This is a genomic window from Pseudomonas sp. CNPSo 3701 (genome assembly GCF_028674975.1).
Lineage (GTDB): Bacteria > Pseudomonadota > Gammaproteobacteria > Pseudomonadales > Pseudomonadaceae > Aquipseudomonas > Aquipseudomonas straminea.
Genome location: NZ_JAQZSI010000001.1, coordinates 1078894 through 1193671, shown reverse-complemented (window position 1 = coordinate 1193671; position 114778 = coordinate 1078894). Strand labels below are relative to the sequence as shown.

Sequence of the window (114778 nt, the reverse complement as noted above, 5' to 3'; positions counted from 1 at the left end):
CCACCATGTTTTTCTGCAGCGCGCTTGGCCAGGTCCGGCAGCAGCCGCGCCCCCAGGTACGGCACGAACATCACCGCGGCCACCCAGGACATCAGCAGCGCGATGGTCACTACCTGGAAAATCGAGCGGGTGTATTCGCCGGTGCCCGACTGCGCGGTGGCGATGGGCAGAAAGCCCGCCGCAGTGATCAGCGTGCCAGTGAGCATCGGGAAGGCCGTGCTAGTCCAGGCGAAGCTGGCCGCCTTGAGGCGGTCGTAGCCCTGTTCCATCTTGATCGCCATGATCTCCACGGCAATGATCGCGTCGTCCACCAGTAGGCCCAACGCCAGCACCAGAGCGCCGAGGGAAATCTTGTGCAGGCCGATGTTCAGGTAGTACATGGCGGCGAAGGTCATCGCCAGCACCAGAGGAATCGACAGCGCCACCACCAGCCCGGTGCGTAGCCCGAGGGAGAAGAAGCTGACCAGCAGGACGATGATCAGCGCCTCGGCGAGCACCTTCACGAACTCGCCGACACCGGTCTTCACCGCCGCCGGCTGATCCGACACCTTGCGCAGTTGCATGCCCGCGGGCAAGTTGTTCTGCAGGCGGGTAAATTCGCCCTCCAGCGCTTTGCCGAGCACCAGAATGTCGCCGCCCGGCTTCATGGAAACCGCCAGGCCGATGGCATCCTCGCCCATGAAACGCATACGCGGCGCCGGCGGATCGTTGAAACCACGGCTGACATCGGCCACATCGCCGATGCGGAAAGTGCGGTCGGCGACGCGGATGGGGAAGTCGCGAATTTGCTCGACCGTCTCGAAGTTACCGCTGACGCGCAGCTGCACCCGATCGGTATCGGTCTCGAAGAAGCCGGCCACCGGCATGGCATTCTGCTGCTCGAGGGCCTGCTGCACGGCAGCGAGCGGCAGCCCGAGATTGGCCATCTTGGTGTTCGATAACTCGATCCAGATCTTCTCGTCCTGCAGGCCGACCAGCTCGACCTTGCCGACATCCTTAACGCGCTGCAGCTGCAGCTGCACGCGGTCGGCATAATCCTTGAGCACCGCGTAGTCGAAGCCGTTGCCGGTCAGCGCGTAGATATTGCCGAAGGTAGTACCGAACTCGTCGTTGAAGAACGGCCCCTGGATTCCGGCGGGCAGCGTATGGCGAATGTCGCCGATCTTCTTGCGCAACTGGTACCAGAGTTCGGGAATCTCGTTGGAGTGCATCGAGTCGCGGGCCATGAAGGTGACCTGGGACTCGCCGGGCCGCGAGAACGAAACGATGCGCTCGTACTCGCCGGTTTCCATCAGCTTCTTCTCGATGCGCTCGGTCACTTGCCGCGACACCTGCTCGGCGGTGGCGCCAGGCCAGTTGGTCTTCACCACCATGGCCTTGAAGGTGAACGGCGGGTCCTCGCTCTGCCCCAGCTTGGTGTAGGACAGCGCGCCAACGACACCGAGCAGCAGCATGAGGTAGAGCACGATCTGGCGATGCCGCAGCGCCCAGGCAGACAGGTTGAACGACATCGGCGCTTACTCCTTGGCAGCCAGGTCGACGGCGCGGTTCTGCCGGTCCACCGGGCGCACCTGCTGCCCGTCCAGCAGCACCTGCACACCGGCTACCACCACCCAGTCGCTGGCCTTGAGGCCCTCAAGCACCGGCACGTTTTTCTCGCCAAAGGCGCCGACCCGCACTTGGGCGCGCTTGAGCGTGGAGGTTTGCGGATCGACCACCCAGACATACGGCTGATCCTTTTCCGCGCTCAGCGCCGACAGCGGCACAGCCAGCGGCACGTCGCCATTGCGGGCAATGAATACCCGCGCGCTCTGGCCGATCTCGACCTGTTTATCCGCGGCCTGCAGCGTCACCCGCGCGGCATAGGTTCGCGAACGCGGATCAGCCGCTGGCGACAGCTCACGCACGCGACCGACCAGCCGCTCGCCAGGCTGCGACCACAGTTCCACGGCCACTTCCTGGCCGATGGCGAGATTTCTGATTGTCTGCTCGGGAAGGTCGATCGCCACCTCGCGCTCGCCATCGGCGGCCAGCACGAACACGCTCTGTCCGGCCGCCACCACTTGCCCGACCTCGGCGCGGCGCTGCACGATCACCCCGCTTTGCGGCGCTTTCAGCACGGCGTACCCGGCCTGGTTGTCGGCAACGTTGAGTTCGGCGCGCACCTGGCGCAGACGCGCCTCGGCAGCGCGGTAGGTGTTCTCAGCGTTGTCCGCCTGGGATTTGCTGATCATCCCGCGCTGCTGCAGGGTGCGATAACGGTCGCGCTCGGCGCGCGCCAATTGCAGGTTGGATTCGGCCGCTTGCAGTTGAGCGCGACTGGCGTCGAGCTGCAGGCGCACGTCCTGCGGATCCAACTCGGCCAGTGGCTCATCCTTGCCGACCCGCTGGCCGACTTCGACCAGCCGCCGGGTGATCTTGCCGCTGATGCGAAACGCCAGCTCTGGCTCCAGCCGCGCTCTTATCTCACCCGGGTAACTGTCCACCTGCTCCGCTGCCAGCTGCGGCTGCGCCACCATCGCCGGCCGAATGCCCGGCTGCGGCGCCTGTGTATCGCTGCAGGCGGCAAGGAACAAGGCCAGGCACATGGGCGCGAGGCGATACAGAGCATGGCGAAACATGATGAGCGTCCTTGTTGGGGAACTTTTTCTAATATTTGTACTGCCGAGTATATTAAAAATAGCGTACTCGGCAGTCCAGTATTAAAATCGCCCGATGTCAGACACTTCATTACAGTCCAGCGGCCCCGGCCGACCCAAGGATCCCGCCAAGCGCGAAGCCATTCTCGAGGCAGCCAAGTGCCTGTTTCTGCGCCACGGTTACGCTGGCAGCAGCATGGATGCCATCGCCGCCCACGCCGGGGTTTCCAAGCTCACGGTGTACAGCCACTTCAACGACAAGGAGACGCTGTTCTGCGCGGCGGTGAAGGCCCGGTGCGAGGAGCAATTACCCGAGCTGTTCTTCGAATTTCCCGCTGGAGCGACCGCCCACAACGTGCTGCTGAATATTGCCCGTGGCTTCGTCCAACTACTCAACAGCAGCGAGTCCGTCGACTTGCATCGCCTGATGACCAGCCTGGGCGCCCAGGACCCGCAACTGGCGAAAATCTTCTACGAGGCCGGGCCGCAGCGCTTGCTCGCCGAGATGGAGCGCCTGCTGGGCAAGATGGACCAGAGCGGCCAGTTGCGTATCGAATCGCCGAAGCTCGCCGCCGATCAGTTCTTCTCCCTGCTCAAGGGCTGCGCCAACTTTCGCCTGCTGATTGGCTGCGGCGAGCCGGAAACCGAGGCACAGCAGGAGCAACATGCTCGTGCTACCGTCGAGCTCTTCCTGCGCGCCTATCGTCCCTGAGCCGTCAAGCGTTCGCCTACTGCTAGGGTTTCTGCCATGACTCAACAGGAGGTGTGGCATGGAACGATTCAGCGGCGGCTGCCTGTGCGGCGAGGTACGTTTCGAGGCCAGAGGCCAGCCTGACCGAGTCGGTATTTGCCATTGTCTCGACTGCCGTAAGCACCACGGCGCGCTGTTCTACGCCGCCGCGATCTTTGCCCTGCGCGCCGTGACGATCAGTGGCGAAACCCATAGCTACGCCGGGCGTCACTTTTGCCCACGTTGCGGCTCATCGGTATTCGCCCGCAGCGGCGATGAATCGAGATCCACTTGGGCGCCCTCGACGCGCCTGATCAGCTGCAGCCCACCTACGAATGCTGGACGAGCCGGCGCGAAACCTGGCTGCCGGTCTTTTCCGTCAGCAAGCGCTATCCCAAGGATCGCACCTGATTCTTTAAGCCAGCCGCTGATCGCATTACCGCGCTTGTGCAGTCATGCCCAACCAATATGTATACACATAGCCATCTCATAGCACCTCATCGACAGCGCAATTGATCGCCTGGCTCTTGACCAGACCGTACCTTTCGCTTAATTGTATATACATTACAAGAAAGGACGATCTACATGGTTTCTTCTCAGTCCACCCGCCTGCTCTGGCGCAACGTCACGCTGTTCGACGGCCTCGAACAGCTCCCCGAGCCGATGGCCGTTCTGATCGAGAACGATCGTGTGGCGGGCCTGTGGTCGGAAAGCGAGTTCGATATGCGTCTGGCTGGCGACGCCGAGCAAGCAGCAAGCGGCGGCGTGATGACTCCGGGACTGGTCGATTGCCACACCCATCTGGTGTACGCCGGTGACCGCGCGGGTGAATTCGAGCAGCGCCTGGAAGGCGTCAGCTACGAAACCATCGCCCGCAACGGCGGCGGCATCCTCAGCAGCGTGCGCGCTACCCGTGCCGCCAGCGAAGACGAGCTGATCGCCGCCAGCCTGCCGCGTCTCGATGCGCTGCTGGCCGATGGCGTGACCACGCTGGAGATCAAGTCCGGCTACGGCCTGACCGTTGCCGACGAGCTGAAGATGCTGCGTGTGGCCCGTCGCCTCGGTGAGCTACGCCCGGTGCGGGTGCTCACCACGCTGCTCGGCGCCCATGCCCTGCCGCCGGAATATGCCGGGCGCGCCGACGACTATGTGAGCCTGGTCTGCGACGAGATGATTCCGGCCGCTGCCCGTGAAGGGCTGGCCGATGCAGTGGATGTGTTCTGCGAGGGCATCGGCTTTTCCCCGGCGCAGTGCGAACGCATCTATCAGGCAGCCCAGGCCCACGGCCTGGCGATCAAGGCCCATGCCGAGCAACTGTCCAACTTGGGCGGCAGTGCCCTGGCCGCACGCTACGGCGCGCTGTCCGCCGACCATATCGAATACCTGGATGAGCCCGGTGTGCGCGCCATGGCCGAGGCCGGCACCGTCGCCGTGTTGCTGCCCGGCGCCTTCCATGTGCTGCGCGAAACCCAGTTGCCGCCCATCGACCTGCTGCGCCAGTACGGCGTGCCGATGGCGGTGGCCAGCGATGCCAACCCCGGCACCTCGCCGATCTGCATGCCAACGCTGATGGCCAACCTGGCCTGCACCCTGTTTCGCCTCACCCCGCGCGAAGCCCTGGCCGGCATGACCGCCCACGGCGCCCGCGCCCTCGGTCTGCCAGATCTCGGCCGCATCGCCGTCGGCGCACCCGCGGATCTGTGCCTGTGGGATATCCAGCAACCGGCCGAACTGGCCTACGCGGTTCAGGCCGGGCGTCTGCGCCAGCGCGTGTTCAATGGAGTCGTGACCTATGCTCGCTGATCGTCACTCGATGCCCGCCTGGAGCGGCCGTACCGATCCGGAAACCGACAGCGCGCGCTGGCACCAGCGCATCCAGGCGCTGGCAGAAAACAGCCAGCCTGGCCTGGCCCTGCTCGGCTTCGCCTGCGACGAAGGTGTGCGCCGCAACCATGGCCGTGCCGGCGCCGCCGCTGCGCCGCAAAGCGTGCGCAAGGCCCTGGCCAACCTGGCCTGGCACCGCCAGGCGCCTGCCTATGACGCCGGTGACGTGACCTGCGAGGACAGCGACCTGGAAGCTGCCCAGGCGCGCCTTGGCCAAAACGTCTGCGCACTGCTGGACGCCGGCCATCTGCCGCTGGTGATCGGCGGCGGTCACGAAGTGGCGTTCGGTAGCTGGTCGGGTCTGGCCGAGCACCTGTCTGGCAACCCAGCCCCAAAAATCGGCATCGTCAATTTCGACGCCCATTTCGACCTGCGCGACCCGGCCCATGTGCATTCCTCCGGCACGCCCTTCGCGCAGATCGCCGAGCAGTGCGCCGCGCGTGGCTGGCCGTTCCGCTATGCCTGCCTGGGCGTCAGCCGTGCCAGCAACACCCGCGCGCTGTTTGCCCGTGCCGCCGAGCTGAACGTGCTAGTGCGCGAGGATCATGAGATTCGCGAGTCGACCCTCGATGCCATCGGCGCCGAGCTGGACGCCTTCGCAGCCGAGTGCGATGCGCTCTACCTGACCATCGATATCGACGTGCTGCCGGCCTGCGAAGCGCCGGGCGTCAGCGCGCCAGCCGCCCGTGGCGTGCGCCTTGAACTGCTGGAGCCGCTGCTCGAACGGCTCAAGGCCAGCGGCAAGCTGCGCCTGGCCGACCTGGCTGAGATCAACCCGGAATACGACATCGACAACCGTACCGCCAAGGTAGCGGCGCACCTGATTCATCTGCTCAGCCTCTGAGCCCGACGCTTTCCCGCACAACAACAATTACGAGGAAACCCCGATGTTCATCACCGCCCGCCGCGGCCAGGAGCCGCGTCATGTCTGAGTCCCTGTCCTTCAGCGGCGGCGTATCGCGCCCACGCGCCCAGGCGCGCCTGCTGGGTTACAGCCTGATCGGCCTGCTGCTGTTCTTCGTGCCGTTCGAGATCGCCGGGCGTTCGACCATCCTCCTCGACCACGCGGCCAGCACTCTGCAATTGCATGCGCGGCCACTGGTGATCAGCGTGGCGCTGCTGTTCATGCTCTACGGCGCCCTGGCGCCCTGGCTCGACGGCAGTTGGCGGCGCAGCCTGACCCACAGCGTCTTCAGTGTGCTCAAGGTGTTCGGGCTGCTGATCGGCGCCGCCTACCTGTTGCAGCTCGGCCCGCAGGCTTTGTACCAGCCGGACATGCTGCCATTCCTGTTCGAGAAGCTGGTGCTTAGCCTGGCGCTGATCGTGCCGCTGGGTTCGCTGGCCCTGGTATTTCTGATCGGCTTCGGCCTGCTGGAGCTGATCGGCGTGCTGATGCAGCCAGTGATGCGGCCGATCTGGCGCACGCCGGGCAAGTCGGCCATCGACGCCGTGGCATCCTTCGTCGGCAGCTACTCGGTGGGCCTGTTGATCACCGACCGCATGTACCAGCAGGGCCATTACAGCGTGCGCGAGGCGGCGATCATCGCCACCGGCTTCTCCACCGTGTCGGCACCGTTCATGGTGATCATCGCCAAGACCCTGGGCCTGATGGGCCAGTGGAACCTGTATTTCTGGGGCGCCATGGCGGTGACCTTCGCCGTCACTGCGATCAGCGCACGCATCTACCCGCTGTCGCGCCTGCCGTCCGAGTCCACGCCTGAGGCGCAGCTGCAACCCGGTGAGAGCCGCCTGCGCAGCGCCTGGCTCGCCGGTATGCAGCAGGCCAGCGTGGCGCCGTCGCTGGGCTCGGCGCTGCGTGAAACCTTCGTCGATGGCCTGCGCATGACCGCCGCCATCCTGCCGAGCATTCTCGCCGTCGGCCTGCTCGGGCTGCTGGCTGCCAAGTACACGCCCTTGTTCGACGCCCTCGGCGTGCTGCTTTACCCACTGACCTGGCTGTTCGGCCTGGACGAACCCATGCAGGTCGCCCGCGCCCTGTCCGCCGGCCTGGCCGAGATGTTCCTGCCGGCGATGCTGCTCAAGGACGCCGACATGCTGGTGAAGTTCGTCACCGCCATCGTTTCGGTCAGCAGCGTGCTGTTTCTCTCCGCCTCGATTCCCTGCGTGCTGGCCACGCGGATTCCGCTGAGCCTGGGCCACCTGCTGCTGATCTGGCTGCAGCGCACCCTGCTCAGTCTGCTGCTGGCCATTCCGCTGGCTTACCTCGCGCAATTTCTGGGTTGGCTCTGACCGCCCATCACTGACCCGTTCCCACAGGAGCACGCAACATGACCAAGTTCCGCGATACCGAAATCCGCGCCCCGCGTGGCACCACGCTGACCGCCAAGAGCTGGCTGACCGAAGCGCCGCTGCGCATGCTGATGAACAACCTCGACCCAGACGTGGCCGAGAACCCTAAGGAGCTGGTGGTCTATGGCGGCATCGGCCGCGCCGCGCGCAACTGGGAGTGCTACGACAAGATCGTCGAGAGCCTGACCAATCTAGATGACGACGAGACCCTGCTGGTGCAATCCGGCAAGCCGGTCGGCGTGTTCAAGACCCACGCGGGCGCCCCGCGCGTGCTGATCGCCAACTCCAATCTGGTGCCGCACTGGGCGAGCTGGGAGCATTTCAACGAGCTGGATGCCAAGGGCCTGGCCATGTACGGCCAGATGACCGCTGGCAGCTGGATCTACATCGGCAGCCAGGGCATCGTTCAGGGCACCTACGAGACCTTCGTCGAAGCCGGTCGCCAGCATTACGGCGGTGACCTCAAGGGCCGCTGGGTGCTGACCGCGGGCCTGGGCGGCATGGGCGGCGCCCAGCCGCTGGCCGCCACCCTGGCCGGCGCCTGCTCGCTGAACATCGAATGCCAGCAGACCAGCATCGATTTCCGCCTGCGCAGCCGTTACGTCGACGAGCAGGCCACCGATCTGGACGACGCCCTGGCGCGTATCGCCAAATACACCGCTGAAGGCAAGTCCATCTCCATCGCGCTGTTGGGCAACGCCGCCGAGATCCTGCCGGAACTGGTCAAGCGTGGCGTACGCCCGGACATGGTCACCGACCAGACCAGCGCTCACGATCCGCTCAACGGCTACCTGCCGATCGGCTGGAGCTGGGCCGAATACAAGGATCGCGCAGCCACTGACCCGGCTGGCGTGGTCAAGGCCGCCAAGCAATCCATGGCGGTGCATGTCCAGGCCATGCTCGACTTCCAGAAGATGGGCGTGCCGACCTTCGACTACGGCAACAACATCCGCCAGATGGCCAAGGAAGAGGGCGTCAGCAACGCCTTCGATTTCCCCGGCTTCGTCCCGGCCTACATCCGCCCGCTGTTCTGCCGCGGTATCGGCCCGTTCCGTTGGGCGGCGCTGTCCGGCAACCCCGAGGACATCTACAAGACCGACGCCAAGGTCAAGGAACTGATCCCCGACGATGCTCACCTGCACCGTTGGCTGGACATGGCCCGCGAGCGCATCGCCTTCCAGGGCCTGCCGGCGCGTATCTGCTGGGTCGGCCTGGGTCTGCGTGCCAAGCTCGGCCTGGCCTTCAACGAAATGGTGCGATCCGGTGAGCTGAGCGCGCCGGTGGTGATCGGACGCGACCACCTGGACAGCGGCTCGGTGTCCAGCCCCAACCGCGAGACCGAAGCGATGCAGGATGGCTCCGATGCCGTGTCCGACTGGCCGCTGCTCAACGCCCTGCTCAACACCGCCAGCGGCGCCACCTGGGTGTCGCTGCACCACGGCGGCGGCGTGGGCATGGGTTTCTCCCAGCATTCGGGTATGGTCATCGTCTGTGATGGCACCGATGAAGCCGCCGCGCGCATTGCCCGCGTACTGACCAACGACCCGGGTACCGGCGTGATGCGTCATGCCGATGCCGGTTACCAGATCGCCATCGATTGCGCCAAGGAGCAGGGCCTGAATCTGCCGATGATCGGTTAAGACAAGTTCGACGCCGGCCCGTTGGGCCGGCGCATCAATCACTGCACGTATCGCGACTTCAGCCGTTATTCGGCTCTGATTCGCCAGACGCGAACTCAACCGTGGAAGAACAGAACATGACCACCCTGAACCTGAAACCTGGCCAACTGACCCTGGCCGATCTACGCGCTGCCTACCAGGCCCCCGTGCACCTGACCCTGGACGCCAGCGCCCACCAGGCCATCGAAGCCAGCGTCGCCTGCGTCAACCAGATCATCGCCGAGGGCCGCACCGCCTACGGCATCAACACCGGCTTCGGCCTGTTGGCCTCGACCCGCATCGCCAACGACGATCTGGAAAAGCTGCAGCGTTCTCTGGTGCTGTCCCATGCCGCCGGCATCGGCGAGCCGCTGAGCGATGCCATGGTGCGGCTGATCATGCTGCTGAAGATCAACAGCCTGGCGCGCGGCTTTTCCGGCATTCGCCGCCAGGTGATCGAGGCGCTGATCGCCCTGGTCAACGCCGAGGTTTATCCGCATATCCCGCTGAAAGGCTCGGTCGGTGCCTCCGGTGACCTGGCGCCGCTGGCGCATATGTCATTGGTGCTGCTCGGCGAAAGCCAGGCGCGGCACCAGGGCCAGTGGTTGCCGGCCAGCGAGGCGCTGGCCATCGCCGGCCTGGAGCCGATGACCCTGGCCGCCAAGGAGGGCCTGGCCCTGCTCAACGGCACCCAGGTGTCCACTGCCTACGCCCTGCGCGGCCTGTTCGAGGGTGAAGACCTGTACGCCGCCGCCAGCGTCTGCGGCGCGCTGAGCGTCGAGGCGCTGCTCGGTTCGCGCTCGCCTTTCGATGCGCGCATCCATGCCGCCCGCGGCCAGCGCGGGCAGATCGACGCGGCGGCGGCCTTCCGTCACCTGCTGGGTGACAGCAGCGAGATCGGCCGCTCCCACGCCGCCTGCGACAAGGTGCAGGACCCCTACTCGTTGCGCTGCCAGCCCCAGGTCATGGGCGCCTGCCTGACCCAGTTGCGCCAGGCCGCCGAGGTACTGGCAGTGGAAGCCAACGCGGTATCCGACAACCCGCTGGTATTCGCCGCCGAAGGCGAGGTGATTTCCGGTGGCAACTTCCACGCCGAGCCGGTGGCCATGGCTGCCGACAACCTCGCCCTGGCCATCGCCGAAATCGGCGCGCTGTCCGAGCGGCGCATCTCGCTGATGATGGACAAGCATATGTCGCAGTTGCCGCCGTTCCTGGTGGCCAATGGCGGGGTGAACTCCGGCTTTATGATCGCCCAGGTGACGGCGGCAGCGCTGGCCAGCGAGAACAAGGCCCTGGCCCACCCGCACAGTGTCGACAGCCTGCCCACCTCGGCCAACCAGGAGGACCACGTATCCATGGCCCCGGCTGCCGGCAAGCGCCTCTGGGACATGGCCGCCAACACCCGTGGCATCCTCGCCGTGGAATGGCTGGGCGCCTGCCAGGGCCTGGACTTCCGTGAGGGGCTGAAAAGTACCCCGGTGCTGGAGCAGGCGCGCCAGACCCTGCGTGCCCAGGTGCCGTACTACGTCGAGGACCGCTTCTTTGCCCCGGACATCGCCGCCGCTGACGAGCTGCTGGCCGAACGGGTGCTGACGCCGTTGCTGCCGGCCGGCATGTTGCCGTCGATAGACTGAGCCGCGCTACGTTTTGTAGGAGCCACGCTTCGCGGCGAATGGTAGTTATGCCGCAGGTCTTGCTGAGTGGCTACGACCGCTTTCGCCCCGAGGCGGGGCTCCTACGAGATCAGTTGTATGGCTGATGTATCATCCGCGCACCGGGCATTACCAAGGAGTTGCCGTGACCAGTTCCACCCCGCGCTACAAGGCCATCGAGGATTTTCTGCTCGAGCGCATCGGCAACGGTGACTACCCGTTACATCACCAGATTCCACCCGAAGAGCAGCTGGCCAGGGATTTCTCGGTCAGCCGGATGACCGCCAACAAGGCCATCAACAACCTGGTGCAACAGGGTTACCTGATTCGCCAGGCGGGCCTGGGCACCTTCGTCACCGACCGCAAATCCGAGTCTTCACTGCACGAGGTGATGAACATCGCCGCCGAAGTGCGTGCCCGCGGCCATACCTATTCCAACCGCATCCTGCGCAGCGAAGCGCTGGCCGCCGATGACGAGGTGGCGTTGCGCCTGGGCCTGCGCATCGGCGCCGAGGTATTTCACAGCATCCTCGTGCACCTGGAAGACGGCGTGCCGATCCAGCTCGAGGATCGCTTCGTCAATCCGCGCTGGGTGCCCCATTACCTGAGCAGCGACTTCTCCAGGCACACCCCCAATGAAGTGCTGGTCGCCAGTTGCCCGATCAGCGACGTGGAGCATGTGGTCGAGGCCGTGCACGCCGACGCCCGTACTGCCGAATGGCTGGACATCGCACCGGGCGCCGCCTGTCTGTCGATGATCCGCCGCACCTGGTCGAACGAGCACCTGATCAGCTATGTACGCCTGCTTCACCCGGGCGAACGCTACAAGCTGCGCTCGAGCACCAAGCACCGCTGATCAAAGGCGAAAGTGCTGATGAATGGCCTGGGCCAATAGCTCCAGGGCCTCGTCGTGCTGTGCCTGGGCCGAGCGCAGGAACATCACCTCGTGCTCGGCGGCCTGGGGCAGCTCCTCGACGATGCGCATGAGACTGCTCATCTTTGCGCGATCCATCAGGGTGATCGCCAGCCCCGACTCGACGCAGGCCCTGATGGCCTGGCTGGACGGGCTGTCGAGCACTACCCGCCAGCTATAGCCGGCCGCTTTAAGCGACTCCAGCATCAGGCTGCGGTACGGGCAGTCAGCCGCATGAATGGCCAGCGGGATGATGCCCTTTGCCGGCTGCGGACGGGACGCCGCGGCGACCCACACCGGCGTGGTGGCGACCAGCACCTGGGCGCAGTGCTCACGCTGCCCCAGCGGCAGGGTGAGCACTGCGCCGTGCAGCTTGCCGGCCTGCACCTGCTCACGCAGCGTATAACTGGGCGCGGTCTTCACCTCCAATACCACGTTGGGCCAGGCCGCAGCGAAGATCGGCAGGATGTCGCGGATCACATGGGCGGCGTATTCGTCGGGTATCCCCAGACGGATGCGCCCGACCAGTCGCGGGCCGTGCAACTCGGCGAGTACCCGATCATGGGTGCTGAGCAATTCGCTGGTCGAGCGCAGCAGCCGCTTGCCCAACACCGTCAGCGCCACCGACTGATTGTCGCGGTCGAACAGCCGGCCACCGGCGACCGTCTCCAAGCGCTGGATATGCACGCTGATCGCCGCAGGGCTCTTGTGCAGCTGTTCGGCAGCAGCCTTGAAGCGCCCGCTGCGCGCCACGGCGTGAAAGGTGCGGATCAGTTCGATGTCGAGCACGGCGCTCATGATTCATAAACTCCGAACTACTGATTCAATACATTTTGATTTATTAGATTACCTCGCTTTCGTAGCCTGCACCTACATCCTCTATCCGGTCATCCCTCATGTCCGTTACCCATACCGCTCGCCTCTGGCCCATCGCCATTCCGCTGCTGGTGCTCGAAGCGACGCTGGTGGTGATCTGGAGTTCGGGCTTTATCGGCGCGCGCTTCTCCATCGACCATGCACCAGCCATGCTGGTGGTGTTCTGGCGCAGCCTGCTGTTCGTGTTGCTGCTGGCGCCCTGGGCATTGCCGCGCCTGCGGCATGCGTCGCCTGCCACGCTGCTGCGCCATGCCGGTATCGGTCTGCTGGCGATGGGCGGTTACCTCGCTGGCGTGGTTCAGGGCATCGCCCTGGGCGTGCCGGCCGGGCTCGCCGCCCTGCTGGCCGACCTGCTGCCTATCGGTGTTGCTCTGCTCAGCGTGCTGGTGCTGCGCCAGCCCCTAGGCTGGCAAACCTGGCTGGGTCTGCTCATCGGCTTGACGGGCGTGGTGCTGGTCACCTCGGATGCGCTGGCCTGGGGCGATGCCCCGTTGTGGGTCTATGGCTTGCCACTGCTGGGCATGCTGTCGCTGGCGATTGCCACCTTGTGGCAGAAACGCACCAAGGCCGCGGCGTCCCTCGACCTGCTCGGCAACCTGTGGTTGCAATGCTGCATCTGCTGCGTGCCGTTCGCACTGCTGGCCGTCATGGACGGCAGCCTGATGCCGGTGCCCTCAGGCGGCTTCGCCCTGAGCGTGCTGTGGACGAGTGCTTCCACCATAGGCGGCTACAGCTTGTACTGGCTGTGCCTGAAGCGCTCGTCACCCACACGGGTGGCCAGCGTGTTGTACCTGAGCCCGGCGCTGACCCTGGTGTGGGCCTGGGCGATGTTCGGCGAGCCGCTATCCTGGCTGATGGGCCTGGGTACGGCTATTTCGGGGTTGGGGATCTGGTTGGTGATACGCAACGAACCGAGACAGAGCGATGACGGGCTCGCATCGGCGAACCCGTCATCGGCAACCGTCAAAGCAGCTTGTCGAGGGTGATGGGCAACTGGCGGATGCGCTTGCCGGTAGCGTGATAGATCGCGTTGGCAACCGCCGCAGCAACCCCGACGATACCGATCTCACCTACGCCCTTGGAGCCCAGCGGGTTGATGATACTGTCGTTCTCCTCGACGAAGATCACCTCGATATCACCGATATCGGCGTGCACCGGCACATGGTAGTCGGCGAGGTTGTGGTTCATGCAGCGCCCAAGGTCATGGTCGATCATCGCCTCCTCGTGCAAGGCCATGCCGATGCCCCACACCACGCCACCGAGAATCTGGCTGCGCGCGGTTTTCGGGTTGATCACCCGGCCGGCAGCGATGGCGCTGACCACCCGGGTGACACGCACCGTACCCAGCGCTTCGTCCACCTGCACCTCGACGAACACCGCCGAGTGGCTGGCACTGGCGTAGCGCTCGCGCTGCTTGCCGGGCTGCGCCTGCACCTCGGCCTCCAAGCTGCCGTGGCGAGCGAGCAGCGCACTCAGCTCGACCGTACGGCTGGCATCCTCGCCCTGCTGCACGCGGCCTGCGCTGAAACGCAGCGCCGCCCCATCATTGAACGGCGCTTCGGGCCACTGTCGCGCCGCCTCGCAGAGTTTGTCGGCCAGGGCCAGGCAGGCCTCGCGCACCGCACTGCCCACTGACGACACGGTGAACGAGCCGCCCTGCAGCGGCGCCTTGGGCAGGCTGGAATCGCCGAGGCGAAACTCCACCTGGGAGGGATCCATGCCCAATACGTAGGCGGCGATCTGGGTCATCACCGTGGCGGTGCCCGGGCCGATGTCGCAGGTGGCACTGGCAACTATCAGGCGACCGTCCGCCGTGAAGCTGGCGCGGGCGCTGGCCGGCATCTGCATGGCTTCCCATACGCCGCTGGCCATGCCGTAACCGATCAGTTGATTACCCTCGCGCATGCCCCGCGGTTGCGGGCTGCGCTTGCTCCAGCCAAAAGCCTCGGCGCCCTGCTGGTAGCAGGCGCGCAGCTCCTTGCTGGAATAGGGTTTGCCCTCGTTCTGGTTGGTTTCGGCGTAGTTGGTCAGGCGCAGCTGCACTGGGTCGACACCCGCTGCCCAGGCCAGCTCGTCCATCGCCGACTCCAAGGCGTACAGCCCGGTCGCAGCGCCCGGCGCACGCATGTCCAGCGGCGTGTAGACATCCAGCGGCGCCAGCCGATAAGCCAGGCGCACGTGATCGCAGTGGTAGAGCATCCCCGACCATTCGGCGACGTGCTCGGTGAAGTCTTCGAAGCGTGAGGTCTGGGCGATCACCTCGTGCACCAGACCCTGCAGCTTGCCACTTGCGTCGGCGCCGAGCTGCAGGTGCTGCACCGCCCGCGGGCGATAGCCGAAGGTGAACATCTGCTGGCGGGTCAGGGTCACGCGCACCGATTGCTTGAGCTTCAATGCCGCCATGGCGGCCAGCGGCAACTGGTACTGCGGGCGCAGGCCGGAACCGAAGGCGCCACCTACGAAGGAAGATTTGATGCGCACGCGGCTAGGGTCGAGCTTGAGCACATCGGCCAGATACCGCTGGCTGTTCTGCGGCCCCTGGGTCTTGTCGTGCACCAGCAGGCTGCCATTGGCCTGGTAGACTACCGTCGATGCATGGGGCTCCATCGGGTGGTGATACTCGCACGGCAGTTCGTATTCCAGCTCCAGGCGCAGCGGCGCGCCAGCGATCACCCCATCGGCGTCGCCACGGGGCTTGGGCAGTTCGGCCGGCGCGGCGTGAGCCTCGCTGAGGGCTTCGCGCAGGTCGGTGGCATGGGGCTGCTGTTCGTAGCTGATGCGCACCAGGGAGCCGGCATGGCGGGCCAGCTCCAGGGTATCGGCGACCACCAGCGCCACCGGCTGGCCGCTGTAGCGGATACGCGCGTTGAACAGCGGGCGAAAGGGCGAGCCGTCGGCGGCGTCGTCATCCTCGTAACTCTCGTCGTCCTGGGCCATGGGCGGACGATTAAGGTGGCTGAGCACCAGCTTGACGCCAGGCAGAGCCAGGGCCTCCGAGTCGTCGATGGCGGTGATGCGGCCGCGGGCGATCACACTGCAGATCACGCTGCCATGCAGCAGGCCATCGGCCGGATGCTCGGCGGCATAACGTGCCTGGCCGCTGACTTTCAGCGGGCCGTCGACACGATCCAGGGGTTGGCCGAGGGTTCGCGCGTTCATGGGCGGGCTCCTTCTGCGGCGGTAGACAGGGCGCGAACCACGGCGCGCCGCGCCAGTTCGACCTTGAAAGCGTTGTGGGCCAGCGGCTGGGCATCCTTGAGCAGCAGCTCGGCGGCAGCCTCGAAATGCTCCGGCGTGGCGACTTGGCCAACCAGGCTGGCCTCCACGTCCGCTCGCCGCCACGGTTTGTGGGCGACACCACCCAAGGCGATGCGGGCCTGGCGGATCTGGCCGTTTTCATCCAGTTGCAGCGCTGCGGCCACCGACACCAGGGCGAACGCGAACGAAGCACGGTCACGCAACTTGAGGTAGGCGTGATGGCTGGCGAAATCCTCGGCCGGCAGCTCGATGGCAAGGATCAGTTCGCCCGGCTCCAGCACCGTGTCGCGCTGCGGGGTATCGCCCGGCAAGCGGTGAAAGTCGCTCATGGCTACGCGGCGCTCGCCTTGCGGGCCGGTGATGATCACCTCGGCATCCAGGGCGGCCAGGGCCACGCAGAAGTCCGACGGGTGCACCGCTACGCAATGCTCGCTGGCGCCGAACAGCGCATGGTTGCGGTTCAGCCCTTCACGAGCCGGGCAGCCGCTCCCCGGCTCACGCTTGTTGCACGGCACCTGGGCATCGTAGAAGTAATGGCAGCGGGTACGTTGCAGCAGGTTGCCACCGGCGCTGGCCATGTTGCGCACCTGGGGCGACGCACCGGAGAGCAGCGCCTGGGCGAGCAGCGGATAACGCCGCTCGACTTCCGGGTGCCAGGCCAGCTCGGCGTTGCCGACCAGAGCGCCGATGCGCAGGCCGCCCTCGGCGGTGGCGGTCACGTCACGCAGCGGCAACGCGTTGATGTCAATGAGGCGCTTGGGCCGCACCAGGTTTTCCTTCATCAGGTCGACCAGGTTGGTGCCGCCGGCGATGAACAGGCTGTCGGGCCCGGCCAGGCTCACCGCTTCGTCGATGGCCTCGGGCTTGCTGTAGGCGAAGGGCGTCATGGGCGCACCGCCTGTTCGCTCTCGGGCAGTGCCTCTTCGATGGCCGCCAGGATGTTGCTGTAGGCGCCGCAGCGGCACAGGTTTCCACTCATACGCTCACGAATGTCGGCGGCGTCGCCGACCCGCCCTTCGTTGGCCAGGCCGACCGCCGAGCAGATCTGCCCCGGCGTGCAATAGCCGCACTGGAAAGCGTCATGTTTGACGAAGGCACGCTGCATGGGGTGGAGCTCGTCGCCCGTGGCCAGACCCTCGATGGTGGTCAGTTCACGACCGTCGAGCATGACCGCCAGAGTCAGGCAGGCGTTGACCCGCCGCCCGTCCACCAGCACCGTGCAGGCGCCGCATTGGCCGTGATCGCAACCTTTCTTGGTGCCGAACAGGTCGAGCTGTTCACGAAGCAGATCGAGAGCCGTGATCCACGGGTACACCTCGACCTGGGTGGGGCTGCCGTTCAACGACAGGGAAATCGTCCGGCGCTCGGCGCCGGCTGTGATGGTCTCGCTCATGGGCTACCTCGGTTTGCGTGGATGTCTCGTGCATCCGTTCAAAATCTGAGGTGAGGCCCGCCAAAAACGTTCAGGTTGGATCACGACCGTAGAGCGGTTCGTTGAAGAACCTCTTCACGGTCTCTTCGGGCGACATTGATGAGGCGGTAACAAGGCGGAAGCGGACATCGGGGCGCCGCTGCTTTTGTAGGAGGGGCTTTAGCCCCGAGCTTTAGATGGGTGAAAAGAGCTCGGGGCTGAAGCCCCTCCTACACGTTTACGCAAACGTCAGCTCCCGCCACTTGGCGGTCAAGCGCTGAAGCCGAGCCGAAAGATCGTGAGCAAGCCTTTAAGGCGTGAGCTTCTTCAATGGGTAGATGTCGTAGCGGCTGGACTTGCCCTCCAGCGCATAACCCGGCTTAGCGCCCTCGATGACCGGCGCCTTGCGCGGGCGCTTGACCACCACGCGGTGGCTGGCGAGTTTGAGCGCCGCCTCGAGCAGTGCCGGAGCATCCAGATCATCGCCGACGAAGGGACGGAACAGGCGCATCTCCTTTTTCACCAGAGCGCTCTTGTCGCGGTGAGGAAACATCGGGTCGAGGTAGATCACTTGCGGCGCCTCGCCCTGCCAGCCGGCCATCAGCTCGATGGCGTTACCCTGCAGCAGGCGCATACGCGCGACGATATCTGCCACCTCTGCGTCCGCTGCCGCCCGCTGCAGGCCCTCCTCGAGCAGCGCACCGACCAGCGGCTGGCGCTCGATCAGGTCGACCTGGCAACCCAGGCTGGCCAACACGAAGGCATCGCGGCCCAGCCCTGCCGTGGCATCCAGCACCCGCGGGCGAATGCCCTGGGCGATGCCGACCGCCTTGGCGATCATCTGCCCGGCGCCGCCGCCGAACTGGCGACGGTGCGCCACCGCGCCCTCAACGAAATCCACCCGCACCGGCCCCGGCGCCTGCGGGCCGAGCTCGACCAGCTGCAAGCCAGCCTCGCCCAGTTGCAACGCATAACCGGCCTCGCCTTCGAGCGGCAAGCCCAGACGCTGCGCCCATTGCTGCGCGCCGGCTTGCAGATGCGGCGCCAGGGCCTCCATGCGAATGCGCACGTCGGGCTGTAGTTCACTCATTGCGGATCGTCCATCAACTCAGATGCGGCAGCTTTTAAGCAGCCGCGGCCTCAATTCGGGCCGACAGCAGCCGATACCCAGGAAAGCGCTAGTTTGCCAGAGCCCGCTGTTCGATGTTCGAAGTCATATCCCGTATTCCCGGTGATACCGGGATCGCCGCCCAGAAAGCAGGTACTCCATCAGCCGCCAGCGCGGCGCTGTACGACCAGATTCTGCACAGCGTGCTGCGCGAGATGGAAAGCGCCATAGCCCAGCACTCGGCGCCAGCACTGGTCACGCCCACACCAACGGCAACGCCCGCCGATGAAGCGCCCCTGCAGGGCATGCGCACCTTGGAAGATGTGATGATGCAGCGCCAGTTCACCTGCTCGCTGAAAGACGTGGGCGCCGCCCTGCCCCTCGAAGAACTGGCGTCGCAACAGAATCTGCTGGCGCCGTCTGGCAATGCCGAGAACGCCTCGAGCAATCCGCTGCTGGAAGAATCCCTGGCGCCCTGGGAGCTGCTGATGGGGCATCTGACCCTACAGAAACGCCTGGCTCGCTGAACTCAACGGCACATGCGAAAACCGCCCATATCCAAGTGGAAATGATCGCGGTGCGCGGCGTTGTAGTCCGGACCCAGGGTAGTGTTGAAACTGGAGCACGCCGCCTGCTGCACCTGGCGCAGGAACAGCGACTTGTCATCCTCGCCCGGCCAATCGCGCAGCACGCTGATGCGCCGGCCATCGGCCAGGCGAAAGCCGACGATATCCAGGGCATTGGCCGAGGCGTGCTGGCTGCGCCGCTGACTACCAGCGATGGTGCGGCAGGCGAAGCTGCCAACGTGGTCGACCTGCACCACACGCTGGCCGAAGCGCTGCTCGGCTGCCGGCTGCAGGCCGTGGCGCTCGAACAGGGCGAAGGCCGCAGCTACCGGGCAAGTGGCGATGAAGCTGCTGCTCAGGCGCATCTCACTGCCCTGCACGCGCACCGTGTTGGTCAACGGGCAGTCGGCGGCCGGTGTGCTGTCGGGCAGCGCGACATAACGCAGCGCGGACGTATCCAGCACCGTGCGGCATAGCTCGGCGTCACCCTGCAGACGACGCAGCTTGTAGGCGGTCAGCCAGTTGGGCGTGTCGCGCAGGTCGAGCGGCGCCCAGGGATTCCAGCGCGGCGGCACGTCGATCCACTGGCGGTACAGCGCCAGCGGGCCGCCGACCACCACGAAGATCAACAGCGCGATCAGAAACTGCCGCACGCTAGGTCTTGAACAGATCGTTGATGGTGTCGAACGGCAGCGCCTGTCGGGCGCCGCTCAGGTCGCCGCGCTCGGCAAGCCCGGTGGCTGCCTGCAAAAAGGCGCCATAGGCAGCGCGGGCCAGATTGGAGCCCAGGCTGACGCGCTTGACGCCCAGTTGCGCCAGCTCGTCCAGCGATAGTTTCAGGCTCGGCGAGCCGACCAGCACGTTGACCGGTTTGGGCGCCACCGCCTCGACCACTGCCTTGATCTGTTCACGACTGGTCAGCCCTGGCGCGTAGAGCACGTCCGCGCCCGCCTCGGCGTATGCCACCAGGCGGCGAATGGTGTCGTCCAGGTCGGCACGGCTGTGCAGGAAGTTTTCCGCCCGCGCCGTCAGGGTGAAGGGAATGTCCAGCTCGCGAGCCGCCGCTACCGCAGCGCGAATGCGCTCCACGGCGAGTTCGAAGGGATAAATGGGTTCATCCGCGCGGCCAGTGGCATCTTCGATGGAGCCGCCGACCAGACCAATCTGCGCAGCCACCCGCACGGTCGCGGCACATGCCTCGGGGGAATCGCCATAGCCATTTTCCAAGTCGGCGACCACCGGCAGCGAAGTCGCCTCGACGATGGCGCGGGCATTGGCCAATGCCTCGTCGCGGCTTACCGCGCCTTCGGCATCGCGGCGGCCCAGGGAAAAGGCCAGTCCGGCGCTGGTGGTAGCCAGAGCGTGAAAACCAAGCGCGGCGAGCATCTTCGCCGACCCGGCATCCCAGGGGTTGGGCAGAACCAGTAGCTCGGCTTGCTGGTGCAATGCCCGGAGGCGTTCGGCACGTTCACGGTAGATGGACATCGGCTGCTTCCCTTGCGTCGAGTGAGCGCTCAGGGTATCGGAGTTCGCAGCTTCGGAAGAAATTCACTGTTCCGCGATCCGGCGCAAGGCGAATCGGCAGGATATCAGCGTCGTGCCTGGGAAAGGCCCATCACCAATAACAACAGATTCTGGCTGGCTTCAGGAGACGCCTGGGTAACCCGTTTGATTTTCGGGCTCAGGCAATTGGTGCGGTGAGTGCTGGTCACGACACCTGGGCCAGGCTCATACCAGGAGGCCGCCGCGAACGCCGAAACGCTCAATGCAGCAACAAGAAACAAACCTCTGGCTACGCCTAAGCTCATGATCGCAACCTCTTGATAGTGCGGCCAATGCGTCCGCTAACACTAGATCACGATGGGCTCGGAAAGGTTGCAACAAGACGAACGGTCAAAACCCTTTGCGCCGAAAGCGGTCTCGCCATCAGCCAACTATTGCCGCTGGCCCGCCAGCTAGACACTTGCGGTGCAAAAAAGCGCGCAATAAAAAACCCCGCGCAGGGCGCGGGGTTTTCGGTACAGCTCCAGGTGCCGGGAGGCTTACATCATGCCGCCCATGCCGCCCATGCCGCCCATGTCCGGCATGGCCGGAGCAGCCTTGTCTTCCGGCAGCTCTGCAACGATCGCCTCGGTGGTGATCAGCAGGCCAGCGATGGAAGCAGCGGCTTGCAGCGCGCTACGGGTAACCTTGGCCGGGTCGATGATACCGAACTCGATCAGGTCGCCGTACTCGCCGTTGGCAGCGTTGTAACCGTAGTTACCGGAACCCTGTTTGACCTTGTCCAGAACCACGGACGCTTCGTCGCCAGCGTTGGTGACGATCTGACGCAGCGGCGCTTCGATGGCACGGCGCAGAATGCTGATACCAGCGTCCTGCTCCAGGTTGATGCCTTTGAGGCCGTCCAGAGCGGACTGAGCACGAACCAGGGCAACACCACCGCCAGGTACCACGCCTTCTTCGACGGCTGCGCGGGTTGCGTGCAGGGCGTCTTCAACGCGGGCTTTCTTCTCTTTCATCTCGACTTCGGTGGCAGCGCCGACCTTGATCACGGCAACACCGCCGGCCAGCTTGGCCAGACGCTCTTGCAGCTTCTCTTTGTCGTAGTCCGAAGAGGTTTCTTCAACCTGCTTGCGGATCTGGGCAACGCGCGACTCGATGTCGGATTGCTGGCCAGCACCGTCGATGATGGTGGTGTTTTCCTTGTTCAGGACTACACGCTTGGCTTGACCCAGGTGCTCCAGGGTGGTGCTTTCCAGGCTCAGGCCGATCTCTTCGGAGATCACGGTACCGCCGGTCAGAACGGCGATGTCCTGCAGCATGGCCTTGCGACGATCACCGAAGCCAGGCGCCTTGACGGCAGCGACCTTGACGATGCCACGCATGTTATTGACCACCAGAGTGGCCAGGGCTTCGCCTTCGACGTCTTCGGCAACGATCAGCAGCGGACGGCCAGCCTTGGCAACGGCTTCCAGAACCGGCAGCAGTTCGCGGATGTTGCTGATTTTCTTGTCGACCAGCAGCAGCAGCGGGCTATCCAGCTCGGCAACCATGGTGTCCGGCTTGTTGATGAAGTACGGCGACAGGTAGCCGCGGTCGAACTGCATGCCTTCTACGACGGACAGTTCGTTTTCCAGGCCCGAGCCTTCTTCAACGGTGATCACGCCTTCTTTACCGACTTTTTCCATGGCTTCGGCAATGATGTTGCCGATGGAGTCATCGGAGTTGGCGGAGATGGTGCCAACCTGGGCAATGGCTTTGCTGTCGGTGCACGGCTTGGACAGGTTCTTCAGCTCGGCGACGATGGCTGCGGTGGCCTTGTCGATGCCGCGCTTCAGGTCCATCGGGTTCAGGCCGGCAGCGACCGACTTCAGGCCTTCGGTGACGATGGCTTGAGCCAGAACGGTAGCGGTGGTGGTGCCGTCACCGGCAGCGTCGTTGGCCTTGGAGGCAACGTCTTTGACCAGCTGGGCGCCGATGTTTTCGATCTTGTCCTTGAGCTCGATCTCTTTGGCGACGGAAACGCCGTCCTTGGTGATCAGCGGCGCGCCGAAGCTGCGCTCCAGGACCACGTTACGGCCTTTAGGGCCGAGGGTGGCTTTGACTGCATCGGCCAGAACGTTGACACCGGTGAGCAGTTTCTTGCGAGCGGCGTCGCCGAATTTTACGTCTTTAGCTGCCATGTTATTTGATCCTCAATTCTTGACGATTAAACGGAAATTCGCGGTCGATCAGGCTTCGATAACAGCGAGGATTTCGCTCTCGCCCATTACCAACAGGTCTTCGCCATTGACCTTGACGGTGTTGCTGCCCGAATACGGGCCGAACACCACTTTGTCACCGACCTTGACGGCCAGGGCACGGACTTCACCGTTGTCCAGAACACGGCCAGTACCAACGGCAACGATTTCGCCCTGATTCGGCTTCTCGGCGGCCGAGCCCGGCAGCACGATACCGCCAGCGGTTTTGGTTTCTTCTTCGCTGCGACGGATCACGACGCGGTCATGCAAAGGACGAAGCTTCATTGTCGATCTCTCCCAATAGTTGTTGAAATTACCGGTGCTCTCACCGGCAGGATCATGGCGCTGCGCAAACACCCAACGCCGAAATTTGCTTCAGCTGACGCTGAAAAACCTTGCGGTGTCCGCTACATAGGGGCGGCCAAACGCAATTCAAGGGCAGCCGCTAATTTTTTTACGCAGGCAACGGACGCTCGGCACCTGAAAAAGCAAGGCCCCGGTCAGTGAACACTGACCGGGGCCCGGGAGCAGCGCGCGGGATCAGTCGCGGCGCTCGTATTCACCTTCAAGCACATTGGGCTTGTGACCGCCGGGCTGGCCATTACGAGCCGCCATGTCGTCGGCGAAAGCACGTTGCCGCTCGGCCTGCTCGGCAGCGCGTTGACGTACCCGCTCGACCAGCCAACGGCGGGTGAAGGGCAGCAGGCAGAAAATGCCGATGACATCACTGATGAACCCCGGCAGCAGCAACAGGCCACCACCGACTGCCATCATCAGGCCCTGCAGCACTTCCTGATCCGGCATTTCGCCGCGCGCCAGGCGCTCGCGGGCACGCCAAGCGGTGGTGATACCGGCGATGCGCAGCATCAGGCCGCCGAAGATCGAGGTGAGGATCACCAGGGCAATGGTCGGCAGCACACCGATAGCACTGCCCACCGAGATGAGCACGGCCAGCTCGAGAATCGGGAACAGCAGGAACAACAACGTGAAAATGCGCATCGCGGTTTCCTTGACGGAAGAACACCTTCCAGTAGGAGAGAAATATGGGGTGTTGCGCTTAATTCAAGCTGAAGTTTCGACTTCTCAAGTATCCGCCACGTTCCAAGCCAGGCGACGCGGGGCTTCGGCTAGGAGAGCAGCGCTGTTACAGGATGTTGGTGATCGCGATTACAGGCACTGGTGCGCCGGCCTCGTCGCACTCTATGCTGCTGCCGGTACGTCATGGCAATCGACCGGCGCGAACAAGCGAATCACCTTGCACCGGTACGACCCGTTCGACTCTCAATCAAGGGAATTGGCATGCAACTCCAAGACAAAGTCATCATCATTACCGGCGGCGGCCAGGGCCTGGGCCGCGCCATGGCCGAGTATCTCGCCGAGCGCGGCGTGCGCCTGGCACTGGTCGACCTGAATCAGGAAAAGCTCGATGAAACCGCCACGGCCTGCCGGGCCATCGGCGTGCAGGCGCGTACCTACCTGTGCAACGTGGCCAACGAAGAACAGGTGACTCAGACCGTGGCGCAGATCGCCGAGGACTTCGGTTCGATCAATGGCCTGGTCAACAACGCCGGCATCCTGCGCGATGGCCTGACCATCAAGGTCAAAGACGGCGAGATGAGCAAGATGAGCCTGGCCCAGTGGCAGTCGGTGATCGACGTCAACCTGACCGGCGTGTTCCTGTGTACTCGCGAAGTGGCGGCGAAGATGATCGAGCTGCAGAACGAGGGCGCGATCATCAATATTTCCTCGGTGTCGCGCGCCGGCAATATCGGCCAAGCCAACTACTCGGCGGCCAAGGCGGCGGTCGCTGCCGACACCGTGGTATGGGCCCGCGAGTTCGCCCGTTACGGCATCCGCGTGTCCGGCGTGGCGCCCGGGTTCATCGAAACCGACATGGTCGCCAGCATGAAGCCCGAAGCGCTGCAGCGCATGACCGACGTGATCCCGCTCAAGCGCCTCGGCAAGCCGCAGGAGATCGCGCACGCCATCGCCTTCCTGCTGGAGAACGACTACTTCACCGGGCGCATCCTCGAACTCGACGGCGGCGTTCGGCTGTAAGGCGTCAGCCGGCAAACGCCGGACAACAAAAAGCCCCGCACCAGCAGGCTGTGTGAAAACGTAGCGAGCGAAGGTCAGGCAAGGCAAAAACCGGCGAAAAAGCGCAGTTTACGTGGTGTAAATGAGCATTTTGAGCCGGTTTTTAACGCCGCATGGCCGAGCGCAGTAGTTTTCACACAGCCTGACCAGGCGGGGCTTTTTGCTGTGCATCCGCTTGGCTTACCAGCCTACACCGAAGCCCAGAGTGTAACGGGTTTCGTCCTTGTCGCCTTCCGAGCCACTGACCTGATCCTTGGAGGCCTTCATGTTCAGCGACGCCCAGTCGGTGACCTTGTAGCGCAGGCCCACTTCGGCATCCAGGGAATAATCGGCAGCGCCGGCCAGCGGCTTGCCAATCTCGCCATTGCTGAACAGCTCGATGGTCTTGCCGACCAGGTAACGGTTGTAATCCCACTTCATACTGATGGCGTAGAAGTTATCCTTCTCGCCATTGGCAAACTCGTAGTCGGAACGGTTGATCAGGCCAGCCAGGGAGAAGGCGCCGAGTTCGTTATCCCAGAACTGGTAACCCGGACCGGTACCGACAGTACGCTGACGGGCCAGATCCTCGATCTTGTCGCGCTTGTATTCCAGGCGCCCCTGCCAGAACCACTTCTCGTCCAGAAAGCGGTCCAGTGCGTACTCGGTGCTCCAGTTGTCGGTACTGACCACGTCGTCCTTGAGTTCGCGGTTGTAATCGACCTCGGCGTTGTGACGCCACTTGCCATGACGCGCCTGGGTCTTGAGATCGACATCGTAATCATCGGTGTCGCGCTCGGCGCGCTTGTAGTCCATGGCCACGTCGACGTTGCCCTTCCACAGGAAGTCTTCCACCAGCGGCTTGGGCTTCATGATCTGCTTGATGCTGGCCAGCTCGACGGTCTTGGGTGCAGCGCCATTGGCCAACGTCACCTTGCCGGGCTCTGCGGCCTGCAGCGACTTGGCCCGCTCGCCGGTCACGTCGTTTTCCTTGATCAGCAGTTCGCGGTCGCTTTCAAGAGTAGCGACCTGCTTCCAGTCCAGCGGGATGGAGCCGCCGTATTCGGTCTGCAGCATCAATTTGCCGCCGTCGAAGACACGGATGGTCCCGGTCAGGCGGTCGCCGTTCTTCATCCAGACGGTATCGGCCATCAGCGGCGTGGCGGCCACGCTAAGGCCCAGGCACAACAGAGTACGAGTAAACATAAGCGGACGAGTCTGCTCCGGTTCGCGGGAAATCGGGCATTATCCGCATACCCGAAAATTGAGCAAGAAATGACCGACGGAAATGCCTTGAGTTCATCGAGAGCCGTTATTCGTCGGCCTCAGGAGTCTGTAATGCCCGCGCTACAGCCCGGTGACAACGCCCCTCGTCCGGACGATCAGCAAGCCCGCCGCGATGCCCTTTATCTGGCGCTGGCCCAGGTGCCGCCCGGCAAGGTGGTGCCCTATGGCGAACTGGCGGCGCTGGCGGGGCTGGGGCGTGCGGCGCGATGGGTCGGCCGCACCCTCGGCCAGTTGCCTGACGGCACCGCCCTGCCCTGGCATCGCGTGGTCGCCGCCGGCGGTCGCCTGAGCCTGGCGGCCGACTCGCCGAGCGGGGTTGAACAACGTGCCCGATTGCGCGTCGAAGGGGTGCTATCCCACAATGGTCGGGTGGATATCCGACGTCACGGCTGGCGGCCCCTGGAGCACGAGGCATGAGACTCGCGGCGCCACGCGCAACCGGCTTGCACTGACCCGACCCTAGCCCCTAGAGTGCGCCACTTGTTCATGCTTTCTCCCTCCAGGCCGATCCCCCTCAATGCATCGTAAAAGCTGGCGCGACGCGGTCGCCGCCTATTCCAGCCCCTCGACACTGGTTCTTCTGGTGCTGGGCTTTGCCGCCGGCCTGCCTTACATGTTGGTGTTCTCGACCCTGTCGGTGTGGCTGCGCGAAGCCGGCGTGGCGCGCGAAACCATCGGCTTCGCCAGCCTGATCGGCCTGGCCTACGCCTTCAAATGGGTGTGGTCGCCGCTGCTCGACCAATGGCGACTGCCACTGCTCGGCAAGCTCGGCAGGCGACGCTCCTGGCTGGTGCTGTCGCAGATCCTCATCGCCGTCGGCCTGGCCGGCATGGCGCTGTGCGATCCGCACACCCACCTGACCTGGCTGATCGCTCTGGCCGTACTGGTGGCCTTCGCTTCGGCCACCCAGGACATCGCCGTCGATGCCTATCGCTTGGAAATCGTAGACGACACCCGCCAGGCCGCTCTGGCCGCCAGCTACATGGCCGGCTACCGGGTCGCCGCACTACTGGCCACCGCCGGCGCACTCTACGTCGCCGAGGGTCTGGGCTCGACCACTCTCCTTTATCAACACGCTGCCTGGGCCGGCACCTACCTGCTGTTCGCCCTGCTGATGCTGCCGGGCCTGCTGACCAGCCTATGGATGAAGGAGCCCGAGGTTTCCCTAAAAACCCAGCTGGCTGCCGCCAAGTACGGCTTCAGCCACCAGATTCTCTCGGTGCTGGTACTGATCGTGCTGCTGGTGTCGGTGCCGGCGATGTTCACCCAACTCTACAACACCGACTTCCCCAGCCTGTTGACCGGCGAAGCCACGCTGCTGGACCTGCTGCTCGAAGACCGCGCCTTCCTGCGCGCCATCCTCTATACGATCCTGACTGCCCTGTGCTTGTCGTCCATGGGCCGCCGCGGACTGGCGCCAGTACTCACGCCGGTCAACGACTTCATCCTGCGTTACCGCTGGCAGGCCTTCCTGCTACTGGGGCTGATCGCCACCTACCGCATGTCCGACACGGTCATGGGCGTGATGGCCAACGTCTTCTACATCGACCAGGGCTTCACCAAGGACCAGATTGCCAGCGTCAGCAAACTGTTCGGGCTGATCATGACCCTGGTAGGCGCCGGTGCCGGCGGGTTGCTGATCGTGCGCTTTGGCATCATGCCGATCCTGTTCATCGGCGGCGCTGCGTCGGCGGCCACCAACCTACTGTTCATGGCCCTGGCTGGCATGGGCGCCAACCTGCAAATGCTGATCTTCACCATCTCGGCGGACAACTTCAGCTCCGGCCTGGCCACGGCGGCGTTCGTCGCCTACCTGTCGAGCCTGACCAACCTGAAGTTCTCCGCCACCCAGTACGCGCTGCTGAGCTCCATCATGCTGCTGCTGCCACGGTTGATCGGCGGTTATTCCGGCGTACTGGTGGAGAAGTTCGGCTACGCGGATTTCTTCCTGATCACCGCGCTGATGGGCGTACCCACGCTGCTGCTGATTGTGGTGCAGTGGCGCCAGCAGAGCCGCGCCTAAGCCCAGATTAGGGTCTGTTGACGTTCACGCGCCGGGACCTGCGGGTTGAGCTAGAAAGCTCGCCATGCAGTGTTAGAGGACCTCGCAAGGGAAGCGGCAACGCGGCTCGTATTGAAACGTCAATAGACTCTAGAGGCCGGCCATTGCCGCCGACCTCGGTGTCGACTTCACTCGCCAACGGCAGCGTCCTGCACCACATGCACCACCCGCTGTGGGAACGGAATGCCGATACCCCGGGTTTTCAGGCGATCACGAGCTTGCTCGTTGAGCATGAACATCACGTCCCAGTAGTTCGCAGTTTCCACCCACAGGCGCAGAGACATGGTAATGGCGCTGTCGCCCAGAGCGCTGACCACCACCACGGGTGCCGGCTCCTGCATGACGCGCGGGTCCTGAGCCAGCTCCAGCAGCACTTCACGAGCGCCCTGCAGGTCGGCCTCGTAATCCACGCCCACATCGAATACCACCTTGCGGGTCGCCTGGCGGTTGTAGTTGGTGATGATGCCGTTGGAAAGGTTACCGTTGGGCACGACGACGGTCTTGTTGTCGCCAGTGCGCAGCACGGTGTGGAAGATCTGGATGCTGTCCACGGTGCCCATCACGCCCTGAGCCTCGATCCAGTCGCCGATGCGGAAGGGGCGGAACAGCAGGATCAGCACGCCGCCCGCGAAATTCGCCAGGCTCCCCTGCAGTGCCAGGCCGATGGCCAGGCCGGCAGCACCGATGGCGGCGATGAACGAGGTGGTTTCCACACCGATCATCGAGGCGACGCTGATTACCAGCAGCACCTTGAGAATGATGTTGGCCAGGCTGCCGATGAAGCCCTGCAGCGCCGGGTCGGCCTTGCGAGCCGCCAGCAGATTGCTGACCTGATTGGTGAGTTTGTTGATGAACCACCAGCCAACCAGCAGGGTAACCAGCGCCAGCAATACGCGGCTGCCGTACTGCATGATCAGCGGGATCCAGGTCTGCGACTCGCGCAACAGCTGATCGATTTCAGCATTCAAATCCATGGGTAACTCCTGTCCGTCATCGCGGGAAAAACGACGACGCCACGGCAGTGCGACTGCCATGGCGTCGATGAAACTGCAAAAGGTGCGACGCGCTGGCCGCGCCGGGGTTCAACCCGGCGACCACTCAATCGCGGAAGTTGTTGTACTGCAGGGGCATGCCGAAGTCCTTGCCGCGCAGCGAGGCGATGCATTCCTGCAGGTCGTCACGCTTCTTGCCGGTGACGCGCACCTGCTCGCCCTGGATGGCGGCCTGCACTTTGAGCTTGGCGTCCTTGATGTGGGCGACGATCTTCTTGGCCAGCTCCTTGTCGATGCCTTCGCGGAATTCGACTTCCTGCTTGACTACCTTGCCGGACGCATACGGGTCCTTGGTCTCCATGCACTGGCTGTCGATCTTGCGCTTGATCAGACAGCTGCGAATGATGTCGAGCATCTGCTCAAGCATGAAATCGGCTTCGGCGGTCAGCGTAACGGCCTTGTCCTTGACTTCGAAACTGCACTTGCCGCGCAGGTCGAAGCGCCGCTCCAGCTCCTTGGTGGCATTATCCAGGGCGTTGGTGAGTTCGTGTTTATCCAGCTCCGACACCACGTCGAACGAGGGCATGGAATTCCTCCAGTTAAAAAGCGCGACCGGCAGCACCGTTTCGCGAGTCGCTGCCGGCAGCCGCCTTGGCCACGCTACGAATGCATCGGGCTGGGCGCCAGTTCGCGAGATCGTGAATTAAGTCTGCGCAAATCGCGCGGATGGCTTGACGATAAAATTGGCGCGATCATTATATCCGCTCTGATACAGATCGCTCGGCGTTGTATTGGTTACTCCCTTCCCTCGACCTGTTTTCCTGCCCGCGAGTGCCATAAAAAAATGCCCAACCCCCATCTCAGTATTCTGGTGGTGGACGACGCCAAGTTCTCGAGCGCCATGATCGGCCGTGCATTGAGCCAGGCTGGATATCAGGATATTCGCTTCGCCAGCAGCGCTGCCGAAGCCATCAGCAATCTCGAACAACGCCCCGCCAGCGTACTGCTGGCAGACTGGCTGATGCCCGAAATGGACGGCCTGGAGCTGACCGGACGGGTGCGCCAGCTTGACGAGGCGGCCGAGCACTACACCTACATCATCCTGTTGACCGGCAAGGAGGGCGAGAATGTCCTCAACGAAGCCTTCGACCGCGGCGTCGATGACTTCATCAGCAAGTCAGCGATGAACGAACAGCTGCTGCCCCGGGTATTCGCCGCCGAACGCCTGTGCAGCACCCTGCAGCGCCTGCTCCACGAAAACGCCCTGCTGGTGCAGAACATCGCCAGCCTGGAAGAACGCAACCTGGTCGACCCACTGACCGGCCTGGGCAACACCCGCTACCTGAAACAGAAGATGGCCGACAGCCTGCGCCAAGTGGAATCGCGTGGTGGCGCACTGTGCTACCTGATGATCGGTCTGCAGGGCGTCGACGAGCTGAGCGCACGCCACGGCGCGGTATTCAGCAACGAGTTGCTGCGCAGCGTGGCCCGCCGCCTGCAACAGCTGGTACGCCCGCTGGACGTGCTGGTCAGCCTGGATGATCGTCATTTCGCACTGATCACCCTGCTCGAAGATCTGCAGGAATGCTCACCGAGCAGCTTCAAGCGTCTGCACGAAGGCCTCAACCTCAAGGCCTTCAAGACCAGCGAAGGCTTTATCAGCCTCAAGGCCGGCATCGCCGTGGTCGGGCTGGACAGCAAGGCCATGCCCATGGAGCAGCAGCAACTACTCGACCTGGCCACTCGTCTGCTACCCGAAGCCCACGCCAGCGGCCGCGTGACCGCGGTACGCCTGCCCCGTCCATGAGCTGGCACGTACTCGGTGCCGGCAGCCTGGGCAGTCTGTGGGCCTGCCGCCTGTTTCGCGCCGATGTGCAGGTGCAGCTTGTGCTCCGTGACCCGCGGCGTCTGGCCGCGTATCGACAGGCAGGTGGCCTCGCCCTGGTCGAGCAGGGCCACAGCCACCTCTACCCTATCCCGGCCAGCGACCTGCAGGATTCGTCGCCCATCGAGCGTCTGCTGCTGGCCTGCAAGGCCTATGACGCCACGGAGGCGATTGCCGCCGTGGCCCATCGCCTGACACCTGCTGCCGAAGTCGTCCTGCTGCAGAACGGCCTGGGCAGCCAGAACGAAGTGGCGCAGCAGCTGCCTGGCCGCCGTTGCCTGCCCGCCTCCAGCACCGAAGGCGCGTTTCGTGACGGTGACTGGCGCGTGGTATTCGCCGGCCAGGGCCACACCTGGATCGGCGATCCCTGCGGCGCGGCGGCGCCTGCCTGGCTGCAGGACCTGGAACGTAGCCAGATTCCCCACACCTGGAGCGCAGACATCCTCACGCGCCTGTGGCGTAAGCTGGCGCTCAATTGCGCGATAAACCCGCTGACCGTGCTGCACGGCTGCCGCAATGGCGAACTGGTGCGCTATCACGAACAGGTCGATGCGATATGTACCGAGCTGGCCGAGCTGTTGATCGGCTGTGGCCAGGCGGAGGCCGCTCAAAAGCTGCATAGCGAAGTGTGGCGGGTGATCGAGGCCACGGCCGCCAATTACTCGTCCATGTACCAGGACGTCGCCGCTGGTCGGCGCACCGAAATCAGCTACCTGCTCGGCTACGCCTGCGCCGCCGGCGAACGCGCGTTGCTGCAGCTGCCGCGGCTGAAAGCCTTGCACCAGCGACTGCAGGAGCATCTGGACGGCCACGGATTGCCGCGCTATTGAGTCACGCGCTACCCTGCGCCCTCACCTGCCACCACGAAACACGCCCATGCGCCTGCGCCACCGCCTGAAGAACCTGCCCGTAGGCCGAAAGCTGCTCGCTGCCCTGCTGGTCCTGCTGGCCGCCGTGCTGGTGGTCGCCAACATGACCTTCATCAGCGCGGCCTACTGGATCTCCCAGGAAAGCGTCGCGCCCCAGGCGCTGCAGACCTTGGGCCGGCTGTTCGCCACCCCCGCCCTGAGCCGCGACGCCCTGAGCTCTCCCGAAAACGCCCATGAGCTACTCAAGCGCCTGGAGGGTTATGGCCCACTACGCGCCGCGGTGATCTATGACGCCGACGGCAATAGCATGGCGCAGTTGCAGAGGGGAGAGAAACTCGACCTACCCGAGCAGGTCGCTGCTCTGGACAACTGGCGCATCGGTGAATTTCGCGCCAACCAGTTGGTCGAGCTGCCGCGATCCGATGCTCCGCCAGGGCACCTGCTGCTGGTCGCCTCCAGTGAGTTGCCGGGCGCCTTTTACACCGGCACCGTCACCGCCAGCCTGGTGATCCTGCTGTTCAGCCTGGTGCTATGGCTGTTGGTGGCGCGGCAGATCCGCCGCCTGGTCACCAGCCCGATCAAACGCCTGGAAGAGCTGACCCGCCAGGTCACCCGCGAAGAGAACTACTCACTGCGCGCGCGACGCGGCAACCGCGACGAAATCGGCAGCCTGGCCGAAGCCTTCAACACCATGCTCGAGCGCATCGAGGCGCGCGAACAGCAGCTCAAGCGTGCCCGCGACGACTCCGAAGAGGCTTATAACCAGGCCCGCGGTCTGGCCGAGGAAACCCGTCTGTCCAACCGCAAGCTGGAACTCGAAGTGCAGGTGCGCAGCAAGATCGAGAAGAAGCTCACGGGCTTTCAGAATTACCTCAACAGCATCATCGACTCCATGCCCTCGGCGCTGATCGCCCTAGACGAACAGCTCTACGTGGCGCAGTGGAATCAGGAGGCCAGTGCGCTGTCCGGTACGTCCATCGACGAGGCGGTCAACCAGCCGGTGTTCCTCGCCTTCCCGCTGCTCAAACCGTACCTGTCCAAACTCAAGCGCACCGCCGAGCAGCACCGGGTCGAGAAGATCGAACGCGTCACCTGGATTCGCGATGACGAGCCCCATCACTACGCCCTGACCTTCTATCCGCTGATCGGCAGCATCGGCCGTGGCGTGGTGATTCGAATCGACGACATCACCCAGCGCCTGAATCTCGAAGAGGTCATGGTGCAGTCCGAGAAGATGCTTTCCGTGGGCGGCCTGGCGGCCGGCATGGCGCACGAGATCAACAACCCGCTGGGCGCCATCCTGCACAACGTGCAGAACATCCGCCGGCGCCTGTCGCCGGAGCTGCCACGCAATCAGGAGCAAGCCGAGGTGGCCGGCGTCAGCCTGCCGGCCATTGACCGCTACCTGGTAGCGCGGGAGATCCCTATGCTGCTCGACGGCATCCAGCAGGCCGGCGCACGAGCCTCGAAGATCGTCACCCACATGCTCAGCTTCAGCCGCCTGAGCAATCGTCAGCTGGCGCCCTGCCAGTTGCCGGCACTGATCGACCAGGCGGTGGAGATCGCCAGCAACGACTTCGACCTGACCGAAAGCTTCGACTTCAAGAGCCTGCTGATCCAGCGTGAATTCGACCCGCAGCTGGGGCCGATTCCCGGCATTGCCAACGAACTGGAGCAGGTGCTGCTCAACCTGCTGAAGAACGCTGCCCAGGCCATTCACCTGCGCGAAGACGAAAGTGAGCCCGGCAAGCTGATACTGCGCACGCGACTGGCGCCGCCCTGGGCCGAAGTGCAGGTCGAAGACAATGGCGTGGGCATCCCCGAAGCCGTGCGCAAGCGCATCTTCGAACCGTTCTTCACCACCAAAGAGGTCGGTCAAGGCACCGGCCTGGGACTTTCGGTGTCGTACTTCATCGTCACCAACAACCACAAGGGCCAGATGGAAGTGCACTCGCGCACCGGCCAGGGCACCTGTTTCACCCTGCGCCTGCCCCTGGGCGCCAGCAGCTGATCAGCGGAGACCCCATGGGTTATCGACTCTCGAAAATCTACACGCGCACCGGCGATGCCGGACAAACCGGTCTGGCCGACGGCCGCCGCGTCGCCAAGGATCATCCGCGCATCGAAGCCATCGGCGAAGTGGACACCCTCAACAGCCAGCTCGGCCTGCTACTCGCCGACCTGCTCGAGCAGCAGGCTAACCACCCGGGTCTCGGCGAGCTGGTCGAAGTGCTCGCGCCCTGCCAGCACCGCCTGTTCGACCTCGGTGGCGAGCTGGCGATGCCCGAGTACCACGCGCTGCAGGCTGCCGAAATCGAGCGTCTGGAAGCGGCCATCGACCGCTGGAACGAGGAAGTCGGGCCGCTCACCAACTTCATCCTGCCCGGCGGCTCACGGCTGATCGCCCAGGCCCACCTGTGTCGCAGCAGCGCCCGCACCGCCGAGCGCCGCTGCGGCCAGCTGCATACCATCGAACCGCTGCGCGGTGAGTTGCTGGCCTACATCAACCGGCTATCCGACCTGCTGTTCGTGGCCGCGCGGCTGATCGCCAAGCGCCAGGGCATCGACGAAGTGCTCTGGCAGGCCGCCGTCAAAGGCTGAGGCGGCTCTCGAAGCGGCGCAGTTCGCCGCTCAGCGGGTCGCTGAACGACAGCCCACGGGCCAGCAGCTTCAGCGGCCGCCCGTAGTCGTCGGGCTCACCCTCGGCGCAGCTGACTTCGGGATAGAACGGATCGTTGAGGATCGGCGCGCCCAGGGCAGCCATATGCACCCGTAGCTGATGCTTCTTGCCGGTGACCGGTTCCAGACCGTACAACCAGTGCTCGGCGCGCTTCTCGATCACCTCGACGCGTGTGCGGGTGTTCGCCACCCCCGGTGCCTCGCGCATGCGAAAGAACGGCTCCCCGGCTTCGAAACGCGTCTCGCGCAACAGCGGAAACTGCAGCCCTGGCAACGGAGCAGCCAGCGCCTCGTAGCGCTTGTCGATGGCGCGCTCGCGAAACATCGCCTGGTAGCGCCCGCGGGTCTGCGGGTTGCTGGAGAACAGCACCAGCCCGGCGGTGTGCCGGTCGATGCGATGCAGGGGCACCAGATCGGCATTGCCGGTACGCTTGACCAGCCGCGCCAGCAAGGTCTGCTCGACGTAGGCGCCGGCCGGCATCACCGACAGGAAATGCGGCTTGTCGGCGACCAGAATGTGCTCGTCGACATGCAGGATGGTTTCCTCGAAGGGAATCAGCGGCTCGGCGGGCACCTCACGGAAATAATGCACGCGCAGGCCGACCCGATACGGGTGATCGACGCCAATGGGCGCGCCGTCGGCGTCCAGCACCCGGCCGCGGGCCATGCGCTCGAGCCAGACGTCCCGTGGAATCGCCGAGAAATGCGCACACAGGCAGTCGAGCACCGTCGCCCAGTCGCCGGCTGGCAAATGCAGGGTGCTGGGGCGCAGGGTCGGCTGAGCGGATGGTGGCATGCAGAGGCTCCAGGCGCGGTAGTCAGGGCGCGATCAGGTAGAGACAGATCGACAGCGTCAGCAGCGAGCCCAGCGTCGACAACAAAATGGTGCTCGACACCTCGGCACCATCACGGCGATAGAACTCGGCGAGCATGAACGGCCCGGTGCCGGTCGGCAGTGCGCTGAGCAGCAGCGCGGCATGGGCCCACATCGGCGGCAAGCGGAACACGTAGACGGCCAATACCCAAGTGAGCAGCGGGTGGGCGATCAGCTTGATCAATACCAGGCCGGTGCCGCGCTGCTTCGGCCCCGCGTGCTTTTCGGCCAGGAACAGGCCAAGGGCGATGAGCGCACAGGGCCCGGTGGCGGCCGCCAGCAGCTTGAGAAACAGGTGCAGGGGCGCCGGCAGTGGCTGCGCCGTAGCAGCCCACAAGCCGCCAAGCACAGGCGCCATGACAATGGGGTTCTTGAGCAGCGCGACGCACACCTTGCGCACCGCGGTCAGCACGCTCTTCTCGTTCTGCAGCCCCACCTCGATGCACACCACCGCCAGGGCGAACAGCACGCAGATGACGATCAGGCAGGCGATCAGCGCCGGCTCCATACCGGCATCGCCGAACACCAGCAGGCACAGCGGAATGCCCATGTAACCGGTATTAGCGTAGGAGGCGCTCAGCCCCTGCACGCTGGCATCGGCCAGGCTGGTGCTGCGCAGGCGCCACAGCAGCACCAGGGCGAAGAGACCCAGAGTGGCGATGCCATAGGCAAGGATGAAACCGGGCTGCCAGATCTCGTCCCACACCACCGTCGCCATCGCCTCGAACAGCAGCGCCGGCAGGCACAGCCAGACCACCATGCGGTTGATCTCCGAGGCGGCGGTGGCGCCCAGCAGGTCCAGGCGCCGGCAGGCAAAACCCGCAAGGATCAGCGCAAAGACCGGCAGGATGACATTGAGAACGGAGGCCATGGGCCGTGGATCACTCGAAAACAGGACGCCGCAGGGTAGGCGCTACGGCGTGCTCATACAAGCGCCGGCTCAGCGCTGGTGCTCGGGCCAGAAAGCGCGAATGCCCGCAACGCCCTGGGCGCCAATCTGCCAGGCCTGCTGGCAATCCTGCGGCCCGACCCCACCGAGTACGTAGCACGGCTGGTTAAAACCCTGCAGCCATTCGCTCGCCCGCTGCCAACCCAGCGGCTGGGCCTCGGGATGGGTCTGAGTGGCCTGCAAAGGCGACAGGGTGACGAAGTCGGCACCGATCTGCGTCGCCAGCTCGAGCTCCTCGGCGCTGTGGCAGGACGCGGCCAGCCAGCGCCCTTCGGGCAGCGGACGGCCCTTGCTGGCGTACTTGCGCAGCTGCTCGGCGGTCAGGTGCCAGCCGGCTGCCGGGAAATCGCCCAGCCACTCCAGCGGGCCCTTGAGCATCAGTTGCGCCTTGCCGGCACAGAGCCCCTGCACGTCCACGGCCAGATCGCGGTACTGGGCGTCGAACATCGCCGGCGCGCGTAGCTGGATCAGGCGGATACCGTTGGCGACAGCAGCCCGCACGCCAGCAAGCAGCTCCGGCCCGTCCAGCCCTTCCGGAGTGATCAGGTAATGCTCGGGCAAGCGAGCCGCCGCGACGATCGGTCGGTTGGCGGCCGGAAACTCGTAGTCGCCCAATTGCCGCGGGCTGACCCAGGCCAGCGGCTGGCCTTCGGCGCCATGGGGCTCACCAGTGAATCGGCTGACTTCCCAGACGTCCAGCAGCACCTGCTTGTCGCTGTAGTCATGACGCACCCGAATCAGCGGCCGCGCCGCGTCCACGCCGATGCCCAGCTCTTCGTGCAGCTCGCGCGACAGCGCCGCCAAAACGGCTTCGCCTTCCTCGACCTTGCCGCCCGGAAACTCCCAGAGCCCGCCCTGGTGTTTGTCGTCCGGGCGCTTGGCGATCAGGATCCGGCCATCGTCACCGCGGATTACCGCGGCCGCTACATGCACGCGTTTCACGTCTTCTCCTCTAGAGCTGCCTGGTGCCAGCGCTGGAATGCCGGCCACTGAAAAATGGTTTCCACATAGGCCGCCGCATCCGCCGGAAGTTGCACGCCGTAGCTGCGCAGCCGGCTGGCAACCGGGGCGAAGTAGGCGTCGGCGATGCTCACCTGACCGAACAGGTAGGGGCCGCCCTGACCAAAGCGCTCACGGCAGCCTGCCCAGATGGCGACGATGCGCTGGATATCATGCTTGACGTCATCCGCCACGCTGGCCAGCGGCGCATTACGCTGCATGTCCATCGGCATGTGGCTGCGCAGTGCGCCGAAACCGCTGTGCATTTCCGCACATACCGAGCGGGCCATGGCGCGAGCGGCTACGTCGCGCGGCCACATGGCGGCTTCGGGAAAGCGCTCGGCCAGGTATTCGGCGATCGCCAGGGAATCCCAGATCGCACCGGCGTCATCGGTTTTGAGAACCGGTACCTTGGCTGTCGGCGAATGCTCCAGAAGGCGCGCGTGAGTATCGGGGCGAAACAGCGGCACCAGGGTTTCCTGATAAGCCGCGCCGGTGAGCTCAACCAACAGCCAGCCGCGCAGCGACCAGGACGAGTAATTCTTGTTGCCTATCACCAATTCGAGCGACATCTATTTCTCCAGCGGTCAGAAGAACAGAACGACAGCTTCACCGGTGGCTGCCGGCAAGGCAAATTCCGCTCGCTCATGGGGCCATGCGCGCGCGGAATAAAGGCGGCTAGTCGCAATGACCTCGACCGGCGCGAGGCTCAGGTGCGGTATTCGGCGTTGATCTTCACGTATTCGTGGGACAGGTCGGTGGTCCAGATCGTCTCGCTGCAGGTGCCGCGACCCAGCTCGATGCGGATGGTGATTTCCTCCTCGGCCATCACCGCTGCGCCCTGCTCCTCGGTGTAGGTGGCAGCACGACAGCCCTTGCTGGCGATGCACACCTCGCCCAGGAAGACGTCGATCTTGCTGACATCCAGCTGTGCCACACCTGCGCGGCCGACGGCAGCGAGAATGCGCCCCCAGTTGGGATCGGAGGCGAACAACGCTGTCTTGATCAACGGCGAATGGGCCACCGCATAGCCGACGTCCAGGCACTCCTGGTGGGTCGCACCGCCGTTGACCTGCACGGTGACGAACTTGGTCGCGCCCTCGCCATCACGCACGATGGCCTGGGCGACCTCCATGCACACCTCGAACACCGCCTGCTTGAGCGCCGCGAACAGCGCGCCGCTGGTCTGGGTGATTTCCGGCAGGGCGGCCTTGCCGGTGGCGATCAGCATGCAGCAGTCGTTGGTGGAGGTATCGCCATCGATAGTGATGCGGTTGAACGACTTGTTCGCCGCATCGCGCAGCAGGTCCTGCAACACGCCCTGGGCGACCTTGGCGTCGGTGGCGATGTAGCCGAGCATGGTGGCCATGTTCGGTTTGATCATGCCCGCGCCCTTGCTGATGCCGGTCACGGTGACGGTCACGCCCTCGTGGGTGAACTGGCGGCTGGCCCCCTTGGGCAGCGTGTCGGTGGTCATGATGCCGGTGGCGGCATCGGCCCAGTTGTTTTCAGAGAGGTTGTCCAGCGCGGCCTGCAGGGCACCTTCGATCTTCTCGACCGGCAGCGGCTCACCGATTACCCCGGTGGAGAACGGCAGCACTTCGCTCTCATCGACGCCGGCCAGGATAGCCAGGCTGGCGCAGGTACGCATGGCGTTCTGCAGGCCCGGCTCGCCGGTGCCGGCATTGGCATTACCAGTGTTGGTCAGCAGGTAACGCACGCTGCCGGACGCTCGCTTCTTGGCCAGGATCACCGGCGCCGCGCAGAAGGCGTTGAGGGTGAACACCCCCGCCACGCTGCTGCCCTCGGCACAGCGCATCACCACTACATCCTTGCGCCCCGGGCGCTTGATGCCGGCAGAGGCGATGCCCAGCTCGAAACCTGGAACCGGATGCAGGGTAGACAGCGGGCCAAGACCAACAGCCATGGGAAAGCTCCTTGAATTAGGTGGATGGGCACAGCATGTTCGATGCGAAAACGCCGCGAAGGGGTCTGACCCTTCGCGGCGTTTTGGCGTTTCACTGCATTGCGTTGATCAGTTGACCTGACCGTGGCAGTGCTTGTACTTCTTGCCAGAACCGCACGGGCACAGCTCGTTGCGGCCGATCTTCTGCTCGGCGCGTACCGGCGCGGCAGCCACGGCGACATCGCCGTCCTGGCCTTCGGCTTCCGTCTCTTCGAGCGCGGAAACTTCATCGTGCTGGAACTGCATGCGCTGGGCCATCGCTTCGGCTTCGCGGCGCAGACGGGCTTCTTCCTCGGCAGGATCTTCACGGCGCACCTGCACGTGGGACAGCACACGGATGGTGTCGCGCTTGATCGAATCCAGTAGTTCCTGGAACAGGGTGAAGGACTCGCGCTTGTATTCCTGTTTCGGGTTCTTCTGCGCGTAACCACGCAGGTGGATACCGTGACGCAGGTGGTCCATGGTCGACAGGTGGTCTTTCCACAGGTCGTCCAGAACGCGCAGCAGAATCTGCTTCTCGAAGGTACGCAGGGCTTCGGCGCTGGCCTGGGTTTCCTTCTCGTTGTAGGCGTCCACCAGTTCCTTGAGGATGCGCTCGCGCAGGGTTTCTTCGTACAGCTTGTCGTCTTCGTCGAGCCACTGCTGGATCGGCAGGCGCAGGTTGAAGCCGGCGAAGATCGCCTCTTCCAGACCGGCGATGTCCCATTGCTCGGGCAGCGACTGCGGCGGCATGTGCGCGCTGATGGTGCTATCCAGAACTTCCTGGCGGAAGTCCTCGATGGTCTCGCCGACGTTGTCGGAAGCCAGCACGGTGTTGCGCATGTGATAGATCACCTTGCGCTGCTCGTTGGCCACGTCATCGTATTCGAGCAGCTGTTTACGCATGTCGAAGTTACGGCCTTCGACCTTGCGCTGCGCCTTCTCGATAGCGTTGGTCACCATGCGGTGTTCGATGGCTTCGCCCGGCTGCATGCCCAGGGCCTTCATGAAGTTCTTCACGCGGTCGGAGGCGAAGATGCGCATCAGGCTATCTTCCAGCGACAGGTAGAAGCGGCTGGAACCGGCATCGCCCTGGCGACCGGCACGGCCGCGCAGCTGGTTGTCGATACGCCGCGACTCGTGGCGCTCGGAGGCGATCACGTGCAGGCCACCGGCTTCCAGCACCTGCTGGTGACGCTTCTGCCAGTCGGCCTTGATCTGCGCGATCTGCTCGTCGGTGGGGTTCTCCAGTGCAGCGACTTCCACTTCCCAGTTGCCGCCGAGCAGGATGTCGGTACCACGACCGGCCATGTTGGTGGCGATGGTCAGCGCGCCGGGACGGCCGGCCTGGGCAATGATCTCGGCTTCCTTCTCGTGGAACTTGGCGTTGAGCACCTTGTGCTCGATGCCTTCCTGCTCGAGCAGGCGCGACACGTACTCGGAGGTCTCGATGGTCGCGGTGCCGACCAGGATCGGGCGGCCCTGGGCCTGGCACTCGCGGATATCGTTGATGATCGCGGCGTACTTCTCTTCCTGGGTCAGGTAGACCAGGTCGTTGAAGTCCTTACGGGCGATCGGCTTGTTGGTCGGGATCACCATCACGTCCAGACCGTAGATCTGGCGGAATTCGAAGGCTTCGGTGTCGGCGGTACCGGTCATGCCGGACAGCTTGTTGTACAGGCGGAAGTAGTTCTGGAAGGTGGTCGACGCCAGGGTCTGGCTTTCGGCCTGGATCTGCACGCCTTCCTTCGCCTCGATGGCCTGGTGCAGGCCTTCGGACAGGCGACGGCCCTGCATGGTACGGCCGGTGTGCTCGTCGATCAGGATGACCTGACCGTTCTGCACGATGTATTCGACGTTGCGATGGAACAGGGTGTGGGCACGCAGGCCGGCATATACGTGGGTCAGCAGGCCCAGATTGTGCGCCGAGTACAGGCTCTCGCCCTCGGCCAGCAAGCCGATCTGGGTGAGCATGTCTTCGATGATCTGATGGCCGGCTTCGTTGAGTTCGACCTGACGGCTCTTCTCGTCGACCTTGTAGTGGCCTTCCTGAGTGACCACGCCTTCCTCTTCCTCGATGTGCTGCTTGAGGCGGGGAATCAGCTTGTTGATCTCGATGTACAGCTTGGAACTGTCTTCGGCCTGACCGGAAATGATCAGCGGCGTACGGGCTTCGTCGATGAGGATCGAGTCCACTTCGTCGATCACCGCGAAATTCAGTTCGCGCTGGAATTTCTCTTCCAGGCTGAACGCCATGTTGTCGCGCAGGTAATCGAAACCGAATTCGTTGTTGGTGCCGTAGGTGATGTCGGCAGCGTAAGCGGCGCGCTTCTCTTCCGGCGGCATGAACGGGGTGACAATGCCGACCGACAGGCCGAGGAATTCGTACAGCGGGCGCATCCAGTTGGCGTCGCGGCGGGCCAGGTAGTCGTTGACCGTGACCACGTGCACACCCTTGCCTTCCAGGGCGTTGAGGTAGACGGCCAGGGTACCGACCAGGGTTTTACCCTCACCGGTACGCATTTCGGCGATCTTGCCTTCGTGCAGAGTCATACCGCCGATCAGCTGGACGTCGAAGTGGCGCATGCCCATCACGCGCTTACCCGCCTCGCGGGCCACGGCAAAGGCTTCAGGCAGCAGTTGATCCAGGGTTTCGCCCTTGGCCAGGCGGGCCTTGAATTCTTCGGTCTTGGCACGCAGTTGCTCATCGGAGAGCGCGAGCATCTGCTCCTCGAATGCATTGACGGCCTGAACCGCCTTGAGCATGCGTTTGACTTCACGCTCGTTCTTGCTTCCAAAGAGTTTTTTCAACAAAGGCGCAAACATATCGACAGGATCTTCCACGCTATGAATGGAGGGCGGCCCCGTGAGTCGCCCATGCAGCCCGTATGGCTGCGTGCGAAGGGGGCATTCTACCCGGAAACGGAATTGAAGAAAGAGCACGATTGGCACAGGGCCATCGGCGCAGGGCAAGCCGGCCTTGACCGGCTTTTGTCAGGGCTCGTCGCTGACGCGGGCAATATAGCTGTGCGGGTTGACCAGCTCGCCGCTGCGGGTGACTTCGAAGTGCACGTGGTTACCGGTCGAGCGCCCGGTGCTGCCGACCGTGGCGATGGCCTGCCCACGCTGGACCAGATCGCCGACCTGTACCTTGTTGCTGCGGTTGTGCGCATACAGGGTGACATAGCCGTCGGCGTGGCTGATTTCCACGGTGTTGCCATAACCATTGCGGCGCCCGGCGAAGGTCACCACGCCGGCACCGACCGCCACCACGTCGCTGCCGGCCTTGGCGGCGAAGTCAACGCCCTTGTGCACGCTGACGCGTCCGGTCAGCGGGTCGATACGCCGCCCGAATGGTGACGACACGTAGCCTTGCAACACCGGATGGCCGGAGAGCATCGTCGCCTCGTCGAGACGACGGTCGGCGAGCAGCTGTTCCAACACTTCGAGCTGCTGCTCACGGCTGTCCATGCGCAGGGCCAGCTCGTCGAGAGTGCTCATGAACGGCGGTGGCGCGTAGGCCGCGCTGCCAAGCGGTTCCTCAGGACCGCCCTGCCCCACGCCGAGCGAGAAATCGAACTCACTGGCATCCAGTTCGGCCAGCTCGGTAAGCCGCTCACCCAAGGCGTCGAGCCGGGTCAGGCGCGCCTGCAGCTCGGCGACGTGGGCGGCGAAGGCATCAAGCTGACGCTGGGCGTCGATCTTCACCGCGCCGACTTCCTCGCGCTGGGCATCAAGAGCCTGGCTGACCACATCGCTGTTCAGTACCGGCACCGATTGCGGCGCCATCCACGCCCCCAGCGCTGCACCGCCGCCCACCGCCAGAACGACCAGCAGCACCGCGCCGGCCAGCAGCCAGCGCAAATCGAGGCTGAGCGAGCGCGCGGCGCCGTGGCGCCTGCTGAGCAAAATGATGTGCATGACATCCCCATTTCGAAAAAAGTGGAACCCGAGCGGTCAGCAGAGGTTCTGCTACCATGACGGCCCCAAAACGTCGCAGGCTTCCTGCCATGAGTTTTCGTCCCTTGCCGGCCAAGGCGCCCGCCGCGCTCCTGCGCGAGGCGAAGCCGCTGAAAGCGCTGTTCAGCCAGGCTCAACGCCTCGACCACCTGCAGCAGGTGGTGGAAAGCCAGCTGCAGCCTGCCGCCCGTGAACACTGTCGCGTGGCATCGTGGCGTGAAGGCTGCCTGCTGCTGATCGTCACCGACGGCCACTGGGCCACGCGGCTGCGTTATCAACAAAAACGCCTGCAACGGCAGTTGCAGGCGCTCGAAACGTTCGCGACCTTAACGAAAATCCTCTTCAAGGTGCAACCTTCCAGCGGCGAGAAACGCGAGGCGCCACGGCCTTTTGAGCTCTCCGACAGCGCCGCCGACAACATCCAGGAAACCGCCGAAGGGGTCAGCGATCCGCGCCTGAAGGCCGCTCTGGAACGCCTCGCCAGCCATCGCCGCCGCAGCGATTCTTAAACTCGTCAGCCAGTTAGATTCACCAAACGGCGAGCGCCATAAAAATGGCAGCTCGGTTAACGATGCCCGCACAACTCACGCCGGACCGGCCCCTGGCCGTTTGTCGGGCCACTTGAACTCGGCATAAAAAAAGGCCACCCGAGGGTGGCCTTGAAGAAGTTAAAACTAGGAGAGAGTGCCTTACACCGCCGCAGCCGGGCGCATGTAAGAGATCGGAGCAGTGTCGGCGTCTTCGAACGTCACCGTTTCCCAAGCATCCGGCTGTGCGATCAACGCTCGCAGCAGACGATTGTTCAGGCCATGGCCGGATTTGTAGCCGCGGAACTCACCGATCAGGCTGTTGCCGAGCAGATAGAGGTCACCGATCGCATCGAGAATCTTGTGCCTGACGAATTCGTCCTCGTAACGCAGGCCGTCTTCGTTGAGCACACCGTCTTCGTCCACCACGATGGCATTGTCCACACTGCCGCCGCGCGCCAGGTTGTGCGAACGCAGGAATTCGATATCACGCATGAAACCGAAGGTGCGGGCACGGCTGACTTCCTTGACGAACGAGGTGCTGGAGAAATCAACACTCGCGGTCTTGGTGCGGTCGTGGAATACAGGGTGATCGAAGTCGATCTCGAAACTCACCTTGAAGCCATCGAACGGAACGAAGGTGGCGCGCTTGTCGCCGTCCGTCACGGTCACTTCACGGGTGATGCGGATGAACTTCTTGGGGGCGTCCTGCTCTTGCAGACCAGCCGACTGAATCAGGAAAACAAAGGGACCCGCACTGCCATCCATGATCGGCACTTCACAGGCGGAGAGCTCGACGTAGGCGTTATCGATGCCCAGGCCTGCCATGGCCGAAAGCAGATGCTCGACCGTATCCACCTTGACATCACCATTGACCAGCGTGGTCGACATGGTGGTCTCACCAACGTTCAGGGCGTGCCCCTTCACCTCCACCACAGGGTCAAGGTCGGTACGACGGAACACGATACCGGTATCCACCGGAGCCGGCTTCAGGGTCAGGTAAACCTTCTCCCCGGAATGCAGGCCGATACCCGTGGCGCGGATGATGTTCTTCAGGGTGCGTTGTCTGATCATGGGTCTGGCCGCTATTACGCTAGGTGCGAATTATTTTCAACAAAGGCTGGCGATGATAGCAGAACCGACCTTTGCTGAACACCAATCACCTTTATACTCCTGATAGATTTCATTAATCCGCCTGACGGCGCAGGAATGCTGGAATGTCGAGGTAATCCAGGTCGTCCTGCGGGTTCATTTTTGCCGCAGTGGCTGCGCCACCATGGCTCTGACGCTGAACGGTCGGGCGCTCGTAGTCCTTGTAGTTGACGTTCTGCTCGGCGCGAACCGGAGCGGCTACCGGGGCAACTGGCTGTGCGGCGGCGACCTGAACGGTGTTGTCGACGACCTTGACCGGCTTCTCCATACGCGCGCCCAGACCGGTGGCAACCACGGTCACGTGCAGCTCGTCGCGCATGTCCGGATCGATCACGGTGCCGACCTTGACGGTAGCGTGCTCGGAAGCGAACTGTTCGATGATGTTACCCACATCGGAGTACTCACCCAGGGACAGGTCCGGGCCAGCGGTGATGTTCACCAGGATGCCGCGGGCGCCCTGCAGGTTGACGTCTTCGAGCAGCGGGTTGCGGATGGCCGCTTCGGTGGCTTCACGCGCACGGTTCGGACCACTGGCGCAGCCGGTGCCCATCATCGCCATGCCCATTTCGCTCATCACGGTCTTCACGTCGGCGAAGTCGACGTTGATCATGCCCGGGCGCTTGATGATGTCGGAGATACCACGCACGGCACCACTGAGCACGTCGTCGGCCTTGGAGAAGGCGGACAGCAGGCTGGCGTCCTTACCGAGGATGGTCAGCAGCTTCTCGTTGGGGATGGTGATCAGCGAGTCAACGCTTTCCTGCAGCGCGCGGATGCCTTCGTCGGCGATCTGCATGCGCTTGCGGCCTTCGAACGGGAACGGACGGGTCACCACCGCAACGGTGAGGATGCCCAGCTCCTTGGCCACTTCGGCAATCACAGGTGCTGCACCGGTACCGGTACCGCCGCCCATGCCGGTGGTGATGAACACCATGTCGCAGCCCTGCAGCACTTCGGCGATGCGTTCACGGTCTTCGATGGCCGCCTGACGGCCGACTTCCGGGTTGGCGCCAGCGCCCAGACCCTTGGTGACGCCAGTACCGAGTTGCAGCACGGTACGTGCGCCGATGTTCTTCAGTGCCTGAGCATCGGTGTTGGCGCAAATGAATTCGACGCCTTCGATGTTGCTCTTAGCCATGTGGTTGACTGCGTTGCCACCGCCACCGCCGACACCGATAACCTTGATGACCGCGCTTTGCGGAAGGTTGTCTACGAGTTCAAACATGGTCTCTCTCCTGTATTTTCTAGTTTTTAACGCCTAGTGCCGACAACGCTGCACACGCCCGTGCCGCGTCGCCCGCCTTAGAAATTACCCTGAATCCAGCGCTTGAGCCGTTCCAGAGCGGGTGCCTTGGTTTCATCACCGTACCCGCCATTGCCGGGCATCGGGATGTCGTCGGACTGCTTGCGCAGGCCATACATCAACAGGCCAACGCCCGTCGAGTAAATAGGGTTGCGGACCACATCGCTGAGGCCTTTGACACTGTGCGGCACGCCCAGGCGCACCGGCATGTGAAAGATTTCTTCAGCCAGCTCGACCGCGCCTTCCATCTTCGCCGTACCACCGGTAAGCACGATGCCCGCCGGGATCAGATCTTCGTAGCCACTGCGGCGCAATTCGGCCTGGATCAGGGTGAACAGCTCGTCGTAACGCGGCTCGACCACCTCGGCCAGGGACTGGCGCGACAGGTCGCGCGGCGGGCGATCACCGACGCTCGGCACCTTGATGGTTTCGCCGGCGCCGGCCAGCTTGGCCAGGGCGCAGGCGTAACGGATCTTGATCTCTTCGGCGTACTGGGTCGGGGTACGCAGCGCCATGGCGATGTCGTTGGTGACCTGGTCACCGGCAATCGGGATTACCGCGGTGTGACGGATGGCGCCTTCGGTGAAGATGCAGATGTCGGTGGTGCCGCCGCCGATGTCAACCAGGCACACACCCAGCTCTTTCTCGTCGTCGGTCAGCACCGCATAGGCGGAAGCCAGTTGCTCGAGGATGATGTCGTCGACTTCCAGGCCGCAACGGCGCACGCATTTTTCGATGTTCTGCGCCGCGTTCACCGCGCAGGTGACCACGTGCACCTTGGCTTCCAGGCGTACGCCGGACATGCCCAGGGGCTCGCGCACGCCCTCCTGGTTATCGATCACGTAGTCCTGCGGCAGGGTATGCAGCACACGCTGGTCAGCAGGAATGGCCACTGCCTGGGCGGCATCCAGCACGCGCTCCAGGTCGGCATTGCTGACCTCACGATCACGGATGGCGACGATACCGTGGCTGTTCAGGCTGCGGATGTGGTTGCCGGCCACGCCGACGAATGCCGAGTGGATGCGGCAGCCCGCCATCAGCTGGGCTTCCTCCACTGCGCGCTGGATCGACGCCACGGTGGACTCGATGTTGACCACCACGCCCTTCTTCAGGCCGCGCGATGGGTGAGTACCGATGCCAACGATTTCCAGCTGACCATCAGCGGTCACTTCGCCTACCAGCGCCACCACCTTGGAGGTGCCGATGTCGAGGCCGACGATCATCTTGCCGCTCTGCACGTTTGCCATGTTTCCTGCCTTCTCTCTTTATTCACTGCACTGCAGCGGTGTCGACCGCCGCAGGTGCCGGCGGCTCGCGCCACGCGACGGCCAGGCCGTTGGCGTAACGCAGATCGACCCGCGCGATGTTGTCTTTCTGATCCTTCAGCGCCTTGCTGTAGATGGCGCCGAAACGACGTATTTTTTCCACCAGATGGTCGCGCCCCAGCAGCACTTCGATCCCCTGCCCGGTGGACAGGAACCAACTGCCCCGCTCACGCAGCTCCAGGCGCGTCACGGTAAAACCCATGGGGCGCAGCATCTGGCTGAGTACCTGATACTGCTGCATCACTTGCTGCTGGGCGCGTTTCGGGCCGACCAGCTGCGGCAAATTCTCGTAGTGCGCCAGTTCCCGTGGCGCGAACGCCTGGCCCTGGTTGTTGAGCAGCGCCTCGTTGCCCCAGCGGGCGATCGGCAGTTGCTCTTCAAGGCGCACCACCACCTGATCAGGCCACACACGGCGGACTTCGGCGTGGGCAATCCATGGCATCTGCTCCAGTTCATGGCGCATACCGACAAGGTCGACACTGAAGAAGCTCGCACTCACAAAAGGTTCAATGCGTTGTTGCACCGATTGCTGGCTGATGTAGCTCAGGTCGCCTTCCACGCTGATCTTGGCGATGGGCCGGTCGGCGTAAGGCAGCAGACGCAGCGACAGTTCATAGGCGCCAAAGCCCAGCACCAGCAGCATCACCGGCCAGGTCAGGCGCTTGAACAGGCTGAAATTCGGCCGCGGCAAACGCGCACTGATCGGCTCCTTGGCCACCAAGCGGCTGGCGCCACGCGGTACGGCCTTGCCGCGTAGCGGCGTGCCTGAACCTGGCTGATGACGAAGGACGGCGCCCATGCTTACCCCCGAGCCTCGACGCTGTCAGCGAGAATAGCCAACACCAGCTGCTGGAAATCCAGACCGGCCGCCTGCGCCGCCATCGGCACCAGGCTGTGGTCGGTCATACCCGGAACGGTGTTTACCTCCAGCAGCCAGAAACGGCCGTCGGCGTCCTGCATAACGTCGGCGCGGGCCCAGCCCTGGGTGCCAACGGCTTCGCAGGCGCGGGCGGTCAGGGCCTTCAGCTCGGCTTCCTTGTCAGCCGACAGGCCGCAGGGCACGTGGTACTGGGTGTCATTGGCCAGGTACTTGGCGTCGTAGTCGTAGAAGCTGTGTGGCGTGCCCAGGGCGATCGGTGGCAATACCTCGCCGCGCAGCATGGCGATGGTGAATTCCGGGCCCTGGATCCACTGCTCGACCAGCACCTGGCTGTCGTAGCAGGCAGCGTCCTGCCAGGCGGCGATTAGGGAGTCGACGTCGCCGACCTTGGCCATGCCGATGCTCGAGCCTTCGTGGGCCGGTTTGACGATCAACGGGAAACCCAGCTCGTCAGCGGCGCGGCGGCAATCGTCGGCGCTGCTCAGCACCGCGTGACGCGGCGTGGACAGCCCCAGGCTCTGCCACACCTGCTTGGTGCGCAGCTTGTCCATGGCCAGGGCCGAAGCGAGGATGCCGCTGCCCGTGTAAGGAATGCCGGCGCAATCGAGCAGGCCCTGCATGCTGCCGTCTTCACCACCACGGCCGTGCAGCACGATAAAGGCGCGGTCGATCTTCTCACTGGTCAGACGCGCCAGGAAGTCATCGCCCACATCGATGCCAAAGGCGTCCACGCCGGCGCTCTGCAGCGCGCTGAGCACGGCATTGCCGGACTTGAGCGACACTTCGCGCTCGGCGCTCTTGCCGCCGAACAGAACGGCGACGCGACCGAAGGCGGCGACCGGCAGTTGTGATTTCAGGGTTTCAGCACTCATTTCCCTTGACCTTGCGCGCGAAACAGCGGGCTCTGCAGCAGTTGGGGGGCCACGCCACCGATGTCACCGGCGCCCTGACACAGCAGGATGTCGCCAGCACGCAGCAGCGGCTTGATCAGCGGCGCCAGGTCGGCACCGCGCTCGATATAGATGGGGTCCAGCTGACCGCGCTGGCGGATGCTGTGGCACAGCTGACGACTGTCGGCACCGGGGATCGGCTCTTCGCCGGCCGGGTAGACCTCCATCAGCAGCAGCACGTTGGCATCGGTCAGCACCTGCACGAAGTCGTCGTACAGATCGCGGGTACGGCTGTAACGGTGTGGCTGATAGACCATCACCAGGCGACGCTCCGGCCAGCCGCCACGCACGGCCTTGATCACCGCCGCGACTTCGCGCGGGTGGTGGCCGTAGTCGTCGACCAGCATCACTTCGCCGCCCTCGACCGGCAGTTGACCGTACACCTGAAAACGCCGGCCGACGCCCTGGAACTGCGACAGGCCCTGCACAATGGCCTCATCGCTGATGCCTTCGTCGCTGGCGATGCAGATGGTCGCCAGGGCGTTGAGCACGTTGTGATTGCCCGGCATATTCACCGACACGTCGAGCGGCTCGCAGTCCGGGCGCAGCACGGTGAAGAAGGTCTGCATGCCCTGCTGGCGCACGTTGATGGCGCGCACGTCGGCGTCTTCGCTAAAGCCGTAGGTCAGCGTCGGGCGTCCGACCTGTGCGAGGATCTCGCGCACCACCGGATCGTCCACGCACAGCACGGCCAGGCCGTAGAACGGCAGGTTGTGCAGGAACTCGATGAAGGTCTTCTTCAGTTTATTGAAGTCGCCCTCATAGGTGCTCATGTGGTCCATGTCGATGTTGGTCACCACCGACACCATGGGCTGCAGGTGCAGGAAGCTGGCGTCGCTCTCATCAGCTTCGGCGATCAGGTAGCGACTGGAACCCAGCTGGGCGTTGGTGCCGGCAGCGTTGAGGCGGCCGCCGATCACGAAGGTCGGATCCAGGCCGCCGGCGGCGAACACCGAAGCCAGCAGGCTGGTGGTGGTGGTCTTGCCATGAGTGCCGGCCACGGCGATGCCATGGCGGTAGCGCATCAGCTCGGCGAGCATCTCGGCGCGCGGCACCACGGGGATTCGACGCTCCAGGGCAGTGGCCACTTCCGGGTTGGAGGTATTGATTGCGCTGGAAACCACCAGCACATCGGCGCTCTCGGCGTTCTCGGCACGGTGGCCGATGAAGATCTGCGCGCCGAAGTTTTCCAGACGCTCGGTCACGGCCGAGGTTTTCAGGTCGGAGCCGGATACTTCGTAGCCCAGGTTGAGCAGGACTTCGGCGATACCGCACATGCCGGCGCCGCCGATACCGACGAAGTGAATACGGCGGATACGGCGCATGCGCCGCACTTCTGCCTTGACCGCTGCAGGAGACTTAGCCACGGGCCACCTCCAGACAAACATCGACAACGGTACGGGTAGCATCGGGCTTGGCCAGGCGACGCGCGGTGCTGGCCATTTGTTTGAGTCGTTCGGGGTGCATCAAGACCTCGGTCAGCTGCGCTGCCAGATCGGCAGCGTCAGTGGAACGTTGCGGCAGAAGAACGGCGGCACCGTCCTTCGCGAGATAGCTGGCGTTGCGCGTCTGGTGATCGTCGATCGCGTGGGGCAACGGCACCAGGAAAGCCGGCAGACCGGCGGCGGCCAGTTCGCTGACGGTCAGCGCACCGGAGCGGCAGACCACCAGGTCGGCCCAGGCGTAGGCGCGGGCCATGTCGCTGATAAAGGGCGCGACCTGCGCTTCGACGCCCACTGCGCTGTATCGTTCGGCGGTCACCGCGGCGTGTTGCTTGCCGGCCTGATGGAAGACTTCCGGCCGCAGCTCGGCAGATACTTGTGCCAGCGCCTCCGGCAGCAGTTTGTTCAGCGGTTCGGCGCCCAGGCTGCCACCGAGAATCAGCAGACGTGGCCGACGGCCGGTCAGCGAGTCGCGCGGGGTTTCCAGGAACAGCTCTTCGCGCACCGGGTTGCCGGTGGTACGACGCTTGTCGGACGCAGCGAAGGTATCGGGGAAAGCCTCGCAGACCCGGCTGGCGAATGCCACCAGGCTGCGATTGGCGGTACCGGCCACGGCATTCTGTTCGTGAATGATCAGTGGCACGCCGGCCAGCTTGGCAGCCAGGCCGCCCGGGCCAGTCACGTAGCCGCCCATGCCGAGCACGCAGACCGGTTGCAGCTCGCGCACCACCTTGCGGGCCTGGAACAGTGCCTTGATCAGTTGCAGCGGCGCCTTGAGCAGCGACAGTTTGCCTTTGCCGCGCAGGCCACTGACGTTGATCAGGTGCAGCGGCAGACCAGCCGCCGGCACCAATTCGTTCTCGATGCCGCGCGGTGTGCCCAGCCAGTGCACACGATAGCCGCGCGCCTGGAATTCGCGGGCGCAGGCCAGCGCCGGGAATACGTGGCCACCAGTGCCGCCGGCCATGATCAATACGTTAGCGGCCATGCTGCACCTCCCGCTCGGGCTCGGGGAAGTCGCTCTCGTCGAATTCGATGTCTTCGTTGCCCAGGCCGTTGCGTGCTTCCCACTCGATGCGCAGCAGCAGCGCCAGGCTGACGCAGCAGATCACCAGGGACGAACCGCCGTAGCTGAGGAACGGCAGGGTCAGGCCCTTGGTCGGCAGCAAACCGATGTTCACGCCGATGTTGATCAGGAACTGGCCGATCCACAGGAAACCCAGCCCGAACGCCACATAGGCGGAGAAGAACTGCTTGGCCTTCTCGGCCCACAGGCCGATATACAGCGCGCGTACGCTGACGAACACGAACAGGCCCACGGTCGCCAGCGCGCCGACCAGGCCCAGCTCTTCGGCCAGAACGGAGAACACGAAGTCGGTGTGCGCTTCAGGCAGATAGAACTGCTTCTGGATGCTGTTGCCCAGGCCGACGCCCAGCCACTCGCCACGGCCGAAAGCGATCAGCGCCTGGGTCAGCTGGTAACCGGAGCCATACTGGTCGGCCCAGGGATCGGTGAAGGTGATCAGACGCTGCAGGCGGTATTCCTGGCTCTGCACCAGCACGAACACCGCGCCGACTGCCAGAGCGACCATCAGCAGGAAGCGGAACAGGCCGACGCCGCCGAGGAACAGCATGGCCATGGCCGCGCCCATCATGACCACCGTGGCGCCGAAGTCGGGCTCGAGCAGCAGCAGGAAGGCCATCGGCAACAACACCACGAAGGGCTTGAAGAAGCCGGCCCAGCTTTCACGCACCTCTTCCTGACGACGCACCAGGTAGCCGGCCAGATAGAGCACCACGAAGACCTTGGCGATCTCCGACGGCTGAATATTGAAGGCGCCGAAACCGATCCAGCGCTTGGCGCCGTTGACCTCACGGCCAATGCCGGGCAGCAGCACCAGAACCAGCAGCACGATGGCGATGATCAGCATCACCCAGCTGTGACGCTGCCAGGTGGACAGCGGGATCATCAGCACCACGCCGGCTGCGCCCAGGCCGATTGCCAGATAGATCAGGTGGCGGATCATGTAGTACAGCGGGCTGCCGGTGTTGGCCGCCGCCACTTCGGTGGAGGCCGAGGAGATCATCACCAGGCCGAGACCGAGCAGCGCCAGGCAGCCGGCGAGCATCGCGAAGTCCATGTCCATCAGGCCACGACGGCCGAACAGTGGGGACGGATAAGGGCGCAGGAAGGACAGCATCAGTTCAGCTCCTCCACTGCCTGGGCGAAGAGACGGCCGCGCTCTTCGAAATTCTTGAACATGTCCAGGCTCGCGCAGGCGGGCGACAGCAGGACGGCGTCGCCGCTCTGGGCGATGGCAGCCGCCTGCTCGACGGCGGCCTGCAGGCTGTCGACACGAATGATGTCAACCGCGCCATCGAGCACCGCAGCCAGCTTGTCGGCATCACGGCCGAGCAGCACCACCGCGCGGCAGTGAGCGGCAACCGGCTTGCGCAGGCTGGAGAAGTCGGCGCCCTTGCCGTCGCCACCGGCGATCAGCACCAGCTTGCCATCGATGTCGGCGCCCAGGCCTTCGATGGCCGCGAGTGCTGCCCCGACATTGGTGGCTTTGGAATCGTCGTAGTAACTCACGCCCGCGCGCTCACCCACCCACTGGCAGCGGTGCGCCAGCCCGGTGAACTGCTTGAGGGTTTCCAGCATGGCCGCCATCGGCAGGCCCACGGCATGGCCCAGCGCCAGCGCCGCCAGGGCGTTGGACTGATTGTGCGCGCCGCGCACCTTGAGTTCGCGTACCGGCAACAGCGCGTCGAATTGATAGGCAAGGTATTTTTCGCCGTTCTCTTCGAGCAAGCCGAAGCGCTTGAAGTCCGGCTTGCCGAGGCCGAAGCTCCAGCACGGTACCTGATCGGCGATCATCGGCCGCGACAGCGGATCGTCACGGTTGACCACCACCTGACGCGCGCCGCGGAAGATGCGGTGCTTGGCCAGGTGGTAGGCCGGCAGATCGGCATAGCGATCCATGTGGTCTTCGCTGACGTTAAGGCAGGTGGCCACTTCGGCGTTGAGCAGCTCGGTGGTTTCCAGCTGGAAGCTGGACAGCTCGATCACATAAAGCTCGACGTCATCAGCCAGCAGATCCAGCGCCGGCGTGCCGAGGTTGCCACCCACGGCAACCTTGCGACCAGCCGCGGCGGCCATCTCGCCGACCAGGGTGGTCACGGTGCTCTTGGCGTTGGAGCCGGTGATGGCGACGATCGGCGCCTTGGCTGCGCGGGCAAACAGGTCGATATCGCCGGACAGCTTGACGCCGCGTTTGGCCGCTTCCTGCAGCGCCGGGGTGGCTACGGCCAGGCCGGGGCTGATCAGCAGTTCACTGGCACGGCTGAGGAATTCCACGTCCAGCTCGCCACAACGCACTTCGACCTGCGGGAACTGTTCACGCAAGGCGCTCAGCTCCGGCGGATTGGCACGGGTATCGACCACGGCGAAGCGCACGCCCTGACGCGCGAGGTAGCGCACCAGGGACATGCCGCTCTTGCCGAGGCCGACAACGATGCGGAATTGGTCGGAAGCGATCAGGCTCATGCTGTCCTCAACGCAGTTTCAAAGTAGCGAGGCCGATCAGCACCAGAATGACGGTGATGATCCAGAAACGAACGATGACCCGTGGCTCGGGCCAACCCTTCAACTCGAAATGGTGGTGAATCGGTGCCATGCGGAACACGCGCTTGCCGGTCAGCTTGAAGCTGGCGACCTGGATGATCACCGACAGGGTTTCCATCACGAACACGCCACCCATGATGAACAGCACGATTTCCTGACGCACGATCACGGCGATGGTGCCCAGCGCGGCGCCCAGCGCCAGCGCGCCGACGTCGCCCATGAACACCTGCGCCGGGTAGGTGTTGAACCACAGAAAGCCCAGGCCGGCGCCGATCAGCGCGCCGCAGAACACGATCAGCTCGCCCGCGCCCGGTACGTAGGGAATCAGCAGGTATTCGGCGAACTTCACGTTGCCCGACAGGTAGCAGAAGATGCCCAGGGCGCCGCCGACCATTACGGTGGGCAGAATCGCCAGGCCGTCGAGGCCGTCGGTGAGGTTCACCGCGTTGCTGGAGCCAACGATCACGAAGTAGGTCAGCACCACGAAGCCGATGCCCAGCGGAATGCTGACATCCTTGAGCAGCGGCACAATGAAGGTGGTTTCGATAGGGCTCTGTGCAGTCATATAAAGGAAGACAGCAGCGCCAATGCCGAACACCGACTGCCAGAAGTACTTCCAGCGGCTCGGCAGGCCGCGCGAGTTCTTCTCGATCACCTTGCGGTAGTCGTCGACCCAGCCGATGGCGCCGAACAGCAGGGTGACGATCAGCACGACCCACACATAACGGTTGCTCAGGTCAGCCCACAGCAGCGTGCTGATGGCGATGGCCGAGAGGATCAGCGCGCCACCCATGGTCGGCGTGCCCTTCTTGGACAGGTGCGATTGCGGGCCGTCGTTACGCACAGCCTGGCCGATCTGGCGGATCTGCAGGGTACGAATCATCCACGGGCCCAGGCACAGCGCCAGCACCAGCGCGGTCAGTACGCCGAGAATCCCGCGCAGGGTCAGGTACTGAAAGACCGCGAAGCCCTTGTAGAACTGTTGCAGATACTCTGCCAGCAGCAGCAGCATTTAGTGACTCTCCCCACTGTCGCCACACAAGGCGGCGACGACGTTTTCCATCGCGGCGCTGCGTGAACCTTTAATTAGAATGGTGCTGTCGCTGCTCTCGGCGCGTACCGCGTCGTTCAGCGCGGCCTGATCGGCGAAATGCCGACCCTCGGCGCCAAAGGCCTGCACGGCGTGTTTCATCTGCGGGCCAACCGCGTACAGCACGTCGACGCGGCCGCGGGCGTATTCGCCCACTTCGCGGTGGCCTTGCTCGGACCACTCGCCCAGCTCGCCGATATCGCCCAGCACCAGCACCTTGCGGCCGGAAAAGCCGGTGAGGATGTCGATGGCTGCGCAGATGGAGGCCGGGTTGGCGTTGTAGGTATCGTCGATCACCCGGGCACCGTTTTGCGCCAGTTGCGCCACGGCGCGGCCCTTGACCGGCAGCAGGCTCTCGAGACCGTTCTTGATGGCCACCAGCGGCACCGCCAGGGCATGGGCGGCGGCGGCGGCGGCCAGCGCATTGGCCACGTTGTGCTCACCCAGCAGGTTCAGTTGCACGCGGGCCTGGCCTTCATGGCAGAACAGCGTGAACGCCGGGCAGCCACGCGGATCGCGGCTCAGCTCACGAGCATGGAAATCGGCGCTGGCGTCGCGCAGCGCGAAGCTCAGCACGCGGCGACCGGCAGCGCGCTTGGCCCAGCGCTCGAACGCCACGTCGTCACGGTTGAGCACGGCCACGCCGTTATCGCTCAGGCCTTCGATGATCTCGCCCTTGGCCAGCACGATGTTCTCGGGGCCGCCGAACTCACCGACGTGGGCGTTACCGGCATTGGTGATGATGGCCACCTGCGGCTTGGTCAAGCCAACGGTGTAGGCGATCTCGCCGATACCCGAAGCGCCGAGCTCGATCACTGCGCCGGTGTGCTGCGGGCCCAGCTCCAGCAGAGTCAGCGGTACACCCAGTTGATTATTGAGGTTGCCACGGGTCGCCAGCACGGCGCCGCCGTCCTGGGCACAGGCTGCACGCAGGATGGCTGCGAGCATTTCCTTGACGGTGGTCTTGCCGCTGGAACCGGTCACGGCCGCCAGTAAGCCGCCGTAGGCCTGACGATTGAGCGCGCCGAGCTGGCCGAGCGCCAGGGTGGTGTCGGCGACGACCAGCTGCGGCAGGTCGACGCCCGCCACTTCGCGCGACACCAGCGCAGCGACGGCCCCCTTGGCAGCGACCTGGGCCAGGTAGTCATGGCCGTCGAAGCGCGGGCCGCTCAGGGCCACGAACAGCTGGCCCGGCACGATGCTGCGGCTGTCGGTGCTGACTGCCGAGAAGGCGCAGTCGGCACCAACCACGCGGCCATTCAGTGCACTTGCCACGTCGCTCAACCGCAGGGCCTTAAGCATGTGCTGCCTCCCATGCAGCCAACGCGTGGCTGGCTTGCTGCAGATCGGAAAACGGCTGGCGGACGCCGTCGATTTCCTGATAGTCCTCGTGGCCCTTGCCGGCCAACACCACCACATCGCCGACCTGGGCTTCGCCAATCAGCTGGGCGATTGCATCACCACGGCCGTGTACGAAGCGGACCTGATCAGCGCTACGGAAGCCTTCGCGAATGTCGTCGAAGATCTGTGCGGGCGCTTCAGTACGCGGGTTGTCATCGGTAACCAGCGCGGCATCGGCCAGGCGCTCGACTACTTCGGCCATCAGTGGGCGCTTGCCACGATCACGGTCACCGCCGCAGCCGAACAGGCACAGCAGGCGGCCGGTCACGTGGGGGCGCAGTGCACCCAGTACCTGTTCCAGCGCATCCGGGGTGTGGGCGTAGTCGACCACTACCAGCGGCGCATCCTGGCCGCCCAGGCGCTGCATGCGGCCAATCGGGCCCTGCAGACGCGGCAACACCTTGAGAATTTCGTCCAGCGGGTAATCCATGGCGACCAGTGCGCCGACCACGCCCAGCAGGTTGCTGAGGTTGAAGCGGCCCAGCAGCGAACTGCGCAGGCTGCCTTCGCCACGCGGCGTAACTAGCGTGGCGCGTACGCCCTGGTCGTCGAAGTGAATATCGCGGCAGAACAGGTAGGCGCCCTGATCCTGCAGGCTGTAGCCGATCAGCCGCGAGTCACGCTCCTGAGCAGCCAGTTCGCGGCCCATGGCGTCGTCAAGATTGATAACGCGAGCGCGCAGGCTAGGCCAGGCGAACAGTGCAGCCTTGGCGGTCTGATAGGCTTGCATCGAACCGTGGTAGTCGAGGTGATCGCGCGACAGGTTGGTGAACACCGCCACGTCGAAATCCAGGGCGGCCACGCGGCCCTGATGTAGGCCGTGGGACGACACTTCCATGGCGATCGCGCGGGCACCTTGCTTCTTCAGACCAGCGAGAGTCGCCTGTACGCCGATCGGATCCGGCGTGGTGTGCATGCCCTGGGCCAGGGAACCATAGAAGCCGTTGCCGAGGGTGCCGACAATGCCGCAAGGCTCGCCGAGCAGATCCAGCGCCTGGGCCAGCAGCTGGCTGACGCTGGTTTTACCGTTGGTGCCGGTGATGCCGACCATGTGCAGGCCGCGGCTCGGCTCGCCATAGAAGCGCCCGGCGATGGCCGACAGTTGGCCGGCCAGGCCCTTGATGGCGACCAGCTCGGCGCTTTCGGCAGTCATCGGCAGCGAGCCGTCGGTTTCATAAGCGACTGCCGCCGCACCGCGGGAAATTGCATCGGCGATATGCACGCGGCCGTCCTGGCGGGTGCCGGGCACGGCCAGGAACAGGTCGCCTGGGCGCACCTGGCGGCTGTCGAGGGTCAATTCGCGGATCAGCACGCCGCTGCTGGCCTGAGGCAGAAGCTGATTCAATGGCATGGGCATCAGCCGCGCCCTCCATTGCTAGCCGCCGCCGGCGCATCGGCTTTCGCCGCGGCGGTTTCGGGCAGGTTGTCCGGGGTAATATTCATCAAGCGCAGGCCGCCGGCCATGACGCGGCTGAATACCGGTGCCGATACCAGGCCGCCGAAGTAGCCGCTCTTGCTCGGCTCGTCGATGACCACGGCCACCGCGATGCGTGGGTTGCTGGCTGGTGCAAAGCCGGCGAACAGCGAGCGATAGGCGTTGGCCTGGTAGCCTTTGGTACCCGAGGCGGTCTTGCGCGCCGTGCCGCTCTTGCCGGCCACGTGGTAACCCGGCACCTGGGCACGGAACACACCGCCTGGGGCTTCGATAACCTGTTGCAGCATGCCCTGAAGGGTGTGGGCGACGTCTTCGGGAATCACCTGCACGCCGTCGCGTACGCTGTCGGTGCGGGTCAGCGACATCGGTACGCTACGACCGTTATTGCCGAGCACCGCATAGGCGTGGGCCAGCTGCACGGCGGTCACGGACAGGCCGTAACCGTAGGACAGGGTCGCGGTTTCCGCCTTGCGCCACTCACGGTGGTTGGGCAGGTTGCCGACACGCTCGCCAGGGAAACTCAGGCCGGTGTCCTGACCGAGGCCGACCTGCTGCATCACGTCATAAATAGCCGCGCCGCCAATATCGAAGGCGACCTTGCTCATGCCCACGTTACTGGACTTGATCAGAATGCCGGTCAGATCCAGTACACCTTCCGGCGCGCGCGATACGTCCTTGATGGTGTAGCGGCCGATCTGCAGCGTACCGCCCTGCACGTCGACCTTGTCGGTCGGCTTCCAGCGCCCGGTTTCCAGGGCGGCGCTCATGGAAAACGGCTTCATGGTCGAACCCGGCTCGAACACGTCGATCATGGCACGGTTACGCATGGCCGCCGGCTGCAGGTTGCGACGGTTGTTGGGGTTGTAGGTCGGCTGATTGACCATGGCGAGGATTTCACCGGTCTTCACGTCGAGCATCACCAGGCTGCCGGCCTTGGCGCCGAACTCGACCAGCGCATTGCGCAGTTCACGGTGCGCCAGATACTGCAGACGCAGGTCGATGGACAGCGCCAGCGACTTGCCGGCCTTGGCATTCTGGGTGACCTGCACATCGCGGATCAGACGACCGCGGCGATCCTTGAGCACCTGACGCTTGCCCGGCACGCCAGCCAGCCAGTCTTCGAACGCCAGTTCTACACCTTCGCGACCGTGGTCGTCGATATCGGTAAAGCCGACCATGTGCGCTGTGACTTCGCCGGCCGGATAGAAACGACGAAACTCTTCAATGGAGTAGACGCCCGGCACCTTGAGATCGAGCACGCGTTGGCCCTGCTCGGGGGTCAGGCCTCGCACCAGGTACATGAACTCGCGCTCAGCGTTGGCCTGCAGACGCTGTGCGAAGGCATTGGGCTCCTGGCCCAGGGCCGCTGCCAGCACCGGCCACTGCGCCTTGCCAGCCTGCAGCTCCTTGCCGTTGGCCCACAGCGTGGTGACCGGCGTACTGACCGCCAGCGGCTCGCCGTTACGGTCGGTAATCAGGCCACGATGCGCCGGAATCGGGATATGTCGCACGCTACGCGCATCGCCATGAGCCTTGAGGAAGTCATGGTCGAACACATGCAGCTCGAAGATACGTGCGGCGATGGCCGCGACCATCAGCGCCAGCAGCAACATGACTAGACGGAAGCGCCATGGGTACAGAGCACCCTCGAGCTTCATCATGGCGCCACCATGCGCACTTCGGCGGCGTCGGGAATGCGCATTTTCAGCTGTTCGCTGGCCAGGGTCTCGATACGATTGTGGGCGGTCCAGGTGCTCTGCTCGAGGATCAAACGGCCCCACTCGGCCTGCGCCTTGTCGCGCACGCTGAGCTCGCCGTACAAGCTGTTGAGCAGTTGACGATTCCAGTGCGCGCTGTAGGACACCGCCAGCGCGGAGCCCAGCACGGCGATGAACAGCACCAGCATCAGCAGGCTGCCCTTGGGGAAGCGCTTGGCGCCCATGCCGCTCATCGCAGCTTCTCCGCGACACGCATGACCGCACTGCGCGAACGTGGGTTGGCCTTGAGCTCGGCCTCGGAGGCGAACTGCGGCTTGCCGATCAGCTTCAGGCGTGGCTCGAAGGCTTTCGGAATGATCGGCAGATCACGCGGCAGCTTGTCCATCTCGCCCTTGGCGTGCTTGCGCATGAACTGCTTGACGATGCGATCTTCCAGAGAGTGGAAGCTGATGACCACCAGACGACCACCGATTTTCAGATTCTCCAGCGCCGCATCGAGGCCGCGCTCCAGATCACCCAGTTCGTTGTTGACGTGAATGCGCAGCCCCTGGAAGGCGCGGGTTGCCGGGTTCTTGCCCTTCTCCCAGGCGGGATTGGCCACTGTCAGCACCTGGGCCAGATCGGCGGTGCGCTCGAACGGCTGCTCCTGGCGACGGGCAACCACGGCGCGGGCCATGCGCTTGGCGAAACGCTCCTCGCCGTATTCCTTGAATACGCGGGCGATTTCGTCTTCGTCGGCAGTAGCGATGAACTGCGCCGCGCTGACACCGCGCGACGGATCCATGCGCATGTCCAGCGGGCCGTCATTCAGGAAGCTGAAACCGCGCTCGGCATCATCCAGCTGCGGCGAGGACACGCCAAGATCCAGCAGAATGCCACTGACCTGACCGGCCAGGCCGCGGACAGCGAGCTCATCAGCAAGTTCCGCAAAGCTGCGCTGCACAACGACAAAGCGGCCGTCTTCGGCCGCCAGCGTATTTCCTGTCGCGATTGCGAGAGGGTCCTTGTCGAACCCCAGCAAGCGACCGCCTGGCCCGATCCTTTCAAGGATCAGCCGACTATGTCCACCCCGCCCGAACGTGCCATCCACATAGCAGCCATCGGCGCGTGGCGAGAGCGCCGCAACGGCTTCCTCGAGCAACACGGTGATATGGCGGAAGGTAGAGGTCATGTTCACAGAATCAGGTCACGAAGGTCATCGGAAAGAGCACCCGGTTGCTTGATGGCGGCCAGATCGGCATCGGCCACGGCATTCCAGGAATCCTCATCCCACAGTTGAAATTTGTTGAGCTGCCCTACCAACATCGCGCGCTTGTCCAGCTTGGCGTACTCGCGCAGACGCGGCGGAACTAGGAAACGACCACTGCCATCCAGCTCGAGGTCGACGGCATTACCAATCAGCAGACGTTGCAGGCGACGATTCTCTTCACGGAAGGAGGCCAGTTCGCGCAGCTTGTTCTCGATGATTTCCCACTCAGGCAACGGGTAGACACAAAGGCAGGGATCGATGGCATCGATGGTGACGATGAGCTGGCCAGCCGAACGCGAAACGAGCTCATCCCGATACCGACTTGGCATCGCGAGCCGCCCCTTGGCGTCAAGACTTATGGCGTTAGCTCCGCGAAACACGATCGCGTTTCCCCTTTAATCAGCCATCTGCATCCAAAAAAACCCACTTCATGCCACTTTTTACCACCGGAGCACACTATAGGAACGCGCATACCCCACCGTCAAGGCGGGCCAGAACGGAAAATTCCTTATAGAACGGAGATTTAGCGAATAAATAAGAAGTGGGACGAGCGCCCAAAGCGGGAAAGATGGCTAAAAAACAACCACATACAAGAACCTACTCAACGAACTTAAAGTAGTTTGTTAAGAGTAAGATTTTTTCGGTATTAGAAATGAGGAGAAGAAGCAAAAGCAGAAGGAGGTGGAGAGTCGATCTATAAGCCGGGTTCTGTCGAGGACAGCCATTCCTCTACGACGTACATCACTGCACGTCTTTAGCAACCTACCCGGTTCCAGCGCGGGCCACGCCAATGGAACCCTATTTGGTCTTGCTCCGAGTGGGGTTTGCCTAGCCACGGACTGTTACCAGCCGCGCGGTGCGCTCTTACCGCACCTTTTCACCCTTACCGGCGCCGAAGCGCTTAGGCGGTTATTTTCTGTGGCACTTTCCGTAGGCTCACGCCTCCCAGGCATTACCTGGCACTCCGCCCTATGGAGCCCGGACTTTCCTCCCCCTTCCAGATGGAAGGCAGCGACTGTCCGATCGACTCTCCGCCGCGTAGGGTAACCGCTGGCGCACGCCTAGAACAAGGTCAACCGTCCTGCTGACGCTCCAAAGCTGCCTGATAGAGCAGGTTCTTGCGCACGCCGGTGATCTGCGCGGCCAGTGCTGCCGCACGCTTGAGCGGCATTTCGGCAAGCAGAAGATCAAGCACGCGCAGCGCCTCGACACTCACCGCCGCCTCGTCTTCGGGCGCCTGCCAACCGGCCACCAGCACCACGCATTCGCCACGCTGCTGATTGGCATCGGCCGCCACCCACTCGCACAACTGCTCCAGCGGCATGCCCTGCAGGGTCTCGAACGTCTTGGTCAGCTCCCGGGCCAGCAGCGCCTGGCGCTCGCTACCAAACACCTCGCGCATATCCTGCAGGCACTCGAGGATGCGATGCGGCGCTTCATAGAAGATCAGCGTGCGCGGCTCCTCGCGAACCAGCTCGAGGCGGGCCCGCCGCCCGACCGTCTTGGCTGGCAGAAAGCCTTCGAAGACGAAGCGATCGGACGGCAGGCCGGCAGCCGACAGTGCCGCGATCAGTGCGCAGGCACCAGGCACCGGAACCACGCGGACCCCGGCGGCCCGGGCCTGGCGCACCAGGTGATAGCCCGGGTCGGAAATCAGCGGCGTGCCGGCATCGGAAATCAGCGCCACATCGTCTCCCGCCAGCAGGCGCTCGATGAAGCGATTACCTTCGTCACGCTCGTTGTGCTCATGGCAGGCCGCCAGCGGTGTACCGATACCGAAGTGCTGCATCAGGCGCGCCGAGTGCCGGGTGTCTTCAGCGGCGATCAGCGCCACATCGCCAAGCACCTTCAAGGCCCGGGCACTGAGATCGTCGAGATTGCCAATGGGCGTCGCAACCACGAACAGGGTGCCCGCGGCGCTTCGGGGTACTTCATTAGCAGTCACGGCAATGCCTCTTTAAATAAGCGGAAAGCCGCCATTGTAACGCGAGCCAACCGCCAGGGCAGAACTGCACCACCAATACGGGCGCCTGCGACCTCTGCGTACCGGTTAACACCTTCAGCGTCGCGCCAAGGCGGTGCCTTGGGTACAATCCGGCGTTCATTTGCTCAAGACCCGGAATCGCTTACATGATTGCCTGCCTGCGTCCGCTCTCTGCACTCTGCCTAGCCGGCCTGCTCGTTGCCTGCAGCAGCTCGCCCTCCTCGAACCTTGGCGAACTGCCGCGCACACCCCAGGCCAGCGTGGAGCAGATGCTCCAGAAAGCCGGCACCAGCCAGAACGAAGAGGCCCAACTGCTGCGCCTGTCGGCCGCAGACCTGGCTGCCAAGCAGGGCAACACGCAACGCGCCGAAAGCATTCTCGGGCAGGTCGATTTGCAACTGCTCAAACCGGCGCAGCAGATCTATGCAAGCACCCTCAAGGCGGAACTGGCCCTGGCGCGCAACGACGCCAAGGCCGCCCTTGCCGCCCTGAACCACCCCAGCCTGGAGCGCCTCGGCGAACTGCCGGTCGAACAGCAGACCCGTACCCAGCTGGCCCGCGCCAACGCGCTGGAAAAGGACGGCCAGGTTCTCGCGGCCGCCCGCGAGCGCGTATTCATCGCCCCGCTGTTGAGCGGCGACGAAGCGCAGCGCAATCAGGACCATATCTGGAGCCTGGTCTCCAGCCTGCCGGCCGGGCCTACTCCGACCGCCGATGACGCCGACCTGGCTGGCTGGCTGTCGCTGGCTCAGGTGGCGAAAACCGTCGGCACGCTCAAGCAGCAACAGGACGCCATCGACAACTGGCTGGCCCAGCACCCCAACCACCCTGCCGCCCAGCAGCTGCCCAAGGCTCTGGCCGACCTGCGCGCACTGTCCAGCAAGCCGCTGGAAAAGATCGCCCTGCTGCTGCCACAGGAGGGCCAACTGGCATCGGTGTCGCGTGCCCTGCGTGACGGTTTCCTGGCCGCACACTACCAAGCCCAGCAAGCTGGAGAGAAGCCGCCGCAGATCCAGTTTTACGACAGCGCCCGCCTCAGCTCGCTGGAGGACTTTTATCGCCAGGCCCAGGCTGACGGCGTGGAGCTGGTGATTGGCCCGCTGGAGAAGAACCTGGTTACCCAGCTGGGCAACCGCGATCAGCTGCCAATCACCACCCTGGCCCTGAACTATGCCGACCCAAGCGCCAAGAACCCGGCCCAGCTGTTCCAGTTCGGCCTGGCCGCCGAAGACGAAGCCCGTGAAGTCGCCCGCCGCGCCTGGGCCGATGGCAAGCGCAGTGCCGTCGCGCTGGTACCCAAGGGCGATTGGGGCAACCGCGTGTTGGATGCCTTCCGCCAGAGTTGGCAAGCCGCCGGCGGCACCTTCCTGGGCGCCGAGCAGATTGATCAGCCGGTGGACATGGCCAGCCAGGTCGCCCGGCTGATGCAGGTAAACGGCACTTCGCGCCGTCAGGACGTGGATTTCATCTTCCTCGCCGCCACACCGCAACAGGCCCAGCAGATCAAACCGACCCTGGCCTACCAATACGCCGGCGACGTGCCGGTGTACGCCACCTCGCATCTGTTCAGCGGCAGCATGAGCGCAGCCCAGTACCGCGACCTGGACGGCATACGCTTCTGCGAAACCCCATGGCTGCTGGATGCCAACGACCCGCTGCGCCAGCAGGTCAACAGCCAGTGGCCGCAGGCCGGTGGCAGCCTGGGCCGGCTGTACGCCATGGGCGTCGACGCCTTCCGCCTGGCACCGCGCCTGGATCAGCTCAAGACCCTGCCCGACAGCCGCGTCGAAGGCCTGTCCGGCAACCTGAGCCTGGGCGCCTCGCAGCGCGTCGAGCGTCAGCTGCCCTGGGCACAATTCAGCAATGGCCAGGTTCAGCGCCTGCCCGACGCCAACATTGAGTGACGATCCGCGCCATGCCAGCGGGCGAGCGGCCGAAGCCCTCGCCCGCGAGCATCTGCAAGACCATGGCCTGCGCCTGATCGAGCAGAATTGGCGCGGCAAGCGCGGCGAACTCGATCTGGTCATGCTCGATGGCGATACAGTAGTATTCGCCGAAGTGCGCTACCGCAAGCACAGCGCCTGGGGTGGCGCGGTGGAAAGCGTCGACTGGCGCAAGCGTGACAAACTGATCGCCACCGCTACGCAATTTCTGCAACAGGAGAAGCGCTGGGCCAAACATCCCTGCCGTTTCGATGTCATAGCCGTAGGCCATGGCACACCCGCATCACTGCAATGGATCAGAAACGCCTTCGACAGTTGAAGCACTTGCTCGCTGAGATGCCCTGATTCACCGCCCTTTCCAACGACAGCGCCACGCGCCCAGCGGCCGCGGCCTCGTTATAGTCAAGGTCAAAGCTCTACATGGACATGCAAGCCCGTATTCGCCAGCTGTTTCAAGCCAGCATCGAAACCAAGCACCACGCCATGGAGGTGCTGCCTCCGTTCATCGAGCACGCCAGCCAGGTGATGGTTCAGGCGCTGCTCAGCGAAGGCAAGATTCTCTCTTGCGGCAATGGTGGCTCGGCCGGCGATGCGCAGCACTTTTCTTCGGAGCTGCTCAACCGCTTCGAGCGCGAGCGCCCCAGCCTGCCGGCGATCGCCCTGACCACCGACAGCTCGACGATCACCTCGATCGCCAACGATTACAGCTACAACGAAGTCTTCTCCAAGCAGATCCGCGCCCTGGGTCAACCCGGCGACGTGCTGCTGGCCATATCCACCAGCGGCAACTCCGCCAACGTCATTCAAGCCATTCAGGCTGCCCATGACCGGGAAATGACCGTGGTCGCCCTGACCGGCCGCGACGGCGGCGGCATGGCCTCGCTGCTGCTGCCCGAAGATGTCGAAATTCGCGTGCCGTCGAAGGTCACGGCGCGCATTCAGGAAGTCCATCTATTGGCCATCCACTGCTTGTGCGACCTTATCGACAGTCAACTGTTTGGGAGTGAAGAATGACCCGTTCACCACTGATCTTCGCCGCCTTGGCATTGAGCTTGATCTTGGGCGGTTGCGGCAGCCGCAGCATTGGCAACAAGATCGACGACCAGTTCGTCGGCCCGGATGTGGCCAACGCCATCAGCCGCGCTCACGCCGACCTTGCCAGCCCCACCTCGCACATCGTGGTGACCAGCTACAACGGCGTGATTCTGCTTGCCGGGCAAACGCCCCGCGCTGAACTGAAATCTACTGCCGAGCAGGCCGCCCGCCGCGTTCAGGGCGTACGCAAGGTACATAACGAGCTGCAGGTGCAGCAGCCTAGCTCACTCCTGGCACGTAGCAACGACTCGCTGCTGACCACCAAGATCAAAACCCAGATGCTCGCTGACAGCGGCGTGCCGGGTAGCCGCGTCAAGGTGATCACCGAAAACGGCATCGTCTACCTGCTCGGCGTGGTCAGCCGCCAGGAGGCCAACGCGGCCAGCAATGTGGTGCAGAACACCTCGGGCGTGCAGAAAGTCATCAAGCTGTTCCAGTACACCGACTGACCGCCACACCCAATAAAAAACGCCAGCTAGGCCGAGCCTGACTGGCGTTTTTTATGCCTGATGGTTCAGCAGGCCAGCACGATATCGCGCCCGTGCCAGCCATCGGCCTGCCTGGATATGACCAGCAGACGATTGCCCGTGCCTGCTGTTGCGGCAACGCAGCGCCCCTGCTCATCCCAGAATGCGCTACGCCCGACTGCAGCCCAGCCACCCGTCGGTCCACCGTGATTGACCATCAGCACCGCCATGCCATGGCGCTGCGCATACCCCTGCAGCAATGCACTGTCGTGGGCGTAGCCGCCCTCGCCGATCAGCACACTGGAGGCGTAAATTTGCGCGCCACGCTCAGCGGCCTGAGCCGGATGCTCAGCGCGGCTGAAGTCGGCGCATACCGACAAGGCCACTGTCCGATCATCGATACACAGCAACTCGCCGCCGGCCCCCGGATAGAAGAACACCTCCTCTTGCGCATGCAGGTGCTGCTTGGTGTATACGCCCAGAGAACCGTCACCTTTGAAGACGCAGGCCGCGATTTGCGGCGTGTCGAGACCAGGCACACGTAGCGGAACGCCGACTACCGTGGTCATCTCCGCCTCCCTGGCCATACTGCGCAAAGGGTCGAACAGGCCGCTGTCAGGCCCCTGCGCCAGGCCACGTGCCAAGGTCGGCTCGTATCCCGTTAGCGATAGCTCAGGAAAAACCAGCAACCTGGCACCCTGCTCAGCGGCGTGCTGCATGAAACGTATATGCATGGCCAGATTGGCCTCGAGATCGCCAGCGCGAACCACACACTGGGCAGCAACCATAACGGATGCCATAGGCTTCTCCAGAAAAAGCGCCACCTTATCCCAGCCGCTGGTTTCAACACAGCAGAATGCCAAGAGAAGCCGGCCAGCCAGACGACGGACAATAAAAAAGCCAGTCAGGTCACCCTGACTGGCTTTCTCGTTACGCGGCTTCAGCCCGGATCAGACACCCGAGGCCTTGGCGGCGGCGACGTCCTTGATGGACAGCTTGATACGGCCGCGGTTGTCCACGTCCAGCACCAGCACTTCCACTTCCTGACCTTCCTTAAGGATGTCGGTGACCTTCTCTACGCGTGCATCGCTGAGCATGGAGATGTGCACTAGACCGTCCTTGCCCGGCAGGATGTTGACGAAGGCGCCGAAGTCGACGATGCGCTCAACCTTGCCGACGTAGATCTTGCCGATCTCGGCCTCGGCAGTGATCGCCAGTACGCGCTGCTTGGCAGCGTCGGCGGCTTCCTTGGTTTCGCCGAAGATCTTGATCGAGCCGTCGTCTTCGATGTCGATCGAGGCCTTGGTCTCTTCGCAGATGGCGCGGATGGTGGCGCCGCCCTTGCCGATGACGTCACGGATCTTGTCCTGATCGATCTTCATCGCCAGCATGGTCGGGGCGTTGGCCGACAGCTCGCTGCGCGACTGGGCAATCACCTGGTTCATCTGGCCGAGGATGTTCAGGCGCGCTTCCAGGGCCTGATTCAGGGCGATCTCCATGATCTCTTCGGTGATGCCCTGGATCTTGATGTCCATCTGCAGCGCGGTGACGCCATTGGCGGTACCAGCTACCTTGAAGTCCATGTCGCCCAGGTGGTCTTCGTCACCGAGGATGTCGGTCAGCACGGCGAATTTGTCGCCTTCCTTGACCAGACCCATGGCGATACCGGCAACCGGCGCCTTCATCGGTACACCCGCGTCCATCAGCGCCAGGGAAGCACCGCAAACGGAGGCCATGGAGGACGAACCGTTGGACTCGGTGATCTCCGAGACGATACGGATGGTGTACGGGAACTCGTCAGCGCTCGGCAGCATGGCAGCAACGCCACGACGAGCCAGGCGACCGTGACCGATCTCACGACGACCAGTGGCACCCATACGGCCACACTCGCCCACCGAGTAAGGCGGGAAGTTGTAGTGCAGCATGAAGGGGTCTTTCTTCTCGCCTTCGAGGGTGTCGAGCAGCTGTGCGTCGCGGGCGGTACCAAGGGTGGCCACGACCAGCGCCTGGGTTTCGCCACGGGTGAACAGAGCCGAACCGTGGGTTTTGTCCAGCACGCCGACTTCGATGTTCAGGCCACGTACGGTACGGGTGTCACGACCATCGATACGCGGCTTGCCGTTGACGATGTTCTCGCGCACGGTGCGGTATTCGATTTCGCCGAAGGCGTCTTTGACTTCGCCAGCGCTCGGCTGACCTTCCTCACCGGAGAACTTGGCAACCACCTGGTCACGCAGCTCGCCCAGGCGCGCATAGCGATCCTGCTTGATGATGATGGTGTAGGCGTCGGAGATCGCGGCACCGAACTCGGCGCGGATGGCGTCCAGCAGGCTGGTGTTGGCAGCAGCGGCCTGCCAGTCCCAACGCGGCTTGCCCGCTTCGGCGGCCAGTTCGGTAACGGCCTGGATGACGGCCTGGAATTCGTCATGGGCGAACAGCACGGCGCCCAGCATCTGGTCTTCGGTCAGCTCTTTGGCTTCGGATTCGACCATCAGTACGGCGTCTTTGGTGCCGGCCACGACCATGTCGAGGCTCGACGCCTTGAGCTGCTCGTAGTTCGGGTTCAGCAGGTAGCCGGTCTCGGGGTGGTAGGCAACACGGGCAGCCCCGATGGGGCCGTCGAACGGAATGCCGGAGATGGCCAGGGCAGCCGAGGTACCGATCATCGCCGCGATGTCCGGATCGGTCTTCTTGCTGGTGGAGACCACGGTGCAGATGACCTGCACTTCGTTCTGGAAGCCTTCCGGGAACAGCGGGCGGATCGGACGATCGATCAGGCGCGAGGTCAGGGTTTCCTTCTCGCTCGGGCGCGCTTCACGCTTGAAGAAGCCGCCAGGGATCTTGCCGGCTGCGTAGGTCTTTTCCTGGTAGTGCACGGACAGCGGGAAGAAGCCCTTGCTCGGGTCAGCCGACTTGGCGCCTACCACGGTGACCAGCACGGTTACGTCGTTGTCGACGGTGACCAGCACGGCGCCGGAGGCCTGACGGGCGATACGGCCAGTCTCGAGGGTTACGGTCGACTGACCGAATTGAAATTTCTTGATTACCGGGTTCACGGTGTTTTCCTTCTCTCTGTTGCCTTTGGGGAAACGGTTTCTTGCGAATTCGTGGGCAATCGCTTCGGGAGTCGGCCCGGCGCTGTCCTGACATGAAGCGACTTAAGGCTTCGGTACGGCGTAAAACGGATGAAGCATAAACGCAAAAGCTGGAAGCGGGGCGAGCCCACTTCCAGCTTTTGCGGTCAACGACGACTAAGCATTGCTTAGCGACGCAGACCCAGGCGACCGATCAGGGCGCTGTAACGGCTGGTGTCCTTACCCTTCAGGTAGTCCAGCAGCTTGCGGCGCTGGTTGACCATACGGATCAGGCCACGACGCGAGTGGTGGTCTTTGCCGTTGGCCTTGAAGTGGCCTTGCAGCTTGTTGATGTTGGCGGACAGCAGAGCAACCTGGACTTCCGGGCTACCGGTATCGCCTTCAGCTTGCTTGTAGTCGTTAACGATCTGGGCTTTTTCTTCAACGCTGAGTGCCATGTGGGCATCCTCTCATCTGGAGACAGTCGCAAGGACAGTCTCAATAGGCCGGGAATCGCTTCCCGTGTTTTAAAAGGAGGTATGACCGTGCCTATTGACAGCCACCCTCGTTACGAACCGCCGAAACGGTTCGCCACGGTCACGCGGACCGAATCAGACGACGCGGCGCAATGCGCCCGTCTTCGCTCACCTCACCGATACCGATGAAGCGACCATTGTGATCTTGCACCCTAACCATGCCGAACTTCGGCGCGTCCGCGGCGCGAACCGGCTGCCCTTGCAGCCAATAGAACGAACTGTGCTCCGAAAAGCTCAGCAGCGGCCAATGCTCCAGCCCGCTGTCCACCGGTAGCAGGAAGCGGTCGATCGCCTCATTGCCACCCTCTTCATGGGCCTGCAGCAGTTCATCCAGGCTGACGCTCTGGGACAGGTCGAACGGGCCGGCCTTGGTACGGCGCAGCTCGGCGACATGGGCACCACAGCCCAGCAGATGCCCGATATCCTCGACCAGCGTACGGATATAGGTACCTTTACTGCAGTCCACCGCCAGGCTCGCCTTGTCGGCCGCACTGCTCAGCAACTCCAGGCGCGCAATAGTAACAGAACGCGCCTCGCGCTCCACTACTTCTCCGGCACGCGCAAGTTTGTACAACGGCTGACCGTCGCGCTTGAGCGCCGAATACATCGGCGGCACCTGGCGGATGTCACCGCGAAAACGCGGCAGCAGCGCTTCGATGTCGGAAGCGTCGACATTCACTTCGCGGCGCTCGATGACCTCACCCTCGGCATCGGCCGTGGTGGTGGTCACGCCGAGCTGCATGACCGTCTCATAGCCCTTGTCGGCATCGAGCAGGTACTGGGAGAACTTGGTCGCCTCGCCGAAGCACAACGGCAGCACACCGGTGGCAAGCGGATCGAGGCTACCGGTGTGCCCGGCCTTCTCGGCATTGAGCAACCAGCGCACCTTCTGCAACGCCGCGTTGGAGCTGAAGCCCTTGGGCTTGTCGAGCAGGATGATGCCGTCGACCTTGCGACGAATACGCTTAACCTGGGCCACGCGCTTACTCCTTGGCCTCGGTGTCGCTGTCGACGTGCTTGCTGTCCTCGGTCACCGCACGCTCGATCAGCGCCGACAACTGGGCACCACGCACGATGCTTTCGTCGTAATGGAAACGCAGGTGCGGCACGCTGCGCAGCTTCATCGCCTTGCCCAGCTGCATGCGCAGGAAACCACTGGCGTCGTTCAGTACCTTGAGGCTCTGCGCGATGGGGTCGGAACCCTCCTGCGGCTCGGCGCCCATGACGGTGACGAACACCTTGGCATGACTGGCGTCACGGCTGACATCGACCGCGGTAACGGTGACCAGGCCACCCAGGCGCGGGTCTTTGACTTCGGTACGAATCAGCTGCGCCAATTCGCGTTGAATCTGGTCGCCGATACGCTGGGCACGGCTGTAGTCTTTTGCCATCGTTGCTACCTTCCACTCGTCTCGCTGCCTGCAAAAGCAGCGGACTCAAAAGCGGCAAACGCCCGGCCGCGCAGATGCGGGGCCGGGCGTTGCGTGTTGCGACTCGCGATTACAGGCTGCGAGCCACCTGGACTTTCTCGAACACTTCGATCTTGTCGCCGACCTTGACGTCGTTGTAGCTCTTCACGGCGATACCGCACTCCATGCCGTTACGCACTTCGGCCATATCGTCCTTGAAGCGACGCAGGGACTCCAGCTCGCCTTCGAAGATCACCACGTCGTCGCGCAGTACGCGGATCGGACGGTTACGGTAGACCGTACCTTCGACCACCATACAACCGGCGACCGCACCGAACTTCGGCGAACGGAATACGTCGCGCACTTCGGCGATGCCGAGGATGTTCTCGCGAACGTCGCTGCCGAGCATACCGGTGAGCGCCTTCTTGACGTCCTCGATGATGTCGTAGATGACGTTGTAGTAGCGCATGTCCAGGCCTTCGGCCTCGACGATCTTGCGCGCACCAGCGTCAGCACGGACGTTGAAGCCGAACAGCACGGCGTTCGACGCCAGGGCCAGGTTGGCATCGGACTCGGTGATACCACCGACGCCGCCACCGACCACGCGCACCTGCACTTCGTCGTTGCCCAGGGTGCTGAGCGAGCCCTGCAGTGCCTCGAGAGAACCACGCACATCGGACTTGAGCACGATGTTGAGGGTTTTCTTCTCTTCCTGGCCCATGCTCTCGAAGATGTTCTCCAGCTTGCCGGCGTGGGCACGCGCCAGTTTCACTTCGCGGAACTTGCCCTGACGGAACAGCGCAACCTCACGAGCCTTCTTCTCGTCGGCCACGACGGTCATGTCGTCGCCGGCTTCAGGCGTGCCGTCCAGGCCGAGAATCTCGACCGGGATAGAAGGGCCGGCTTCCTTAACAGGCTTGCCGTTCTCGTCGAGCATGGCGCGGATGCGGCCATAGTTGGAGCCGACCAGCACCATGTCGCCCTGGCGCAGCGTACCGTCCTGAACCAGCACGGTGGCTACTGGGCCGCGGCCCTTGTCCAGACGCGATTCGACGACCACGCCACGGCCAGGCGCCGTCGGCATGGCCTTGAGTTCGAGCACTTCGGCCTGCAGCAGAACCGCTTCGAGCAGTTCGTCCACGCCGGTACCCATCTTGGCCGAGACGTGCACGTAGGGTGCGTCGCCGCCCCACTCTTCCGGAATCACATCGAGTGCGGCCAGGCCGTTCTTGATGTTGTCCGGGTTGGCATCGGGCTTGTCGATCTTGTTCACCGCGACCACGATCGGCACGCCAGCCGCTTTCGCGTGCTGAACCGCTTCCTGGGTCTGCGGCATCACGCCGTCGTCGGCCGCCACCACGAGGATGACGATGTCGGTAGCCTTGGCACCACGGGCGCGCATCTGAGTGAACGCAGCGTGACCCGGGGTATCGAGGAAGGTCACCATACCGCGCTCGGTTTCCACGTGGTAGGCACCGATATGCTGCGTGATACCACCGGCTTCACCGGACGCGACCTTGGCACGACGAATGTAGTCGAGCAGCGAGGTCTTACCATGGTCGACGTGACCCATTACGGTCACCACCGGCGCACGGGAAATCGCCTCACCTTCGAACTTCAGAGACTCGGCCAACTGCTCTTCGAGCGCGTTGTCGCTGACCAGCTTGACCTTGTGGCCGAGCTCTTCGGCGACCAGCTGAGCGGTCTCCTGGTCCAGCACCTGGTTGATGGTGGCAGGCGTGCCCATCTTGAACATGAACTTGATGACTTCAGCAGCCTTCACCGACATCTGCTGGGCCAGTTCGCCCACGGTGATGGTCTCGCCGATCGACACTTCACGCACCACCGGGCCGGCCGGAGCCTGGAAGCCATGCTGGTTGCGCTTCTTGAGCTTGGACTTGCCACGGCCACCGCGACGGAAGCCATCGCTCTCTTCGTCAATGGTACGCGGCGCCACACGTGGGGCAGGTGCCTTTTCCTTGACGGTCGGGCGGTGCTGAGTGGTCTTGCGCTCACCACCACGACGATCGGCATCGTCACTACGTGCCTTATCGGGCCGGCGTGGCTCTTCCTTCTTGCGCTCCTCGACAACCGGGGCAACTGGCGCATCGACAGTGGCCGGAGCCGCAGTCGCTTCGACAGCGCGCTCAGCCGGGGCTGCAGCCGTCTGACGCTTGGCTTCTTCTTCGGCCTGGCGCTTGGCTTCTTCCTCGGCCTTCAGGCGAGCAGCTTCCGCCGCAGCACGTTGCTCTTCGAGCTCGCGCTGTTTCTCGGCTTCGATCTCTTCGTTGCTGCGCTTGACGAAGGTCTTCTTCTTGCGCACTTCAACGCTGATGGTCTTGCTACCAGCAACCCGGAGGGTGCTGGTGGTCTTGCGCTGCAAGGTAATCTTGCGCGGTTCCTCGGCTTTCTTGTCGCCGTGGCTGCTCTTCAGGTGAGCAAGCAGGGCCTGCTTTTCGTTATCGGTGACAACTTGCTCGGCACTGCTGTGCGGCAAACCCGCCTCTCGCATCTGCTGCAGCAGGCGCTCTACCGGTGTGTCGACCACTTGGGCCAGTTCTTTCACCGTGACTTGCGTCATGCACTTCTCTCCTCAGGCCGTAAAACTTACTCGAACCAGTGGGCTCGGGCGGCCATGATCAGCTTGCCGGCACGCTCTTGGTCGATGCCGTCGATGTCGAGCAGGTCGTCGATCGACTGCTCGGCCAGGTCTTCACGGGTAACCACCCCGCGTACTGCCAGTTCCTGTGCCAAACCTTTGTCCATACCCTCGACTTCGAGGAGGTCTTCGGCCGGCTGGGCGTCTGCCAGTTTTTCTTCCGTGGCGATAGCCTTGGTCAGCAAACGATCCTTCGCCCGAGAGCGCAGTTCGTTGACGATTTCTTCGTCGAAACCGTCGATGCTGAGCATCTCTTCCATCGGCACATAGGCGATTTCTTCCAGGCTGGTGAAGCCTTCTTCGACCAGCACCTGAGCCAGTTCTTCGTCGACTTCCAGCTCGTCGATGAAGCCCTGCAGGATATCGCCGGTCTCGGCCTGCTGCTTGGCCTGGATGTCCGCCTCGGTCATCACGTTCAGCGTCCAGCCAGTCAGTTGGCTAGCCAGGCGCACGTTCTGGCCACCACGACCAATCGCCTGCGCCAGGTTGTCTTCGCCAACGGCGATGTCCATCGCGTGGGCATCTTCATCGACGATGATCGCCGCGACTTCGGCCGGCGACATGGCGTTGATGACGAACTGCGCCGGGTTGTCGTCCCACAGCACGATATCCACACGCTCGCCAACCAGCTCGCCGGAAACAGCCTGAACGCGCGAACCGCGCATGCCGATGCAGGCACCCTGCGGATCGATGCGCTTGTCCTTGGAACGCACCGCGATCTTGGCGCGCGAACCCGGGTCTCGGGAGGCGGCCTTGACCTCGATGAGGCCTTCGGCGATCTCCGGCACTTCGATGCGGAACAGCTCGATCAGCATTTCCGGCGCGGTACGCGACAGGATCAGCTGAGGGCCGCGGTTCTCGGTGCGGATTTCCTTGAGCAGTGCACGCAGGCGCACACCAACACGGAAAGTCTCCCGCGGGATGATGTCTTCGCGCGCCAGCAGGGCCTCGGCGTTGGCACCCAGATCGACGATGACGCTGTCGCGGGTAACCTTCTTGACGGTACCGGCGATGATCTCACCCAACCGCTCGCGGTAGGCTTCGACCACCTGGGCGCGCTCGGCTTCACGAACCTTCTGCACGATGACCTGCTTGGCGGTCTGCGCAGCGATACGACCGAACTCGATGGATTCGATCTTCTCCTCGAGCACGTCGCCGACCTTGGCATTGGCCTCGACAGCACGCGGCATGTCGGTCGTTACCTGATGAGCCGGGTCTTCGAAGTTTTCTTCGTCGACCACGGTCCAGCAACGGAAGGTCTCGTAGTTACCACTCTGACGATTGATCGACACACGCAGTTCGACTTCGTCTTCAAAACGTTTCTTGGTCGCTGTGGCCAGCGCCAACTCGAGCGCCTCGAAAATCACAGCGGCCGGTACGCCCTTTTCATTGGATACCGACTCAACAACCAGCAGTACTTCTTTGCTCATCGTACGCCTCGCCTTTCGCAATCCATTGGGATCCACACATTCCGATCCCGCAGGATCCGTGTCTCAATCAAATCGGGGGATAATGTTGGCCTTGTCGATCATGTCGATCGGCAAAAGAAACTCGTGGTCATCCACCTGCACCACCACGTCCTCTTCCTCCACACCGCGGAGCAGACCCTGGAAGTTGCGGCGCCCTTCGAACGGCGAGCGCAACTTGATTTTCACCTGCTCGCCGACGTGACTGGCGAACTGAGCCAACGTAAACAGTGGCCGATCCATGCCAGGCGACGACACCTCGAGAGTGTATTCGGCACTGATGGGATCCTCGACGTCGAGAACGCCACTGATCTGCCGACTGACCTTCTCGCAATCGTCGATAAGAATGCCGTCGGCATGATCGATGTAGATACGCAGCAGCGAGTGCCGCCCCTGAGACAGGAACTCGATACCCCAGCATTCGTAGCCAAGCGCTTCGACTACTGGGGCCACCAAGGCCTGCAACTGTTCTAGCTTGCTCGACACCTGAACCCCTCGCGCATGCTGTGCAAATAAAAAATGGGCGAAACGCCCATCTACAAGACCGCCCAGACGGCGGAAAATCTGTCTGCCAAGTAACAAAAAGCCCCTTGAAAGGGGCTCAATGAAAACCGACTGCGGGGGATGGACTTGAGCCAAAGACCTTCGGGTTATGAGCCCGACGAGCTACCGGACTGTTCACCCCGCGCTAAAACTGGGAGCGGATTATACGGCTGAAACGCCGCACGGGTCAACCAACCCCCCAGATACAGAAAAGCCCGCATGCAGCGGGCTTTTCTGTTCAATTGGTACCGAGAAGGGGACTCGAACCCCTACAGCCTATGGCCACTACCACCTCAAGGTAGCGTGTCTACCAATTCCACCACCTCGGCAATTTGATACTTACTTCGTTTCGGGAGCCTGAGGTACGTCTTGCTCTCCCGAAGCTGGCGCTTGTTGTTGCTCAAGCACCGGTACATCTTCCGCAGGCTTGTTGCTCTGCGGCGCTTCCATCACCGCCGGATCCGGCAAACCAGCCTGACCCAGTGTATCAGACTTTTGATTAGCAAAATACGCTAACCCCAAGCTGGTAATGAAAAAACTGGCGGCGAGTATAGCAGTAACTCGACTCAGAAAGGTAGTACTTCCTTGGCTACCGAAAACGGTATTGGAAGCTCCCGCGCCGAACGAAGCACCTGCATCGGCACCTTTACCCTGCTGCAGCAGAACCAGCACAACCACGCCGATCGCAGCCAGCAGATGAAGAACTACAACGCCTGTTTCCAGCATATTCTTAGTTTCCTGCAGCGCGACAAATCGCACCGAACTCATCCGCATTCAGAGAGGCCCCACCCACAAGCCCCCCATCGATATCAGGCATGCCGAAAAGCTCGGCTGCATTGGCGGCCTTGACGCTGCCGCCATAAAGAATTCTCAACCCACTCGCTACCTGCGGGTCTTTCGCTGCGACTTGCGCACGAATGGCCGCATGCACGTCCTGCGCCTGCTGAGGCGTCGCCGTCAGCCCAGTACCAATGGCCCAGACCGGCTCATACGCCACAACTGCACCTGCAAGCACCGAAACACCCAGCGCATCGATCACACTATCGAGCTGGCCGGCAACCACCTTGAGGGTTTCACCCGCCTCGCGCTGCTCCAGGGTTTCCCCAACGCACAGCACCGGCACCAGCCCAGCGACCTGAGCCGCCGCGAACTTGCGTACGACCTGCTCTTCGCTATCACCCAGAATCAGGCGACGCTCGGAATGACCGATCAGCACCAACTCGCAACCGACATCGCGCAACTGATCGCTCGACACCTCTCCGGTCAATGCACCCTGCCCCGCTTCGACGGCGCAATCCTGCGCGCCTACCGACACCGCAAGATCCTTGAGCCCCTCAACAACCTGACAAAGGTGAAGACTGACAGGAAACACCGCAACCTCGACATCGACAGGCAACGCCTGCCGATTCAGACCATCGATCAGCTCTGCGACACTGGCGCGGGTACCGTGCATTTTCCAGTTACCAGCAACCATTGAGCGACGCATGCTTTACCTCGTTGGTCAAAGAGGGCGCAGATGTTACCCAACCGCTTGTGGACTGGCAAGCCGAATCAAGCACAGACACGCGAGACAATTTCAGCCAATTCATCGGCATAGGCTCGAACCTGAGTTTCGTCCTCGCCTTCGACCATTACCCGCACCAGTGGCTCGGTACCGGACTTGCGCAGCAGCACCCGGCCACGCCCGGCCATGCGTTCGGTCACACTGTCGCTGGCCGCCTGTACATCCGGGTGCTTGAGCGGATCGACGCCACCGCCGAAACGCACATTGACTAATACTTGCGGGCACTTGCGCAGCCCCTGACGGGCTTCCGCCAGGCTCTGACCGCGGCGACGAATGGCCAGAAGCACCTGCAGCGCAGCAACGATGGCATCGCCAGTCGTCACATGCTGGAAGCACACTAGATGACCCGAATTCTCACCGCCGACCTGCCAGCCGCGCTCGAGCAGCTCGGCGATCACGTAGCGGTCACCGACATTGGCTCGCACAAAGGGAATATCCAGCTCCTTGAGCGCAAGCTCCAGACCCAGATTGCTCATCAGCGTACCCACGACACCGCCCTGCAGCTTGCCGCGGGCCTGCAGATCCCGGGCAATGATGAACAGCAGCTCATCGCCATCCACCACCGCACCGGTGTGATCGACCATCAATACCCGATCGGCATCACCATCGAAGGCAATACCCAGGTCAGCGTGACGCGCCGTCACTTCGGCCTGAAGGTTCTCGATATGGGTCGAACCGCAATCGGCATTGATATTCAGCCCGTTGGGCTGGGCCGACAATACTGAAACCTCGGCGCCAAGCTCCTGAAATACCGCCGGCGCGACCTTGTAGGCTGCACCGTGGGCGCAGTCGAGCACGATCTTTAACCCGGAGAAGTTGGTGCTGGTCGGCACACTGCTCTTGCAGAATTCGATATAGCGGCCGGCGGCGTCGTTGATTCGCGATACCTTGCCGAGCTGCTCGGACTCGACCACGGTCATAGGCGCATCGAGCAGTTCTTCGATCATCAGCTCGACTTCATCCGGCAGCTTGGTACCCTGCCCCGAGAAGAACTTGATGCCGTTGTCGTGGTGCGGATTGTGCGAAGCACTGATAACGATGCCAGCCTCGGCGTGGAAGGTACGCGTCAGGTAGGCGATCGCCGGCGTCGGCATCGGCCCCAGCAGCATCACGTCAGCCCCGGCTGCGGAGAGCCCAGCCTCGAGTGCCGACTCGAACATGTAGCCGGAAATGCGCGTGTCCTTGCCGATCAGGATGCGACACTTGCCCTGTTTGCGAAACGCCATACCGGCGGCCCAGCCCAGCTTGAGCATGAAGTCCGGCGTGATGGGGTACTGACCGACGCGCCCACGGATACCGTCGGTGCCAAAATACTTGCGACTCAAAACGACAACTCCCTTTTTCTATTCACTGCGCCGCTTCGACCGCAGCGACCATGCGCACCACGTCCACGGTTTCCGCCACATCGTGCACGCGCAGGATATGCGCGCCCTTGGCGACCGCCAGGGCCGCCAGGGCCAGGCTGCCGTACAGACGACCATCGACCTCGCGGCCCAGCACGGCGCCAATCATACTCTTGCGTGACACGCCGACCAGCAGCGGCAGACCAAATTCCTGCAACGCCGGCATACGTCTGAACAGGCTGAGGTTGTGCTCCAAGGTCTTGGCGAAGCCGAAACCAGGGTCGAGCACGATGCGCTGCGCCGGGATACCGGCCGCCTCGCAGACGGCCAGCCGCTCGCGCAGAAAATCGGCCACGGCTTGTAGCACGTCATCGTACTGAGGGCTTTGCTGCATGGTCGTTGGCTCACCCCGCATATGCATCAGGCACACCGGCAAACCGCTTTCGACAGCAGCCTGCAGCGAACCCTCCCGCTGCAGCGAGCGAACATCGTTGATCAACCCGGCACCCAGCTTGGCCGACTCGCGCATCACCTCAGGCGTGGAAGTATCCACGGAGATAATCACGTCCAGCTCGGCGGCGACCGCCTCCACCATGGGCGCAACCCGCTCCAACTCCTCGACCACCGACACCGGCGCAGCGCCGGGACGCGTGGATTCGCCGCCGATATCGATCAGCGTCGCACCGGCACGCACCATGCCTTCGGCATGCCATAGCGCCGTATCGCGAAGAGCGAAGCGACCACCGTCGGAAAAGGAATCTGGGGTGACGTTGAGGATGCCCATCACTTGCGGACGGCTTAAATCAAGAAACCGGCTGCCACAAGGCAGCCGGTTGTTTTTTTGCACAAGAGACATGAGAAGACTTTTATACCTCGGCAGCAGGGCCGCCGATGGGCTTCTCGGGACGATCTGCTTCGTCAGGCTTGGCAGAAGGCGTGCCGGCACCGTTGCCGCCACCCGTCCAGTCCTTCGGCTCGCGAACCGGACGACCACTCATGATGTCGTCGATCTGGTCGATGTCGATGGTCTCGAACTTCATCAGCGCTTCAGCCATGGCATCGAGCTTGTCGCGGTTGTCGGTCAGAATCTGCTTGGCAGTGTTGTAGCAGCCGTCGATGACTGCGCGCACTTCGGAGTCGATCAGCTTGGCCGTTTCACCCGACACGCTGGCACCGGAGGAACCACCACCACCGCGCAGGAAGGGCTGATCTTCGTCTTCGGCATACAGAAGTGGGCCGAGTTTTTCGGAAAGGCCCCACTTGGTGACCATGTTCCGGGCGATCTGGCTGGCCCGCATGATGTCGTTGGACGCACCGGTGGTGACGCCGTCGAAGCCCAGGGTCATCTCCTCGGCGATACGGCCACCGTAAAGCGAACAGATCTGGCTGGTCAGCGCACGTTTACTGAGGCTGTAGCGATCTTCCTCGGGCAGGAACATGGTTACGCCCAGGGCGCGGCCGCGGGGAATGATGGTGACCTTGTAGACTGGATCGTGCTCGGGCACTAGGCGACCGACGATGGCATGGCCCGCCTCGTGATACGCGGTGTTGAGCTTTTCCTTATCGGACATGACCATGGTCTTGCGCTCGGCGCCCATCATGATCTTGTCTTTGGCCAGTTCGAACTCTTTCATCTCCACCAGTCGCTTGCCCGCGCGAGCAGCGAACAGCGACGCCTCGTTGACCAAGTTGGCCAGGTCGGCACCGGAGAAGCCCGGCGTACCGCGGGCGATGACCGCAGCCTTGACGTCTTCGCCCATCGGGATCTTGCGCATGTGCACGTTGAGAATCTGCTCGCGGCCGCGGATGTCCGGCAGGCCGACGACCACTTGACGATCGAAACGACCCGGACGCAGCAGGGCCTGATCGAGCACGTCCGGACGGTTGGTGGCGGCGATGACGATGATGCCGTCATTCATTTCGAAACCGTCCATCTCCACCAGCAGCTGGTTGAGGGTCTGCTCGCGCTCGTCATGACCACCGCCCATGCCAGCGCCACGGTGGCGACCGACGGCGTCGATCTCGTCGATGAAGATGATGCAGGGGGCATGTTTCTTGGCCTGCTCGAACATGTCGCGCACGCGGGAGGCACCGACACCGACGAACATCTCGACGAAATCGGAACCGGAAATGGTGAAGAACGGCACTTTGGCTTCGCCGGCAACGGCCTTGGCCAGCAGCGTCTTACCGGTACCTGGCGAGCCGACCATCAGCACGCCGCGAGGAATACGACCGCCGAGGCGCTGGAATTTGCCCGGATCGCGCAGGAACTCGACCAGCTCGCTGACCTCTTCCTTAGCCTCGTCGCAGCCGGCGACGTCAGCAAAGGTGGTCTTGACCTGATCTTCGGAGAGCAGGCGCGCCTTGGATTTGCCGAAGCTCATTGGCCCGCCCTTGCCGCCTGCACCGCCCTGCATCTGGCGCATGAAGAACATGAACACGGCGATGATCACCAGAATCGGGAAGCTGGCGACCAGCAGCTGAGTCCAGATGCTCTGTTGCTCTGGCTGCTTGCCAACGATCTCGACGTTGTTGTCCATCAAGTCCTTGATCAGGCCGTTATCCTGGATCGCCGGGCGCACGGTTTCGAACGAGGAGCCGTCGGAACGCAGGCCGCTGATGATGTAGCCATCGACGGTGACGCGCTTGACCCCACCGCTCTGCACCTGCTCGATGAATTGCGAGTAGTTGAGCTTGTTGGTCTCACTGGGGCTGGAGAAGTTGTTCATCACCGTGACGAGGACGGCGGCGATGATCAGCCACAGGATCAGATTCTTTGCCATGTCGTTCAATTAGCTACCCTCTGAAGCAGGCCCCTTGCCGAAGCGTGCTTCGCATGACGACCAGTTATAAACCGATCTAACTTACTACAAACGCCCGTTCGTGGCTGACACCGTCTGTAACCCTTTATGAGACGTCTGCCCATTACGATGCGCGTCTTGGCTTGGACTGACAACCACGCCATTGGTTTTACTCGGCCACCGGCCCCTTGAAGCCTCGGGCCAGCAGATACTGCTCGCGGGAGCGGTCACGGGACGACAGGGGTTTGCGCATCTGCACCTTGTCGAACTGACGGCGCACCTCCTTGTGGTACTCGTCGAAACCCTCGCCCTGGAAGATCTTGATCAGGAAATCGCCGCCGGGCTTGAGCACCCGGCCAGCCAGATCCAGCGCCAGCTCGCACAAGTACATCGCGCGCGGCTGATCGGCGGCCCTCACCCCACTCATATTGGGGGCCATATCGGAAATCACAAGGTCGACGGGATTATTGTCGATGGCCTCAAGAATCTGGGCGAACACGGCGTCGTCAGTGAAATCGCCTTGAATGAAGGTGACATCCGGGATGCTGTCCATCTCCAGGATGTCGGAGGCGATCAGCCGACCCTTGTCGCCGATCACCCGGCTGGTGACCTGGGACCAGCCGCCCGGCGCAGCGCCGAGGTCGACCACGGTCATGCCGGGGCGCAGGATGCGATCCTTCTCCTGCACTTCCAGCAGCTTGTAACTGGCACGTGAACGGTAACCGTCCTTTTGCGCCATTTTGACGTACGGATCGTCGAAATGCTCTTTCAGCCAACGCTGGCTGGTCTTGGAACGGGCCACACAACACCTCAAGAGAACAGAATGAATAACTGGGCGGGCCTCGGGCGGCTCGGTTAAAATAGCCCGCTTTCCCAGATTAATACGCAGGGTTCAGATTATGCCGCTCACTCAAGAGCAGAAGAAACAGTTCAAATCTATCGGCCACCACCTGAAACCGGTATTGATCGTCGCCGACAACGGTGTTACCGAAGGCGTAGTGGCCGAACTCGAACGCGCGCTGAATGACCACGAACTGATCAAAATTCAGGTGCGTGTGACCGAGCGCGACGACCGCCTGGCGGTGATCGAAGAACTGTGCAAGGCCGGTAATGCCGAGCTGGCGCAGGTCATTGGCAAAATGGCGCTGCTGTACCGCAAGAACCCCAAGGCCAATCGCAACCTGTCCAACATCAGCCGCTATCAGGGCTGATTCAGGTGATCAGCCGACCTGCGGGTCGGCTGCCCCGCTCTTGCAAGGCACGGGCTGCAGCACCAGCAACACGCCGAAGAACGCCAGCAGCAGGTAGCTGAACAGCTGCCAGCGTACAGCCTGCGGCCACAGCACCAGCGAAATCAGAAAGGCCAGCGAGACGACCAGCACTGCGAGCAGCAACTGCCCGCTGCGCACTCGCCACAGCGTCGCCAACCCATACTGCCGAACCAGCAGCAAGAGCTGCAGCAGCGCTGCGCCCAGCGTAATGCCGACCATCTGCGGCACCAGGGTGCGCGCGACTTCTTCGATCAGCAAGGACGCCAGACCGACACTGGCGAGACCCGGCAGCACCAGAAAGTGCAGGATCCAGATGCCGCCGACCCAGAGGGTCTGCAGCAGCATCCAGGCATTGGCTGCGCTGTCACGCGCAGCCGTGCGATCAGACGTGACTAACTTCGACAATCTCGTACTCGACCAGACCACTGGGCGTGTTAACGCCAACCACGTCACCTTCGTTCTTGCCCACCAGGGCACGAGCGATGGGCGAACCTACGGACAGCTTGCCCTGCTTGATGTCGGCTTCGTCTTCGCCAACGATCTGGTAGGTCACGCTTTCGTCGGTCTCGACGTTGGCGATTTCCACGGTGGTGCCAAAGATCACCTTGCCGGTGTGGGCGATAGTGGTGACATCGATGATCACCGCATTCTGCAGGCGGCCTTCGATGTCACGCACACGCGCCTCGACCATGCCCTGCTCCTCGCGGGCGGCATGGTATTCGGCGTTTTCCTTGAGGTCACCCAGCTCACGGGCCTCGGCGATGGCCTGGCTGAGCGCCGGGCGACGCACCTTGGTCAGGTGTGCCAGCTCTTCTTCCAGGGCGCGAGCGCCCTGGGTGGTCATGGGGTACTTGTTCATGCCTTGATTCCTGCATGCAGATCCTGCAGACGGCGCACGGTCTTCTCGGGACCGAACTTGAGCGCCTCACAGACCGCCTGCCCCGCCGCGATGGTGGTGGTGCAGTAGATCTTGTGCTGCAGCGCGTTACGACGAATGGAGTAGGAGTCAGCGATCGACTGACGGCCTTCGGTGGTGTTGATGATCAGGGTGACTTCGTCGTTCTTGATCATGTCGACCACGTGCGGACGACCTTCGGTCACCTTGTTGACGCGGCGCACCGGCAGGCCGGCGGCCTCGATCACCTTGGCGGTGCCGGCTGTGGCCACCACTTCGAAGCCCAGCGCGACCAGATCGCGGGCGACCTGAATGGCCTCTGGCTTGTCGTCTTCGCGAACACTGATGAAGGCGACGCCTGCGTTCGGCAGAATCTCGCTAGCGCCCATCTGCGCCTTGGCGAAGGCTTCGCCGAAGCTGTCGCCGACGCCCATTACTTCGCCGGTGGACTTCATTTCCGGGCCGAGGATCGGGTCGACACCCGGGAACTTGTTGAACGGGAACACCGCTTCCTTGACGCTGAAGAACGGCGGGATGATTTCCTGAGTGAACCCCAGCTCGGCCAGGCTCTTGCCAGCCATCACACGGGCTGCGACCTTGGCCAGCGACTCGCCGATGCACTTGGATACGAACGGCACGGTACGCGAGGCACGCGGGTTGACCTCGATCACGTAGATGTCCTCGCCCTGCACGGCCATCTGCACGTTCATCAGGCCGATGACGCCCAGTTCCAGAGCCATCTTCTTGACCTGGTCGCGGATCTCGTCCTGGATATGCGCCGGCAGCGAGTACGGCGGCAGCGAACACGCTGAGTCACCGGAGTGAACGCCGGCCTGCTCGATGTGCTGCATGATCGCGCCGATCACCACGACTTCGCCGTCGCTGACCGCGTCCACATCCACCTCGATGGCGCAGTTGAGGAAGCGATCCAGCAGCACCGGGCTGTCGTTGGACACCTTCACCGCTTCGCGCATGTAGCGCTTGAGCTCTTCTTCCTGGTAGACGATTTCCATCGCTCGGCCGCCCAGTACGTAGGACGGGCGCACCACCATCGGGTAACCGATGTTCTTGGACAGGGTCAGCGCTTCTTCTTCGCTGCGCGCGGTGGCGTTGGCCGGCTGACGCAGGCCAAGGCGCTGCACCATCTGCTGGAAACGCTCGCGGTCTTCGGCGCGGTCGATGGCGTCCGGGCTGGTGCCGATGATCGGCACGCCGGCTTCTTCCAGGGCGCGGCATAGCTTCAGCGGGGTCTGGCCGCCGTACTGAACGATCACCCCCTTGGGCTGCTCGACGCGAACGATTTCCAACACGTCTTCCAGGGTCACCGGTTCGAAGTACAGGCGGTCGGAGGTGTCGTAGTCGGTGGAAACGGTTTCCGGGTTGCAGTTGACCATGATGGTCTCGTAACCGTCTTCACGCATGGCCAGTGCGGCGTGCACGCAGCAGTAATCGAACTCGATGCCCTGGCCGATACGGTTCGGGCCACCGCCGAGAATCATGATCTTGTCGCGACCACTGGCGTTGGCCTCGCACTCTTCCTCGTAGGTCGAGTACATGTAGGCGGTGTCGGTGGCGAACTCGGCGGCGCAGGTGTCGACGCGCTTGTAGACCGGCAGCACCTTGAGCTTGTGACGATGGCTGCGCAGGTTCTTCTCGGTGACGCCGAGCAGCGCGGCCAGGCGCGCATCGGAGAAACCCTTGCGCTTGAGGCTGAACATCAGGTCGCGGTCGATGCTCGACAGGCCCAGGGTCTGGATGCGCTGCTCGTCCTTGATCAGGTCTTCGATCTGCACCAGGAACCATTCGTCGATGCGAGTCAGTTCGAACACTTCCTCGACGGTCTTGCCGGCGCGGAAGGCGTCGGCCACGTACCAGATGCGGTCGGCGCCCGGCACGATCAGCTCGCGCTTGAGGGTGCTTTCGGCTTCCGGGTCAGCCGGATCGAGCTTCGGATCGAAGCCGGACACGCCGACTTCCAGGCCGCGCAGCGCCTTGTGCAGGGATTCCTGGAAGGTCCGACCGATGGCCATGACCTCACCGACGGACTTCATCTGCGTGGTCAGGCGGGCGTCGGCGTTGGGAAATTTCTCGAAAGCGAAACGCGGGATCTTGGTGACCACGTAATCGATGGCCGGCTCGAAGGACGCCGGGGTGCGACCGCCGGTGATGTCGTTCTGCAGTTCGTCGAGGGTGTAACCCACAGCCAGCTTGGCAGCGATCTTGGCGATCGGGAAACCGGTGGCCTTGGAGGCCAGCGCCGAGGAGCGCGACACACGCGGGTTCATCTCGATGACGACCATGCGGCCGGTATTCGGGCAGATGCCGAACTGCACGTTGGAGCCGCCGGTTTCCACGCCGATCTCGCGCAGCACCGCCAGGGAGGCGTTACGCAGGATCTGGTATTCCTTGTCGGTCAGGGTCTGGGCCGGCGCCACGGTGATCGAGTCACCGGTGTGCACGCCCATCGGGTCGAAGTTCTCGATGGAGCAGACGATGATGCAGTTGTCCTTCTTGTCGCGGACCACCTCCATCTCGTATTCCTTCCAGCCGATCAGCGACTCGTCGATCAGCAGCTCGTTGGTCGGCGACAGGTCCAGACCACGGGTGCAGATTTCCTCGAACTCTTCGCGGTTGTAGGCGATGCCGCCACCGGTGCCGCCCATGGTGAAGCTAGGACGGATGATGCACGGGAAGCCGACCTTCTCGAGCACGCCGTAGGCTTCTTCCATGCTGTGGGCGATACCCGATACAGGGCAGGCCAGGCCGATGTCCTTCATGGCCTTGTCGAAGCGCGAGCGGTCTTCGGCCTTGTCGATAGTGTCGGCGTTGGCACCGATCATCTCGACTCCGAACTTCTCCAGCACGCCGTGACGCTCCAGATCCAGCGCACAGTTCAGCGCGGTCTGGCCGCCCATGGTCGGCAGCAGGGCGTCGGGGCGCTCTTTCTCGATGATCTTGGCCACGGTGGCCCATTTGATCGGCTCGATGTAGGTGGCGTCGGCCATGGCCGGGTCGGTCATGATGGTGGCCGGGTTGGAGTTCACCAGGATGACGCGGAAACCTTCCTCGCGCAGGGCCTTGCAGGCCTGGGCGCCGGAGTAGTCGAACTCGCACGCCTGGCCGATGACGATGGGGCCGGCGCCGAGGATCAGGATACTTTTGATGTCTGTACGTTTTGGCATAGCGGTTACTCGAATCCTTGGGTCAGTCGGCGAGGCTTAGCGGCGCTTGGCCATGGCTTCGATGAAGCGATCGAACAGCGGGGCGACATCGTTCGGGCCCGGGCTGGCTTCGGGGTGACCCTGGAAGCTGAAGGCGTCCTTGTCGGTACGCTCGATGCCCTGCAGGGTGCCGTCGAACAGCGACTTGTGGATCGGGCGCAGATTGCTCGGCAGGCTGTTCTCGTCCACGGCGAAACCGTGGTTCTGGCTGGTGATCATCACCACACCGGTGTCGAGGTCCTGGACCGGGTGGTTGGCACCGTGGTGACCATGACCCATTTTCAGGGTCTTGGCGCCGGAGGCCAGGGCCAGCAGCTGGTGGCCGAGGCAGATGCCGAATACCGGGATGTCGGTTTCCAGAACGTCCTTAATCGCCTGAATGGCGTAGTCACATGGCTCGGGGTCGCCAGGACCGTTGGACAGGAATACGCCGTCGGGATTGAGCGCCAGTACTTCGCTTGCCGAAGTCTGCGCCGGCACCACGGTCAGGCGGCAACCGCGCTCGACCAGCATGCGCAGGATGTTCAGCTTGACGCCGTAGTCGTAGGCGACCACATGGTACGGCAGCTCGCTGGCAGAGATCTCGGGATGGCTGTCATCTTTCAGGTTCCACACGCTGGAGCGCCACTCGTAGCGCTCGGTGCAGCTGACTTCCTTGGCCAGGTCCATGCCTTTCAGTCCCGGGAAACCACGCGCCAGCTCCAGCGCCTTTTCCTCGGTGGCGTCGGCACCAACCAGGATGCAGCCATTCTGGGAGCCTTTTTCACGCAGAATGCGGGTCAGGCGGCGGGTATCGATACCGGCGATGGCGACGGTGCCGTTTTCCTTGAGGTAATCGGGCAGCGACTGCTTGTTACGCCAGTTGCTGGCGATCAGCGGCAGATCGCGGATGATCAGGCCCGCAGCCCAGACGCGATTGGACTCGGCATCTTCCGGCGTGGTGCCTGTATTGCCGATATGTGGATAGGTCAGGGTAACGATCTGCTGGGCATAAGACGGATCGGTAAGAATTTCCTGATAGCCGGTCATGGCGGTGTTGAACACCACCTCCCCGACAGTTTGGCCGTCGGCCCCGATGGCCTCGCCGCGAAAAATGCTGCCGTCAGCAAGGGCGAGTATGGCTGGCTTACTCAAGAAGACCTCCCGTAGATCGTGGAGCAAACGCAGATTGTAAAAAAGCGGGATGACGTGTGAAGGTCATCCCGCTTTTTTGATTGATTCATTCTGCGCAACTTTTAGTGGACACACTAAAGCGGAAAGCTTACAGGAAAAGTGCCTTTTTCGAAAGCCGTTCAGGGCCAAAAACCTGAAATCCGATCCGTGGTCGCCCCTGATAACCACCGAGGGCGCCATTGGCACCCTCGGTTTCGGTTACTTCAGCCCCAGCACGTCCTGCATGTCGTAAAGCGCTGGCGAGCGCTGCTGCAGCCAGGATGCCGCGCGCACTGCGCCCTTGGCGAAAGTCATGCGACTGGACGCCTTGTGGGTGATCTCCACGCGCTCGCCGTCAGCGGCGAACAGTACAGTGTGATCGCCGACTACATCACCGGCGCGCACCGTGGCGAAACCGATGGTCTCGCGCTGACGTGCGCCGGTTTGCCCTTCACGCCCATAAACCGCGACCTTTTCCAGGTCACGCCCCAGCGCATTGGCCACCACCTCGCCCATGCGCAGCGCAGTACCAGACGGCGCATCGACCTTATGACGGTGATGGGCCTCGAGCACTTCGATGTCCACATCGTCACCCAACACACGGGCGGCGGTGTCGAGCAACTTCAGGCACAGGTTCACGCCCACGCTGAAATTGGCAGCGAAAACGATGGGAATCTTTCTGCCGGCATCGGCCAGCAACTGCTTTTCCGCAGCACTGAAGCCGGTGGTGCCGATGACCATAGCCTTGCCGGCGCGGCGGCAGATTTCCAGGTTTTCGAGGGTCACCGCGGGATGGGTGAAGTCGATCAGCACGTCGAACTCGTCGATCACGCCCTCCAGGCTGCCGTACAGAGCCACGCCCAGCTTGCCGACGCCCGCCAGCTCACCGGCATCGGCACCAAGCAACGTGCTGGTCGGCCGCGCTACGGCGGCACCGAGCACGACGCCATCGGCCTGGTGAACGGCCTCGATCAGGTTCTTGCCCATGCGCCCGGCGGCGCCCGTGACTGCAATACGCATATGCATAACTCCAAAGTACAAACGGCGAGCAGCCGGCCACTGCCAGCTGCTCGCCGTGCATTACCGCATTAAAGGTCGCCGAAGAAGCGCTTCACGCCTTCGAACCAGCCATTGGCCTTGGGCGAATTGGAGCTGTTGCCCACCAGGGACTGACGAAACTCCTCGAGCAGCTCGCGCTGGCGACGGTCGAGATTGACCGGGGTTTCCACCGCCACCTTGCACATCAGATCGCCCGCACCGCCGCCACGCACCGGGGCGACGCCCTTGCCGCGCAAACGGAACAGCTTGCCGGTCTGGGTGCCTTCCGGAATCTTCAGCTTGACCCGACCATCGAGGGTCGGCACTTCCAGCTCGCCGCCCAGAGCCGCATCGACGAAGCTGATCGGCACTTCGCAGTACAGGTGCTTGCCGTCACGCTGGAAGATCGCGTGCTCACGCACGTTGACCACCACGTACAGATCGCCCGACGGGCCGCCGAGGGTACCCGCCTCGCCCTCGCCGGACAGACGGATACGGTCGCCGGTATCGACACCGGCCGGTACCTTGACCGACAGGGTCTTGTGCTCTTCGACACGGCCATGGCCATGGCAGGAGCCGCAGGGGTCGGTGATCATCTTGCCGCTGCCGTGGCAGCGCGGGCAGGTCTGCTGCACCGAGAAGAAGCCCTGCTGCATGCGCACCTGGCCGATGCCGCCGCACGTGGTACAGGTCACCGGGCTGGTGCCCTTCTTGGCACCCGAGCCATCGCAGGTCTTGCAGTTGACCAGGGTCGGCACGCGAATGGTCACCGTGGTGCCACGTACCGCCTCCTCGAGATCCAGCTCCAGGGTGTAACGCAGGTCACTGCCTCGCTGCGCACCACCGCGCTGACCGCCACGCTGGCCGCCGAAGAAATCGCTGAACACGTCGCCGAAGATGTCGGAGAAGTTCGCGCCGCCACCACCAAAGCCGCCACCGCCGCCCATTTGCGGGTCGACGCCTGCATGACCGTACTGATCGTAGGCGCTGCGCTTGCCGGCATCGGACAGCACTTCGTAAGCCTCGTTGGCTTCCTTGAAGGCGTCTTCGGCCGCTTTGTCGCCGGGATTGCGGTCGGGGTGATGCTTCATCGCCAGGCGACGGTAAGCCTTCTTCAGCTCCGCCTCGCTGGCCCCGCGCTCGACCCCGAGCACTTCGTAGTAGTCACGTTTAGACATGGGTTTCTAGCACTCTCAAAATTCTTAAAGTCCAGACACGCCAACGCGGGAGCAAGCCCCCGCGCGGCGGATCACCCTGCCACACCGTAGCGTGACAGGGCGCAAACACAGGCAAGCCGGGGCTTACTTGTTGTCCTTGACTTCCTCGAACTCGGCGTCGACCACGTCGTCGGCAGAGCCCTTGGTTTCGCCAGCATCCGCCGCACCGGCAGCGCCAGGCTGCGGCTGCTCGGCGTACATCTTCTGCGCCAGCGGAGTGGTGGCTTCGGACAGCGCATTCATCTTCGCTTCGATGGCCGCCTTGTCGTCGCCCTTCACGGCAACTTCCAGCTCGCCCAGCGCCGCTTCGATGGCCGCCTTCTCTTCGGCAGTCGCCTTGTCGCCCGCTTCGGTGAGCATCTTGCGGGTGGCGTGCACCAGTTGATCACCCTGGTTGCGCGCCGCTGCCAGCTCTTCGAACTTGCGGTCTTCCTCGGCGTTGGCCTCGGCGTCACGCACCATGCGCTCGATCTCGTCATCGGACAGACCGGAGTTGGCCTTGATCACGATGGACTGCTGCTTGCCGGTGGCCTTGTCTTTGGCGCCGACGTGCAGGATGCCGTTGGCGTCGATGTCGAAGGTCACTTCGATCTGCGGCACGCCGCGCGGAGCCGGCGGAATCTCGGCCAGGTCGAACTTGCCCAGGGACTTGTTCTGTGCGGCCTGCTTACGCTCACCCTGCAGCACATGAATGGTCACCGCGCTCTGGTTGTCGTCGGCGGTCGAGAACACCTGCGACTTCTTGGTCGGGATGGTGGTGTTCTTTTCGATCAGCGGCGTCATCACACCGCCCATGGTTTCGATACCCAGGGTCAGCGGGGAGACGTCGAGCAGCAGTACGTCCTTGACGTCACCGGCCAGTACAGCGCCCTGAATGGCAGCACCCATGGCCACAGCCTCGTCCGGGTTGACGTCCTTGCGAGCGTCTTTGCCGAAGAAGTCGGAAACGGCCTTCTGTACCAGCGGCATACGGGTCTGACCGCCGACCAGGATCACGTCGTCGATCTTGCCGACGTCGATACCGGCATCTTTCAGCGCGATGCGGCAAGGCTCGATGGTACGGCTGACCAGATCCTCGACCAGCGACTCCAGCTTGGCGCGGGAGATCTTCACGTTCAGGTGCTTCGGACCGGTGGCATCGGCAGTGATGTACGGCAGGTTGACGTCTGTCGACTGCGAAGACGACAGCTCGATCTTGGCCTTCTCGGCAGCTTCCTTCAGGCGCTGCAGAGCCAGCGGATCGTTCTTCAGGTCCATGCCGGACTCTTTCTTGAACTCGTCGACGAGGTAGTCGATCAGGCGCATGTCGAAGTCTTCACCACCCAGGAAGGTATCACCGTTGGTGGCCAGTACTTCGAACTGGTGCTCGCCGTCGACTTCGGCGATTTCGATCACCGACACGTCAAAGGTACCGCCGCCCAGGTCATAGACGATCACGGTGTGGTCGCCCTTGGCCTTGTCCATGCCATAGGCAAGGGCTGCAGCGGTCGGCTCGTTGATGATGCGCTTGACGTCCAGACCGGCGATGCGGCCGGCGTCCTTGGTGGCCTGACGCTGGCTGTCGTTGAAGTAGGCCGGCACGGTAATGACCGCTTCGGTGACAGGCTCGCCCAGGTAGTCCTCGGCGGTCTTCTTCATCTTCTTCAGCACTTCGGCGCTGATCTGCGGCGGCGCCATGTCCTTGCCGCTGGCCTGCACCCAGGCGTCACCGTTGCTGGCCTTGACGATCTTGTAAGGCACCAGCTTGATGTCTTTCTGCACGACGTCTTCTTCGAAGCGACGGCCGATCAGGCGCTTAACCGCGAACAGGGTATTGTGCGGGTTGGTAACCGCCTGACGTTTGGCCGACTGACCGACCAGAATCTCGCCATCGTTGGCATAAGCAACGATGGACGGCGTGGTGCGCGCGCCTTCGGCGTTTTCGATGACTTTGACGTTACCGTTTTCAAGAATGGAGACGCAGGAGTTGGTGGTCCCCAGGTCGATACCGATGATTTTGCCCATTTCACTCTCCCGAAACTTTGAAATATCCGCCGCGTTGTCGTGACCGCTGCGGTAGCACTAATACGCTTGACTCACTAAATGGGGTGTGGCCCGCCGATTTCAAGCCTGCTCATCGATAGATGGCGGCGCCTCGGCCGGGGCCTTGCTGACCACGACCATGGCTGGGCGCAGCAGGCGACCGTTGAGCAGGTAGCCCTTCTGAAACACCTTGAGCACGCTGTTGGGCTCGACGTTGGTGCTTTCCTGCATGGCCATCGCCTGATGATGCTCCGGGTTGAACGGCGCACCATGAGGGTCAATGGCTTCCAGCTGGTGGCGCTTGAGGGTGTCGAGCAGCAACTTGAGCGTCAGCTCCATGCCCTCACGCACCGCCTTGATCGATTCGTCGTCGGCGCTGGACAGTTCGAGACCACGCTCGAGACTGTCGACCACCGGCAGCAGGTCGTTGGCAAATTTCTCGAGGGCGAACTTGTGCGCCTTCTCGACATCCTGTTCAGCGCGACGGCGCACGTTCTGCAGATCGGCAGCCATGCGCAGCGACTGATCCTGCGCAGTCGCCAGTTGCTCTTCCAGCGCTTGCACGCGAGCAGCCAGGTCTTCGCTTGGCGCGGCGTCGTTCGCTTGCGCTTCGGAAGTCTGCGGATCCAGGTTCTGTTCGTCAGCCATGCATTTCTCCTCTGAATGATTCGACGAGCCTCAACTCGCGCGTCTGCCGCCTATATAAGGATGATTTGTAGGGTTTCAAGGGCCACTACCACTTTCCGGCAGCCAGTCGTCAGCGTATTGCCACCTCATCGCAAACCACTGTATAAATAACCAGAACAACCCTGAGAGGCCTCGCCATGCTGGTGCACCTGTCCGTCCACAATTACGCCATCGTCGAACACCTGGATCTGGAACTGGACCGGGGCATGAGCGTCATCAGCGGCGAAACCGGCGCCGGCAAGTCGATCATGCTCGACGCCCTCGGCCTGACTCTGGGCGATCGCGCCGACAGCGGTGTGGTTCGCCCAGGCGCCGACAAGGCGGACATACTGGCCAGCTTCGACCTCGCCGACATCCCCGAAGCCCACGCCTGGCTCGCCGAGCGCGACCTGGATAACGACGGGCCGTGCATCCTGCGCCGGGTCATCACCGCCGAAGGCCGCTCGCGCGGTTACATCAACGGCACGCCCTGCCCGCTCGGCGACCTCAAGGCACTGGGCGAGCTGCTGATCGACATTCACAGCCAGCACGAGCACCAGTCGCTGCTCAAGACCGACACCCACCGCCGGCTGCTCGACGAATACGCCGGCGCCCAGGAATTGGCCCGCCAGGTACAACTGGCCGCGCAACGCTGGAAGCAGACCCGCAGTGAACTCGAACGCGTGACCTCCCAGGGCGACGAGCAGCGCGCTCGCCATCAGTTGCTCAGCTATCAGCTCGAAGAACTGGAAAACCTTGGCTTGGGTGACAACGAACTGGAGCAACTGGAGCAGGATCACAAGGCGCTGACCAATGCCGAGAGCCTGCTCAGCGCCTGCCGCCAGGTGATTGATCAGTGCAGCGAAAGCGATGCCGGCAACGTACTGTCGGTGCTCACTGCCAGCCTCAACCGCCTTAGCGGCCTGCAAGGCCAGCCGGGCGCCCTGAACGAAGCCACCAACCTGCTGGCCAGCGCGCAGATCCAGATCGAGGAAGCAGTGGGCGAGCTCAACCGTTTTCTCGACCACTTCGACGCCGACCCTGAGCGCCAGCAACAACTCGAAGAACGCCTGGACACCATCTATACCCTGGCGCGTAAACACCGCATCCACCCCAGCGAACTGCCCGCCATGCAGCAGCAGTTGTTCGACGAACTGGAAAGTCTCAATGCCGACGACCAGGCCGCCGAGCGCCTGGGCGAAGAGCTTGCCGCCTACGGCCGTCACTACCAGGAAAAGGCGGCCGAACTCAGCGCCAAGCGCCAGAAGGCCGCCAGCAAACTCGGCAAGGCGGTTGAAAAGGAAATGCAGACCCTGGGCATGCCAGGCGGACGCTTCAGTATTCAGCTGCAGCCCATCGAAGGCGGCGAGCCAAATGCCAATGGCCTGGAACAGGTCGAGTTTCTGGTCAGCGCCAACCCTGGGCAACCGATCAAGGCACTGGCCAAGGTCGCCTCGGGCGGTGAACTGTCGCGCATCAGCCTGGCCATCCAGGTGATCACCGCGCAAACCTCACGGGTTCCGACCCTGGTGTTCGACGAGGTGGACGTGGGCATTGGCGGCCCGACCGCCGAAGTGGTCGGCCAGCTGTTGCGCCGCCTCGGCGAGCGCGGTCAGGTGCTGACCGTAACCCACCTGCCTCAGGTCGCCGCGCAGGGCCACCAGCACCTGTTCGTCCACAAGGTGCGTGGCAACAACGCCACCCGTACGGCGGTCAGCAAGCTCGGCGAAGCCCAGCGTATCGAGGAAGTCGCGCGCATGTTGGGTGGCATTGATCTCACCGACGAATCCCTGGCTCACGCCCGTAAACTGGTCAGCAACGCCCAGAACTGACGCCCCACAGACATCTGCAGAAAACATTTCCTGCAGGCATGAAAAAGGCGACCTAAGTCGCCTTTTTTGTCAACCGAACACTTATTTAGCGGTACGACGTACGTAAAGCACCAGATTGTGGTCCACCAGCTCAAAACCGTGCTCACGAACGATTTCCTTCTGGCGTTTCTCGATCTCGGCGTCGAAGAATTCGATCACGTCGCCGGAGTCCACGCACACCATGTGATCGTGGTGACCACCGTCAGCCAGCTCGAACACGGCATGGCCGCCATCGAAGTTATGGCGCACCACCAGGCCGGCCGCTTCGAACTGGGTCAGTACGCGGTAGACGGTCGCCAAACCGACATCCTCGCCCGCATCCATCAGCGACTTGTAGACATCTTCGGCGCTCATGTGACGCTGCTCGGCAGAGTCCAGCATCTGCAGGATTTTGACCCGTGGCAGGGTTACTTTCAGGCCAGCTTTGCGCAGTTCGCTATTTTCAACCATGGTCTGCTTTCTCGCGGAAGCGCTTCGCAGCTTCCCTTATTGCGGGTATGATCGGGGTTTACGTTGCCCAGCCAAGATAGTGGAAGACGCCCACCGATGCAAAAAACCAGACTCCTGCTGACCAGCCTCACCTTCATGGGGCTCATCGCACTCGCCGGTTGCTCATTCCCCGGGGTTTATAAAATCGACATCCAACAGGGCAATGTCGTCACGCAGGACATGATAGACCAGTTGCGCCCCGGAATGACCCGGCGCCAAGTGCGGTTTATCATGGGTAACCCACTGATCACGGATACCTTCCACGCCAACCGCTGGGATTATCTGTACAGCATGCAGGCCGGCGGCAGCCAGCGTCAGCAGGAGCGTGTAACGCTCAACTTCGACGGCAACGACCAGTTGGTCAGCCTGTCCGGCGACTTCATGCCAGGCACCAGCCGCGACGACCAGATTCTCGGCCGCGATGGCGCCCCGACACAGGCACCGACTCAGCAACAAGATGAGCCAGCCGCACCAGGCTCGGTACTCGAGCAGATCCAGCGTGACGTCGACAACGTCGAAACCGTACCGGTACCGACACCGGAACCGCTGGAAACCTCGCCGCAGTAAGCTCGCGAGCAGCGCACAATGAAAAGCCCCGGCAAATGCCGGGGCTTTTTCATTACCGCCTGGAAATCTGGAAGCTCAACGCTGGTCAGCATTCCTCGCCCGCTCAGCGGCCTGGGCGGCGCGGCGTTTACGCACCTCTTTCGGATCAGCGAGCAGAGGCCGGTAGATTTCCACACGATCGCCCTCCTCCAGCCGCTGCGTCTCGGGCGACGTAACGATCTTGCCGAATATTCCCAGTGGCGCCGCAGCCAGATCCAGCCCGGCAAAGTACGCCTGCAAGCCAGATTGCAAGGCGGCCTCGCGCACCGTGACGCCGACAGGCAACTGCAGACTGATCAACATCTGCCGATCCGGCGCGGCGAAAACCACCTCCACCGACAACTGATTACTGACCATGCAGCTCCTTGGCCCGCTGGCAGAAGGCGTCGACCATGGTGTTGGCCGCCTGATTGAACAGCGGCCCCAGGGTTGCGCGCATGATCGGGCCGGCGTAGTCAAAGGTCAGGTCCAGGCTAATTTTGCAGGCCTTGTCGCCCAATGCCTTGAAGGTCCACTGACCGTGCAGATGCTCGAACGGGCCATCTTCCAGGTTCAGTTCGATGGACTGCCCCGGCACCAGCACATTGCGCGTGGTGAAGCGCTGGCTCAAACCAGCCTTGGCCACTTCCAGGCTGGCGACCATGTGCGTATCGCTGGCCTCGACGACCTCGCTTGACGCACACCAGGGCAAGAACTCGGGATAGCGCTCGACATCATTGACCAGGTCGTAGAGAGCCTGGGCCGGATACGGAAGCAAGGCCGAGCGCTGGATGTGAGTACTCATAACGATTGAATTTCCACGGTTGACGACATCGCAGCAGCGCGATGTCTCGGGCTGATGCTCTTACTACAGACATCAACCCGAGGCGAGTATCCCAATATTGTCGAGGATTCGCCTTGAGGGCTCAAGCGGACAGCTGCCGCAGTGCTTTTAGCACGCGCACGCATGGCGCACCGTCACGTGACTCCCTATAATGCGCCGCCTATGGCTAAACAAAAGAAACATCCGCAAGGCAGCATCGCCCAGAACAAGAAGGCGATGCACGACTATTTCGTGGAGTCCCGCTTCGAGGCCGGCCTGGCGCTGGCCGGCTGGGAAGTGAAGAGCCTGCGTGCCGGCAAGGCTCAACTGGTCGACAGTTACGTCCTGCTCAAGGACGACGAAGCCTGGCTGATGGGCTGCCACATCACGCCGCTGAAAACCGCCAGCACCCACGTCATCGCCGATCCGACGCGCACGCGCAAGCTGTTGCTCAATCGTCGCGAGCTGGAAAAGCTGTTCGGCGCCGTGCAGCAGAAGGGCCACACCTGCGTGGCGCTGTCTCTGTACTGGAAACAGCATCTGGTCAAATGCGAAATCGCCTTGGCCAAGGGCAAGAAGGATTTCGACAAGCGCCACACCGAGAAAGAGCGCGATGCCGATCGCGAAGTGCAGCGCGCCATGCGCAGCAAGGGCAAGGACGAGTAAGCACTGCGGTTCGAAAGCGAACCGCAGCGCGCTCCAACCCCTTACATCTCGCCTTTCCAGGCAACTCCGACCGACTGACTACAGCCCCTGGCGCCGTTGCGCACGCTGCTCACGGGCTTCCTGCTGAACAACGTCCGCCAAGACCTCCTGCACATAATCGATATGCTGATTGGACAGCGCCCGCGCATCCTCGGCACGACCCTGCATGATCGCCTCGTATAGAGCACGATGCTGGGCGTTAAGCATGCCGCGGGTCTCGCCGCGCAGGGCATACATGCCACCGATGTTGGTGACCACGTTGCGCTTGAGCAGATCGAACAGACCGCGAATGGTGTGCAGTAGCACAGCGTTATGGCTGGCCTCGGCGATGGCCAGGTGGAAATTGGCGTCCGCCACGCCCTCCTCGGCACGGGTCACTTCACCTGCGCGGCCGTAGCAATCCTGTAGCCGCTCAAAGGCTTCAGTGAGACGCCGGCGATCCACATCGGTAGCACGCAGTGCCGCGTAATAGGCGCAGGAGCCTTCCAGGGTATGGCGAAATTCGAGCAGGTCGCGCTGGGCGTCGGCGCTGCTTTCCAGCAGGTGCATCAGTGGGTCGCTAAAGGTCGAGCCAAGGTTCTCGCATACATAGGTACCGCCGCCCTGACGGCTGCTGAGCAACCCCTTGGTCGCCAGCTTCTGGATAGCCTCACGCAACGAAGGCCGTGATACACCGAACTGTTCGGCGAGCACCCGCTCGGCTGGCAGGCGCTCACCGGCCTTGAGCGTGCCTTCGAGGATCATCGCCTCCAGGCGCTCGACGATATCGTCGGACAGACGCCTCTGGCGCAGCGGACCGAAATTCATTGCTTCAACATCCCACACCACCCCAAAAACGGCGCCAGATCGCCTGGCGGCCGAAAATCCATGCAGCCTACCCAGTGGCCTCTATCGCCACAAGCACGGCTCCCTTCACCACTCCTCAGACCAAAGTCGAAACAGCGCAAATTGACGCACCCGAGCAAAAGAAATTATTCTGGCGCTTGCCACTTGTAAATTGGTCTTACCAATAATAATAACCCGTTCGCAAAACTGCCCTGCATTCGGTGAATCACCAGCAGCTCGCGATCAGGCGATACCAACAACAATCAGCGAGCCTTCCCATGCAAACATGGCAACAGTTCTACACACCGCTCGGCAGCCTTGGCCTGTCCGCACTAGCGGCCGTGATCCCCATCGTCTTCTTCTTTTTCGCCCTCGCCGTATTCCGCCTCAAGGGTCATGTAGCGGGTAGCATCACTCTGGCGCTGTCGATCATCATCGCCATCGCTGCCTTCGGCATGCCGGTGGACATGGCGCTGGCCGCCGCCGGCTATGGCTTCGCCTACGGCCTGTGGCCGATCGCCTGGATCATCGTCGCGGCAGTGTTCCTCTACAAACTGACCGTCAAGAGCGGCCAGTTCGAAGTCATCCGCAGCTCGGTGCTTTCGATCACCGATGACCAGCGCCTGCAGGTACTGCTGATCGGCTTCTCGTTCGGTGCTTTCCTGGAAGGCGCAGCGGGCTTCGGCGCACCGGTGGCAATCACCGCCGCCCTGCTCGTCGGCCTTGGTTTCAACCCGCTCTATGCAGCCGGCCTGTGCCTGATCGCCAACACCGCCCCGGTGGCGTTCGGCGCCCTGGGCATCCCGATCATCGTCGCCGGCCAGGTCACGGGTATCGACGCTTTCAAGATCGGCGCCATGACAGGTCGCCAGCTACCCATCCTGTCGATCATCGTGCCGTTCTGGCTGGTGGCGATGATGGACGGCTGGAAAGGCATCCGCGAAACCTGGCCGGCTGCGCTGGTGGCTGGCGTGAGCTTCGCCATCACCCAGTACTACACCTCCAACTACATCGGCCCTGAGCTGCCGGACATCACCTCGGCGCTGGTCAGCCTGGTATGCCTGACCCTGTTCCTCAAGGTCTGGCAGCCCAAGCGCGCTGCCGAAAGCCAGGTCGCCGGCACTTCCGGTGGCGCTGCGGTAGCCGGCGGCTTTGGCGGTGTGCGCAGCACCACACCGTCGCCCTACAGCTTTGCGCAGATCCTCAAGGCCTGGTCGCCCTTCCTGATTCTCACCGCCATGGTCACCGTCTGGACGCTGAAACCTTTCAAGGCGCTGTTCGCCCCAGGCGGCGCTTTGGATCACCTGGTGTTCATGCTGCCGATCCCGCATCTGGATCAGCTGGTGGTAAAGGTCGCCCCCATCGTCGCCAACCCGACGCCGATCGCTGCCGTATTCAAGCTCGATCCGATCTCGGCGACCGGCACTGCGATTTTCTTCTCTGCTGTGCTGTCGATGCTGATTCTGAAGATCAATATTAAAAGTGGTCTGACCACCTTTAAGGAAACCTTCTACGAACTGCGCTGGCCGATCCTGTCCATCGGTATGGTGCTGGCATTCGCCTTCGTCACCAACTACTCCGGCATGTCGACTACCCTTGCCCTGGTGCTAGCGGGAACCGGCGCGGCCTTCCCGTTCTTCTCGCCGTTCCTCGGCTGGCTGGGCGTGTTCCTGACCGGCTCGGATACCTCGTCCAACGCACTCTTCAGCTCGCTGCAAGCCACTACGGCACATCAGATCGGTGTCAGCGACACCCTGCTGGTGGCGGCGAACACCAGCGGCGGGGTAACCGGCAAGATGATCTCGCCGCAATCGATCGCCGTAGCCTGCGCCGCGACCGGCATGGTCGGCAAGGAATCGGACCTGTTCCGCTTCACCCTCAAGCACAGCCTGATCTTCGCCACCTTCGTCGGCCTGATCACCTTGGCGCAGGCTTACTGGCTGACCAACATGTTGGTGCATTAGTCGGCAAGCAATTGCGCGGACGCGCTAGCCTGGAACGAAGCCTTGAAAACGTGGCGCCCCGTACGAGCGCCTAACAAAACCAGAGCCCGCGCCTCAGCTCGGGCTTTGTCGCTGACAGGCCGCTGTACAGCGAACTGATAGGGAAGCAAAACCATGATCATTTCTGCCTCCACCGACTACCGCGCCGCCGCCCAGCGCCGCCTGCCGCCGTTTCTGTTCCATTACATCGATGGCGGCGCCTATGCCGAGTACACCCTGAGGCGCAACGTTGAGGATCTGGCCAGCATTGCCCTGCGCCAGCGCGTGCTGAAGAACATGGCCGAGCTGAGCCTGGAAACGAAGCTGTTCGGCGAGACCCTGTCGATGCCGGTGGCACTGGCACCGGTGGGCCTGACCGGCATGTTCGCGCGCCGCGGTGAAGTGCAGGCCGCCAAGGCAGCGGCGGACAAGGGCATCCCCTTTACCCTGTCGACCGTATCGGTATGCCCCATTGAGGAGGTTGCACCGGCCATCAGCCGGCCGATGTGGTTCCAGCTCTATGTGCTCAAAGATCGCGGCTTCATGAAGAACGCGCTGGAACGTGCCAAGGCCGCGGGCGTAACCACCCTGGTGTTCACCGTGGATATGCCGACCCCCGGCGCCCGCTACCGCGACGCCCACTCCGGCATGAGCGGCCCGAACGCAGCCATGCGCCGCATGCTGCAGGCTTTCACGCACCCGGCTTGGGCCTGGAATGTGGGCCTGATGGGCAAGCCACACGACCTGGGCAACATCTCCGCCTACCGAGGCAACCCGACCGGCCTAGCCGACTATATCGGCTGGCTGGGCACCAACTTCGACCCGTCGATTTCCTGGAAGGATCTGGAGTGGATTCGTGAATTCTGGGACGGCCCAATGGTCATCAAGGGCATTCTCGATGCCGAGGATGCGCGCGACGCGGTCAAGTTCGGCGCCGACGGCATCGTAGTCTCCAACCACGGCGGTCGTCAGCTCGATGGTGTTCTGTCCAGCGCCCGCGCGCTGCCGGCCATTGCCGACGCGGTGAAGGGTGACCTGAAGATTCTCGCCGACTCCGGCATCCGCAGCGGCCTCGACGTGGTGCGCATGATCGCCCTGGGCGCCGACACCGTGCTGCTCGGCCGCGCCTTCATCTACGCCCTGGCCGCAGCCGGGGGTGCAGGGGTGAGCAACCTGCTGAGCCTGATCGACAAGGAGATGCGCGTGGCCATGGTGCTGACCGGCGCCAGGTCCATCGACCAGATCAGTGCCGATTCACTGGTTCGGGAGCTCTGAGATGATCAGCCGCGACGCCCTGCTAAAACAGCTACGCGACGCCGTTGGCCGCGACCATGTGCTCACCGACGCGCAAAGCACCCGGCGCTTTCGCAAGGGCCACCGCACCGGCGAGGGCAACGTGCTGGCGGTGGTGCGCCCCGGCACCCTGCTGGAACAGTGGCGGGTGCTTGAGGCCGCCGTGGCCGCCGACCGTATTGTCATCATGCAGGCGGCCAACACCGGCCTGACCGGCGGCTCGACGCCGGACGGTAACGATTACGACCGCGAAATCGTGCTGATCAACACCCTGCGCATCACCGGCGTACAGCTGATCAACGACGGCTCGCAGGTGATATGCCTGCCCGGCGCCACCCTCGACCGCCTGGAGCAGGCCCTGGCGCCCCTGGGCCGTGAGCCGCATTCGGTGATCGGTTCGTCGTGCATCGGCGCGTCGGTGCTCGGCGGTGTGTGCAACAACTCCGGGGGTTCGCTGGTACGCCGTGGGCCGACCTACACCGAGCTCGCGCTCTATGCCCAAGTGAGAGCCGATGGCTCCCTGGAGCTGGTCAACCACCTGGGTATCGACCTGGGAAACAGCCCCGAGGAAATCCTCACGCGCCTGCAGCGCGGCGACTACAGCCCGCACCAGGTCAACGAGGCAGCCGGCAAAGCCTCGGACCAGCGTTACGGCGAGCACGTACGCGATGTCGACGCCGACACGCCGGCACGTTTCAATGCCGACCCATCACGGCTGTTCGAAGCCTCGGGCTCGGCTGGCAAGCTGTGCCTGTTCGCCGTGCGCCTGGACACTTTCCCCAAGGAGCCGAGTACGGTCTTCTACATCGGCACCAACGCCGCGGACGACCTGACCGAGGTACGCCGCCACCTGCTCAACCAGCTGCCGAGCCTGCCGATCGCCGGTGAATACATTCACCGCACCGCTTTCGACATCGGCGAGAAATATGGCAAGGACACTTTTCTGCTGATCGACCGCTTCGGCACCGCCAGAGTGCCGGCTGCCTTCGCCATGAAAAGCCGGGTCGACGGCTTCTTCGAGCGCTTCGGCCTGCGCGGCGTCAGCGACCGCATCATTCAGCTGGCCATGAATCTGCTGCCCAGCCACCTGCCGGCGCGCATGCGCGATTACCGCGAGCGTTTCGAGCATCACCTGATGATTCGCGTGGCCAACGACAGCCTGGAAGAAACCCGGCGTTTTCTCGCCGAGTACTTCGGCAGCGCCAGCACCGGGGCCTTTTTCGAGTGCGACGCCGACGAGGGCCGCAAGGCCTTTCTGCATCGCTTCGCCATCGCCGGTGCGGCGATTCGCTACCGTGAGGCGCACCCCGGCAGCGTCGAGGACATCCTCGCTCTGGATATCGCCCTGCGCCGCAACGACCGCGACTGGGTGGAAACGCTACCGGCGCAAATGGAGGCGCAGATCATCCACAAGCTCTACTACGGGCACTTCTTCTGCCACGTGTTCCACCAGGACTACATCGTCAAGAAGGGCGTCGATCCGATCGCCATGGAGCACGCGATGTGGAAGCTGCTCGACGAGCGCCGCGCCGAGTACCCGGCCGAGCACAACGTGGGCCATCTCTACGTCGCCAAACCGGCCCTGGCGGACTTCTACCGCGAGCTGGACCCGACCAATGCCTTCAATCCGGGCATCGGCCAAACGTCGAAGAAGAAGCACTGGGCATCCTGCTGCAAGAATCACTGAGGCACGAAAAGAAGAAAGGGGAGACCTCTCGGCCTCCCCTCTCGTAGATGTCCTGTGCTGGCAATTCTGTCGCCGCTTTCGTCGCCCGCCTGGTTGGGCAGTGCGGACCCGGGTGCCGTGACGACCCGGTAGGGTCGGCGGCGCCAGCTCCCCTGATTGGGCGAGCCGGGTGGACGTGTCGTCCGGGCCGTGAAACTGAGGTAAAGATTACGCCCACGGCCGTGAAGAAAGATTGCTAACATTGCTAATCAGACAACCAATTGCGCAATAATAAATCGATTAATACACCAAAACAGCAATCTGATAACGAAATCGGTTAACCATGAACAAACTCGATCGCTACGACCTGAATATTCTCGCCGAATTGCAGCGCGACGCGACGCTATCCAATCAGGAACTGGCCGAGCGTATCGGCCTGTCGCCCTCGCCTTGCTCACGCCGCGTCAAACAACTGCAGGATGACGGTTACATCACTGGCCAGGTCGCGCTGCTCGACCGCCGCCAACTGGGGCTCACCCTGACCGCCTATGTACTGATCGGCATGGATCGCCATACGCCCGAACGCTTCGAGCACTTCCAGGAAGAGATCCGCAAATGCCCGGAAGTGCTGGAATGCTGCCTGGTTACCGGGATGGACGCCGACTACCAGCTCAAGGTGGTGGTGCCGGACATGGACCATTACCAGAAGCTGCTGCTCGGCACCCTGACCCGGATCGATGGCGTGTCCAGCGTACGCTCGAGCTTCGTGCTGCAGCAGATCCTATCCAGCACTCAACTGCCGCTGCAGCACCTGCGCGGCCAAGTGGCGGGAGTAGCCGTTCTCGTAAACGTGTAGGAGGGGCTTTAGCCCCGAGCTCTTTGTTTGCCTCAATAAAAAACTCGCGGCTAAAGCCGCTCCCACGAGATCGCTGAAAGTCAGGACGTAGGGTGGATGACGCTTTTTTCGTCCACCATTGTGGTTTCGGAGCGGTGGACGCGTCGGGCCGCGTAGGTGAAGCGTCGTCCACCCTTTCCGGGAAAGTCCGCTTTTGCCTTGAGCTACCGCTTCAGGCGCATAAAGATCGTAAATAGGTTCTAAGACCATCGGGCAACTACGCCTACCGGCCAGCAACGCGGTAATATCCACACCTTTGTTGTGCCTTGTCGCCAGCCTTTGGGCGGCAGCTGATGGATCGCCGCAGAGGTCAGGATGGAACCCGAGTTTTTCGAAGAGCTGATGATGACCCTGCTAGTCGGCGGCCTGGTGCTGTTCATGGCGTTCATCGTCTGGGACCTGGCGAAAAAGTCCCGCGCCGGCCGCTTTGGCACCTTCATCCTGTTCTTCGCCCTGGGCCTGGGCGTGCTCGGCTTTGTCATCAAGAGCCTGGTCATCGCTGGCCTGGAAGGCGTCTGAAACAACCAAAAAGAATCGCGGCGCCCGCCGCATTGCCTTGTCTGCTGCCCATGGAGAAACACATGAACGCCACCGATCGCGTCATGCAAAGTTACGGACGCTGCTGTGCCAGCCCGGCCTTTTTCGACGATTTTTACCGGCACTTCCTCGCCAGCTCACCGGCCGTGCGTGAGAAATTCGCCCACACCGACATGGCCGCGCAGAAGTTGCTGCTGCGCCAGGGCATTCTCAACTTGGTGATGCACGCCCGCGGCATGCCGGACACCAAGCTGCGCGCCCTGGGCTGCACCCACGCGCGCAACGCCATGGATATTCGCCCCGAGCTTTATGACCTGTGGCTGGAAGCGCTGCTCAAGACCATCATCGAGCACGACAGGGAAGCTGACGCAGCCACCCTGCAAGGCTGGCGCGAAGTGCTGATCAAGGGCATCAGCGTGATCAAGGCCGGCTACGACGGCTAAGCCGCCCGGTTCAATCGAGGCGCGGCGACAGGTCGCGCCACTCCCCCGGCTGCAGGCCATCTAGGGACCAGGGTCCGATGCGCACGCGCACCAGGCGCAGGGTCGGCAAGCCGACCGCTGCCGTCATGCGCCGCACCTGGCGGTTACGGCCTTCGCGAATCACCAGCTCCAACCAGCTGGTGGGCACGCTCTTGCGAAAGCGCACCGGCGGATTGCGTGGCCACAGCTCGGGCTCATCCAATTGCCGAGCCTCGGCAGGCAACGTCGGCCCATCGTTGAGCTGCACGCCGTCGCGTAACTGCTTCAGCTGTTCCGTGCTGGGCTCGCCTTCTACCTGCACCCAATAAGTCTTGGCCAGCTTGTGCTTGGGATCGGCGATCTTCGCCTGCAACTGCCCATCATTGGTGAGCAGCAGCAAACCTTCGCTGTCGCGATCCAGCCGACCAGCCGGATATACGCCGGGCACGGCGACGAAATCCTTGAGCGTGGCGCGGCCCTGGTCGTCATTGAACTGGGTCAGCACATCAAACGGCTTGTTCAGCACGATCAACCGCAGCTCGGCGGGCGGGGCCTTGGCCACTCGGTAGGAACGCGATGCGGGGCGTTTGGGTCGAGACATGCGACGAACATCATGGAGAAACGGGCATGCAGTTTACCGCAACGCCGCCGCTAACCGCGGCACAGGATCGCCTCTGCCCGGTCGTTCAGCGGTCGCTGCGGTCGATCACCGGCGCATGCAGCGCCATGAGCTCGACGATCCACTCGATGAACACCCGCAGCTTGGCGCTAACGTGACGGTTGGGCGGATAGGCGATGTACATGGGCATCGGCTCGAACTGCCAATCCGTGAACACCTCGACCAGCTCGCCGCGCTGCACATGCTCATCGGCCATATAAGTGGGTAGCCAGAGTACGCCCAAGCCGGCCAGGCCGGCGGCCTGATAGGCATTGCCGTCATCCACGGCCAGCACGTAGCGACCTTCCACCTCCAGGCGTTCGTCGCCGCGCTGCATGCGGTAAGCAAACAGCTTGCCGGTCCGCGCCCGCTTGAAGCCGACGATACGGTGATGGCTGTCGACCAGCTCCTGCGGGTGCAGCGGCGTACCGCAGCGCTGCAGGTAATCCGGCGCGGCATAGACGCCGGAACGCAGGTCGCCGACACGGCGGGCCATCAGCGATTGATCGGTGATTTCCCCGCCGCGGATCACGCAATCGACGTTCTCGCCGAGCAGGTCGACGAGACGGTCACTGGCGCCGAGATCGAGCTGGATATCCGGATAGCGGGCATGGAAGGCCGGCAGCGAAGGCACCAGGATCATCCGCGCGAATGGGCTCGGCACGTCGATACGCAGGCGCCCACGGGGTTGGCTACTGGCATCGGACAGGCTGGTCTCGGCGTCGTCCATGTCGGCGAGCAGGCGCACCACACGCTCGTAATAGGCAGCGCCATCGGCTGTCACGGCAACCTTGCGGGTAGTGCGATTCAGCAGGCGCACACGCAAACGCGCCTCGAGCTGCTGCACCAGCTGGGTCACGCTGGTCTTGCTCATGTGCAGGGTATCGGCTGCCTTGGTGAAGCTGCCTGATTCCACCACCCGGGCGAAGGCGCGCATCGCATCGAATCGGTCCATCCGCTCAACCACTTATTGTTTGGGATTTACAAACAGTGTTGAACGAACTGGCCGGTTTATCCAGCGCCCGAGCCTTTCTAAAGTGAATCCATCACTTGAACGGGCCAAAGGCCCAGAGGAGACGACATGACAACGCGCGACGTGGTTTTCCCCGCCGGCCGCCAGGCCCTCTACGAACGCAACCGCTACTCACCGGCAGTGCGCTCCAACGGCCTGCTGTTCGTATCCGGCCAGGTGGGCAGCCGCCCGGACGGCTCGCCCGAGCCTGATCTCAAGGCCCAGGTTCGCCTGGCCTTCGAGAATCTCAATGCGGTGCTCAGGGCCGCAGATTGCAGCTTCGACGAAGTGGTCGACGTGACGGTATTCATCGTCAATCCCGAAGAGCGCTTCGAGACCATCTGGGAAGTGGTGCCCGAGTATTGGGGCGACGCGCCCTTCCCGAATATCACCTGCGTGGGCGTGAGCTGGCTGTATGGCTTTCAGTTCGAGATCAAGGTGATCGCCAAGCTGCCGGACGCCTGATCGCCGCCCGAGGCGGCTCCACAGGGGCAGACGGTCGGGCGCTTGCCGCCGCGCGCTGTGATACACTGCGCGGCGGCCAAAAGCTGCCCCTCCGCCACCGCAGCCCCTACCGGAGCCGAGATTTTCGATGTCCGATACTGCCCCCCCGAAGCCCATCGCCAGCGGCGAAAAATTCCGCACCGCACAGGGTATTACCGCCATCAAGGACGGCCAGAAGCGCCGCGCCTCGACCGAAGCCAAGGTGTACGAGCCCAAGCCGAGCTGGTTGCGGGTCAAGGCGCCGGGCGGCAGCCGTTTCGAAGCGGTCAAGCGTAACGTTGGCGAGCATCGCCTGAGCACCGTCTGCCAGGAATCGCATTGCCCGAATATGGGCGAGTGCTGGTCCAACGGCACGGCGACCATCATGCTGATGGGCTCGGTGTGCACCCGTGCCTGCCGCTTCTGTGCAGTGGACACCGGCAACCCGAACGGCTGGCTGGACAAGGAAGAGCCACAGAACACCGCCAAGTCGGTGGAGCTGATGGCTCTGCGCTACATCGTGCTGACCTCGGTGGACCGCGACGACCTGCCCGACGGTGGCGCCGCGCATTACGCGGCCTGCGTCCAGGCGATCAAGGCCAACACCCCGCAGGTGGTGGTCGAAGCCCTGACGCCGGACTTCGACGGCGACCTGGCGTGCATCGAGCGCGTAGTGGATTCGGGCCTCGAGGTGTTCGCCCAGAACGTCGAGACCGTCAACCGTCTGACCCGTGAAGTGCGCGATCCGCGCGCGGGTTACCGCAAGACGCTCGACGTGCTGGCCCACGCCAAGCGCCATCGTCCCGACGTACTCACCAAGACCAGCCTGATGCTCGGCCTCGGCGAGACCGATGACGAAGTGTTCGAAGCCATGCAGGACATGCGCGCCGTAGGCGTGGACATCCTTACCCTCGGCCAGTACCTGCAGCCGACCCGTAACCACCTGCCGGTCAAGCGCTGGGTGAGCCCGGACGAGTTCAATCGCTTCCGCGACATCGGCCTGCAGATGGGCTTCATGGAAGTGGCAGCCGGCCCACTGGTACGCTCCAGCTACCGCGCCGACAAGGTGTTCGAGAAGAACAATCTGGGCCTGGCTGCACCGGTTCCGGTGCCGGGCCAGCAGGTCGACAACAGCCTGATCCCCGCGCTGAACGTCAACTGATCACGCTCTACCGGACGAACAAAAAAAGGGACGCCTCGGCGTCCCTTTTTCGTTGCTTGCAGTATTAGGCGTAGCCCAAGCGTTGCCGTAGCACCTGCTCAAGGCGCTTGGCAACCTCATCGAAGGCAGGCGGCGTCGCCACCAGATCCTTCAACTGGGTCATCTTCAAGCCGGCATAGCCGCACGGGTTGATGCACCCGAAAGGCGTCATGTCCATGTCGACGTTGAGCGCCAGGCCGTGGAACGAGCAGCCGCGGCGCACCCGCAGCCCCAGCGAGGCGATCTTGTCACCGCCCACGTAAACGCCCGGCGCATCAGCCTTGGGCGCTGCCTCGACGCCATAGCCCGCCAGTACCTCGACCAGCGCCTGCTCCATCAGCGTGACCAGTTCACGCACGCCCAGATCAAGGCGACGCAAATCCAGCATCAGGTAGCCGACCAATTGACCGGGGCCGTGGAAGGTTACCTGCCCGCCGCGCTCGACCTGCACCACCGGAATGTCGCCGGGTGCCAGCAGGTGCTCGGGCTTGCCAGCCTGCCCCTGGGTGAACACCTGCGGGTGCTGCAACAGCCAGATCTCGTCGGGCGTGGTTTCGTCGCGCTCAGCGGTCAGCGTGCGCATGGCCTCCAGGGTCGGCAGATAGTCCACCAGCCCGAGATGGCGCACGATCAGTTCGGCTGCAGCCACTACAGCACCATGTGCACGCGGCCGGTGGCACGCAGGTCGACATGAATGGCTTCCAGCTGCTCGACACCGGTGGCGGTGATCAGCACCTGCACGGAGAGAAAGCGGCCCTTGCTGCTGTCGCGCGTGACCAGAGTGCCGGCGTCGAAGTCAGGCGCGTGGCGCTGCATCACTTCGATCACCATGTCGGTGAACCCGTCGCCAGCTTCACCGATCACCTTGATCGGATAGTTCTTGCAGGGGAATTCGATTTTCGGGGCTTGTACGTCGGTGTCGGTCATGATGTTCCCGGATCCAAAATGAAACGCCCTCGGTTCGAGGGCGTTCATCACAACATGGGGGCAAGCTGTCAGTTAAACAACCCGTAGAAGAACAGGCGGATGCTATCCCACAGCTGACGGAAGAAACCACCCTCCTCGACCGCTTCCAGCGCCACCAAGTCGGCGCTGTGCACCACCTGATCACCCATCTTCACTTCTACTTTGCCGATCACGTCGCCCTTGGCGATGGGCGCGGTGATCTGCTGGTTGAGAGTCATACTCGCCTGCAGTTTCTCCAGCTGGCCTTTGGGCAGCGTGAGGGTCAGGTCCTGCGCCAGACCGGCCTTGACCTGGGAGGTCTGGCCTTTCCACACCGGCGCCTGAGCCAGCTCGGTGCCCTTCTGGTAGAAGGTACGGGTTTCGAAGAAACGGAAACCGTAGGTCAGCAGCTTCTGGGTTTCGGCAGCACGGGCGCTTTCGCTGTCGGTGCCGAATACCGAGGTGATCATCCGCGCGCCGTCACGTACGGCCGAGGCTACCAGGCAGAAACCGGCTTCCTGGGTGTGGCCGGTTTTCAGACCGTCGACGGTGCGGTCGCGCCACAGCAGCAGGTTGCGGTTGGGCTGCTTGATGTTGTTCCACAGAAACTCTTTCTGCGAGTAGATGGCGTAGTGCTCGGCATCTTCGTTGATGATCGCGCGCGCGAGAATCGCCATGTCATGAGCGCTGGAGTAGTGCTCAGGGTTCGGCAGGCCGGTGGCGTTCATGAAGTGGCTGTTCTTCATGCCCAGGCGCTCGGCAGTGGCGTTCATCATGTCGGCGAAGGCGTCTTCACTGCCGGCGATGTGTTCGGCGATGGCGATGCTGGCGTCGTTGCCGGACTGAATGATCACACCGTGCAGCAGCTCGCCGACGGTGGCCTGACTGTTCACCGGCAGGAACATGGTCGAGCCACCGGAAGCAGCACCACCGGTACGCCAGGCGTGCTCGCTGATAGTGACCTTGTCCTGCTCGCTGATCTTGCCGTTGCGGATTTCCAGCGTGGCAATGTAGGCGGTCATCAGCTTGGTCAGGCTGGCCGGCGGCAGACGCTCGTCACCGTTGTTCTCGACCAGGATGTTGCCACTGGCGCCGTCCATCAGCACATAGGACTTGGCCGCCAGTTGGGGTGGAGCCGGCAGCGGCGCCTGGTTTGCCCAGGCACTGGAAGCGCCGAGCAAAGTAAGTGACAGGAAGATGCGTTGCGCGAAGCTGGTGATTTTCATCCGTCTCTCTAGATCGCTGGAAGGTGGAACAGGCCCTTGCGGGTAAATGTGCAACGTGGCCGCCACATCGCGGCGAGCCACTGCTTAGTCAGGCGGCGAGCCATTTAGTTGCTCGCCAGAGGGCTATGCCCTCACTCCGCCTTGACCAGGGTCGCCTGGCCGAGGTTGGCGACGCGGATGCTGTCACGCACCCGGTCAGCCTCGCCCTGGCTGCTGATCGGTCCCAGCCGCACGCGGTGCAGTATCTGCTGGTTGCGCGCCACTGAGTTGATGAATACCGGCGCACTCACCGTTTGGCTCAGCTTGTCCTTCAGGAGCTCCGCAGCGTCGGGATTGGCGAAAGCTCCAACTTGGAGATACAGGCCAGACGCTGCGGCTGAACCGTTTTTTTTTGAGTCGATCTGCACGGGTACGGTGGCGGCGGCATGCTGCTGAGGTGGTGGCGAGTACTGCTCGACCGGCGCGCTAGCCAGTTTCAACTGCTCCACCTGAGCGCCCTGCACCTGGGCCATCTTAGGCTGCGCCATCATCATCGGCACCGGTCGCCCCTGCTGGGCCCACCACTCGGTCGGGTCGATGCCTTCGACGCGCACCTGGGCAGTGCCCTTCTCGGCATACCCGAGCTTCTTGGCGGCGGCGAAGGACAGGTCGATGATCCGGTCGGAATAGAACGGTCCACGGTCGTTGACACGCAGGATCACGCTCTTGCCGTTCTCCAGGTTGGTCACCCGCACATAGCTGGGCAGCGGCAAGGTCTTGTGCGCTGCGGTCATGCCGTAAAGGTCGTAGGCTTCACCATTGGCGGTGGCCTGACCATGGAACTTGGTGCCGTACCACGACGCCGGGCCGGTCGCCACATAGCGACGGGCGTCGGTGAGCGGGTAATACTGCTTGCCGAACACCACGTAAGGGCTGGCCTTGACGGGGCCGTAATGGGGCATCGGCACGGCGTCCTGGATCTTCGAGACGTCGACGTCCCACCAGGGCGCGCCATCCTTGTGCGGACGGTTGAAATCATTCGGGCCAGACATCGAGCTGCCCGCCTGAGTCGGCGACGAGCTGCTCGGCGCACGGCTGGAAGAACAACTGGCCAACAGCAAAACAGCAATGCCGCAGGCGGCCAGCTTGAACGGCAAGCGTGTCATTGATTGGCACCTCGGGCCTGAACCAGCAACTCGGACAACTGATTGACCGCCATGGCGTACATCACACTGCGGTTGTAGCGAGTAATGACGAAGAAATTCGGCTGACCGATCCAGTACTCGGGGCCTTTGGCGCCGTCGAGACGAAAGGCGGTGACCGGCAGATCGTCGGCAAGGGCATCTTGACTCGACCAGCCCAGCGCGCGCAGCTCGCCAACTGTCTTGTCCGGATCGAGACCAGCACTCAGGCCCTGATCCACCTGCTCGCCCTTGACCTTAGCCGGGGTGGCTACCGGCTGCCCCGGCTGCCAGTTATGGCGTTTGAAGTAGCTGGCCACGCTGCCGATGGCGTCGGTCGGATCGCTCCAGATGTTGATGTGGCCATCGCCATCGAAGTCCACGGCGTAGGCGCGGAAGCTGCTCGGCATGAACTGCGGCAGACCCATAGCGCCGGCGTAGGAACCCTTGAGGCTGGCCGGGTCGACCTGCTCCTCACGGGTCAGCATCAGGTATTCGCGTAGCTCCTTGCGGAAGAACGGTGCGCGCGGTGGGTAATCGAAGGCCAGGGTCGACAGCGCGTCGATCACTCGGTAGTTGCCGGTGTTGCCACCATAGGAGGTTTCCACGCCGATGATGGCAACGATGATCTGCGCCGGTACGCCGTATTCCTTCTCGGCACGCGCCAGAGCTTCGGCATGCTCGTTCCAGAACGCCACGCCCTTGTTGATGCGTGCGTCGGTGATGAAGATCGGCCGGTATTCGCTCCACGGCTTGACCCGCTCGGCGGGCCGCGAGATGGCATCGATGATCGGTTGCTTGCGTTCCACATCGGCGAACAGAGCGGTCAGTTGTTCGCTGGCGAAGCCGTAGTCACGGGTCATCTCGGTGATGAACTCGCCCACGTCCGGGGAGTTCGCGTATTCGCCGGCAGCCATCGCCTGAGGCGCTCCGAGCAGGCCGGCGACTGCCAACCAGTGTGCATGTCGTGCGGCCCAGCCACGCAGAATCTGCATTGAATTCATAACCCCAATCATGCCTGAGCGATCCACTTGCGGTGCGTGTGGATGGACATCAGGATTCCGAAACTCGACAACAACGTAATCAGTGACGTGCCGCCATAACTGATGAACGGCAGCGGTACCCCCACTACCGGCAACAAACCGCTGACCATGCCGATATTGATGAACACATAAACGAAGAAGGTCATGGTCAAACCGCCGGCAAGCAGCTTACCGAACAGCGTCTGCGCTTGCACGGTAATCACCAGACCGCGCGCAATCAACAGGCTGTACAACAGCAGCAACAGACAGACACCAATCAGGCCGAATTCTTCGGCCAGAACGGCAATGATAAAGTCCGTGTGGCTTTCCGGCAAAAAGTCCAGGTGCGACTGGGTACCGAGCAACCAGCCCTTGCCGAACACGCCGCCGGAGCCGATCGCCGCCTTGGACTGGATGATGTTCCAGCCGGCGCCCAGGGGGTCGCTTTCCGGGTTCATGAAGGTCAGCACCCGGCGTTTCTGGTAGTCGTGCATCACGAAGAACCACATCGCCACCGCCACCGGTGCGATCGCTGCCACGGCGCCAGCGATCCAGCGCCACTGCAGCCCGGCCATGAACAGCACGAAGGCGCCGGAGGCGAGAATCAGCACGGAGGTCCCCAGGTCCGGCTGCAGGAGGATCAGCACGAACGGCGTGACCACCAGCCCCAAACCCACGGCAACGTGCTTGAGGCTCGGCGGCAGGGTGCGTTTAGACAGATACCAGGCCATGGTCGCCGGCATGAGGATCTTCATGAATTCCGAAGGCTGGAAGCGGATCACCCCGGGGATGTTGATCCACCGCGTAGCGCCCATCGCGTTGTGGCCCATTACGTCCACCACCACCAGCAGGCCAACCCCGCACAGGTAGCCCAGCGGCACCCAGCGGGCCATGAAGCGCGGCTCGAACTGGGCGATGACCACCATCGCCACTAGGCCGATACCGAAGGATGAAGCCTGTTTCATCAGCAGGTCGACGTTCTTGCCGCTGGCCGAATAGAGGACGAACAGGCTGCCGGTGGCGAGCAGCAACAACAGCAGCAGCAAGATGCCATCGATGTGCATACGCTGCAGCAGGCTGGAGCGCCGCCGCAAAACGTCTTCGCTGGACAGCGTACGGTCGAAGCTGCCGGTCAGGCTCATGGTTGCTTCACC

General features: G+C 63.2%; 106 protein-coding genes, 2 tRNA genes, 1 other RNA gene and 2 pseudogenes (2 of these 111 running past the window's edge). 34 read left to right on the top strand and 77 right to left on the bottom strand.

The genetic code is table 11. From position 1 onward, the window contains the following. Both PVA39_RS05435 and PVA39_RS05430 read right to left on the bottom strand, forming a co-directional pair. Positions 1 to 1511: the beginning of an efflux RND transporter permease subunit gene (locus tag PVA39_RS05435; protein ID WP_274123129.1), read on the bottom strand. The gene continues 1579 nt to the left of window position 1, outside the view; the window shows 1511 of its 3090 coding nt (coding positions 1-1511); the start codon lies at positions 1509 to 1511; its stop codon lies off the left edge, out of view. Positions 1512 to 1517: 6 nt separating this feature from the next. Beyond that, positions 1518 to 2621, bottom strand: coding sequence for an efflux RND transporter periplasmic adaptor subunit (locus PVA39_RS05430; protein ID WP_274123128.1), 1104 nt, complete (start codon positions 2619 to 2621; stop codon positions 1518 to 1520). Between the two features lie 94 nt (positions 2622 to 2715). Here PVA39_RS05430 and PVA39_RS05425 point away from each other — a divergent pair, with 94 nt between their 5' ends. The 8 genes and pseudogenes from PVA39_RS05425 to hutC all read left to right on the top strand — a co-directional run bounded on the left by PVA39_RS05425 (position 2716) and on the right by hutC (position 11729). After that, complete coding sequence (locus PVA39_RS05425; RefSeq protein WP_093504034.1) at positions 2716 to 3351, top strand: TetR/AcrR family transcriptional regulator; 636 nt, start codon at positions 2716 to 2718, stop codon at positions 3349 to 3351. 58 nt (positions 3352 to 3409) lie between these two features. Further along, positions 3410 to 3780: pseudogene (locus PVA39_RS05420) on the top strand (GFA family protein). A 174-nt stretch (positions 3781 to 3954) separates the two neighbouring features. After that, positions 3955 to 5172, top strand: coding sequence for an imidazolonepropionase (hutI, locus tag PVA39_RS05415; RefSeq protein ID WP_274123127.1), 1218 nt, complete (start codon positions 3955 to 3957; stop codon positions 5170 to 5172). Continuing rightward, positions 5162 to 6097: a formimidoylglutamase gene (gene hutG / locus PVA39_RS05410; protein WP_274123126.1), complete on the top strand. Its 936-nt coding sequence runs from the start codon at positions 5162 to 5164 to the stop codon at positions 6095 to 6097. Before hutI ends, hutG begins: the two co-directional genes overlap by 11 nt. Positions 6098 to 6177: 80 nt before the next feature. Then, positions 6178 to 7503 (top strand): YjiH family protein, encoded by a 1326-nt coding sequence (locus PVA39_RS05405; protein ID WP_274123125.1) that lies wholly within the window; start codon positions 6178 to 6180, stop codon positions 7501 to 7503. Positions 7504 to 7541: 38 nt separating this feature from the next. Beyond that, a complete protein-coding gene (hutU, locus tag PVA39_RS05400; protein ID WP_274123124.1) occupies positions 7542 to 9203 on the top strand; it encodes a urocanate hydratase in 1662 nt (553 codons plus the stop codon). A 116-nt stretch (positions 9204 to 9319) separates the two neighbouring features. Next, positions 9320 to 10855: a histidine ammonia-lyase gene (gene hutH, locus PVA39_RS05395; protein WP_274123123.1), complete on the top strand. Its 1536-nt coding sequence runs from the start codon at positions 9320 to 9322 to the stop codon at positions 10853 to 10855. Between the two features lie 163 nt (positions 10856 to 11018). Beyond that, complete coding sequence (gene hutC, locus PVA39_RS05390) at positions 11019 to 11729, top strand: histidine utilization repressor (protein ID WP_274123122.1); 711 nt, start codon at positions 11019 to 11021, stop codon at positions 11727 to 11729. On the opposite strand, the gene PVA39_RS05385 is transcribed toward hutC, so the two are convergent. Next, the gene (locus tag PVA39_RS05385; protein WP_274123121.1) at positions 11730 to 12584 is read right to left on the bottom strand and encodes a LysR family transcriptional regulator; all 855 of its coding nucleotides are present in this window, start codon (positions 12582 to 12584) and stop codon (positions 11730 to 11732) included. It abuts the gene before it with no gap. Positions 12585 to 12682: 98 nt separating this feature from the next. On the opposite strand from PVA39_RS05385, the gene PVA39_RS05380 reads away from it, so the two are divergent. Next, on the top strand, positions 12683 to 13648 hold the full coding sequence (locus tag PVA39_RS05380; protein WP_274123120.1) for a DMT family transporter: 966 nt from the start codon (positions 12683 to 12685) through the stop codon (positions 13646 to 13648). On the opposite strand, the gene PVA39_RS05375 is transcribed toward PVA39_RS05380, so the two are convergent. The 4 genes from PVA39_RS05375 to PVA39_RS05360 all read right to left on the bottom strand — a co-directional run bounded on the left by PVA39_RS05375 (position 13626) and on the right by PVA39_RS05360 (position 18388). Continuing rightward, the gene (locus PVA39_RS05375) at positions 13626 to 15821 is read right to left on the bottom strand and encodes a xanthine dehydrogenase family protein molybdopterin-binding subunit (protein WP_274123119.1); all 2196 of its coding nucleotides are present in this window, start codon (positions 15819 to 15821) and stop codon (positions 13626 to 13628) included. The two genes, PVA39_RS05380 and PVA39_RS05375, sit on opposite strands and share 23 nt — an antisense overlap. Further along, positions 15818 to 16807 (bottom strand): FAD binding domain-containing protein, encoded by a 990-nt coding sequence (locus tag PVA39_RS05370; protein WP_274123118.1) that lies wholly within the window; start codon positions 16805 to 16807, stop codon positions 15818 to 15820. The genes PVA39_RS05375 and PVA39_RS05370 overlap by 4 nt, the downstream gene beginning before the upstream one ends. Then, a complete protein-coding gene (locus PVA39_RS05365; protein ID WP_274123117.1) occupies positions 16804 to 17313 on the bottom strand; it encodes a (2Fe-2S)-binding protein in 510 nt (169 codons plus the stop codon). The genes PVA39_RS05370 and PVA39_RS05365 overlap by 4 nt, the downstream gene beginning before the upstream one ends. A 328-nt stretch (positions 17314 to 17641) precedes the next feature. Further along, positions 17642 to 18388: a class I SAM-dependent methyltransferase gene (locus PVA39_RS05360; RefSeq protein WP_443200942.1), complete on the bottom strand. Its 747-nt coding sequence runs from the start codon at positions 18386 to 18388 to the stop codon at positions 17642 to 17644. Between the two features lie 146 nt (positions 18389 to 18534). Here PVA39_RS05360 and PVA39_RS05355 point away from each other — a divergent pair, with 146 nt between their 5' ends. Next, on the top strand, positions 18535 to 18966 hold the full coding sequence (locus PVA39_RS05355; protein ID WP_274123115.1) for a hypothetical protein: 432 nt from the start codon (positions 18535 to 18537) through the stop codon (positions 18964 to 18966). Positions 18967 to 18968: 2 nt separating this feature from the next. Here PVA39_RS05355 and PVA39_RS05350 read toward each other — a convergent pair whose 3' ends face one another. From PVA39_RS05350 to PVA39_RS05330, 5 genes are all read right to left on the bottom strand, one after another. After that, on the bottom strand, positions 18969 to 19658 hold the full coding sequence (locus PVA39_RS05350; protein ID WP_274123114.1) for an extensin-like domain-containing protein: 690 nt from the start codon (positions 19656 to 19658) through the stop codon (positions 18969 to 18971). A gap of 1 nt (position 19659) precedes the next feature. Further along, the gene (locus PVA39_RS05345) at positions 19660 to 20490 is read right to left on the bottom strand and encodes an isocitrate lyase/PEP mutase family protein (RefSeq protein WP_274123113.1); all 831 of its coding nucleotides are present in this window, start codon (positions 20488 to 20490) and stop codon (positions 19660 to 19662) included. A 557-nt stretch (positions 20491 to 21047) separates the two neighbouring features. Then, a complete protein-coding gene (groL, locus tag PVA39_RS05340) occupies positions 21048 to 22688 on the bottom strand; it encodes a chaperonin GroEL (protein ID WP_093504068.1) in 1641 nt (546 codons plus the stop codon). Between the two features lie 48 nt (positions 22689 to 22736). Next, a complete protein-coding gene (locus PVA39_RS05335; RefSeq protein WP_093504070.1) occupies positions 22737 to 23030 on the bottom strand; it encodes a co-chaperone GroES in 294 nt (97 codons plus the stop codon). 255 nt (positions 23031 to 23285) lie between these two features. Next, positions 23286 to 23744: an FxsA family protein gene (locus PVA39_RS05330; protein WP_093504072.1), complete on the bottom strand. Its 459-nt coding sequence runs from the start codon at positions 23742 to 23744 to the stop codon at positions 23286 to 23288. A gap of 300 nt (positions 23745 to 24044) precedes the next feature. Between PVA39_RS05330 and PVA39_RS05325 the strand changes: the two genes are divergently transcribed. After that, positions 24045 to 24803, top strand: coding sequence for an SDR family oxidoreductase (locus PVA39_RS05325; protein WP_274123112.1), 759 nt, complete (start codon positions 24045 to 24047; stop codon positions 24801 to 24803). A 219-nt stretch (positions 24804 to 25022) separates the two neighbouring features. Here the strand turns inward: PVA39_RS05325 and PVA39_RS05320 are convergent, their stop codons facing one another. After that, complete coding sequence (locus tag PVA39_RS05320) at positions 25023 to 26027, bottom strand: DUF481 domain-containing protein (protein WP_274123111.1); 1005 nt, start codon at positions 26025 to 26027, stop codon at positions 25023 to 25025. 132 nt (positions 26028 to 26159) lie between these two features. Here PVA39_RS05320 and PVA39_RS05315 point away from each other — a divergent pair, with 132 nt between their 5' ends. Both PVA39_RS05315 and PVA39_RS05310 read left to right on the top strand, forming a co-directional pair. Continuing rightward, complete coding sequence (locus PVA39_RS05315; RefSeq protein ID WP_274123110.1) at positions 26160 to 26525, top strand: MGMT family protein; 366 nt, start codon at positions 26160 to 26162, stop codon at positions 26523 to 26525. A gap of 100 nt (positions 26526 to 26625) precedes the next feature. After that, a complete protein-coding gene (locus PVA39_RS05310; protein WP_274123109.1) occupies positions 26626 to 28131 on the top strand; it encodes an AmpG family muropeptide MFS transporter in 1506 nt (501 codons plus the stop codon). A gap of 167 nt (positions 28132 to 28298) precedes the next feature. Here the strand turns inward: PVA39_RS05310 and PVA39_RS05305 are convergent, their stop codons facing one another. Together PVA39_RS05305 and PVA39_RS05300 are read right to left on the bottom strand one after the other, a co-directional pair. Continuing rightward, the gene (locus PVA39_RS05305) at positions 28299 to 29144 is read right to left on the bottom strand and encodes a mechanosensitive ion channel family protein (protein ID WP_274123108.1); all 846 of its coding nucleotides are present in this window, start codon (positions 29142 to 29144) and stop codon (positions 28299 to 28301) included. Positions 29145 to 29268: 124 nt separating this feature from the next. Next, complete coding sequence (locus PVA39_RS05300; protein ID WP_274123107.1) at positions 29269 to 29748, bottom strand: YajQ family cyclic di-GMP-binding protein; 480 nt, start codon at positions 29746 to 29748, stop codon at positions 29269 to 29271. A gap of 258 nt (positions 29749 to 30006) precedes the next feature. Between PVA39_RS05300 and PVA39_RS05295 the strand changes: the two genes are divergently transcribed. From PVA39_RS05295 to PVA39_RS05280, 4 genes are read left to right on the top strand one after another with little or no spacing between them, the layout of a single operon-like run. Continuing rightward, complete coding sequence (locus PVA39_RS05295; protein ID WP_093504087.1) at positions 30007 to 30969, top strand: GGDEF domain-containing response regulator; 963 nt, start codon at positions 30007 to 30009, stop codon at positions 30967 to 30969. Beyond that, positions 30966 to 31877: a putative 2-dehydropantoate 2-reductase gene (locus PVA39_RS05290; RefSeq protein ID WP_274123106.1), complete on the top strand. Its 912-nt coding sequence runs from the start codon at positions 30966 to 30968 to the stop codon at positions 31875 to 31877. The genes PVA39_RS05295 and PVA39_RS05290 overlap by 4 nt, the downstream gene beginning before the upstream one ends. 46 nt (positions 31878 to 31923) lie before the next feature. Continuing rightward, complete coding sequence (locus PVA39_RS05285; protein WP_274123105.1) at positions 31924 to 33927, top strand: HAMP domain-containing sensor histidine kinase; 2004 nt, start codon at positions 31924 to 31926, stop codon at positions 33925 to 33927. Positions 33928 to 33941: 14 nt separating this feature from the next. Further along, positions 33942 to 34517 carry a cob(I)yrinic acid a,c-diamide adenosyltransferase gene (locus tag PVA39_RS05280; protein WP_274123104.1) on the top strand — a complete coding sequence of 192 codons (576 nt, stop codon included), beginning with the start codon at positions 33942 to 33944 and terminating at the stop codon, positions 34515 to 34517. On the opposite strand, the gene PVA39_RS05275 is transcribed toward PVA39_RS05280, so the two are convergent. From PVA39_RS05275 to PVA39_RS05245, 7 genes are all read right to left on the bottom strand, one after another. Further along, entirely contained in the window at positions 34507 to 35391 is an 885-nt protein-coding gene (locus PVA39_RS05275) for an RluA family pseudouridine synthase (protein WP_274123103.1), read from the bottom strand. The two genes, PVA39_RS05280 and PVA39_RS05275, sit on opposite strands and share 11 nt — an antisense overlap. A gap of 22 nt (positions 35392 to 35413) precedes the next feature. After that, on the bottom strand, positions 35414 to 36340 hold the full coding sequence (locus PVA39_RS05270; protein WP_274123100.1) for an AEC family transporter: 927 nt from the start codon (positions 36338 to 36340) through the stop codon (positions 35414 to 35416). A gap of 69 nt (positions 36341 to 36409) precedes the next feature. Further along, complete coding sequence (locus PVA39_RS05265) at positions 36410 to 37360, bottom strand: Nudix family hydrolase (RefSeq protein WP_274123099.1); 951 nt, start codon at positions 37358 to 37360, stop codon at positions 36410 to 36412. Continuing rightward, positions 37357 to 37989 carry a glutathione S-transferase family protein gene (locus PVA39_RS05260; protein ID WP_274123098.1) on the bottom strand — a complete coding sequence of 211 codons (633 nt, stop codon included), beginning with the start codon at positions 37987 to 37989 and terminating at the stop codon, positions 37357 to 37359. The genes PVA39_RS05265 and PVA39_RS05260 overlap by 4 nt, the downstream gene beginning before the upstream one ends. Positions 37990 to 38126: 137 nt before the next feature. After that, positions 38127 to 39344, bottom strand: a complete 1218-nt coding sequence (gene argJ, locus PVA39_RS05255) for a bifunctional glutamate N-acetyltransferase/amino-acid acetyltransferase ArgJ (RefSeq protein ID WP_274123097.1) — start codon at positions 39342 to 39344, stop codon at positions 38127 to 38129. A gap of 108 nt (positions 39345 to 39452) precedes the next feature. Beyond that, positions 39453 to 42188 (bottom strand): preprotein translocase subunit SecA, encoded by a 2736-nt coding sequence (secA, locus tag PVA39_RS05250; RefSeq protein ID WP_274123096.1) that lies wholly within the window; start codon positions 42186 to 42188, stop codon positions 39453 to 39455. Between the two features lie 168 nt (positions 42189 to 42356). Next, on the bottom strand, positions 42357 to 43283 hold the full coding sequence (locus tag PVA39_RS05245) for a M23 family metallopeptidase (RefSeq protein ID WP_274123095.1): 927 nt from the start codon (positions 43281 to 43283) through the stop codon (positions 42357 to 42359). Between the two features lie 89 nt (positions 43284 to 43372). Here PVA39_RS05245 and PVA39_RS05240 point away from each other — a divergent pair, with 89 nt between their 5' ends. Then, positions 43373 to 43831, top strand: a complete 459-nt coding sequence (locus tag PVA39_RS05240) for a DUF721 domain-containing protein (RefSeq protein WP_274123428.1) — start codon at positions 43373 to 43375, stop codon at positions 43829 to 43831. A 180-nt stretch (positions 43832 to 44011) separates the two neighbouring features. On the opposite strand, the gene lpxC is transcribed toward PVA39_RS05240, so the two are convergent. From lpxC to rsmI, 18 genes are all read right to left on the bottom strand, one after another. Then, entirely contained in the window at positions 44012 to 44923 is a 912-nt protein-coding gene (gene lpxC / locus PVA39_RS05235; protein ID WP_013792645.1) for a UDP-3-O-acyl-N-acetylglucosamine deacetylase, read from the bottom strand. 112 nt (positions 44924 to 45035) lie between these two features. Continuing rightward, positions 45036 to 46226 carry a cell division protein FtsZ gene (ftsZ, locus tag PVA39_RS05230; protein ID WP_013792646.1) on the bottom strand — a complete coding sequence of 397 codons (1191 nt, stop codon included), beginning with the start codon at positions 46224 to 46226 and terminating at the stop codon, positions 45036 to 45038. Positions 46227 to 46303: 77 nt separating this feature from the next. Then, on the bottom strand, positions 46304 to 47551 hold the full coding sequence (gene ftsA / locus PVA39_RS05225; protein WP_093504111.1) for a cell division protein FtsA: 1248 nt from the start codon (positions 47549 to 47551) through the stop codon (positions 46304 to 46306). 22 nt (positions 47552 to 47573) lie between these two features. Beyond that, positions 47574 to 48428, bottom strand: a complete 855-nt coding sequence (locus tag PVA39_RS05220; RefSeq protein WP_013792648.1) for a cell division protein FtsQ/DivIB — start codon at positions 48426 to 48428, stop codon at positions 47574 to 47576. A 2-nt stretch (positions 48429 to 48430) separates the two neighbouring features. After that, positions 48431 to 49381: a D-alanine--D-alanine ligase gene (locus tag PVA39_RS05215; protein ID WP_274123093.1), complete on the bottom strand. Its 951-nt coding sequence runs from the start codon at positions 49379 to 49381 to the stop codon at positions 48431 to 48433. Continuing rightward, positions 49378 to 50784, bottom strand: a complete 1407-nt coding sequence (gene murC, locus PVA39_RS05210) for a UDP-N-acetylmuramate--L-alanine ligase (protein ID WP_049792726.1) — start codon at positions 50782 to 50784, stop codon at positions 49378 to 49380. Before murC ends, PVA39_RS05215 begins: the two co-directional genes overlap by 4 nt. Before the next feature lie 34 nt (positions 50785 to 50818). Further along, positions 50819 to 51889: an undecaprenyldiphospho-muramoylpentapeptide beta-N-acetylglucosaminyltransferase gene (gene murG / locus PVA39_RS05205; RefSeq protein ID WP_093504119.1), complete on the bottom strand. Its 1071-nt coding sequence runs from the start codon at positions 51887 to 51889 to the stop codon at positions 50819 to 50821. Next, positions 51879 to 53102, bottom strand: coding sequence for a putative lipid II flippase FtsW (gene ftsW / locus PVA39_RS05200; RefSeq protein WP_013792652.1), 1224 nt, complete (start codon positions 53100 to 53102; stop codon positions 51879 to 51881). The genes murG and ftsW overlap by 11 nt, the downstream gene beginning before the upstream one ends. Further along, positions 53102 to 54448, bottom strand: coding sequence for a UDP-N-acetylmuramoyl-L-alanine--D-glutamate ligase (gene murD / locus PVA39_RS05195; RefSeq protein ID WP_274123092.1), 1347 nt, complete (start codon positions 54446 to 54448; stop codon positions 53102 to 53104). Before murD ends, ftsW begins: the two co-directional genes overlap by 1 nt. A 7-nt stretch (positions 54449 to 54455) precedes the next feature. Next, positions 54456 to 55538 carry a phospho-N-acetylmuramoyl-pentapeptide-transferase gene (mraY, locus tag PVA39_RS05190; RefSeq protein WP_027903603.1) on the bottom strand — a complete coding sequence of 361 codons (1083 nt, stop codon included), beginning with the start codon at positions 55536 to 55538 and terminating at the stop codon, positions 54456 to 54458. Further along, on the bottom strand, positions 55539 to 56918 hold the full coding sequence (locus PVA39_RS05185) for a UDP-N-acetylmuramoyl-tripeptide--D-alanyl-D-alanine ligase (protein ID WP_274123091.1): 1380 nt from the start codon (positions 56916 to 56918) through the stop codon (positions 55539 to 55541). Beyond that, complete coding sequence (locus PVA39_RS05180; protein WP_274123090.1) at positions 56911 to 58374, bottom strand: UDP-N-acetylmuramoyl-L-alanyl-D-glutamate--2,6-diaminopimelate ligase; 1464 nt, start codon at positions 58372 to 58374, stop codon at positions 56911 to 56913. Before PVA39_RS05180 ends, PVA39_RS05185 begins: the two co-directional genes overlap by 8 nt. Then, positions 58374 to 60110 (bottom strand): peptidoglycan D,D-transpeptidase FtsI family protein, encoded by a 1737-nt coding sequence (locus tag PVA39_RS05175; RefSeq protein WP_167363138.1) that lies wholly within the window; start codon positions 60108 to 60110, stop codon positions 58374 to 58376. The genes PVA39_RS05180 and PVA39_RS05175 overlap by 1 nt, the downstream gene beginning before the upstream one ends. Then, on the bottom strand, positions 60110 to 60403 hold the full coding sequence (gene ftsL, locus PVA39_RS05170; RefSeq protein WP_274123089.1) for a cell division protein FtsL: 294 nt from the start codon (positions 60401 to 60403) through the stop codon (positions 60110 to 60112). Before ftsL ends, PVA39_RS05175 begins: the two co-directional genes overlap by 1 nt. Beyond that, a complete protein-coding gene (gene rsmH, locus PVA39_RS05165) occupies positions 60400 to 61341 on the bottom strand; it encodes a 16S rRNA (cytosine(1402)-N(4))-methyltransferase RsmH (RefSeq protein ID WP_274123088.1) in 942 nt (313 codons plus the stop codon). The genes ftsL and rsmH overlap by 4 nt, the downstream gene beginning before the upstream one ends. 2 nt (positions 61342 to 61343) lie before the next feature. Next, on the bottom strand, positions 61344 to 61799 hold the full coding sequence (gene mraZ, locus PVA39_RS05160; protein ID WP_013792660.1) for a division/cell wall cluster transcriptional repressor MraZ: 456 nt from the start codon (positions 61797 to 61799) through the stop codon (positions 61344 to 61346). Between the two features lie 301 nt (positions 61800 to 62100). Then, an RNA gene (gene rnpB / locus PVA39_RS05155) (RNase P RNA component class A) lies at positions 62101 to 62450 on the bottom strand. Between the two features lie 41 nt (positions 62451 to 62491). After that, positions 62492 to 63364, bottom strand: coding sequence for a 16S rRNA (cytidine(1402)-2'-O)-methyltransferase (gene rsmI / locus PVA39_RS05150; protein WP_274123086.1), 873 nt, complete (start codon positions 63362 to 63364; stop codon positions 62492 to 62494). Positions 63365 to 63549: 185 nt separating this feature from the next. Here rsmI and PVA39_RS05145 point away from each other — a divergent pair, with 185 nt between their 5' ends. The 4 genes from PVA39_RS05145 to PVA39_RS05130 all read left to right on the top strand — a co-directional run bounded on the left by PVA39_RS05145 (position 63550) and on the right by PVA39_RS05130 (position 66890). Then, positions 63550 to 65307 carry a penicillin-binding protein activator gene (locus PVA39_RS05145; RefSeq protein ID WP_274123085.1) on the top strand — a complete coding sequence of 586 codons (1758 nt, stop codon included), beginning with the start codon at positions 63550 to 63552 and terminating at the stop codon, positions 65305 to 65307. Beyond that, positions 65267 to 65665 (top strand): YraN family protein, encoded by a 399-nt coding sequence (locus PVA39_RS05140; protein WP_443200935.1) that lies wholly within the window; start codon positions 65267 to 65269, stop codon positions 65663 to 65665. Before PVA39_RS05145 ends, PVA39_RS05140 begins: the two co-directional genes overlap by 41 nt. A gap of 101 nt (positions 65666 to 65766) precedes the next feature. Continuing rightward, positions 65767 to 66360, top strand: coding sequence for a phosphoheptose isomerase (locus PVA39_RS05135; RefSeq protein ID WP_013792664.1), 594 nt, complete (start codon positions 65767 to 65769; stop codon positions 66358 to 66360). Beyond that, entirely contained in the window at positions 66357 to 66890 is a 534-nt protein-coding gene (locus PVA39_RS05130) for a BON domain-containing protein (RefSeq protein WP_093504128.1), read from the top strand. Before PVA39_RS05135 ends, PVA39_RS05130 begins: the two co-directional genes overlap by 4 nt. A gap of 65 nt (positions 66891 to 66955) precedes the next feature. On the opposite strand, the gene PVA39_RS05125 is transcribed toward PVA39_RS05130, so the two are convergent. From PVA39_RS05125 to rlmE, 16 genes are all read right to left on the bottom strand, one after another. Then, entirely contained in the window at positions 66956 to 67708 is a 753-nt protein-coding gene (locus tag PVA39_RS05125; protein WP_274123427.1) for a carbon-nitrogen hydrolase family protein, read from the bottom strand. Between the two features lie 150 nt (positions 67709 to 67858). Continuing rightward, the gene (gene pnp / locus PVA39_RS05120; RefSeq protein WP_274123084.1) at positions 67859 to 69964 is read right to left on the bottom strand and encodes a polyribonucleotide nucleotidyltransferase; all 2106 of its coding nucleotides are present in this window, start codon (positions 69962 to 69964) and stop codon (positions 67859 to 67861) included. 206 nt (positions 69965 to 70170) lie between these two features. Then, positions 70171 to 70440 carry a 30S ribosomal protein S15 gene (gene rpsO, locus PVA39_RS05115; RefSeq protein ID WP_042554902.1) on the bottom strand — a complete coding sequence of 90 codons (270 nt, stop codon included), beginning with the start codon at positions 70438 to 70440 and terminating at the stop codon, positions 70171 to 70173. Between the two features lie 139 nt (positions 70441 to 70579). Then, positions 70580 to 71497, bottom strand: a complete 918-nt coding sequence (gene truB / locus PVA39_RS05110) for a tRNA pseudouridine(55) synthase TruB (protein ID WP_274123083.1) — start codon at positions 71495 to 71497, stop codon at positions 70580 to 70582. Positions 71498 to 71501: 4 nt separating this feature from the next. Continuing rightward, a complete protein-coding gene (gene rbfA, locus PVA39_RS05105) occupies positions 71502 to 71909 on the bottom strand; it encodes a 30S ribosome-binding factor RbfA (RefSeq protein WP_013792669.1) in 408 nt (135 codons plus the stop codon). 109 nt (positions 71910 to 72018) lie between these two features. Continuing rightward, entirely contained in the window at positions 72019 to 74508 is a 2490-nt protein-coding gene (gene infB, locus PVA39_RS05100) for a translation initiation factor IF-2 (protein WP_093504131.1), read from the bottom strand. Positions 74509 to 74534: 26 nt separating this feature from the next. Further along, the gene (nusA, locus tag PVA39_RS05095; protein WP_093504132.1) at positions 74535 to 76016 is read right to left on the bottom strand and encodes a transcription termination factor NusA; all 1482 of its coding nucleotides are present in this window, start codon (positions 76014 to 76016) and stop codon (positions 74535 to 74537) included. 63 nt (positions 76017 to 76079) lie between these two features. Continuing rightward, the gene (gene rimP / locus PVA39_RS05090) at positions 76080 to 76538 is read right to left on the bottom strand and encodes a ribosome maturation factor RimP (protein WP_013792672.1); all 459 of its coding nucleotides are present in this window, start codon (positions 76536 to 76538) and stop codon (positions 76080 to 76082) included. A gap of 129 nt (positions 76539 to 76667) precedes the next feature. Further along, positions 76668 to 76740: transfer RNA gene (locus PVA39_RS05085), tRNA-Met, on the bottom strand. 98 nt (positions 76741 to 76838) lie between these two features. Next, positions 76839 to 76924, bottom strand: a tRNA-Leu gene (locus PVA39_RS05080). A 10-nt stretch (positions 76925 to 76934) separates the two neighbouring features. Next, positions 76935 to 77321, bottom strand: a complete 387-nt coding sequence (gene secG, locus PVA39_RS05075; RefSeq protein WP_027911187.1) for a preprotein translocase subunit SecG — start codon at positions 77319 to 77321, stop codon at positions 76935 to 76937. 4 nt (positions 77322 to 77325) lie between these two features. Next, a complete protein-coding gene (gene tpiA, locus PVA39_RS05070) occupies positions 77326 to 78081 on the bottom strand; it encodes a triose-phosphate isomerase (RefSeq protein ID WP_274123082.1) in 756 nt (251 codons plus the stop codon). Between the two features lie 65 nt (positions 78082 to 78146). After that, complete coding sequence (gene glmM / locus PVA39_RS05065) at positions 78147 to 79484, bottom strand: phosphoglucosamine mutase (protein ID WP_093504136.1); 1338 nt, start codon at positions 79482 to 79484, stop codon at positions 78147 to 78149. 22 nt (positions 79485 to 79506) lie between these two features. Continuing rightward, a complete protein-coding gene (gene folP / locus PVA39_RS05060; RefSeq protein ID WP_274123081.1) occupies positions 79507 to 80358 on the bottom strand; it encodes a dihydropteroate synthase in 852 nt (283 codons plus the stop codon). A gap of 10 nt (positions 80359 to 80368) precedes the next feature. Next, complete coding sequence (gene ftsH, locus PVA39_RS05055) at positions 80369 to 82285, bottom strand: ATP-dependent zinc metalloprotease FtsH (RefSeq protein ID WP_167363133.1); 1917 nt, start codon at positions 82283 to 82285, stop codon at positions 80369 to 80371. A gap of 187 nt (positions 82286 to 82472) precedes the next feature. After that, positions 82473 to 83105: a 23S rRNA (uridine(2552)-2'-O)-methyltransferase RlmE gene (gene rlmE, locus PVA39_RS05050; protein WP_274123080.1), complete on the bottom strand. Its 633-nt coding sequence runs from the start codon at positions 83103 to 83105 to the stop codon at positions 82473 to 82475. A gap of 97 nt (positions 83106 to 83202) precedes the next feature. Here rlmE and yhbY point away from each other — a divergent pair, with 97 nt between their 5' ends. Further along, positions 83203 to 83514: a ribosome assembly RNA-binding protein YhbY gene (yhbY, locus tag PVA39_RS05045; RefSeq protein WP_147174847.1), complete on the top strand. Its 312-nt coding sequence runs from the start codon at positions 83203 to 83205 to the stop codon at positions 83512 to 83514. A gap of 9 nt (positions 83515 to 83523) precedes the next feature. Here yhbY and PVA39_RS05040 read toward each other — a convergent pair whose 3' ends face one another. The 8 genes and pseudogenes from PVA39_RS05040 to grpE all read right to left on the bottom strand — a co-directional run. Further along, a complete protein-coding gene (locus PVA39_RS05040; protein ID WP_337993273.1) occupies positions 83524 to 83979 on the bottom strand; it encodes a DUF4149 domain-containing protein in 456 nt (151 codons plus the stop codon). After that, the gene (gene greA / locus PVA39_RS05035; RefSeq protein WP_274123079.1) at positions 83957 to 84433 is read right to left on the bottom strand and encodes a transcription elongation factor GreA; all 477 of its coding nucleotides are present in this window, start codon (positions 84431 to 84433) and stop codon (positions 83957 to 83959) included. The genes PVA39_RS05040 and greA overlap by 23 nt, the downstream gene beginning before the upstream one ends. Next, complete coding sequence (gene carB / locus PVA39_RS05030; protein WP_147174845.1) at positions 84430 to 87651, bottom strand: carbamoyl-phosphate synthase large subunit; 3222 nt, start codon at positions 87649 to 87651, stop codon at positions 84430 to 84432. Before carB ends, greA begins: the two co-directional genes overlap by 4 nt. A gap of 36 nt (positions 87652 to 87687) precedes the next feature. Next, complete coding sequence (carA, locus tag PVA39_RS05025; protein WP_274123078.1) at positions 87688 to 88824, bottom strand: glutamine-hydrolyzing carbamoyl-phosphate synthase small subunit; 1137 nt, start codon at positions 88822 to 88824, stop codon at positions 87688 to 87690. Positions 88825 to 89061: 237 nt separating this feature from the next. After that, positions 89062 to 89862, bottom strand: coding sequence for a 4-hydroxy-tetrahydrodipicolinate reductase (gene dapB / locus PVA39_RS05020; protein WP_274123077.1), 801 nt, complete (start codon positions 89860 to 89862; stop codon positions 89062 to 89064). A 68-nt stretch (positions 89863 to 89930) separates the two neighbouring features. Continuing rightward, on the bottom strand, positions 89931 to 91058 hold the full coding sequence (dnaJ, locus tag PVA39_RS05015) for a molecular chaperone DnaJ (RefSeq protein WP_093504146.1): 1128 nt from the start codon (positions 91056 to 91058) through the stop codon (positions 89931 to 89933). A gap of 123 nt (positions 91059 to 91181) precedes the next feature. Next, complete coding sequence (gene dnaK, locus PVA39_RS05010) at positions 91182 to 93101, bottom strand: molecular chaperone DnaK (RefSeq protein WP_274123075.1); 1920 nt, start codon at positions 93099 to 93101, stop codon at positions 91182 to 91184. Positions 93102 to 93200: 99 nt separating this feature from the next. Beyond that, a pseudogene (gene grpE, locus PVA39_RS05005) lies at positions 93201 to 93770 on the bottom strand (nucleotide exchange factor GrpE); the annotation flags it as partial. Positions 93771 to 93943: 173 nt separating this feature from the next. Between grpE and recN the strand changes: the two are divergent. Continuing rightward, positions 93944 to 95617, top strand: coding sequence for a DNA repair protein RecN (recN, locus tag PVA39_RS05000; RefSeq protein ID WP_274123074.1), 1674 nt, complete (start codon positions 93944 to 93946; stop codon positions 95615 to 95617). 81 nt (positions 95618 to 95698) lie between these two features. On the opposite strand, the gene fur is transcribed toward recN, so the two are convergent. Then, the gene (gene fur / locus PVA39_RS04995; RefSeq protein ID WP_093504150.1) at positions 95699 to 96106 is read right to left on the bottom strand and encodes a ferric iron uptake transcriptional regulator; all 408 of its coding nucleotides are present in this window, start codon (positions 96104 to 96106) and stop codon (positions 95699 to 95701) included. Positions 96107 to 96202: 96 nt separating this feature from the next. Between fur and PVA39_RS04990 the strand changes: the two genes are divergently transcribed. Continuing rightward, entirely contained in the window at positions 96203 to 96712 is a 510-nt protein-coding gene (locus tag PVA39_RS04990) for an outer membrane protein assembly factor BamE (protein WP_027903629.1), read from the top strand. A gap of 75 nt (positions 96713 to 96787) precedes the next feature. Here PVA39_RS04990 and PVA39_RS04985 read toward each other — a convergent pair whose 3' ends face one another. Both PVA39_RS04985 and PVA39_RS04980 read right to left on the bottom strand, forming a co-directional pair. Next, positions 96788 to 97108: an RnfH family protein gene (locus PVA39_RS04985; protein WP_274123073.1), complete on the bottom strand. Its 321-nt coding sequence runs from the start codon at positions 97106 to 97108 to the stop codon at positions 96788 to 96790. Continuing rightward, on the bottom strand, positions 97098 to 97535 hold the full coding sequence (locus PVA39_RS04980) for a type II toxin-antitoxin system RatA family toxin (RefSeq protein ID WP_093504152.1): 438 nt from the start codon (positions 97533 to 97535) through the stop codon (positions 97098 to 97100). Before PVA39_RS04980 ends, PVA39_RS04985 begins: the two co-directional genes overlap by 11 nt. Positions 97536 to 97736: 201 nt before the next feature. Here PVA39_RS04980 and smpB point away from each other — a divergent pair, with 201 nt between their 5' ends. Beyond that, positions 97737 to 98219 carry an SsrA-binding protein SmpB gene (gene smpB / locus PVA39_RS04975; RefSeq protein WP_013792693.1) on the top strand — a complete coding sequence of 161 codons (483 nt, stop codon included), beginning with the start codon at positions 97737 to 97739 and terminating at the stop codon, positions 98217 to 98219. Positions 98220 to 98297: 78 nt separating this feature from the next. Here smpB and PVA39_RS04970 read toward each other — a convergent pair whose 3' ends face one another. Continuing rightward, positions 98298 to 99065, bottom strand: coding sequence for a GntR family transcriptional regulator (locus PVA39_RS04970; RefSeq protein ID WP_093504153.1), 768 nt, complete (start codon positions 99063 to 99065; stop codon positions 98298 to 98300). Between the two features lie 296 nt (positions 99066 to 99361). Between PVA39_RS04970 and PVA39_RS04965 the strand changes: the two genes are divergently transcribed. The 6 genes from PVA39_RS04965 (at position 99362) to PVA39_RS04940 (ending at position 105899) form a co-directional block, all read left to right on the top strand. After that, positions 99362 to 101047 carry a lactate permease LctP family transporter gene (locus PVA39_RS04965; RefSeq protein ID WP_274123072.1) on the top strand — a complete coding sequence of 562 codons (1686 nt, stop codon included), beginning with the start codon at positions 99362 to 99364 and terminating at the stop codon, positions 101045 to 101047. Between the two features lie 153 nt (positions 101048 to 101200). Further along, positions 101201 to 102340 (top strand): FMN-dependent L-lactate dehydrogenase LldD, encoded by a 1140-nt coding sequence (lldD, locus tag PVA39_RS04960; RefSeq protein ID WP_274123071.1) that lies wholly within the window; start codon positions 101201 to 101203, stop codon positions 102338 to 102340. Between the two features lies 1 nt (position 102341). Then, entirely contained in the window at positions 102342 to 104045 is a 1704-nt protein-coding gene (dld, locus tag PVA39_RS04955) for a D-lactate dehydrogenase (RefSeq protein WP_274123070.1), read from the top strand. Positions 104046 to 104367: 322 nt separating this feature from the next. Then, positions 104368 to 104880, top strand: coding sequence for an Lrp/AsnC family transcriptional regulator (locus tag PVA39_RS04950; protein WP_274123069.1), 513 nt, complete (start codon positions 104368 to 104370; stop codon positions 104878 to 104880). A 354-nt stretch (positions 104881 to 105234) separates the two neighbouring features. Beyond that, entirely contained in the window at positions 105235 to 105438 is a 204-nt protein-coding gene (locus tag PVA39_RS04945; protein WP_013792699.1) for a DUF2788 domain-containing protein, read from the top strand. A 62-nt stretch (positions 105439 to 105500) separates the two neighbouring features. Continuing rightward, positions 105501 to 105899 carry a globin gene (locus PVA39_RS04940; RefSeq protein WP_274123068.1) on the top strand — a complete coding sequence of 133 codons (399 nt, stop codon included), beginning with the start codon at positions 105501 to 105503 and terminating at the stop codon, positions 105897 to 105899. 10 nt (positions 105900 to 105909) lie between these two features. On the opposite strand, the gene PVA39_RS04935 is transcribed toward PVA39_RS04940, so the two are convergent. Together PVA39_RS04935 and PVA39_RS04930 are read right to left on the bottom strand one after the other, a co-directional pair. Next, positions 105910 to 106479 (bottom strand): pseudouridine synthase, encoded by a 570-nt coding sequence (locus PVA39_RS04935; RefSeq protein ID WP_274123424.1) that lies wholly within the window; start codon positions 106477 to 106479, stop codon positions 105910 to 105912. A gap of 124 nt (positions 106480 to 106603) precedes the next feature. Further along, positions 106604 to 107530, bottom strand: a complete 927-nt coding sequence (locus PVA39_RS04930) for a LysR family transcriptional regulator (protein WP_274123067.1) — start codon at positions 107528 to 107530, stop codon at positions 106604 to 106606. A 126-nt stretch (positions 107531 to 107656) separates the two neighbouring features. Between PVA39_RS04930 and PVA39_RS04925 the strand changes: the two genes are divergently transcribed. Beyond that, the gene (locus tag PVA39_RS04925; protein WP_274123066.1) at positions 107657 to 108052 is read left to right on the top strand and encodes a RidA family protein; all 396 of its coding nucleotides are present in this window, start codon (positions 107657 to 107659) and stop codon (positions 108050 to 108052) included. 127 nt (positions 108053 to 108179) lie between these two features. Next, a complete protein-coding gene (lipA, locus tag PVA39_RS04920; protein WP_013792704.1) occupies positions 108180 to 109232 on the top strand; it encodes a lipoyl synthase in 1053 nt (350 codons plus the stop codon). Positions 109233 to 109296: 64 nt separating this feature from the next. Here lipA and lipB read toward each other — a convergent pair whose 3' ends face one another. From lipB to mrdA, 7 genes are all read right to left on the bottom strand, one after another. Then, on the bottom strand, positions 109297 to 109920 hold the full coding sequence (gene lipB / locus PVA39_RS04915) for a lipoyl(octanoyl) transferase LipB (protein WP_274123065.1): 624 nt from the start codon (positions 109918 to 109920) through the stop codon (positions 109297 to 109299). Continuing rightward, positions 109920 to 110198: a DUF493 domain-containing protein gene (locus tag PVA39_RS04910; protein WP_093504163.1), complete on the bottom strand. Its 279-nt coding sequence runs from the start codon at positions 110196 to 110198 to the stop codon at positions 109920 to 109922. Before PVA39_RS04910 ends, lipB begins: the two co-directional genes overlap by 1 nt. Positions 110199 to 110266: 68 nt before the next feature. Next, the gene (locus PVA39_RS04905; RefSeq protein ID WP_013792707.1) at positions 110267 to 111442 is read right to left on the bottom strand and encodes a D-alanyl-D-alanine carboxypeptidase family protein; all 1176 of its coding nucleotides are present in this window, start codon (positions 111440 to 111442) and stop codon (positions 110267 to 110269) included. Positions 111443 to 111573: 131 nt separating this feature from the next. After that, positions 111574 to 112587 carry a septal ring lytic transglycosylase RlpA family protein gene (locus PVA39_RS04900; protein WP_274123064.1) on the bottom strand — a complete coding sequence of 338 codons (1014 nt, stop codon included), beginning with the start codon at positions 112585 to 112587 and terminating at the stop codon, positions 111574 to 111576. After that, positions 112584 to 113597 carry a lytic murein transglycosylase B gene (gene mltB, locus PVA39_RS04895; RefSeq protein WP_274123423.1) on the bottom strand — a complete coding sequence of 338 codons (1014 nt, stop codon included), beginning with the start codon at positions 113595 to 113597 and terminating at the stop codon, positions 112584 to 112586. Before mltB ends, PVA39_RS04900 begins: the two co-directional genes overlap by 4 nt. A gap of 17 nt (positions 113598 to 113614) precedes the next feature. Next, positions 113615 to 114718 carry a rod shape-determining protein RodA gene (rodA, locus tag PVA39_RS04890; protein WP_274123421.1) on the bottom strand — a complete coding sequence of 368 codons (1104 nt, stop codon included), beginning with the start codon at positions 114716 to 114718 and terminating at the stop codon, positions 113615 to 113617. A gap of 44 nt (positions 114719 to 114762) precedes the next feature. Next, positions 114763 to 114778: the end of a penicillin-binding protein 2 gene (gene mrdA / locus PVA39_RS04885; protein WP_093504166.1), read on the bottom strand. 1889 nt of this gene lie beyond the right edge of the window; 16 of the gene's 1905 nt are visible here — the last part of the coding sequence; its start codon lies beyond the right edge, outside the window; the stop codon is at positions 114763 to 114765.

Bases quoted from the DNA above. Each gene is read 5' to 3' on its own strand.
- PVA39_RS05430 (WP_274123128.1), bottom strand. From the start codon at position 2,621: ATGTTTCGCCATGCTCTGTATCGCCTCGCGCCCATGTGCCTGGCCTTG.
- PVA39_RS05425 (WP_093504034.1), top strand. From the start codon at position 2,716: ATGTCAGACACTTCATTACAGTCCAGCGGCCCCGGCCGACCCAAGGAT.
- hutI (WP_274123127.1), top strand. From the start codon at position 3,955: ATGGTTTCTTCTCAGTCCACCCGCCTGCTCTGGCGCAACGTCACGCTG.
- hutG (WP_274123126.1), top strand. From the start codon at position 5,162: ATGCTCGCTGATCGTCACTCGATGCCCGCCTGGAGCGGCCGTACCGAT.
- PVA39_RS05405 (WP_274123125.1), top strand. From the start codon at position 6,178: ATGTCTGAGTCCCTGTCCTTCAGCGGCGGCGTATCGCGCCCACGCGCC.
- hutU (WP_274123124.1), top strand. From the start codon at position 7,542: ATGACCAAGTTCCGCGATACCGAAATCCGCGCCCCGCGTGGCACCACG.
- hutH (WP_274123123.1), top strand. From the start codon at position 9,320: ATGACCACCCTGAACCTGAAACCTGGCCAACTGACCCTGGCCGATCTA.
- PVA39_RS05385 (WP_274123121.1), bottom strand. From the start codon at position 12,584: ATGAGCGCCGTGCTCGACATCGAACTGATCCGCACCTTTCACGCCGTG.
- PVA39_RS05380 (WP_274123120.1), top strand. From the start codon at position 12,683: ATGTCCGTTACCCATACCGCTCGCCTCTGGCCCATCGCCATTCCGCTG.
- PVA39_RS05375 (WP_274123119.1), bottom strand. From the start codon at position 15,821: ATGAACGCGCGAACCCTCGGCCAACCCCTGGATCGTGTCGACGGCCCG.
- PVA39_RS05370 (WP_274123118.1), bottom strand. From the start codon at position 16,807: ATGACGCCCTTCGCCTACAGCAAGCCCGAGGCCATCGACGAAGCGGTG.
- PVA39_RS05365 (WP_274123117.1), bottom strand. From the start codon at position 17,313: ATGAGCGAGACCATCACAGCCGGCGCCGAGCGCCGGACGATTTCCCTG.
- PVA39_RS05360 (WP_443200942.1), bottom strand. From the start codon at position 18,388: ATGGAGGCCCTGGCGCCGCATCTGCAAGCCGGCGCGCAGCAATGGGCG.
- PVA39_RS05355 (WP_274123115.1), top strand. From the start codon at position 18,535: ATGTTCGAAGTCATATCCCGTATTCCCGGTGATACCGGGATCGCCGCC.
- PVA39_RS05345 (WP_274123113.1), bottom strand. From the start codon at position 20,490: ATGTCCATCTACCGTGAACGTGCCGAACGCCTCCGGGCATTGCACCAG.
- groL (WP_093504068.1), bottom strand. From the start codon at position 22,688: ATGGCAGCTAAAGACGTAAAATTCGGCGACGCCGCTCGCAAGAAACTG.
- PVA39_RS05335 (WP_093504070.1), bottom strand. From the start codon at position 23,030: ATGAAGCTTCGTCCTTTGCATGACCGCGTCGTGATCCGTCGCAGCGAA.
- PVA39_RS05330 (WP_093504072.1), bottom strand. From the start codon at position 23,744: ATGCGCATTTTCACGTTGTTGTTCCTGCTGTTCCCGATTCTCGAGCTG.
- PVA39_RS05325 (WP_274123112.1), top strand. From the start codon at position 24,045: ATGCAACTCCAAGACAAAGTCATCATCATTACCGGCGGCGGCCAGGGC.
- PVA39_RS05320 (WP_274123111.1), bottom strand. From the start codon at position 26,027: ATGTTTACTCGTACTCTGTTGTGCCTGGGCCTTAGCGTGGCCGCCACG.
- PVA39_RS05315 (WP_274123110.1), top strand. From the start codon at position 26,160: ATGCCCGCGCTACAGCCCGGTGACAACGCCCCTCGTCCGGACGATCAG.
- PVA39_RS05310 (WP_274123109.1), top strand. From the start codon at position 26,626: ATGCATCGTAAAAGCTGGCGCGACGCGGTCGCCGCCTATTCCAGCCCC.
- PVA39_RS05305 (WP_274123108.1), bottom strand. From the start codon at position 29,144: ATGGATTTGAATGCTGAAATCGATCAGCTGTTGCGCGAGTCGCAGACC.
- PVA39_RS05300 (WP_274123107.1), bottom strand. From the start codon at position 29,748: ATGCCCTCGTTCGACGTGGTGTCGGAGCTGGATAAACACGAACTCACC.
- PVA39_RS05295 (WP_093504087.1), top strand. From the start codon at position 30,007: ATGCCCAACCCCCATCTCAGTATTCTGGTGGTGGACGACGCCAAGTTC.
- PVA39_RS05290 (WP_274123106.1), top strand. From the start codon at position 30,966: ATGAGCTGGCACGTACTCGGTGCCGGCAGCCTGGGCAGTCTGTGGGCC.
- PVA39_RS05285 (WP_274123105.1), top strand. From the start codon at position 31,924: ATGCGCCTGCGCCACCGCCTGAAGAACCTGCCCGTAGGCCGAAAGCTG.
- PVA39_RS05280 (WP_274123104.1), top strand. From the start codon at position 33,942: ATGGGTTATCGACTCTCGAAAATCTACACGCGCACCGGCGATGCCGGA.
- PVA39_RS05275 (WP_274123103.1), bottom strand. From the start codon at position 35,391: ATGCCACCATCCGCTCAGCCGACCCTGCGCCCCAGCACCCTGCATTTG.
- PVA39_RS05270 (WP_274123100.1), bottom strand. From the start codon at position 36,340: ATGGCCTCCGTTCTCAATGTCATCCTGCCGGTCTTTGCGCTGATCCTT.
- PVA39_RS05260 (WP_274123098.1), bottom strand. From the start codon at position 37,989: ATGTCGCTCGAATTGGTGATAGGCAACAAGAATTACTCGTCCTGGTCG.
- argJ (WP_274123097.1), bottom strand. From the start codon at position 39,344: ATGGCTGTTGGTCTTGGCCCGCTGTCTACCCTGCATCCGGTTCCAGGT.
- secA (WP_274123096.1), bottom strand. From the start codon at position 42,188: ATGTTTGCGCCTTTGTTGAAAAAACTCTTTGGAAGCAAGAACGAGCGT.
- PVA39_RS05245 (WP_274123095.1), bottom strand. From the start codon at position 43,283: ATGCACATCATTTTGCTCAGCAGGCGCCACGGCGCCGCGCGCTCGCTC.
- PVA39_RS05240 (WP_274123428.1), top strand. From the start codon at position 43,373: ATGAGTTTTCGTCCCTTGCCGGCCAAGGCGCCCGCCGCGCTCCTGCGC.
- lpxC (WP_013792645.1), bottom strand. From the start codon at position 44,923: ATGATCAGACAACGCACCCTGAAGAACATCATCCGCGCCACGGGTATC.
- ftsZ (WP_013792646.1), bottom strand. From the start codon at position 46,226: ATGTTTGAACTCGTAGACAACCTTCCGCAAAGCGCGGTCATCAAGGTT.
- ftsA (WP_093504111.1), bottom strand. From the start codon at position 47,551: ATGGCAAACGTGCAGAGCGGCAAGATGATCGTCGGCCTCGACATCGGC.
- PVA39_RS05220 (WP_013792648.1), bottom strand. From the start codon at position 48,428: ATGGGCGCCGTCCTTCGTCATCAGCCAGGTTCAGGCACGCCGCTACGC.
- PVA39_RS05215 (WP_274123093.1), bottom strand. From the start codon at position 49,381: ATGAGTGCTGAAACCCTGAAATCACAACTGCCGGTCGCCGCCTTCGGT.
- murC (WP_049792726.1), bottom strand. From the start codon at position 50,784: ATGCGCCGTATCCGCCGTATTCACTTCGTCGGTATCGGCGGCGCCGGC.
- murG (WP_093504119.1), bottom strand. From the start codon at position 51,889: ATGGCCGCTAACGTATTGATCATGGCCGGCGGCACTGGTGGCCACGTA.
- ftsW (WP_013792652.1), bottom strand. From the start codon at position 53,102: ATGCTGTCCTTCCTGCGCCCTTATCCGTCCCCACTGTTCGGCCGTCGT.
- murD (WP_274123092.1), bottom strand. From the start codon at position 54,448: ATGAGCCTGATCGCTTCCGACCAATTCCGCATCGTTGTCGGCCTCGGC.
- mraY (WP_027903603.1), bottom strand. From the start codon at position 55,538: ATGCTGCTGCTGCTGGCAGAGTATCTGCAACAGTTCTACAAGGGCTTC.
- PVA39_RS05185 (WP_274123091.1), bottom strand. From the start codon at position 56,918: ATGCTTAAGGCCCTGCGGTTGAGCGACGTGGCAAGTGCACTGAATGGC.
- PVA39_RS05180 (WP_274123090.1), bottom strand. From the start codon at position 58,374: ATGCCCATGCCATTGAATCAGCTTCTGCCTCAGGCCAGCAGCGGCGTG.
- PVA39_RS05175 (WP_167363138.1), bottom strand. From the start codon at position 60,110: ATGAAGCTCGAGGGTGCTCTGTACCCATGGCGCTTCCGTCTAGTCATG.
- ftsL (WP_274123089.1), bottom strand. From the start codon at position 60,403: ATGAGCGGCATGGGCGCCAAGCGCTTCCCCAAGGGCAGCCTGCTGATG.
- rsmH (WP_274123088.1), bottom strand. From the start codon at position 61,341: ATGACCTCTACCTTCCGCCATATCACCGTGTTGCTCGAGGAAGCCGTT.
- PVA39_RS05145 (WP_274123085.1), top strand. From the start codon at position 63,550: ATGATTGCCTGCCTGCGTCCGCTCTCTGCACTCTGCCTAGCCGGCCTG.
- PVA39_RS05140 (WP_443200935.1), top strand. From the start codon at position 65,267: ATGGCCAGGTTCAGCGCCTGCCCGACGCCAACATTGAGTGACGATCCG.
- PVA39_RS05135 (WP_013792664.1), top strand. From the start codon at position 65,767: ATGGACATGCAAGCCCGTATTCGCCAGCTGTTTCAAGCCAGCATCGAA.
- PVA39_RS05130 (WP_093504128.1), top strand. From the start codon at position 66,357: ATGACCCGTTCACCACTGATCTTCGCCGCCTTGGCATTGAGCTTGATC.
- PVA39_RS05125 (WP_274123427.1), bottom strand. From the start codon at position 67,708: ATGGCATCCGTTATGGTTGCTGCCCAGTGTGTGGTTCGCGCTGGCGAT.
- rpsO (WP_042554902.1), bottom strand. From the start codon at position 70,440: ATGGCACTCAGCGTTGAAGAAAAAGCCCAGATCGTTAACGACTACAAG.
- rbfA (WP_013792669.1), bottom strand. From the start codon at position 71,909: ATGGCAAAAGACTACAGCCGTGCCCAGCGTATCGGCGACCAGATTCAA.
- infB (WP_093504131.1), bottom strand. From the start codon at position 74,508: ATGACGCAAGTCACGGTGAAAGAACTGGCCCAAGTGGTCGACACACCG.
- nusA (WP_093504132.1), bottom strand. From the start codon at position 76,016: ATGAGCAAAGAAGTACTGCTGGTTGTTGAGTCGGTATCCAATGAAAAG.
- secG (WP_027911187.1), bottom strand. From the start codon at position 77,321: ATGCTGGAAACAGGCGTTGTAGTTCTTCATCTGCTGGCTGCGATCGGC.
- tpiA (WP_274123082.1), bottom strand. From the start codon at position 78,081: ATGCGTCGCTCAATGGTTGCTGGTAACTGGAAAATGCACGGTACCCGC.
- folP (WP_274123081.1), bottom strand. From the start codon at position 80,358: ATGTCTCTTGTGCAAAAAAACAACCGGCTGCCTTGTGGCAGCCGGTTT.
- ftsH (WP_167363133.1), bottom strand. From the start codon at position 82,285: ATGGCAAAGAATCTGATCCTGTGGCTGATCATCGCCGCCGTCCTCGTC.
- yhbY (WP_147174847.1), top strand. From the start codon at position 83,203: ATGCCGCTCACTCAAGAGCAGAAGAAACAGTTCAAATCTATCGGCCAC.
- greA (WP_274123079.1), bottom strand. From the start codon at position 84,433: ATGAACAAGTACCCCATGACCACCCAGGGCGCTCGCGCCCTGGAAGAA.
- carB (WP_147174845.1), bottom strand. From the start codon at position 87,651: ATGCCAAAACGTACAGACATCAAAAGTATCCTGATCCTCGGCGCCGGC.
- dapB (WP_274123077.1), bottom strand. From the start codon at position 89,862: ATGCGTATTGCAGTCACGGGCGCCGCCGGGCGCATGGGCAAGAACCTG.
- dnaJ (WP_093504146.1), bottom strand. From the start codon at position 91,058: ATGTCTAAACGTGACTACTACGAAGTGCTCGGGGTCGAGCGCGGGGCC.
- dnaK (WP_274123075.1), bottom strand. From the start codon at position 93,101: ATGGGCAAAATCATCGGTATCGACCTGGGGACCACCAACTCCTGCGTC.
- recN (WP_274123074.1), top strand. From the start codon at position 93,944: ATGCTGGTGCACCTGTCCGTCCACAATTACGCCATCGTCGAACACCTG.
- fur (WP_093504150.1), bottom strand. From the start codon at position 96,106: ATGGTTGAAAATAGCGAACTGCGCAAAGCTGGCCTGAAAGTAACCCTG.
- PVA39_RS04990 (WP_027903629.1), top strand. From the start codon at position 96,203: ATGCAAAAAACCAGACTCCTGCTGACCAGCCTCACCTTCATGGGGCTC.
- PVA39_RS04985 (WP_274123073.1), bottom strand. From the start codon at position 97,108: ATGGTCAGTAATCAGTTGTCGGTGGAGGTGGTTTTCGCCGCGCCGGAT.
- PVA39_RS04980 (WP_093504152.1), bottom strand. From the start codon at position 97,535: ATGAGTACTCACATCCAGCGCTCGGCCTTGCTTCCGTATCCGGCCCAG.
- smpB (WP_013792693.1), top strand. From the start codon at position 97,737: ATGGCTAAACAAAAGAAACATCCGCAAGGCAGCATCGCCCAGAACAAG.
- PVA39_RS04970 (WP_093504153.1), bottom strand. From the start codon at position 99,065: ATGAATTTCGGTCCGCTGCGCCAGAGGCGTCTGTCCGACGATATCGTC.
- PVA39_RS04965 (WP_274123072.1), top strand. From the start codon at position 99,362: ATGCAAACATGGCAACAGTTCTACACACCGCTCGGCAGCCTTGGCCTG.
- lldD (WP_274123071.1), top strand. From the start codon at position 101,201: ATGATCATTTCTGCCTCCACCGACTACCGCGCCGCCGCCCAGCGCCGC.
- dld (WP_274123070.1), top strand. From the start codon at position 102,342: ATGATCAGCCGCGACGCCCTGCTAAAACAGCTACGCGACGCCGTTGGC.
- PVA39_RS04950 (WP_274123069.1), top strand. From the start codon at position 104,368: ATGAACAAACTCGATCGCTACGACCTGAATATTCTCGCCGAATTGCAG.
- PVA39_RS04945 (WP_013792699.1), top strand. From the start codon at position 105,235: ATGGAACCCGAGTTTTTCGAAGAGCTGATGATGACCCTGCTAGTCGGC.
- PVA39_RS04940 (WP_274123068.1), top strand. From the start codon at position 105,501: ATGAACGCCACCGATCGCGTCATGCAAAGTTACGGACGCTGCTGTGCC.
- PVA39_RS04930 (WP_274123067.1), bottom strand. From the start codon at position 107,530: ATGGACCGATTCGATGCGATGCGCGCCTTCGCCCGGGTGGTGGAATCA.
- PVA39_RS04925 (WP_274123066.1), top strand. From the start codon at position 107,657: ATGACAACGCGCGACGTGGTTTTCCCCGCCGGCCGCCAGGCCCTCTAC.
- lipA (WP_013792704.1), top strand. From the start codon at position 108,180: ATGTCCGATACTGCCCCCCCGAAGCCCATCGCCAGCGGCGAAAAATTC.
- PVA39_RS04910 (WP_093504163.1), bottom strand. From the start codon at position 110,198: ATGACCGACACCGACGTACAAGCCCCGAAAATCGAATTCCCCTGCAAG.
- PVA39_RS04905 (WP_013792707.1), bottom strand. From the start codon at position 111,442: ATGAAAATCACCAGCTTCGCGCAACGCATCTTCCTGTCACTTACTTTG.
- PVA39_RS04900 (WP_274123064.1), bottom strand. From the start codon at position 112,587: ATGACACGCTTGCCGTTCAAGCTGGCCGCCTGCGGCATTGCTGTTTTG.
- mltB (WP_274123423.1), bottom strand. From the start codon at position 113,597: ATGCAGATTCTGCGTGGCTGGGCCGCACGACATGCACACTGGTTGGCA.